This window comes from Acinetobacter puyangensis (assembly GCF_900096995.1).
GTDB classification, from domain to species: domain Bacteria; phylum Pseudomonadota; class Gammaproteobacteria; order Pseudomonadales; family Moraxellaceae; genus Acinetobacter; species Acinetobacter puyangensis.
Map to the genome: position 1 here is coordinate 115344 of NZ_OANT01000005.1, position 115343 is coordinate 230686.

General features: G+C 40.8%; 99 protein-coding genes and 3 pseudogenes (2 of these 102 cut by a window edge). 47 read left to right on the forward strand and 55 right to left on the reverse strand.

Annotated elements, in window-relative coordinates; genetic code table 11:
* Together mrcB and CRO21_RS10845 are read left to right on the forward strand one after the other, a co-directional pair.
* Nucleotides 1-504, forward strand: partial view of a penicillin-binding protein 1B gene (gene mrcB, locus CRO21_RS10840; protein WP_097079331.1) — the 3' end only. The gene continues 1941 nt to the left of window position 1, outside the view; 504 of the gene's 2445 nt are visible here — the last part of the coding sequence; the start codon falls outside the window, past its left edge; its stop codon occupies nt 502-504.
* A complete protein-coding gene (locus tag CRO21_RS10845; RefSeq protein WP_097079332.1) occupies nt 504-1106 on the forward strand; it encodes a tetratricopeptide repeat protein in 603 nt (200 codons plus the stop codon). The genes mrcB and CRO21_RS10845 overlap by 1 nt, the downstream gene beginning before the upstream one ends.
* 74 nt (nt 1107-1180) lie before the next feature.
* On the opposite strand, the gene CRO21_RS10850 is transcribed toward CRO21_RS10845, so the two are convergent.
* Nucleotides 1181-2086, reverse strand: a complete 906-nt coding sequence (locus CRO21_RS10850) for an NUDIX domain-containing protein (RefSeq protein WP_171294037.1) — start codon at nt 2084-2086, stop codon at nt 1181-1183.
* A 142-nt stretch (nt 2087-2228) separates the two neighbouring features.
* Between CRO21_RS10850 and hemP the strand changes: the two genes are divergently transcribed.
* Entirely contained in the window at nt 2229-2399 is a 171-nt protein-coding gene (gene hemP, locus CRO21_RS10855) for a hemin uptake protein HemP (protein ID WP_087620566.1), read from the forward strand.
* 90 nt (nt 2400-2489) lie between these two features.
* Here the strand turns inward: hemP and CRO21_RS10860 are convergent, their stop codons facing one another.
* On the reverse strand, nt 2490-4253 hold the full coding sequence (locus CRO21_RS10860; protein WP_097079334.1) for a GspE/PulE family protein: 1764 nt from the start codon (nt 4251-4253) through the stop codon (nt 2490-2492).
* A gap of 127 nt (nt 4254-4380) precedes the next feature.
* A complete protein-coding gene (gene tsaA / locus CRO21_RS10865) occupies nt 4381-5112 on the reverse strand; it encodes a tRNA (N6-threonylcarbamoyladenosine(37)-N6)-methyltransferase TrmO (protein WP_097079335.1) in 732 nt (243 codons plus the stop codon).
* A gap of 100 nt (nt 5113-5212) precedes the next feature.
* Here tsaA and CRO21_RS10870 point away from each other — a divergent pair, with 100 nt between their 5' ends.
* On the forward strand, nt 5213-5992 hold the full coding sequence (locus tag CRO21_RS10870) for a ferredoxin--NADP reductase (RefSeq protein ID WP_087620570.1): 780 nt from the start codon (nt 5213-5215) through the stop codon (nt 5990-5992).
* A gap of 44 nt (nt 5993-6036) precedes the next feature.
* On the opposite strand, the gene CRO21_RS10875 is transcribed toward CRO21_RS10870, so the two are convergent.
* Together CRO21_RS10875 and ahpF are read right to left on the reverse strand one after the other, a co-directional pair.
* Nucleotides 6037-6552: a hypothetical protein gene (locus tag CRO21_RS10875; protein ID WP_097079336.1), complete on the reverse strand. Its 516-nt coding sequence runs from the start codon at nt 6550-6552 to the stop codon at nt 6037-6039.
* Nucleotides 6553-6663: 111 nt separating this feature from the next.
* Nucleotides 6664-8229, reverse strand: coding sequence for an alkyl hydroperoxide reductase subunit F (ahpF, locus tag CRO21_RS10880; RefSeq protein WP_097079337.1), 1566 nt, complete (start codon nt 8227-8229; stop codon nt 6664-6666).
* Nucleotides 8230-8507: 278 nt separating this feature from the next.
* On the opposite strand from ahpF, the gene trmB reads away from it, so the two are divergent.
* The 4 genes from trmB to CRO21_RS10900 all read left to right on the forward strand — a co-directional run bounded on the left by trmB (nt 8508) and on the right by CRO21_RS10900 (nt 13640).
* The gene (gene trmB, locus CRO21_RS10885; RefSeq protein WP_378234933.1) at nt 8508-9221 is read left to right on the forward strand and encodes a tRNA (guanosine(46)-N7)-methyltransferase TrmB; all 714 of its coding nucleotides are present in this window, start codon (nt 8508-8510) and stop codon (nt 9219-9221) included.
* A gap of 169 nt (nt 9222-9390) precedes the next feature.
* On the forward strand, nt 9391-9879 hold the full coding sequence (locus CRO21_RS10890) for a sigma-70 family RNA polymerase sigma factor (RefSeq protein WP_097079339.1): 489 nt from the start codon (nt 9391-9393) through the stop codon (nt 9877-9879).
* Nucleotides 9880-9887: 8 nt separating this feature from the next.
* Nucleotides 9888-10880, forward strand: a complete 993-nt coding sequence (locus CRO21_RS10895) for a FecR family protein (RefSeq protein WP_097079340.1) — start codon at nt 9888-9890, stop codon at nt 10878-10880.
* A gap of 180 nt (nt 10881-11060) precedes the next feature.
* Nucleotides 11061-13640, forward strand: coding sequence for a TonB-dependent receptor (locus CRO21_RS10900; RefSeq protein WP_097079341.1), 2580 nt, complete (start codon nt 11061-11063; stop codon nt 13638-13640).
* A 127-nt stretch (nt 13641-13767) separates the two neighbouring features.
* Here CRO21_RS10900 and CRO21_RS10905 read toward each other — a convergent pair whose 3' ends face one another.
* Complete coding sequence (locus CRO21_RS10905) at nt 13768-15279, reverse strand: NAD(P)H-hydrate dehydratase (RefSeq protein ID WP_097079342.1); 1512 nt, start codon at nt 15277-15279, stop codon at nt 13768-13770.
* A 39-nt stretch (nt 15280-15318) separates the two neighbouring features.
* On the opposite strand from CRO21_RS10905, the gene queG reads away from it, so the two are divergent.
* The 3 genes from queG (at nt 15319) to CRO21_RS10920 (ending at nt 18071) form a co-directional block, all read left to right on the forward strand.
* A complete protein-coding gene (queG, locus tag CRO21_RS10910) occupies nt 15319-16422 on the forward strand; it encodes a tRNA epoxyqueuosine(34) reductase QueG (RefSeq protein ID WP_097079343.1) in 1104 nt (367 codons plus the stop codon).
* A 254-nt stretch (nt 16423-16676) separates the two neighbouring features.
* A complete protein-coding gene (locus CRO21_RS10915; RefSeq protein ID WP_097079344.1) occupies nt 16677-16904 on the forward strand; it encodes a hypothetical protein in 228 nt (75 codons plus the stop codon).
* A 282-nt stretch (nt 16905-17186) separates the two neighbouring features.
* A complete protein-coding gene (locus CRO21_RS10920) occupies nt 17187-18071 on the forward strand; it encodes a DNA adenine methylase (RefSeq protein ID WP_097079345.1) in 885 nt (294 codons plus the stop codon).
* 442 nt (nt 18072-18513) lie between these two features.
* Here CRO21_RS10920 and CRO21_RS10925 read toward each other — a convergent pair whose 3' ends face one another.
* Nucleotides 18514-20046, reverse strand: a complete 1533-nt coding sequence (locus tag CRO21_RS10925) for a pyridoxal phosphate-dependent decarboxylase family protein (protein WP_097079346.1) — start codon at nt 20044-20046, stop codon at nt 18514-18516.
* On the reverse strand, nt 20046-21419 hold the full coding sequence (locus CRO21_RS10930; RefSeq protein WP_097079347.1) for a diaminobutyrate--2-oxoglutarate transaminase: 1374 nt from the start codon (nt 21417-21419) through the stop codon (nt 20046-20048). Before CRO21_RS10930 ends, CRO21_RS10925 begins: the two co-directional genes overlap by 1 nt.
* 545 nt (nt 21420-21964) lie before the next feature.
* On the opposite strand from CRO21_RS10930, the gene CRO21_RS10935 reads away from it, so the two are divergent.
* The 3 genes and pseudogenes from CRO21_RS10935 to CRO21_RS17715 all read left to right on the forward strand — a co-directional run.
* Nucleotides 21965-22525: a DUF4385 domain-containing protein gene (locus CRO21_RS10935; protein ID WP_097079348.1), complete on the forward strand. Its 561-nt coding sequence runs from the start codon at nt 21965-21967 to the stop codon at nt 22523-22525.
* A 124-nt stretch (nt 22526-22649) separates the two neighbouring features.
* Nucleotides 22650-22844: pseudogene (locus tag CRO21_RS17905) on the forward strand (transposase); the annotation flags it as partial.
* Nucleotides 22824-23036: pseudogene (locus CRO21_RS17715) on the forward strand (IS256 family transposase); the annotation flags it as partial. The pseudogenes CRO21_RS17905 and CRO21_RS17715, both read left to right, overlap by 21 nt.
* A 110-nt stretch (nt 23037-23146) precedes the next feature.
* On the opposite strand, the gene CRO21_RS10945 reads toward CRO21_RS17715, so the two are convergent.
* A complete protein-coding gene (locus CRO21_RS10945) occupies nt 23147-25651 on the reverse strand; it encodes a TonB-dependent siderophore receptor (protein WP_097079350.1) in 2505 nt (834 codons plus the stop codon).
* 279 nt (nt 25652-25930) lie between these two features.
* Here CRO21_RS10945 and CRO21_RS10950 point away from each other — a divergent pair, with 279 nt between their 5' ends.
* Nucleotides 25931-26542, forward strand: a complete 612-nt coding sequence (locus tag CRO21_RS10950; protein WP_097079351.1) for a Uma2 family endonuclease — start codon at nt 25931-25933, stop codon at nt 26540-26542.
* A 55-nt stretch (nt 26543-26597) separates the two neighbouring features.
* On the opposite strand, the gene CRO21_RS10955 is transcribed toward CRO21_RS10950, so the two are convergent.
* The 8 genes from CRO21_RS10955 to CRO21_RS10990 form a co-directional block, all read right to left on the reverse strand.
* The gene (locus CRO21_RS10955) at nt 26598-27551 is read right to left on the reverse strand and encodes a FecR family protein (protein ID WP_097079352.1); all 954 of its coding nucleotides are present in this window, start codon (nt 27549-27551) and stop codon (nt 26598-26600) included.
* A gap of 5 nt (nt 27552-27556) precedes the next feature.
* A complete protein-coding gene (locus CRO21_RS10960) occupies nt 27557-28078 on the reverse strand; it encodes an RNA polymerase sigma factor (RefSeq protein ID WP_097079353.1) in 522 nt (173 codons plus the stop codon).
* Between the two features lie 185 nt (nt 28079-28263).
* Nucleotides 28264-31365, reverse strand: a complete 3102-nt coding sequence (locus tag CRO21_RS10965) for an efflux RND transporter permease subunit (protein WP_097079354.1) — start codon at nt 31363-31365, stop codon at nt 28264-28266.
* Complete coding sequence (locus tag CRO21_RS10970) at nt 31362-34460, reverse strand: multidrug efflux RND transporter permease subunit (protein WP_097079355.1); 3099 nt, start codon at nt 34458-34460, stop codon at nt 31362-31364. The genes CRO21_RS10965 and CRO21_RS10970 overlap by 4 nt, the downstream gene beginning before the upstream one ends.
* An 8-nt stretch (nt 34461-34468) precedes the next feature.
* On the reverse strand, nt 34469-35716 hold the full coding sequence (locus CRO21_RS10975) for an efflux RND transporter periplasmic adaptor subunit (protein ID WP_228150420.1): 1248 nt from the start codon (nt 35714-35716) through the stop codon (nt 34469-34471).
* Between the two features lie 14 nt (nt 35717-35730).
* Complete coding sequence (locus CRO21_RS10980; protein ID WP_171294038.1) at nt 35731-36069, reverse strand: DUF3325 domain-containing protein; 339 nt, start codon at nt 36067-36069, stop codon at nt 35731-35733.
* Nucleotides 36070-36077: 8 nt separating this feature from the next.
* A complete protein-coding gene (locus CRO21_RS10985; RefSeq protein ID WP_097079357.1) occupies nt 36078-37772 on the reverse strand; it encodes a PepSY-associated TM helix domain-containing protein in 1695 nt (564 codons plus the stop codon).
* Nucleotides 37769-38080 carry a hypothetical protein gene (locus CRO21_RS10990; protein ID WP_097079358.1) on the reverse strand — a complete coding sequence of 104 codons (312 nt, stop codon included), beginning with the start codon at nt 38078-38080 and terminating at the stop codon, nt 37769-37771. Before CRO21_RS10990 ends, CRO21_RS10985 begins: the two co-directional genes overlap by 4 nt.
* A 190-nt stretch (nt 38081-38270) precedes the next feature.
* Between CRO21_RS10990 and CRO21_RS10995 the strand changes: the two genes are divergently transcribed.
* Both CRO21_RS10995 and CRO21_RS11000 read left to right on the forward strand, forming a co-directional pair.
* On the forward strand, nt 38271-38777 hold the full coding sequence (locus tag CRO21_RS10995) for a sigma-70 family RNA polymerase sigma factor (RefSeq protein WP_097079523.1): 507 nt from the start codon (nt 38271-38273) through the stop codon (nt 38775-38777).
* Nucleotides 38778-38786: 9 nt separating this feature from the next.
* A complete protein-coding gene (locus CRO21_RS11000; protein ID WP_097079359.1) occupies nt 38787-39755 on the forward strand; it encodes a FecR family protein in 969 nt (322 codons plus the stop codon).
* A 150-nt stretch (nt 39756-39905) separates the two neighbouring features.
* On the opposite strand, the gene CRO21_RS11005 is transcribed toward CRO21_RS11000, so the two are convergent.
* A complete protein-coding gene (locus tag CRO21_RS11005) occupies nt 39906-40181 on the reverse strand; it encodes a hypothetical protein (RefSeq protein WP_097079360.1) in 276 nt (91 codons plus the stop codon).
* A gap of 283 nt (nt 40182-40464) precedes the next feature.
* Between CRO21_RS11005 and CRO21_RS11010 the strand changes: the two genes are divergently transcribed.
* Nucleotides 40465-42936: a TonB-dependent siderophore receptor gene (locus CRO21_RS11010; RefSeq protein WP_171294039.1), complete on the forward strand. Its 2472-nt coding sequence runs from the start codon at nt 40465-40467 to the stop codon at nt 42934-42936.
* Nucleotides 42937-43319: 383 nt separating this feature from the next.
* Here the strand turns inward: CRO21_RS11010 and CRO21_RS11015 are convergent, their stop codons facing one another.
* Nucleotides 43320-44087, reverse strand: coding sequence for a glutathione S-transferase family protein (locus tag CRO21_RS11015; RefSeq protein ID WP_097079361.1), 768 nt, complete (start codon nt 44085-44087; stop codon nt 43320-43322).
* A gap of 238 nt (nt 44088-44325) precedes the next feature.
* Between CRO21_RS11015 and ychF the strand changes: the two genes are divergently transcribed.
* Nucleotides 44326-45417, forward strand: a complete 1092-nt coding sequence (gene ychF / locus CRO21_RS11020; RefSeq protein ID WP_097079362.1) for a redox-regulated ATPase YchF — start codon at nt 44326-44328, stop codon at nt 45415-45417.
* Nucleotides 45418-45655: 238 nt separating this feature from the next.
* Nucleotides 45656-45994, forward strand: a complete 339-nt coding sequence (locus tag CRO21_RS11025) for a hypothetical protein (protein ID WP_097079363.1) — start codon at nt 45656-45658, stop codon at nt 45992-45994.
* A gap of 79 nt (nt 45995-46073) precedes the next feature.
* Here CRO21_RS11025 and fumC read toward each other — a convergent pair whose 3' ends face one another.
* Together fumC and CRO21_RS11035 are read right to left on the reverse strand one after the other, a co-directional pair.
* Nucleotides 46074-47465 carry a class II fumarate hydratase gene (gene fumC, locus CRO21_RS11030; protein WP_097079364.1) on the reverse strand — a complete coding sequence of 464 codons (1392 nt, stop codon included), beginning with the start codon at nt 47463-47465 and terminating at the stop codon, nt 46074-46076.
* Nucleotides 47466-47622: 157 nt separating this feature from the next.
* Nucleotides 47623-48630, reverse strand: coding sequence for an NAD-dependent epimerase/dehydratase family protein (locus CRO21_RS11035; protein ID WP_097079365.1), 1008 nt, complete (start codon nt 48628-48630; stop codon nt 47623-47625).
* Nucleotides 48631-48699: 69 nt separating this feature from the next.
* Between CRO21_RS11035 and tusD the strand changes: the two genes are divergently transcribed.
* From tusD to CRO21_RS17910, 8 genes and pseudogenes are all read left to right on the forward strand, one after another.
* Nucleotides 48700-49071 (forward strand): sulfurtransferase complex subunit TusD, encoded by a 372-nt coding sequence (gene tusD, locus CRO21_RS11040; protein WP_097079366.1) that lies wholly within the window; start codon nt 48700-48702, stop codon nt 49069-49071.
* 45 nt (nt 49072-49116) lie between these two features.
* Nucleotides 49117-49470, forward strand: a complete 354-nt coding sequence (locus CRO21_RS11045; protein WP_141398132.1) for a hypothetical protein — start codon at nt 49117-49119, stop codon at nt 49468-49470.
* Between the two features lie 8 nt (nt 49471-49478).
* Nucleotides 49479-49778 (forward strand): DsrH/TusB family sulfur metabolism protein, encoded by a 300-nt coding sequence (locus tag CRO21_RS11050; RefSeq protein WP_097079368.1) that lies wholly within the window; start codon nt 49479-49481, stop codon nt 49776-49778.
* A 19-nt stretch (nt 49779-49797) separates the two neighbouring features.
* On the forward strand, nt 49798-50112 hold the full coding sequence (locus CRO21_RS11055) for a TusE/DsrC/DsvC family sulfur relay protein (RefSeq protein ID WP_097079369.1): 315 nt from the start codon (nt 49798-49800) through the stop codon (nt 50110-50112).
* A gap of 270 nt (nt 50113-50382) precedes the next feature.
* Nucleotides 50383-50832, forward strand: coding sequence for a type II 3-dehydroquinate dehydratase (aroQ, locus tag CRO21_RS11060; protein ID WP_097079370.1), 450 nt, complete (start codon nt 50383-50385; stop codon nt 50830-50832).
* Nucleotides 50833-50856: 24 nt separating this feature from the next.
* Entirely contained in the window at nt 50857-51267 is a 411-nt protein-coding gene (locus CRO21_RS11065) for an acetyl-CoA carboxylase biotin carboxyl carrier protein (RefSeq protein ID WP_097079371.1), read from the forward strand.
* A gap of 17 nt (nt 51268-51284) precedes the next feature.
* Nucleotides 51285-52646 carry an acetyl-CoA carboxylase biotin carboxylase subunit gene (gene accC, locus CRO21_RS11070; RefSeq protein ID WP_097079372.1) on the forward strand — a complete coding sequence of 454 codons (1362 nt, stop codon included), beginning with the start codon at nt 51285-51287 and terminating at the stop codon, nt 52644-52646.
* A 139-nt stretch (nt 52647-52785) separates the two neighbouring features.
* Nucleotides 52786-53634 (forward strand): annotated as a pseudogene (locus CRO21_RS17910) (DUF2071 domain-containing protein).
* A gap of 31 nt (nt 53635-53665) precedes the next feature.
* Here CRO21_RS17910 and CRO21_RS11080 read toward each other — a convergent pair.
* The 16 genes from CRO21_RS11080 to alaS form a co-directional block, all read right to left on the reverse strand.
* Nucleotides 53666-54178, reverse strand: a complete 513-nt coding sequence (locus tag CRO21_RS11080) for a hypothetical protein (RefSeq protein WP_097079373.1) — start codon at nt 54176-54178, stop codon at nt 53666-53668.
* Between the two features lie 335 nt (nt 54179-54513).
* Nucleotides 54514-54957, reverse strand: coding sequence for a BLUF domain-containing protein (locus tag CRO21_RS11085; RefSeq protein ID WP_097079374.1), 444 nt, complete (start codon nt 54955-54957; stop codon nt 54514-54516).
* A gap of 380 nt (nt 54958-55337) precedes the next feature.
* Nucleotides 55338-55538 carry a hypothetical protein gene (locus tag CRO21_RS11090; RefSeq protein WP_097079375.1) on the reverse strand — a complete coding sequence of 67 codons (201 nt, stop codon included), beginning with the start codon at nt 55536-55538 and terminating at the stop codon, nt 55338-55340.
* A gap of 280 nt (nt 55539-55818) precedes the next feature.
* Nucleotides 55819-56274, reverse strand: a complete 456-nt coding sequence (locus tag CRO21_RS11095; RefSeq protein WP_097079376.1) for a hypothetical protein — start codon at nt 56272-56274, stop codon at nt 55819-55821.
* Between the two features lie 114 nt (nt 56275-56388).
* The gene (locus tag CRO21_RS11100; RefSeq protein ID WP_097079377.1) at nt 56389-56958 is read right to left on the reverse strand and encodes a HupE/UreJ family protein; all 570 of its coding nucleotides are present in this window, start codon (nt 56956-56958) and stop codon (nt 56389-56391) included.
* A gap of 8 nt (nt 56959-56966) precedes the next feature.
* Complete coding sequence (gene ureG, locus CRO21_RS11105; protein WP_097079378.1) at nt 56967-57581, reverse strand: urease accessory protein UreG; 615 nt, start codon at nt 57579-57581, stop codon at nt 56967-56969.
* Nucleotides 57582-57595: 14 nt separating this feature from the next.
* Nucleotides 57596-58258 (reverse strand): urease accessory protein UreF, encoded by a 663-nt coding sequence (locus CRO21_RS11110; protein WP_097079379.1) that lies wholly within the window; start codon nt 58256-58258, stop codon nt 57596-57598.
* A complete protein-coding gene (ureE, locus tag CRO21_RS11115) occupies nt 58248-58745 on the reverse strand; it encodes an urease accessory protein UreE (protein ID WP_097079380.1) in 498 nt (165 codons plus the stop codon). The genes CRO21_RS11110 and ureE overlap by 11 nt, the downstream gene beginning before the upstream one ends.
* 13 nt (nt 58746-58758) lie before the next feature.
* Complete coding sequence (gene ureC / locus CRO21_RS11120; protein WP_097079381.1) at nt 58759-60459, reverse strand: urease subunit alpha; 1701 nt, start codon at nt 60457-60459, stop codon at nt 58759-58761.
* A gap of 11 nt (nt 60460-60470) precedes the next feature.
* On the reverse strand, nt 60471-60929 hold the full coding sequence (locus CRO21_RS11125) for a GNAT family N-acetyltransferase (RefSeq protein ID WP_228150421.1): 459 nt from the start codon (nt 60927-60929) through the stop codon (nt 60471-60473).
* A gap of 1 nt (nt 60930) precedes the next feature.
* A complete protein-coding gene (locus CRO21_RS11130) occupies nt 60931-61239 on the reverse strand; it encodes an urease subunit beta (protein WP_097079382.1) in 309 nt (102 codons plus the stop codon).
* 11 nt (nt 61240-61250) lie between these two features.
* The gene (gene ureA, locus CRO21_RS11135; protein ID WP_097079383.1) at nt 61251-61553 is read right to left on the reverse strand and encodes an urease subunit gamma; all 303 of its coding nucleotides are present in this window, start codon (nt 61551-61553) and stop codon (nt 61251-61253) included.
* A 110-nt stretch (nt 61554-61663) separates the two neighbouring features.
* Nucleotides 61664-62536, reverse strand: a complete 873-nt coding sequence (locus CRO21_RS11140) for an urease accessory protein UreD (protein ID WP_097079384.1) — start codon at nt 62534-62536, stop codon at nt 61664-61666.
* Between the two features lie 283 nt (nt 62537-62819).
* Nucleotides 62820-63071 (reverse strand): carbon storage regulator CsrA, encoded by a 252-nt coding sequence (gene csrA, locus CRO21_RS11145; RefSeq protein ID WP_087620120.1) that lies wholly within the window; start codon nt 63069-63071, stop codon nt 62820-62822.
* Nucleotides 63072-63279: 208 nt separating this feature from the next.
* Nucleotides 63280-64560 (reverse strand): aspartate kinase, encoded by a 1281-nt coding sequence (locus CRO21_RS11150; RefSeq protein WP_097079385.1) that lies wholly within the window; start codon nt 64558-64560, stop codon nt 63280-63282.
* Between the two features lie 63 nt (nt 64561-64623).
* Entirely contained in the window at nt 64624-67251 is a 2628-nt protein-coding gene (gene alaS, locus CRO21_RS11155; RefSeq protein ID WP_097079386.1) for an alanine--tRNA ligase, read from the reverse strand.
* A gap of 250 nt (nt 67252-67501) precedes the next feature.
* On the opposite strand from alaS, the gene CRO21_RS11160 reads away from it, so the two are divergent.
* Nucleotides 67502-68545, forward strand: a complete 1044-nt coding sequence (locus CRO21_RS11160) for a type I glyceraldehyde-3-phosphate dehydrogenase (protein WP_097079387.1) — start codon at nt 67502-67504, stop codon at nt 68543-68545.
* 67 nt (nt 68546-68612) lie between these two features.
* On the opposite strand, the gene CRO21_RS11165 is transcribed toward CRO21_RS11160, so the two are convergent.
* Nucleotides 68613-73964: an ESPR-type extended signal peptide-containing protein gene (locus CRO21_RS11165; protein WP_097079388.1), complete on the reverse strand. Its 5352-nt coding sequence runs from the start codon at nt 73962-73964 to the stop codon at nt 68613-68615.
* 1417 nt (nt 73965-75381) lie between these two features.
* Between CRO21_RS11165 and CRO21_RS11175 the strand changes: the two genes are divergently transcribed.
* Both CRO21_RS11175 and CRO21_RS11180 read left to right on the forward strand, forming a co-directional pair.
* Nucleotides 75382-76068: a response regulator transcription factor gene (locus CRO21_RS11175; protein ID WP_097079390.1), complete on the forward strand. Its 687-nt coding sequence runs from the start codon at nt 75382-75384 to the stop codon at nt 76066-76068.
* A gap of 20 nt (nt 76069-76088) precedes the next feature.
* The gene (locus tag CRO21_RS11180) at nt 76089-77924 is read left to right on the forward strand and encodes a sensor histidine kinase (protein ID WP_228150422.1); all 1836 of its coding nucleotides are present in this window, start codon (nt 76089-76091) and stop codon (nt 77922-77924) included.
* Here the strand turns inward: CRO21_RS11180 and rnhB are convergent.
* From rnhB to CRO21_RS11215, 7 genes are all read right to left on the reverse strand, one after another.
* Complete coding sequence (gene rnhB / locus CRO21_RS11185; protein ID WP_097079391.1) at nt 77905-78495, reverse strand: ribonuclease HII; 591 nt, start codon at nt 78493-78495, stop codon at nt 77905-77907. The two genes, CRO21_RS11180 and rnhB, sit on opposite strands and share 20 nt — an antisense overlap.
* 95 nt (nt 78496-78590) lie before the next feature.
* Nucleotides 78591-78983 carry a hypothetical protein gene (locus tag CRO21_RS11190; RefSeq protein WP_097079392.1) on the reverse strand — a complete coding sequence of 131 codons (393 nt, stop codon included), beginning with the start codon at nt 78981-78983 and terminating at the stop codon, nt 78591-78593.
* 74 nt (nt 78984-79057) lie between these two features.
* Nucleotides 79058-80056, reverse strand: a complete 999-nt coding sequence (locus CRO21_RS11195) for an adenosine deaminase (protein ID WP_097079393.1) — start codon at nt 80054-80056, stop codon at nt 79058-79060.
* Nucleotides 80057-80140: 84 nt separating this feature from the next.
* Nucleotides 80141-81460, reverse strand: a complete 1320-nt coding sequence (locus CRO21_RS11200; protein ID WP_097079394.1) for an NCS2 family permease — start codon at nt 81458-81460, stop codon at nt 80141-80143.
* 243 nt (nt 81461-81703) lie between these two features.
* Nucleotides 81704-82795 (reverse strand): chorismate synthase, encoded by a 1092-nt coding sequence (gene aroC / locus CRO21_RS11205; protein WP_097079395.1) that lies wholly within the window; start codon nt 82793-82795, stop codon nt 81704-81706.
* Nucleotides 82796-82846: 51 nt separating this feature from the next.
* Nucleotides 82847-83854, reverse strand: coding sequence for a 50S ribosomal protein L3 N(5)-glutamine methyltransferase (gene prmB / locus CRO21_RS11210; protein ID WP_097079396.1), 1008 nt, complete (start codon nt 83852-83854; stop codon nt 82847-82849).
* A 110-nt stretch (nt 83855-83964) separates the two neighbouring features.
* On the reverse strand, nt 83965-84636 hold the full coding sequence (locus CRO21_RS11215; RefSeq protein ID WP_097079397.1) for an epoxyqueuosine reductase QueH: 672 nt from the start codon (nt 84634-84636) through the stop codon (nt 83965-83967).
* A gap of 456 nt (nt 84637-85092) precedes the next feature.
* On the opposite strand from CRO21_RS11215, the gene CRO21_RS11220 reads away from it, so the two are divergent.
* The 4 genes from CRO21_RS11220 to CRO21_RS11235 all read left to right on the forward strand — a co-directional run bounded on the left by CRO21_RS11220 (nt 85093) and on the right by CRO21_RS11235 (nt 92022).
* Complete coding sequence (locus CRO21_RS11220) at nt 85093-86469, forward strand: ABC1 kinase family protein (protein WP_097079398.1); 1377 nt, start codon at nt 85093-85095, stop codon at nt 86467-86469.
* Nucleotides 86470-86767: 298 nt separating this feature from the next.
* Nucleotides 86768-88078 (forward strand): acyl-CoA dehydrogenase family protein, encoded by a 1311-nt coding sequence (locus tag CRO21_RS11225; RefSeq protein WP_097079399.1) that lies wholly within the window; start codon nt 86768-86770, stop codon nt 88076-88078.
* 15 nt (nt 88079-88093) lie between these two features.
* Entirely contained in the window at nt 88094-89299 is a 1206-nt protein-coding gene (locus CRO21_RS11230; RefSeq protein WP_097079400.1) for an acyl-CoA dehydrogenase family protein, read from the forward strand.
* A gap of 266 nt (nt 89300-89565) precedes the next feature.
* A complete protein-coding gene (locus CRO21_RS11235; protein WP_097079401.1) occupies nt 89566-92022 on the forward strand; it encodes an acyl-CoA dehydrogenase in 2457 nt (818 codons plus the stop codon).
* 72 nt (nt 92023-92094) lie between these two features.
* Here the strand turns inward: CRO21_RS11235 and CRO21_RS11240 are convergent, their stop codons facing one another.
* From CRO21_RS11240 to ftsY, 3 genes are all read right to left on the reverse strand, one after another.
* Nucleotides 92095-92790: a DUF2057 family protein gene (locus CRO21_RS11240; protein WP_228150423.1), complete on the reverse strand. Its 696-nt coding sequence runs from the start codon at nt 92788-92790 to the stop codon at nt 92095-92097.
* 134 nt (nt 92791-92924) lie between these two features.
* Entirely contained in the window at nt 92925-95000 is a 2076-nt protein-coding gene (locus tag CRO21_RS11245; protein WP_171294040.1) for a tetratricopeptide repeat protein, read from the reverse strand.
* Between the two features lie 95 nt (nt 95001-95095).
* On the reverse strand, nt 95096-96232 hold the full coding sequence (gene ftsY, locus CRO21_RS11250) for a signal recognition particle-docking protein FtsY (protein WP_097079404.1): 1137 nt from the start codon (nt 96230-96232) through the stop codon (nt 95096-95098).
* 202 nt (nt 96233-96434) lie between these two features.
* Between ftsY and CRO21_RS11255 the strand changes: the two genes are divergently transcribed.
* Both CRO21_RS11255 and CRO21_RS11260 read left to right on the forward strand, forming a co-directional pair.
* Entirely contained in the window at nt 96435-97841 is a 1407-nt protein-coding gene (locus tag CRO21_RS11255) for a M16 family metallopeptidase (protein WP_097079405.1), read from the forward strand.
* A complete protein-coding gene (locus tag CRO21_RS11260; RefSeq protein ID WP_097079406.1) occupies nt 97838-99382 on the forward strand; it encodes a M16 family metallopeptidase in 1545 nt (514 codons plus the stop codon). Before CRO21_RS11255 ends, CRO21_RS11260 begins: the two co-directional genes overlap by 4 nt.
* Nucleotides 99383-99417: 35 nt before the next feature.
* On the opposite strand, the gene CRO21_RS11265 is transcribed toward CRO21_RS11260, so the two are convergent.
* Entirely contained in the window at nt 99418-99753 is a 336-nt protein-coding gene (locus CRO21_RS11265; protein WP_097079407.1) for a hypothetical protein, read from the reverse strand.
* Between the two features lie 336 nt (nt 99754-100089).
* On the opposite strand from CRO21_RS11265, the gene CRO21_RS11270 reads away from it, so the two are divergent.
* On the forward strand, nt 100090-100326 hold the full coding sequence (locus CRO21_RS11270) for an SEL1-like repeat protein (RefSeq protein WP_097079408.1): 237 nt from the start codon (nt 100090-100092) through the stop codon (nt 100324-100326).
* Between the two features lie 148 nt (nt 100327-100474).
* On the opposite strand, the gene CRO21_RS11275 is transcribed toward CRO21_RS11270, so the two are convergent.
* From CRO21_RS11275 to CRO21_RS11300, 6 genes are all read right to left on the reverse strand, one after another.
* Nucleotides 100475-101260 carry an acetoin reductase gene (locus tag CRO21_RS11275; RefSeq protein WP_097079527.1) on the reverse strand — a complete coding sequence of 262 codons (786 nt, stop codon included), beginning with the start codon at nt 101258-101260 and terminating at the stop codon, nt 100475-100477.
* Nucleotides 101261-101451: 191 nt separating this feature from the next.
* A complete protein-coding gene (locus CRO21_RS11280; protein WP_097079409.1) occupies nt 101452-102510 on the reverse strand; it encodes a 2,3-butanediol dehydrogenase in 1059 nt (352 codons plus the stop codon).
* Nucleotides 102511-102651: 141 nt separating this feature from the next.
* Nucleotides 102652-104052, reverse strand: coding sequence for a dihydrolipoyl dehydrogenase (gene lpdA / locus CRO21_RS11285; RefSeq protein WP_097079410.1), 1401 nt, complete (start codon nt 104050-104052; stop codon nt 102652-102654).
* Nucleotides 104053-104062: 10 nt separating this feature from the next.
* Entirely contained in the window at nt 104063-105619 is a 1557-nt protein-coding gene (locus CRO21_RS11290) for a 2-oxo acid dehydrogenase subunit E2 (protein ID WP_097079411.1), read from the reverse strand.
* A gap of 1 nt (nt 105620) precedes the next feature.
* The gene (locus tag CRO21_RS11295; RefSeq protein ID WP_097079412.1) at nt 105621-106640 is read right to left on the reverse strand and encodes an alpha-ketoacid dehydrogenase subunit beta; all 1020 of its coding nucleotides are present in this window, start codon (nt 106638-106640) and stop codon (nt 105621-105623) included.
* A 14-nt stretch (nt 106641-106654) separates the two neighbouring features.
* Nucleotides 106655-107617, reverse strand: a complete 963-nt coding sequence (locus tag CRO21_RS11300) for a thiamine pyrophosphate-dependent dehydrogenase E1 component subunit alpha (protein ID WP_097079413.1) — start codon at nt 107615-107617, stop codon at nt 106655-106657.
* Nucleotides 107618-107976: 359 nt separating this feature from the next.
* Between CRO21_RS11300 and lipA the strand changes: the two genes are divergently transcribed.
* The 9 genes from lipA to epsC form a co-directional block, all read left to right on the forward strand.
* Nucleotides 107977-109062, forward strand: a complete 1086-nt coding sequence (gene lipA / locus CRO21_RS11305; protein WP_097079414.1) for a lipoyl synthase — start codon at nt 107977-107979, stop codon at nt 109060-109062.
* Nucleotides 109063-109275: 213 nt separating this feature from the next.
* Complete coding sequence (locus CRO21_RS11310; RefSeq protein ID WP_228150424.1) at nt 109276-110379, forward strand: transcriptional regulator; 1104 nt, start codon at nt 109276-109278, stop codon at nt 110377-110379.
* Between the two features lie 236 nt (nt 110380-110615).
* Entirely contained in the window at nt 110616-111002 is a 387-nt protein-coding gene (gene rpsF, locus CRO21_RS11315; RefSeq protein ID WP_097079415.1) for a 30S ribosomal protein S6, read from the forward strand.
* A gap of 11 nt (nt 111003-111013) precedes the next feature.
* Nucleotides 111014-111241, forward strand: a complete 228-nt coding sequence (gene rpsR / locus CRO21_RS11320; RefSeq protein WP_097079416.1) for a 30S ribosomal protein S18 — start codon at nt 111014-111016, stop codon at nt 111239-111241.
* A gap of 8 nt (nt 111242-111249) precedes the next feature.
* Entirely contained in the window at nt 111250-111696 is a 447-nt protein-coding gene (gene rplI, locus CRO21_RS11325; protein ID WP_097079417.1) for a 50S ribosomal protein L9, read from the forward strand.
* Nucleotides 111697-111844: 148 nt separating this feature from the next.
* Complete coding sequence (gene dnaB, locus CRO21_RS11330; RefSeq protein ID WP_097079418.1) at nt 111845-113287, forward strand: replicative DNA helicase; 1443 nt, start codon at nt 111845-111847, stop codon at nt 113285-113287.
* A 27-nt stretch (nt 113288-113314) separates the two neighbouring features.
* Nucleotides 113315-114394, forward strand: a complete 1080-nt coding sequence (gene alr / locus CRO21_RS11335) for an alanine racemase (RefSeq protein WP_097079419.1) — start codon at nt 113315-113317, stop codon at nt 114392-114394.
* 206 nt (nt 114395-114600) lie between these two features.
* Nucleotides 114601-115107 carry a rhodanese-like domain-containing protein gene (locus tag CRO21_RS11340; RefSeq protein ID WP_097079420.1) on the forward strand — a complete coding sequence of 169 codons (507 nt, stop codon included), beginning with the start codon at nt 114601-114603 and terminating at the stop codon, nt 115105-115107.
* 68 nt (nt 115108-115175) lie between these two features.
* Nucleotides 115176-115343 carry the start of a serine O-acetyltransferase EpsC gene (gene epsC / locus CRO21_RS11345; protein WP_097079421.1) on the forward strand. The gene runs 750 nt beyond the window's last position, so the window shows 168 of its 918 coding nt (coding positions 1-168); its start codon is at nt 115176-115178; the stop codon falls past the right edge of the window.

Here is a 115343-nt window from a genome sequence, read left to right on the forward strand (position 1 = left end):
AGAGATTCATGGTTTGCCGGTTACAGTGGAAATTATTTAAGCGTAGTATGGTTGGGTGAAGATAATAATAAGCCCATCGGTTTAACTGGTTCTTCCGGTGCCTTGCCTGTATGGATCAATGTGATGAAACAGCTTAAAAACACACCCAATAACATCCCACAACCAAATGATGTACAGTGGCAATGGATTGATAGCACACAAAATCTGTTGTCTGCGCAAGGTTGTGCTGGTGCAATGTATATTCCGATGCTGACCAATACCATTCCGCGTCAAGCAACCGCATGTGGTTTATCGCACTATCAACTGGAATCCACCCTCCCACAGGAAAACTATGTTGATGAGTTTGGTAATCCAATTCCACCAACCCCTTCCACACCAGATCAACACCAAAGTGGTGATGCAATTGAAAACTTTATCCGTGAAAGTGAAGCGCCTAAACCCGCAGAACAAACCAAACCACAGGTGATTTCACGTGGTGGCTATACCATTGGGAGTACAAATTAATGAAATACTATAATTCTGCGCTGCTGCTATGTGCTGCTGCCATTTTGGCAGGTTGTCAAACCACACCAAATTCCGTTTCACAATCCGCACCTGCTGCAAAAGACACAGCACCTGCACCTCAGCAGTCGACAGAAACCAGCTCTAAAGTACAAGTTACGCCATTTCCGGAAAATGGCATTCATTCCCAATCACAGCCATTACCACCCGCCCCTGTAGCATCAGTACCACCTCGTGTGATTTTACCACCACAGACAAGCATACCATCCAACCTGAAAGATGGACGCGGTATTGCTGCATACCAGAAACTGATGCAAGATTATTTACAAAGCTTGCGCAATAACGATATTGCCAGTGCGGAAAGTTATTTAATTCAGGCACAGCGTATCGCACCACAATCTGCCGATGTCTATCGGGAACTTGCGCGTCTAGCCAATTTGAAAAAACAAGGGGCAAGCGCAGAAGCATTTGCCCGTAAAGGACTTACCTTTGCGCAAAATAATGCTCAGCGCAAGCAACTATGGCAACAAATCCTGCAATCGGCACAATTACGCAATAATGTAGTCTTGATCCAGCAAGCACAGCAAAATATCGCAAAATATTAGAACAGTAGTGGATTGCGGCAATAAAAAGCCGCATTCCCTTATATGTTATCCAATATCACGCATCGTATAAAAAGTTAATTTGTCCAGAAATCAGAAATACCTGCGATACCATAGGCTGCATGCTGCTGTGCGATAGGTAAATCTTCAATTCGCATGCCACCTAATGCATAGACCGGCATTTCGGCCTGTGTTGCAAGATGATGGAATTGCTGCCAGCCCATACCCTGTTGCTCTGGATGACTTGGCGTTGCCAATACTGGACTTAATAAAACCGCATCACAACCCAGTTGATTGGCTTTATCTATATCAGCTGCGCTATGGCACGCCGCAATAACGTTGATATTTTCATAGCTTGCCAGATTCTGACATTGCGTAAGCTGACATCCATTTAGATGAATAGCAAACACTTGTTCTCGTACTGCCTGATCCAAGACAAGATAATCCTCCAAACGCACTATCAACTTGCTGTGTGGTAAATAAGCCTGTATCTGATTGATTAATTTTATGTCGGGTAAAGTGCTGGTGCGTAAATAACATAATTCAATATTATTTTTAGGTTGATATGCTCCGATATTTTCAGGACTTACTGCCAACAATCTTGCCCAATTGAGACGTTTGACAATCACATCATTTGCCGCAGGAAAAGTTAACTGTGATAATTGATCCAAATCGACCCACTGCCAACGTAAAAAAGCTGGTTGTGCAGAATCAATTAATCTACATAAATAAAAATCCAGCTTCACATGCCGATCCGGATATTCAAATTGTAAACTGTGAAATAATTTAATCACATTCACATCTATATTGACTTCTTCTTTTATCTCACGAAGTACAGCCTGTCGACTATCTTCAAAAGGCTCCACTTTCCCTCCCGGAAACTCATAACAGCCACCTTGATGTAGCTGCTCATCTCTCCAAGCGACTAAAATTTTACCCTGATGAACAATTAAGCCAATGGCAACATGAACAACTTTTTGCACTTTTACCAACCTCTAAAACCTATTGTAAAAATATGTAAATTTTCCACGAAAAAATACAAAAAAATTATTGAAAATAATTGACAGATGCATTCGATAATGATTATCATTTGAATCGTTAAGCAAATACCACGGAGCAACGACAATGAACGCACCTTTTACCCTATTTACTCGCAGCAACGAAACCCAACACAACCTGCCTATGCTACATTCTAGCAATCTATTTGCATTAGGCCGCGAAATTCGCATTTTACATGCTGGCGAAGAGTACCGTTTACGTTTGACACGTAATAACCGTTTAATTCTAACCAAATAAATTTAACTGTCTCAAAGAATAAAATATAACACGTGGGAAAAAATTTATGCGATCTGATCTGATCGCATAAATTTTATTGACAGTCCACATTTATAACGGCACGACCCGCATCACCTCTTCCAAACTGGTTAAACCTTCTGCAATACGTTTTGCACCCGCCAGTCTCAATGGCTGTAACCCTTCCTGATACGCATGTTGTCGAATTTGATCCAATGATGCATTTTTCCCCACTAAACGCTTTAAATCATGGCTTAGCGGCATCATTTCATACAATCCCACACGCCCTTTATAGCCAGTATTCCGACAATGTTCACAACCCACTGCTTCATAGATCATTGGAGGAACATGGCCATTCCACGGCTGAGTTAACTTTTGCCACAATGCCATATCAGTTGCTACGGTTTTTTTACACTGCGGGCATAAAGTGCGTACCAAACGCTGTGCCAATACACCCAAGATAGTTGCAGCAGATAAAAAAGGCTGTACGCCAAGATCGCCCAATCGGGTTAAGCTAGAGGGGGCATCATTGGTATGCAAAGTCGATAAAACCAAATGTCCGGTTAATGCCGCCTGAATCGCCATATTTGCGGTATCCTGATCACGAATCTCACCCACCATAATAATATCCGGATCCTGACGCATTAATGCCTTGATCCCATCGGCAAATCCCAGATCAATGGCCGGATTAATCTGCATCTGGTTAAAACTAGGTTCAAGCATTTCAATGGGATCTTCCACCGTACAAACATTGACTGCATCCGTTGCCAGTTGTTTGAGTGTGGAATATAAAGTTGTGGTTTTACCTGAACCGGTCGGGCCAGTAACCAAAATAATGCCATGGGTATGGTTTGTGAGTTGCTGCCAAGTTTCCAGTAATTGCCCACTAAAACCCAGTTGGGAAAAAGACCGTACCAACACCTCTGGATCAAAAATCCGCATCACCATCTTTTCACCAAAAGCAGTGGGTAAGGTCGACAAGCGTAATTCTGTTTCCAAGCCTTTCGGTGTTCTTGTTTTTAATCGTCCATCCTGCGGTTTACGTTTCTCTGCAACATTCATCCGCCCCAAAATTTTAATCCGTGCAATCACTGCGATTAAAATGTTGGTCGGCATATCATAAATCGTATGCAATACACCATCGATACGAAACCTTACTCTGCCGGTATCTTTACGCGGTTCCAAATGAATATCGCTGGCACTTTGTTCAAAGGCAAATTGTAAAATCCAGTCTACGATTCGTACAATATGCTGATCATTGGCATCGGGATTATTACTGACATCACCCAGCTGTAATAATGCCTCTACACTTTTATCTGTCTTAAAGGCACCCAACCCCTGCGCCGAAGCCACTGCCCGACTCACCTGATAATATTCATGTAAATAACGGCTCAATTGCTCCGGATTCAGTAGAACAATATCCAGCTTTTTATGTTTAAGTGTATGGGTTAAATCATTTTGCCACGCCAGATAGAAAGGTTGATCGGTACCAATCACCACATGTTCTGCATTTACCTCTACTGCTAATATGCGATTACGCAGGGCAAATTCTTGCGACATGACCTGAGTCAATAGACTGACATCAGCTTTAAGCGGGTCGATAATAAAATAAGCAATTTTCGCCTGTTGTGCTAACCACTGGCATAATCTGTTTAGGGTCAGTTTTGCTTCTGGATAAGCTAAGTCTTGCACATTAAAATAAGCAATCCATTGTAAAGGATGCCAGCTCAGCTGCTCTTTAGATCGAGAAGTGGTTAAAATTAAATTGGCATCTTTTTCACTTACTCTATGATTTTGCTTTAGTTGTTGCAAACACCAGTGCAGATCGATGTTTAAATTTTTGGGCGAATATTGCATGCTCAACGTGAAGCGCTCATTTTCATTCATTTGTGAAAATTTTATCATTATTTTTGCGCTATGCCTTATCTATTATTTTCAAATCATGATGATTCGCTTGAAGAACGAATGAGTCTGATGGCATTCATTAAGATGCTGTTAGCTGATGTTCAATCGCAAGGATTGTGATATTTTCCCGATCAACCGTAAATTTAACATTGCACTGCGCATAACTTAAACCATAAATTTTTTCTGGATCGTTTTGATAAGCCGGTTTCGGATTCAGCGCCAATACCTGTGCCAAAGCGGTTAAGGTTTCTATATTGATCAATTGTTGCTGCAATAATTGATCTTTTTGCTGTGTTGCCGCTTTCGACCAATGCACATTCAGTAATGGTGGTGCGTCTTGTGCATAGCCACTGCTGGCATTGGCAACAGCATCCACGTAAGCCAGATAGGGTTTAATGTCGATAATTGGCGTACCATCAAGTAAATCGGCACCTTTAACATACAACCGAGTTTCGCCTTGCTCCCGTTTAACCGCAATCAATTGCACCACAGACAAGCCAACCGGTGCAGGTCGATACATACTGCGGCTGGCGAAAACACCAATTTTTTGATTACCCCCTAAGCGTGGTGGTCGAATTAAAGGCTTAAAATCTTTAGCATCATTTTTTCTTTTATTATCATGAAATTGCCAAAGAAGCCAAAGATGGCTAAATTGTTCAATGCCCAAAAATGCATTCAAATCATCATAAGGCGCATTAAATACAACATAAGATATTGAATCTGTTAGATTTGGTTGACGAGGGACACCAAATTTCTCGGTGAATGGAGAACGCATATAACCGATTATTGGCAATAATAAATCATTATTCATCATTTTTTTTGATAAAGACCATTAATTATATTCAGTGTATCGAGAATCGTTTTGGATTAGAATAGCAAACTGTTTTTATTGGACAATTATTGAGAAATAGATGGCTGCATTTAATGTAGAACGTATTACCCACGTTCACCATTGGAACGATACTTTATTTAGTTTTAAAACTACTCGTGACACTGCACTTCGCTTTAAAAATGGTCAGTTTGTGATGATTGGTTTGGAAGTGAATGGAAAGCCGTTAATGCGGGCTTACTCGATTGCCAGTGCCAATTATGAAGAAGAACTGGAGTTTTTCTCGATCAAGGTACCGGATGGTCCTTTAACCTCTATTTTACAAAAAGTAAAAGTTGGTGACGAAATCCTGATTTCAAAAAAACCAACAGGTACACTGGTACATGATGATTTAAATCCAGGTAAAAACTTGTATTTTCTCTCTTCCGGTACTGGTCTGGCACCTTTCCTGTCATTGATTCGTGATCCTGAAACCTACGAAAAATTTGAAAAAGTAATTCTGGTACATGGTACACGCTGGATTAGCGAACTCGCTTATCAAGACCTGATCTTAAATGAACTGCCAAATAACGAATGGTTTGAAGAACTGGATATCAAAAACAAACTGATTTATTATCCAACCGTAACCCGTGAACCGTTTAGAAATGAAGGTCGGGTGACAACAGCAATTGAAACAGGCGAATTATTTGAAAAAATCGGTTTGCCACCTTTCAATCCGGAAACCGACCGCGCAATGCTGTGTGGTAGCCCACACTTTTTAACCGATGTTGCTGCCTTGCTGGATAAAGCGGGTTTAAAAGAGTCACCACGTATGGGTGTACTCGGTGATTATGTGATTGAACGAGCTTTTGTAGAAAAATAATTTTTTCCTTAGACATAAAACGAGGTGCAATACCTCGTTTTACTTTATTCTTTCTCTAAAGTTAAATTATAACTACTTTCAGCTTTTTTTCCTGTGATTACATCAGTAACCTGAGCAACTATTGTATACGTTCCTATAGGATCGGTTTCATCCAACATAAAGTCTAATGCAGGATCTGCTATAACAATCCCTTTTTCATTAGCCAAAATTCCTTGCCCATTTGCATAATTCATTTCTCCCCAGATTGGTTCATTATTAGAATTAAGTACGTATACATTAATTATAAAATGATAGTGGTTCTTTTCATCTACTGATAATCCCGTTACCAAAAAAGTAGTGGTTGTAAGCTGATTTGGCTTAATCACAAATATACGATGCAATATCAGGTCTTGATTATTGGTGGTAAACCATTTTTTAATATTGTCTGTGGAATCAGAAGTTACAATAATAAGTTTTAAATCACCTTGATCTGTTGCAACAACACTAGGTTGTGCCTGTACATGTGAATAAAATATAAAGTAAAAACAAAGTGATATAATATATGTTCTAAAAAAACGCATTTTAATTTTACGATGTATAAGATTGATTTTTAAACTTTTATCATATGTATTTTTTTATAAGCAATAAAAAACCAAAGCCATTGATATGACTTTGGTTTTATCAATGATGAACTATTGACCGGAACGGATCAGATAATCAAATGCACTTAAAGACGCTTTGGCACCTTCACCAGTGGCAATGATGATTTGTTTATACGGTACAGTGGTACAGTCACCTGCGGCAAATACACCCTGAACATTGGTTTCATTGCGTTCATTGATCACAATTTCACCACGATTGCTCAATTCCACTGCACTGTCTTTGAGGAAATCTGTATTGGGTAACAAACCAATTTGAACAAAAATCCCTGCCAGTTCAATCAAATGTTCTTCATCAGTCGCACGGTCTTTATATTTCAGACCTGTTACCTGACTACCATCACCCACCACTTCTGTACTCAACGCATTCATGATGACAGTAGTGTTTGGTAAGCTATGTAACTTATCTTGCAACACTTGATCTGCACGTAATTTGGTATCAAACTCGAATAATGTCACATGTTCAACAATACCGGCAAGGTCAATGGCCGCTTCAACACCAGAGTTACCGCCACCAATGACTGCAACACGTTTGCCTTTAAATAACGGACCATCACAGTGTGGACAGTAAGCAACACCACGTGTCGCATATTCTACCTCACCAGGAACGCCCATTTTTCTCCAACGCGCACCTGTAGACAGAATCACTGCTTTGGATTCAAGTTTTGCACCATTTTCCAATTCCAGTTCTACCAAACCATTGGCTGTTTGATCGGCACCAGTGATTTTATTCACTTTTTGCAGATTCATGATGTCTACGCCATAGACACGAACATGTGCTTCCAGATCTTCACCAAATTTTGGTCCCACTGTTTTTTGTATCGTAGTGAAGTTTTCAATGTCCATGGTATCCATTACCTGTCCACCAAAGCGTTCGGCCACAATACCGGTTTTAATCCCTTTACGTGCTGCATAAATCGCTGCGGTACCACCTGCTGGGCCACCACCAACAATTAACACATCAAATGCATCTTTGGCATTAATTTTGGCAGCTTCTTTTTCCGCAGAGTTACTATCCAGTTTCGCAACAATTTCTTCAATGGTCATACGGCCTTGACCGAAATGTTCATTATCCTGAAACACCATTGGTACAGCCATGATTTTACGCTCTTCGACTTCTTCTTGAAAGAAACCGCCTTCAATCATGGTGGTTGTGCTATTCGGATTGTAAATTGCGATCAGGTTTAATGCCTGTACCACATCCGGACAGTTATGACAGGTTAAAGAAACAAAGACATCAAAGTTTGCAGTTAAATCCAAGCCTTTAATTTGTGTCAGAATTTCATCAGATACTTTTGGTGCATAACCGGAAGTTTGTAACAAAGCCAGAATTAAAGACGTAAATTCATGCCCCATCGGCAAACCAGCAAAGAATACTCGTGGTTGCTGTCCTGCTTTGGCAATACCAAAACTTGGACGACGGTGATGTGTACCATCATAACGGGCACTCACCTGATTAGACAGCTCGGCAATCTCACCGACAAGTTCTTTCACTTGTAAGGATTTATCAGAATCATCGAGGGAGGCGATGATTTCAATGGGAGATTCTAAACGCTCTAAATAAGCTTTTAATTGTGTTTTTACATTTTGGTCTAACATCTTTATGCTCCAATAATAAAGTCTTTCATTCGTTAAATGTATAGTAGGCTTTTCTTTATGATAGGTAAAACAGAATGTTTTTATAAAAACTATCGGTTTTTTAAATCAAAATCTTAAGACGCTCCATTTTCCCATAATATGAGGGCTATTATGCTGAAATACAAACCTCTTTCGCATTGAATCCATAATGTATTTTCAGCTTAAGTTGCCCAAATCGGAATATCCTTTTAGAATAGCGCAGTTTTTCTTAAATTCTCTTTGTCCCCATGTCAGATCATTTGCAAAACGCTATAGCACAAGATATCCAAGATCTGGATAATCTTACCGAACATCGTGAAATTGTGACGTTTATGCGTCGCTCTTCTCCCTTGAATACTTCACAGCGTACAGCGTTGGAGAAGCATCAGGAATTTATTTTGCAATATCCGGTTGGCGACTTGCGTAAGGCTTTTCCTCATCCGGAACGACCATTGACTGTAGAAATCGGTTTTGGTATGGGACGCTCACTGGTTTTAATGGCCAAGGCCAATCCTGAGCGTAATTACGTCGGGATTGAAGTACATATTCCTGGCATTGCACAATGTGTTTATGAAGCCGGTCTGGCAGAATTAAATAATTTACGTGTACTCGATGCCGATGCCATTCAGGTCTTAAAAGAAATGCCTGATGACAGTATTGATTGTATTCAGCTATATTTCCCCGACCCATGGCAGAAAAAACGTCACTTCAAACGCCGTTTTGTGATTCATGAGCGCATGGCTTTGGTAGAACAAAAGCTAAAAGTCGGTGGTACTTTTCATGCTGCAACCGATTGGGAACCGTATGCCGAATGGATGCTGGATATTCTCGAACATCGTCCGCGTTTAAACAATATGGCAGGAAAAAATAAGTCTTATCCCCGTCCTGAATGGCGTCCGCTGACAAAATTCGAAAAACGTGGACTGGAAGCAGGACACCAAATTAATGATTTTATTTTTGAAAAAATAAATTAACGCGCATTAAGTTCTTATTATTGCTTGTAACATTGCAAATCGATGTTGCAAGCATCCGCATAGCTTAAATAACACTCCATATAAATAAAAAGATCTTTCTATTTTTATATTCAAGTTGCAGTTATGCTACAATTAAGATAATAGTTATCATTTACATTTCATATTTATTATGCGTGATTCGTTTCAACAATTGTATCAAGAGCATCATTCCTGGTTATATCAGTGGTTAAGACAGCGTTTAAACCATTCAGAAGATGCCGCTGATCTGGCACATGATACCTTTTTGCGTGTGCTGAAACGGCAGGAGCAATTTCATTTTGAACAACCGCGTGCCCTACTCACCACCATTGCCAAAGGTATTCTGATCAATTGGTATCAGCGTCAATCAATTGAAAAAGCCTATAAAGAGGCCTTGGCAACACAACCTGAACACTATCATATTTCACCCGAACAGCAATTACAGTCGATTGAAGCATTATGTTTAATCAATGATTTATTGAACAATATGCCGACACGACAACGTCAAGTGTTTATCTGGTCACAACTCGAAGGCATCACCCAACAAGAAATTGCCAATCGTTTAAATATTTCAACCCGAACTGTAATACGTGATCTATTGCAAGCCATGACCATTTGCCTGACCGTGATGGATGACTAAGCAGCAGAATGAATCAACAGGAAATCCTCGCACAAGCTGCCGAATGGCTATTAAAAATTCGCTCAGGTGAATTAAGCCAGCAACAATTACAAGAACTGGAACAGTGGAAACACAGCAGTCCGGCACATGAAAAAGCTTGGCGAAAGGCAGAAAAATTGCTCAATGTGCTCAATGATATACCGCAAAACTCAGACGCTATTTTACAACATGGACAGCAACATAGTCGCAAGATACTGGGCAAACTGGTATTAAGTCTTTTATTTGCAAGTACGGCAATCTATTTCTGGCAAGACAATTGGTACTATCGTTTATTTGCCGATTATTATACCGCCCGTGGGGAACAACAACAGATTTTACTCGAAGATGGCACACAACTGGATCTCAATACCAGTACGGCACTCGATGTACAATATACGGCGCAGCAACGTTCAATTCATTTACATTATGGTGAAATCTGGATTAAGACGGGTCATCTGGCTGCATACAAAGATCAACCCTTTATTGTCACCAGCAAATATGCAGATATACAGGCACTTGGCACGGTATTTAGTGTACAGCAATTGCAGAAACAGCAACAAAGCTGTGTTGCCGTATTAGAAAGTGCAGTTAAAATCAAGCTTAAAGATTCCCATAAGGCACAGATTTTGCGTGCTGGCGAACAATTGTGTTTCGATGCACGACGAAGTTTTGGTAAACAACCTGTACAACCCAACCAATACCTTTGGCGTAATCATGTCATTATGGCCTATGACATGCCACTTAAAACCCTGATTCAGCAGATTGGACGTTATCAAAACCGCTATATCCGTCTGGCACCGGAAATCGAAAACATCAAAGTTTCTGGTTCTTTTCCTTTGCACGATCTTGATCAACTGATTCAGGCATTACAACAGAGTTATCCGGTAGATGCACAAACCTATTTCGACCAACGGCTAGTGGTCATAAAAGCCAGAACCTCACATCAACAGACACAAAAGAACCAGAGAGATGTTGAGGATTAATTCCCTTTTACTGTTTATTTAATCCATAGATTAGAAATGTACTAACGCCAGATATAGATTAAAAACGATAAAATACAAACCCTTAAAATTTTATTTATGAATAATTATCATTTTCATGTCACTTATTAAACGCTTGGCGGGTATTAAGGATGTTCATACAAATTTTTGCTTGAGGTGATCATGATTTTTCGTAAAAAAGCCTTGCCAATGTTGGTGCAGGCGTTCCTGGGATTTCTCCCCTTTTCAATATCACATGCTGAAGAGACACAAGCTTCTGTCCAACAGCTACAGCACTATCATATTGCAGCTAATGATCTGGGTTATGTTTTATCCAGCTTTGCAGCTCAGTCAGGCGTGGTATTTAGCTTTGATCGTGAACTGCTAAAAGGTCAGCGTAGTGAAGGATTACAGGGTCAATACAGTGTTGCACAAGGCTTTGCCAAAATCCTGCAAAACCAGCCCTATCATGTTATCAAACAGAATAATACCTATCTTCTCGCCATAAAAGATATTGCACATGCTGAAGCTGTACCCGAACAACATTCTGGTCAGGATCTGGTCACGGTTGCAGCCAGACGTGAGGATTTGCCAGTACAACTTCCTGTACTCGTTGTTAAAGCCGAGCCTATTCTTAGCACGACCAGCAAAAACCGGGAGGAATTACAGCAATTTCGAGGTACAGCGAATGGTGATGCTTTTGCTGGTATTGCCAGCGTACAATTAAACAGTCTACGAAATGAAGCTGGTGCGATTGATGTCGGGATCCGTGGCTTGCAAGGTGAAGGCAGGGTACCTGTCATCATTGATGGGAGTCTACAAGCCACCCATACACATCGTGGTTATCAAGGTGAAAGTGATCGTACCTATATCGATATGGATTTAATCGGTCAGTTGAGCGTGGAAAAAGGTGCATCCAATAATCGCTATGCGACAGGCGCAATTGGCGGCACGATACAAATGAAAACCTTAAGTGCTGATGATATTTTACTTGAACATAAAAATGTCGGGGTTTTACTTAAGGGCACGCTATATAACAATAACAGGACACCCAATATTCCCGAAGATACGCTAGAGCAGGATCGTTATTTATTAAGCAATCATCTTAGCGGCAGCAAATTCAATAATGGTGCATTGACCACAGCTTTTGCCTATCGCAATGATTTGCTGGATCTGGTTGCAGCCTATAGCCAGCGTAAAGTCGGCAATTATTTTGCCGGAACACAAGGCAAGGAAAACTATCAACAGGAAAGCGCCGTGGTGAGTCCTGGACAGGAAGTGGTCAATACCAGTTATCAAAGTAAATCCGGGATTATGAAACTAGGCTGGAATATCACCGATGAACAACGTTTGGAACTCAATTTCCGCCGACATCTGCAACAGGCAGGTGAAGTTCTGGCAGCCTATTGGTATAAGGCTCCCACTTATGATCCAAACTATCCAGACTATTGGGCACCACCAGCAGACAGAGATTCGATGGCACAGTGGTCCTTGGGCGATGCTAATGTAAATGCCTATAGTGCAGAATATCATTATAATCCTGCCAATCATGGCTTAATTGACTTAAACATTAATATTGCAAAAACCGATGCCAAGATGCATCAGCACAATGGTTTATGGACCAACTGGGGATCATCGGCAGACCAATATCGGGCAAGCTATCGGGATGAGCGTACAGCAATACAGATCAGTAATAAGAGTCGTTTTTCCACACTCCCTGTTATCTTGGAGTATGGTCTAAGTGCCGATGAACAGCGTATGCAACCCAGATATTTCTATGAATTTGATTCTGCACGCAATGCCAAACGTCAGAGTCAGGCCGCATTTGTCACTTCAAATCTGACCACAAAAATTGCTGATGTTGCCTTAAGCACTCGTCTGCATGAATCGAAAACCACGGATTATATCGGGGAACGCACACTAGATTATAAAGCACATGTGGATGTATTAACCCATGCCGCTTTTCATCTCAATGATCAGGTTGATCTATACGGAAAACTCGGCAATAGCTATCGCAATCCAAGCTTGTTTGAATCAACCCAATCACGAGAAACATTTAATTATTATCCACACAATCCAATTCGAGCAGAAAATTCACGTCATGCAGAATTGGGCCTTCAAGGGCAATATGCGGATCTGTTTGCTGCAAAGGATAAATTAAATATCAGCCTCAATTATTTTTACAATAATATCAAAGATTATTTATCTCAAGGTGCAATACCGCCAGGCCCTGATTCCGGCTGGTGGGAAACTTATTTATTGGCCTTTAAAAATTATGACAAAGTTGTGTTAAAAGGCATCGAGTTAAATGCTAATTATCAACATCCTGCTTTTTCTGTCGAAGCCAATGCAACCTTTAATGCAACTGCAAAAATTTGTCCGGTGAAAAATCATTGCAATGCGGTAGGCGATGCCTGGAGTCTAATCAGTACCCGAATCGCACCCAAACGTACAATCAATTTAACTCTTGCGAAAAACTTTCTGGATCAAGACTTAAGTATTGGTACACGCCTACGCTATCACTCAGCGAAACACAATCCACGCGGCTGGTTTGACGGTACAGCCATTACTGGTCGTGCTGTAGAGGATATTCCTGCCGATACACTGGTTGATCTATTTGCCAGATATAAGTTAAATCAACATGCAAACCTTAATGTGAGCATTGAGAATTTAACCAATCGTTATGCCTTTGATCCCGGTACAGTAATCGGTATGCCAACACCCGGACGCACTATACACGCCAGTCTGGAACTACGTTTCTAAGGTTTGCTATTCAATCTCATCACTATTTGATTTAAACACGAAGTCAAATATATTCTAATCATTATACCTAGCAACGATGCTCACCTGAGTGAGCATCCATTCATCATCAAAAGAATATAAATATCCTTTAGTCTAAATTTACCACTTGATAAATTGCATCAACCATATGCTGTGCCTGTATGCCTCGCATGCCCTGTTTAGCCAGTTCATCACCGGCTAAAGCATGTAAAGCCACAATCTCGGCAAGAGAAATTTCATCTTTAAACTGTGCTTTTAAGCCGGCCATCATACCCGATAACACATCACCCATACCGGCTGTTCCCATGCCCGCATTGCCAAATGCACAAATGTCCAAATGCGGATCACCCAGCGAATCCTGTTCCAGCGTTAAAGAACCCGCGCCTTTTAATAACCATTTTCCCGCATACTGTTGTTGTAATTGTTCAATTGCAGCTACCCTGTCCTGTTCAATGTCTGCCACATTACATGCCAATAAACGTGCTGCTTCTCCCGAATGTGGCGTGGCAATCCACTGCACTTGTAATTGAATATCATGTTGATATTGTGCCAAAAACCATAACGCATCGGCATCGAAAATAACCGTATGTAGATGGGATTGTTGTTTTAGTGCATTCATGACCATATGGAAATTGGTTTCTGACCAAGCATCACGCCCCAATCCCATACCAAAACACACCACATCAATTTGCGCCAGAAATTTGCTTAATTCAGTGACATCAGTCTGTGCAATGTCTTTGAGCATAATATTCGGACTACGTGCCACAATCGCAGTGTGGTGTCTGGCATCGCACATCACTGTGACTTTGCCTGCACCACTTGCCATGGCTGCTTCTCCAGCCATCATCACAGCACCACCCATATTGGGATGACCACCAATCACCAGCACATGACCAAAACTGCCTTTATGCTGTGTTGCCTGCCTTTTGGCTAAAATAGGCTTGTTATAATTGATATAGGCACTGGGTTTTAATTGTTCATCAACCGGAATTAACGGCAACTCAATTAATTCACCGACATAATTCTGTGCCTGACCAATGACTAATCCCAGTTTTAATGCCATCACCGACAAGGTCAAATCCACTTTAACTGCTAGCGGCAAAGGCACACCTGTATTGGGATGCAAACCGCTAGGTATATCAATCGCAATCTTAAAACCCGATTGTGTATTCAATTGGGTAATGATCTGTTGTGAAAATTGATCCAAGGGACGGTTTAAGCCAACACCAAATAGCGCATCGACATGAATATTATAATTTTTGTCTGACGGCAATTGCGAATAAATATGAATGCCGGCGGCAATAGCTTCATCTCTGGCACGCTGTGCATCTTGACTCATTGCCGCTTGCGGTGCATAAATAGTCAAATGAAAACCTTTCTGTTTTAGATATTTAGCAATTAGATAACCATCGCCTGCATTGTTACCCTGTCCACACCAGACCAGAATTTCCTGATGTACCATTTGCTTTTGATGCAGCGTTTTTTCAATTTGCAAGGTCATGGCCAATGCCGCTTGTTGCATCAGCCCATAAGAACAATTATTTGCCGCAAACCATCGCTTCTCCCATGCTTGTACCGACTGGCTATGATAAACTGGACGATGTCCAAACAACCCTTTCATATTTTCCCTCTATCTTTAGCAATCTCTTTTTGATTTTACATGTCTAAATCTTTATCGACGCTTGATCTCGGCTTACGTGATGATCCCCACGCATTAAAACACTGGATTAAGGCACAGGCAATGGCACTGGGTTTTAACGACTGTGTGATTGCAAAACCCGATACCAAAGATCAACTGGCACATTTTCAACGTTATCTGGACAATGGCTATCATGCCGATATGCACTATCTCGAAGAAAATCTGGATAAACGTGCCGATCCTACCCTGCTGGTTCCGGATACACACAGTATCATCTGTGTTCGATTGAATTATTTACAAGATAAACCACAAGCCCGTTATGTGCCAGACCAACCCGATCTTGGCATTATTGCACGTTATGCACGAGGACGGGATTATCATAAAGTCATGCGTGGCCGATTAAAGCAACTGGCACAGCGTATTGAAGACAAAATTGGTCCTTTTAGTTCCCGTCCTTTTAGTGATTCTGCCCCGATCTTTGAAAAAACTCTGGCCGAAAATGCCGGGATGGGCTGGACAGGTAAACATACCTTACTGATCAACCGACAATCCGGTTCTTTTTTTGTACTGGGTGAGTTATTTTGCAGTCTGGCATTACCCTTTGATACGCCAGCCAGTAAACATTGCGGTTCTTGCTCGGCTTGTATTGATATTTGTCCGACGCAGGCGATTGTTGAACCTTATATGTTAGATGCGCGAAAATGTATTGCTTATCTCACCATTGAATATAAAGGCAGTATTCCGCTTGAATTACGTGCACAAATTGGTAATCGTATTTTTGGCTGTGATGATTGTCAGCTGATTTGCCCGTGGAATCGTTATGCCAAAGTAACCACACTGGATGACTTTCAGACTCGACACGATCTTGATCAAACCGCTTTACTGGATTTCTGGCAATGGGATGAAGCCACCTTTCTGGCAAAAACAGAAGGCAGTGCCATTCGCCGTACCGGATTTCAAAGTTTTAAACGCAATGTTGCTATCGCTTTGGGAAATGCACCTTTTTCCACGCAAATTTTAGCTGCCTTACAACAATATTTTAGCGAACATGAGGCATTGGTGAAAGAGCATGTTGCTTGGGCGATTTCAGTGCAAGTGCAAAAAAATGAGCATAAAAGTCATTAATAACTCACTCAAACAGTGCAAAAAACCACTTACAAAAATTCCAATATTCCTCCTTATTTTTCACAAATTTCGATAGGTCTTAACGGTCTTTTGCTGAAAATCGAAGCATAAAATGTGTGACACAATTCACATAATATTTATTTTAATATTAAAAATCAATACATTATATTTTATAAATTTTAGTCTAACAGCTGTTGTATTTTTATTTTAAAAGCGTATAGTGCGCGCTATGTCAGGTTATTAATGATTGTTATATGAGTTTTTTGCAACGCTTTATTCTGTCTAATCAACAGCACAATTCACAATTGAATCATATTACATGTATTGAAAATGATTTCGCGGCTAAATCCTGCGAACAGCTTTTCCAGATTCTTGGCACCACACAAGATCCTGATCTTATTTCTGGTCTTAAAAAATTATTGCTTTCCCGTGGTTATACCCGTCGAGAAATCCAGCAAGTTATTCAACCACGCGCGCACTAAGTTGCTTGTGGGCAGATCAATAATCCATTAAAATCATTCGCAACAACAGGATTATTGATCATCACCTTATTATCTTCTCTTTCTTTTCGCTTAATCCAAAATACCAGATACTGATTTACCAATTGGCACTTTCGCAAAAATTGTGCTGAATCTATGAAAACCCGTCATAATAGATTGCATTAAGTGTGTTGACTGTTTTTAAAAAATAACCACTTAAAAGTATAATATAGGCTAAAATTTTCGCCTTATTGCTGCTTTAAATCGCAATATATCGAGTAACGTATGGATTCTGCACCTATCAAATTATCTGCATCACGTGCAATTCACCCCAGCCCAATGAATTATATCGGAGGTAAAGCCAAACTACTGCCACAGATTTTGCCGCATTTTCCAAACAACATCTCAAGGTTTTATGATGTGTTTGCTGGTGGCGCAAATGTTGCTGTCAATAGCAATGCAGATCAAATCATTATCAACGATATTAATTGTTATGTGATTGAAATTCTTCAAGCCTTCTATCAGCAGGACCTTGATGACTTGCTGACAAGCATCCAGTTTTATATTGACCAATATCAACTGAGTAAAGACAATAAACAAGGTTTTTTAACATTACGCCGAGATTATAACCGACAAAAACAGCCAATGATGCTCTATACCCTGATGTGCTACTCCTTTAATTATCAGTTTAGATTTAATAATCAACACCAATACAACAATCCGTTTGGTACCAATAGAAGCCAATTTTCGACCATACTGCGACAAAAACTCATCCATTTTGTTCATCAACTGAAAAGCAAACAGGTGGCGTTCTCGCAACTGCCATTTTGTGAATTATTAACTCAAACACAATTTACAGCTGATGATTTTATTTATCTGGATCCGCCCTATTTCATCACGACTGGTAGTTATAACGATGGTAATCGAGGATTTAAGGATTGGACGCAGGAACAAGAACAAAAATTACATGACTGTCTCGACAGCTTAAATCGTCAAAAGATCAGATTCGCCATGTCCAATGTGCTTGTACATAAGGGAAAAACCAATGATCTATTGATTGAATGGGCTAAAAATTATCATGTGATTCATTTAAATCATAATTATAATCATAGCTGCTATAACACGGTGAAAGGCAGCTCGAAAGAAGTGCTAATTACCAATTATCTTTAATTAACGTGAACTCGGGATAAGATGTGTAGAAGAAATCGATTTCGTAGCAGCGTTCGCTGCCTGTTCGAGGCCGGTAAATTATCTGCAAAATAATGTTTTTTCAATTCATTTGTTTTTTAGCGGTATTTGAGCGAGTTTGCAGCGGACAAATGGTTTTGCCCTTGCGTGGTTATACCACTCTTCCCGAAAGCCTTGCGAGCTATAGCTCTCAGGTCGAACCGAAGGTTTATCCCGAAATATGTATAACCTTGTAAGACTCCGTCGTGATTCTTTCATTGAAATTAATTTTATTCATACAAAACAAATATTTTTATCCAGAACTGACGTTAATTATGATTCTTTTATTGATCAATAATTCAAGCATCTTAAATGTTGATATGCTAAAAAAATTAAGCAAAAAAAGACCGCCGAAGCAGTCTTTCTTTATATCAATCACAGCATCTTAATCAATTGCTGGTACATAGCTGCCAGTCGCAATCGCATCTTTGATACGGTCTGCTTCAGCAAGAACCAATGCCAGAAGACCTTGAACATCTTCAAATGTCACGACAGGACTTAAGGTGGTCATTTTCAATGACTGAACATCACCCACTTTAGTCACACCAATATTGGCTTCACCACGGGCAAATAATTCATCTGCCACGTTCTGGTTCAAGCTATCGACAAACTCAAGCGGATAATCTTTTGGTACCACACGGAACAATACTGATGCAAATTGTGGTTCAACCAGAAGTTCTAAACCATCTGTTGCCTTGATATAATCGGCAACCTGACGAGTCAGTTTAACTCCATGGTCAATCATCGAACCATACAGCTCTTCGCCTAATGCCTCAATGGTCATCCATAATTTTAATGCATCAAAACGTCGGGTGGTTTGCAATGATTTTGACACCAGATTTGGCACACCATGTTCTTCATCATAGGCAGAATTTAAATATTCTGCTTCATAATGCATGAACCGATAATTTGCTTCATCTTTAAGTAAAAATGCACCACAGCTGATACTTTGGAAATAATGCTTATGGAAATCCAGTGTCACAGAATCTGACAAAGATAAGCCATCTAGCCAATGTTTATAATCATTAGATAGAATTAATGCACCACCCCAAGCCGCATCGACATGCATCCAGGCACCGTATTGTGTGGTTAACTCACGTACACGTTTCAGTGGATCAATCGCACCTGCATCAGTCGTTCCCGCAGTTGCAACTACGCAAGCCACGATTTTACCTTCTGCCTGCAAATGCGCCATGGTTTTTTCCAGCGCATCAACATCCATTTGGGCTTTGTCATTCACAGGAACTGTAACCACAGACTGAAAACCCATACCCATCATGGCCATGTTCTTTTGCACAGAAAAATGTGCATTTTCAGAACAGATCACTTTGACTTTTTTCAGGGCTTCAGCGGGTAAACCATCACGTTGTACCGACCAAGGCTGACCATTTTCATCCTGCCAGTTTTTAGCAATACACCAGTCCCGTGCCAGTAACACACCCATCAAGTTGGATTGTGTACCGCCGGAGGTAAACACGCCAGCAGTACCTGCACCATAACCAACTTTTTGGCGTAGCCAGTCGATCAACTGTACTTCCATCAAAGAACCCGCTGGGCTTTGATCCCAGGAATCCATAGATTGATTGGTGGCATTAATCAATACTTCGGCAATTTGACTGGTGACCATGGTAGGACAATGCAAATGTGCCAGAGAATGTGGATGATGGACTTTCAGACTTTTATTCAGGAAAAGTTCAACCATGCGCTCTAATGCTGGTTGTAAGCCCATACCCTGTTGAGACGGATTAAAGGAAATCGCTGTACGCAATTCCTTAATACTGCCGCCGGTATACATTTTGTCATTTTGTAACCATGCAGATACAGCCTTGACGGCATCAGTCATTGCCGACTGATAATCGGCAATAGACTGCGCATCATTGCACAATAACGCTTTACGATGCTGGGCAAAATCAACCATTATTGCGCGCCTCGTACAGCAATAAGTGCTTCGCCCACAGCTTTCTTAAAGCGTTTTAATACTTCTTCACACTCTTCTTGCGTAATAATCAGCGGACAAAGTAAACGAATCACGGTACCACCACGACCACCTTTTTCCAGCATCAGTTTATTGTCAAAACATGCTGTTTGGATCGCTGCTGCCAATTGTGAGTCAGCCGGATAAGCACCCAGATGATCTGGTGCCTGACGCTCATCAATAATTTCGATACCAATCATCAAACCACGACCGCGCACATGACCAATACAAGGCAATTCTGCTTGAAGTTTTTTCAATTCTGCCTGTAAAAAATCACCACGTTGTTGTGCATTCTCAGTCAGATTGTCTTTTTTGATGGTATTTAAAGTCGCAAGACCTGTACCCATCGCCAACTGGTTACCACGGAATGTACCGGTATGTCCTGCTGGTTGCCATGCATCGAATTTACGTTTGATACCCAATACCGCCAGCGGTAAGCTACCACCAACCGCTTTAGACATCACCACCACATCAGGTTCGATCCCCGCGTACTCGAATGCAAACATTTTTCCAGAACGGGCAAAACCAGCCTGTACTTCATCCAGAATCAACACAATATTGTGCTTTTCTGTCACTTCACGAATTTTTTTCAACCATTTGGTTGGGGCAATAACCACACCGCCTTCACCTTGAATGGCTTCAAGAATCACCGCAGCAGGACGGGTTACGCCACTTTCTACGTCTTCGATCAACTGTTCAAAATAATAGGTTAACGCATCAACGCCTGCTTCACCACCGATCCCAAACGGACAGCGGTATTCGTGTGGATACGGCATAAACTGTACATATGGCATTAAACCATTCACAGCATTTTTTGCACTCAGGTTACCGGTCATTGCCAATGAACCATGTGTCATACCGTGATAGCCACCAGAAAAACTGATCACTGTACTGCGGCCAGTATAGGTCTTGGCCAATTTAATTGCAGCTTCTGTCGCATCTGCACCAGATGGACCACAGAACTGTAAACAATACTCTTCCTGACCACCCGGCAAATAAGATAACAAGGCTTCTGTAAAAGCATCTTTTAATGGCGTGGTCAAATCAAGGGTATGCAGTGGTAAACCACTTGCTAAAGTGTCTTGAATACTTTGAATTACAGCAGGGTGATTATGACCTAATGCCAGAGTACCTGCACCAGCTAAACAGTCGAGGTATTCATTACCTTCGACATCAGTGACCCAACAGCCTTTCGCTTTCGCAATTGCTAAAGGTAATTTACGAGGATAACTACGAACATTTGATTCCATTTGACTTTGGCGGGTCAAATAATATTCATTAGTCTTGGCAGTTGGATCGTTTGAAGATACGCTCATATCGGATTACCATCTCAGATAAGGGTAAAAAGAAATAAGTCTTAGCAATCTAAGACTTATACCATAGTAGCTAGTTTAGGATAATGCTTCGTTCTATCTTAGTCCTAGGCAGCCGATCATACAGAATTTTTAAAGAAAAAAAACATTTTTATGCAATTTTGCCGAGAAAAAATGATGATTTTTCAAAAATATTTCGCTGTTAATCATAATGTATAAGTCTAACAATGAATAAAGTAAAATAAATGACAAAAAATCAAAAAACACAAAAAAATAATAAAAATTACCATAAGCAAATAGCAGCGCATAAAACGATCAAATTTCAACAAATATGCAACTTGACGAATCATCACAGATAAAATGCACACATTAAAAAAACCGATCATCAAATCTATTTAATAAAACATAATCCATATTACAGATATATAAATCAATATCTTATCTCTGTTACCATTAGATGGTATACTATTAGGGCTAATCGATCTGTAGCAAAAAATGTGACAGACAAATCTGTTATCCATTATTCAATTTTTATAAATACTTTTATTATGACTAAATCATCCAATACCAACTCGCCTAAAAGATTATCGAAAGTACATTCCAATAGTTTTGATTACTCGCTCGACTTTAAGAAAATAAATTTTCGTAAACGACCAGACCTCTATCGCATTGGTAGAGGCGAACAAGGTGTATTATTAGTGGAACCTTATAAAACAGAAATTCTACCCTTTTGGCAGTTTGCAGATGTAGAAAAAGCAGAAAAAAGCAGTACTAAAATTTATCAGTTATTCCTAGACTATTTGGATAATGATGATTTTGTCGGCGCTGATATGGCACGCAAATTTTTACAAATGGGTTTCACCCGCGCACGTCGTTATGCAAACCACAAAGGGGGCAAGAAATACAAAGGCGCAGTGCCTGAAAACAAAAAAGGTTTAAGTGGTGCACATGGTAGAGAGCAGCTTCCGCGTAGTGAAGAAGATGAGATCAAAGCCAAAGCAGCAGAAATTTTTAAAGAAAAATGGCATCAAGCCAAACAACATCCCGAATATCTAAAGCAAAAAGAACTATTTAAACAGAAATATCTAGGATCTGTTGACATTTCATAACGGCAATCAGATGTATATACAAGCTAAAGTAGCAGCGAGACTGTAAATAAAACTGTGTAACCGCTTAAACTAAGCCTCAATGTTGTTGGGGCAACACAGTTGTTTACCATGAAAAAATGAAGCAATGCTGGCATTAACAAAAGAATTTGCCAAGAATCTAAAAACCGAAGCTGACCTGAATGATTCCAGTAAAACTCTAAAAAAGCTCACAGTTGAAACTGCACTCAATGCGGAACTGACAGAATATCTTGGCTTTGACAAGAACAGTACAAGAGTAGGTAAAAATGTACGCAATGGCTATACGACAAAATGCCTACTTATTCAGAACAATGTTATTTGTCATGCGACCAAGAAAAGAAAAATTTTCCCAACTGATGATTCCGTGAGAAAAGTGGTATATTTAGCGATTATGGCAGCAAGCAAAAAATGGACGATGCCTATTCAGAATTGGAAAGCTGCCATGAATCGTTTTAGTATCATGTTTGAAGAGCGTGTAACCAAGTATTTTTAAAACTGTATTTACACATAATTATTTACACCCTCGGTTTGAATTTTAATCTACTTATGTCAACACACCCTAATGAAATTCCCTCTGTCTAAAATCAGATAGAAGGATAAATATTAATATTTCGCTCTTAAAGTGACCATTGCATTGATTGGTTCGCCAAACCGCACACCACCATCACTATATATTTGTGAATAATATGACTTATCAAATAAATTATTAACATTGACAGCAATATTTAAGTGTTCATTAATAGGATAACTTGCCATCAGATTTACAAGGGCATAAGCTGGCTGAGAATATGCAATGCTTTCATAACGTCCTACTGTCCATTTACTCTGATAATTAACACCGCCGCCAACTGTTAAATCATTAGCAAACTTATAGGTAGCAAACAAACGAGCAATATGTTCAGGAGTATCTTCAGTAAAGACACGTCCCTGATTATTCTGATCTTTGGCATATTCGGTAGTATTATAAGTATAACCAAATGTTAAATTCAAATAGGGGAAAACTTCACCACGAATCTCGGCTTCTATACCTTCACTAATCACTTTACCCGATGCAACATTACAATAGGCTTCTCCACCATTAAAAGGACACTCCCCTTTACTATTCTCATCACGCATAGAACGATTAATTTGATTGGTTTTAAAAGCCGCTAAAGAGGCAATGGCACTGTCATCAAATAATCCAGCTTTTACCCCAATTTCATAAACATTTCCTTGGATGGGGTCTAATAGTTCCTGATTCCGTCCTTTTGCACTTTGCACTACAAATGTATCGGTATAGCTTGCATAACCTGTAAAAATATCATTAAAATCATAAGTTAAACCCAGGTAAGGTGTTAATACACCAGTTTTTTTATAATCACCAACAGATTCAAAATTACTTTGCCGAACCCCTGCAATTACTTTAAATGGATCGGTGATATTTAAACGTGTGGTTAAGTAATATCCAGATTGTTTAACTTCTTCATAACTGGTATTTACATATCTTGGTGCAATATAGGGTAATTGGTAAGGACTATAATTTTTAATGTTTACATATAAATAGGGTGTATTTGAGGTTTCATTCCAGCCTAATAAACTATAGTCTTCCAAAACCTGATCCCAACTTGTCCAAGCCCCTGGTGTTTTACTTTTACTTTGATTACCACCAAAAACCAGTTCATGTTCACGACCAAATAAAGAATACGTACCTTTAGCAAAGAAATCATAAACATCTATATCTTGCTGATAGTTATAACCATATTTATAGACTGTTGCCAAGGCGTTGTCTGCACTGGTGGATGTTGATGATAAACCTAATGAAGTAAACACCATGTCCATGTTATATCGAGCTTTCATATAACTGGCCTTGATTTCCCAGCCATTGGTAAATTTGTGGCTGAGATCAATAAAACCCTGACTATTGGATTTATCCCAGAAATCTGTGTAATGACAACCACAATTAGAATTATCAATACCAATCTTTACACCATTGACATAATTAGGAATTGTATTGACTGGAACAGCATGTTCACCCTGACGGGAATAACCTGCGTTTAATAATGTATGATCTGTTAAGTCTGCACTCACAATACCATATAATACATTTGAATCCCTTGTTACAGCCGTCATATACGAATCAGCATCCTGTCCAGCAACCACCAATCGTCCACGTACACTTCCCGCCTTGTTTAGCGGACCAGAAATATCAAATTCTGCACGTTTGGTATCCCAAGTACCATAACTTATTGCCCCATTGGCTTGAAATTCTGCTGTAGGCTTTTTACGGATAATATTAATTGCACCAGATGGTTCACCAGAGCCTTGCATTAACCCTGCTGCACCACGTAAAACTTCTATACTTTCTATGGTCGCCACATCTGGTTTTGAGGAAGTGACATTATTTGCGTTGATTGCCACGCCATCATATTGCATTAAATTAGAGTTCCAGCCATCACCGACATTAAAACCACGGATGGAAAAGTTGGTTCGTTCGGTATTATCGCCAGTTAAAATAATCCCTGTAGTATTTAAAAGTGCTTGTCCAAGATTGGTTACACCCATGTCTTCGATCTGTTTACGAGTAACCACAGAAACAGATTGAGGTGTTTCTTTCACATCAATATCTAATCTTGTAGAGGTACTGGCTTGTTTTTTTGTATATGAAATTGCTGTTTCATTTTCAGCATTCACTGTAATCACAGGTAACTGATTTACGCCATTACTGTTAGTATTTATCCGCCCTTGTGCACTCACATCAATCGGCTTTAACTGCCCCATATCCCGAACTTGTGTTTTTGTTGCCGCAGTTTTTGCAACCAAGGTATAGCCATTTGTCACTTTTTGAATCTGAAATGGTGTTTGTGCCAATAACTGATTAAAACCGTCTTCTATCGAATAGCTGCCTTGTAAACCAGTTGTTTGATAAGCTGCCAGCGATTGCCCATCCAGAATCAGATTAACATTATGTTGTAAGGCATATTGATTTAATGCCTGATTTAAATCGCCAGCTGCAATACTAACGCTCATCTGTGCATGAGCAATAGTTGCCATGCCAGCCCCCATCGCCATAACAGCAAAATGAATCGATAAAACCAAAGGTTTAAAACGTATAACTAAACTTGAGCGCATGTTCAATTCCTCATCATTATATTTGCTCTAAACACTTAGACGATTCAGATAAAAAAAACGGAAAAAAATTTTTAGATTATTTTTAATAAAATTTTATCTAATTGTTATTAATGTATTTTTTAATAAAAAATTTAACAGATAAAATGACCCTTTTGTTTTCATGCTCAATGATTATTATCATTCAAACCCGAATAGAATGCTTTTTTACATAAGCGGTGCTCAACAGAAAATCATTTATGTTAAATTAATAGACAAATAACAAGCATTTGAGATCATCATATGGTCATCGCAAAAAAAATTAATCCCATCATTAGTGAAGATGAATATTTAAATGATGAGAAAATTTCAGATATTAAACATGAATATATTGATGGCTATGTCTATGCAATGTCTGGAGCAAGTGCCAATCACAATCGTATCGCAGGGAATCTTTTTAGTGCTTTAAGTGTACATTTAAAGCATGCACCTGGTCAGCCTTATACTTCGGATATGAAGGTTAAAATTGGCAGTAAATACTTCTATCCTGATGTTTTGGTCGATTGTGACAATTTGTCAGGCGATAGTTATTTTAGCCAAAATCCGATTTTAATTATTGAAGTCTTATCCAAATCAACACGGCAGATTGATCGAAAAATCAAACTTGAAAGCTATCTGAACATTGCACAATTGCAGGAATATATTTTAATCGAACAGGATTTTGTTGATGTAGAAGTCATCCGTCGTCGTACCGGATGGCAATCAGAACATTATTTCTTAGGTGAAAATGTTACTTTTGAATCTGTCAATTTAAGCGTAAGTGTGGAAGATATTTATCATCGTGTTGATAATAGCGATGTCAAAGAATGGTTATTGAAACAAGCTGAAGACGCCATTGAAAACAATATCGAATAACCTTTAGCACCTATTGATCTTTAAATATATACATGTTTTTTGACACAATCCCTCATCAGTTTTTCTTTATACTGGTCACATATTGCGAATAATTTGAAATATCCAGTCCAACATGCTCACTTAATAACTGCAAGGCCACTTCAGGTTGATCAAGTGGTAATACCGCTGTAACCCTGAAATGCTGCAAATTTTCTTTTGAATACATATAATAACTGGTCTGATAACTTGCCAGAATCTGTAGAATTTGATCCAGTGGCATATTATTAACCACCAATTTTTTACTCTTCCAAGCTTGCAATAAGGCTTGTGGTGAATTTTCATCTACTTTAACCACCCCATGATCTAGAGACAGGGTTTGCCCGGTTTTTAAGACAATACTTGGATTTTCTTTACCCATATCAACTTTGGTTTTTGATTCCAGCATACTGACAATGGTTAGGTCATCATGATGTTGTACGATAAACCGTGTCCCCAATGCCTGAATTTCACCTTGTCCTGTCTTCACCACAAAAGGTCGATGCGCATCTTTGGCCACATCCACCAAAATATTGCCCTGCAATAACGCAATGGTTCTTTGCTGTCCTGAATATTGAATATTATAAATTGTTTTACCCGAGGCTTGAATGGTGGTTGAATCTTCCAACACCTGTTGTTGCCATGCTTGTACCGGATTTTTAACATCGGCAGTCCAAAACTGCCAGGGTAAAGCATAAAGTAGTCCAGCAAATAATAACACCATGACAAATGCAGAAAAATGTGGTGGTAATTTTCTTTTTTTACCCAGCACTTTATCCTGCATAATCGGATGCTGGCTATCAATATTATGCTGCTGTAAAGACTGTACACCTTGAATCAGTTTTTCTAATTGTTCAAATGCCTGTAAATGTTGCGGACTTTGTTGTTTCCATTGTGCCAATGCTTGCAGATCATCTGCGCTACATTGCTCTGTACTTAACTTGACCACCCATTCTGCAGCTTGTTCAGCAATCAATTCTTGTTGTGATTTCATCAAAATTAAATTTCATCATTCAAATCAGGCATACGACGCTGGAAATGCATTAAAGCTTTTACCAATTCATTATGAACTGTTTTGGGATGAACGTCTAATTTTTCCGCAATACAATTTAATTTTTCACCATCTAAAAAATGCCAGATAAAAATTTTTTGTGTGCGTTCTGGTAATCTTTCCAACAACATGGCCAGTTGTTCCAGTAACTGGATCGCAATCAGAATTTTTTCGGGGGAAATGTCATGACAGAACTGTTGCTGTTCGAGATGCGCTAAATATGCCTGTTCAATTTTAGCATGACGTGAATGGTCAATCAGAACACGCTTGGCCACTGTGGTTAAAAATGCTTTGGGTTGTTCCAATTGTAAAATATTTTTTTGGCTTAATAACTTGGTAAAGGTATCCTGTAGCACATCCTCTGCACGTTCTGCCGATCCAAGTTTTTGATACAGCCATACATATAGCCAGCGACGATGCTCCTGATAAAGCTCGGCAATATACTTTTGTATGGCAATATTCTGATACATAATAAAAAGCAGTTGATGTTTATCAAAGTATTCTAAACGTAATGAATATGATTATCAATTAATAAAATTCGTCTGCGTAAATATTTCCATTGGTCAATTGATTGAATCTTTCAAAGGGAAGGTTCCCTCTTCCCCCCGACAATAATCCTTTTTTATTTTCATAAATGAAGGTTGAAAACTATTCATTACACAGACTTCATAGGTATAAGTTTCTTCACTTTACTTTTGATCCATCTGGACAGTAACTCAATGTAGAGAAAAATCACAGGCGTGGTAAATAAAGTCAAAAATTGCCCCAAAGCCAGTCCACCGACAATGGCAATACCTAAGGGTTGACGGATTTCTGAGCCTTCACCGATACCCATTGCCAAAGGAATTGCACCAATCAATGCAGCAAAATTGGTCATCAGAATCGGACGAAAACGTAATTGTGCAGCAGTCATGATTGCGTCAAAGGGTGTAGCGCCCAATTTTTGCTGTTTTAAGGCAAAATCAATCAGTAAAATAGCGTTTTTCACCACAATACCGATTAATAAAAACATGCCAAGCATGGCAATTAGACTAAATGGCATTCCAATCAGCCATAAAGTCATCAATGCGCCAACAGCAACTGCCGGAATAGTAGATAAAATGGTTAAAGGATGAGCAAGATTTTCATAACTAATCCCCAGTACAATATACATCAGTACCACAACGGTAAATACAATCCATGGCATGGAAAGTCCGGATTGTAGATTTTCTTCTTCTACATCACGATCAGTCATCACAAAAATATCCTGAGGCAGCATAACCTGAGCCAATACCCCACGAATCGCCTGATCTGCCTGTTCATAGCTATAGCCGCTATTCACCACATAGCCGATCCCCAAAGCAGCGTATTGATTACGGCGATGGACACGGTCATTGGCAATTCCATACTGCCATGTCGCAAAATTGGTGAGCGGCACATGTTGCCCCTGTTGATTGACCACTTGCACCTGCGCCAAAGATTCCGGATGTTCGGTAAAGCGTTTATCCACCTCCATCACCACATGAAACTGATTCTGCTCCTGAAAAATGGTACTGACCTGACGCTGTGAAAATGAATTATTTAACACGCTAGCAATATCCTGCATTTCTATGCCTAGACGCTTGGCTGCTTCCCGATCAATATCCAGTGTGACATGCTGTGCCCCTTCATCACCAATGGTTTCCACCTCTTCCAGCTCTGGTAATTTTTCCATTTCTGCTGCAACAATCGGCGCCCACTTGCGCAAATCCGATACGTTATCTGCCTGTAACAACAGCATATATTCATTGGCATTATTGCTGGAAAAAGGATTATCCAGTTGTAAGTCCTGATCGACCTGAGCAGAAAAGACCGCACCCGATTGCCATGGTGCTTCCCGTTTTAAACGTTCTGATACCTGCTTCGACGACAGGCCTGCACGTTCATTTTTAGGTTTAAGGTTAATCAGCAAACCGGCATTGGTGGTTCCCATGGTCCCAGAAGTCCCAATCACATTTTCTACGGCTGGATCGGCCAATGCATGTTCAGAAAATGCTTTGATTTTGGGTTGCATAATTTGATAGGAGAAACCATCATCACCACGGATAAATGCCGATAATCGCCCAGTATCCTGTTCGGGGATCATAATTTGCGGTAAAGAGGTATATAAATAATAAGAAGTCCCAATCGCCCCCAGCCACAACACGATAATGACATAGCCATGCTTTAATGACCAACTAAGGGATAGATGATAAATATGCAATAATTGCTGAACCAAACGTTGACTAAACTGATACAGTTTTGAAGGTTTCTCGGCATGAAGCGGTTTAAATATTTTGACCGATAAACTTGGAATCAGTGTTAATGCAACAATCACCGATAAAATAATGGTAAAAACCAGCGTTAAAGAAAATTCTCTAAATAGCCGCTCAATCACACCGCCAGTAAATAAAATTGCAACGAAAATCACAATCAAGGTCAGATTCATTGCAAGCAGGGTCAGACCCACTTCCTGTGTGCCTTTTAAAGTGGCTTGCAGCGGATTTAAACCTGCTTCTATATGACGTTCGATATTTTCCAATACCACAATGGCATCGTCAATCACCAGCCCAATCGCAACAATCAACGCCATAATGGAAAGATTATTGAGTGAAAATCCAGCCAGATAAATTGCACTAAATACTCCGATTAAGGTCACAATCATGGCGACTGTTGGCATGATGGCACTACGTAAACGTCCCAAAAGCAAACAAATAATCAGCACAACCAGCACAATCGAAAAAAGTAAAGTATCGCGTGCTTCGTTTAAGCCACTACGAATGACCTCAGAACTGTCCATCACAATGTTCAGTTTACTGTCTGCCGGAATCAAAGCCTGTAAAAAAGGTAGTTTTTCTTTGATATGGTCGATGGTCGCCACCGTGTTGGCATTTGGCTGACGACTGATCATCATGATCACCGCAGGTTTGCCATTATGAAAACCACTGACATAGCGGTTTTCTACCGAATCTGAGACCTCTGCAACATCCTTCAATCGCACCAGTTGATTGCCATTACGATGCACAATGATATTGGCAAACTGCGCTGCATTGAGCGAATTTGCAGCCAATTGTACCTGCCAGCGCAGCGCATCATGTTCTAAAATCCCGACCGGCTGAATACGGTTACTATTGGCAATTGCCAGACGGATTTTTTCCAGTGAAACGCCTTGGTTAATTAAAGCTTTAGGATTAACCACCACCCGCACCGCAGGCATGGAGGCCCCATTAATTTCAACTTCGCCCACACCCTGTATTTGTGCCAGATGTGGTAGGATTTTACTGGTCGCAATTTCATATAAAGTACTTGGAGAAAGATTATCCGAACTAAATGCCAGATAAAATATCGGCTGCTGACTGGGGTTGACCTTATAATATTGTGGCGGGCTGGGCATACCCGAGGGTAACTGTGGAATAGCGGTATTAATCGCAGCCTGAACTTCACGTGCGGCTTCATTAATGTCGGTATCCAGGGCGAAATGTAAAATGACCTGTGTTGCACCCTGATTACTGGAGGAGTCAATTGCTTTTACGCCTGACACCCCGATCATGGCACGTTCTAGCGGCGTTGCCACAGTTGCCGCCATACTTTCCGGACTGGCGCCGGGCAAATTTGCCCGTACTACAATGGTTGGAATGTCCGCTTGTGGCAAAGAAGAAACAGGCATTTTAAAATAGGCCAATACGCCCAGTAAAATAATGGCGGTCGCCAATAAAAAACTGGCAACAGGACGATGAATAAAGATGGCACTGATATTCAAGGCCCCACCTCCTGCCCGTCCTGCTGTTTAGATTGACTGGAAAAACGATCAAAGAATAAGTACACCACCGGCGTGGTAAATAAAGTTAGAAATTGACTGACAATCAATCCTCCGACCATCACCAGACCAAGCGGCTGACGTAACTCTGCGCCTGAACCCGATGCCAGCATCAATGGAATTGCCCCGACCAATGCCGCCATGGTGGTCATGAGAATCGGTCTAAAACGTAACAATGCCGCCTGATAAATCGCCTGTTCGGCAGGTAAGCCCTGTTCACGCTGTGCTGCCAACGCAAAATCCACCATCATGATGCCGTTCTTTTTAACCAAACCAATCAACAGGATAATCCCGATCAATGCAATCATATCGAGTGGCTGATTCATCAAAAATAAAGCCAAAAGTGCCCCAATTGCAGCAGATGGCAAAGTGGAAAGAATTGTGACCGGATGAATAAAGCTTTCATACAACATGCCCAGCACAATATACATGGTCACAATCGCAGCCACTACCAGCCAGAAAGTATGATCCAGTGAGGTTTCAAATGCTGCCGCTGCACCTTGTAAATCCAGTGCAACTTCAGGCGGTAAATTTAGTTGTTGTTGAACTCGCTCGATGGCGTCGATAGCCTTACCCAAAGCCACACCATCTTTCACATTAAATGAAATGGTGGTTGCTGGGAATTGTCCCTGTTGCTGGATAATCGTTGGCGCAGTTTTTTGTTCAATGTTGGCAATGGCAGATAACAGAATCGGTTGATCCTGATCATTCTTGATATAGGTTTGTGCCAGACTTTCGATACCTGTGGCGTATTGTGAATCGACTTCCAATACAATCCGATATTGATTGGACTGGGTATATAGTGTGGCAATCTGCCGCTGGGCATAAGCGCTTTGTAATGCTTCGCTGATGTCCTGAAGATTTACGCCCAAACGTGCCGCAGCATCACGATTAACCTCAATATAAGCCTGTAAACCCTGTCCGGCAGTATCACTGGTGACATCGGCAAACTCAGGTTGCATACGCAAGCCTTCAACCACTTTATTCTGCCATTGTTGCAAGGTATCAATATCGGGCGCCGACAAACTCACCTGATATTGTGTGCGGCTAATTTTGTCCTCAATACTCAACTCCTGTACCGGTTGCATCCATGCCTTGATTCCCTGTACCTGAGCCAGATCCTGTCTTAGCCGATCAATGATTTGATGAACATTATCACGCTCGCCATGTACTTTGAGGTTAATCAGAATACGTCCATTACTGAGCTTGGGATTATTGGCATCCACGCCGATAAATGAGGACAAACTTGCCACATCACGATCTTTTAAGATCTGTGCCGCCAAAGCCTGCTGGCGATCACTCATGGCCTGAAAAGAAATCGAATCCGGTGCCTGTGTCACCACCTGAATCACACCACTGTCCTGTATCGGGAAAAATCCTTTGGGAATCCACCAGTATAGTGCGCCTGCCAGAATCACCGTTGACAGCATCACCATTAATGTTAGCGGCTGATGTTTTAATACCCATGTTAATGCCTGAGCATAACGTTCGATGGTTTTATCCAGGAATTTATTTTTTGCCGGGCTTGTTCCTTGTGGTTCACGTGGCTTTTTTAAAATATAAGCACACATCATTGGAGTTAAAGTTAATGACACCAATAAAGAAATCGCAATCGCCACCGCCAGTGTAATCGCAAACTCATGGAATAAACGTCCCACCACATCACCCATAAACAACAAGGGAATAAGGACTGCAATCAGGGAAATGGTTAGGGAAATCAGGGTAAAGCCAATTTCCTTGGCACCTTTTAATGCTGCATTTAAACGTGTTTCACCTGCTTTGCCATTATGCCCCTCGTAATGCCGTGCAATATTTTCCAGCATCACAATGGCATCATCAACCACAAATCCGGTGGCAATGGTCAGTGCCATCAAGGTCAGATTATTTACCGAAAAACCCAGGAAATACATAGCGACAAAGGTACCAATAATAGATAAAGGTACCGCAATACTCGGAATCAAAGTCGCTGATAAATTGCGTAAAAACAGGAAAGTAACCAACACCACCAAGCTAACTGCAAACACCAGTTCTTTTTGTACATGCTTGATTGAACTGCGAATACTTTCGGTACGGTCGGTCAAAATATTGATCTGAACATTTTCCGGTAAGGTTTTGGCCAGTTCAGGCAAAATACTTTTAATCTGATCGGCAACCTCAATCACATTGGCATTGGGTTGACGCTGTACATTAATCAAAATCGCATTTTGTGCATTGGCCCATGCTGCCATATAACGATCTTCACTGGCTTCACTGATTTTTGCCACATCTTGAAGTCGTATCGCAGCACCATCTCGCCATGCCACAATTAGATTCTGATAATCAGCAATAGAACGAATCTGATCATTGGCATCTAGCATGGTAGTCCGAAACTCACCATCAAAGCTGCCTTTGGGTTGATTAACATTGGCGGCCACAATGGCCTGACGCACATCATCTGCGGTCAGTTTCAATGCAGTCAAAGCATTGGGATTGACCTGTACCCGAATTGCCGGTCGTTGTCCACCGGCAAGACTAACCATGCCCACACCGGATAATTGCGACAATTTCTGTGCAACACGGGTATCGACCATGTCATATACAGTAGACAGTGGCAATGTTGGTGATGTCACCGACAAAGTAATCACTGGTACATCGGCAGGATTGACCTTACGATAAATCGGTGGAGTGGGTAAATCATCAGGCAGATTACTGCTTGCGGTATTTAATGCTGCCTGTACTTCCTGTTCAACCACGCCAAGTTCAGATGCCAGATCAAACTGTAAAGTTAATACCGAAGCGCCCAAAGAACTGGTCGAGGACATTTGTTTCAATCCTGCAATTTTTCCCATTTCTTTTTCAAGCGGCGCCGTAATAGTACGTTGTACCGTATCGGGATTGGCACCTGATTGGAAGGTAAAGACCTGAATAATCGGATAATCTACCTGCGGTAATGCAGAAACTGGCAAAAGCCGCCACAATAATAAACCGCTAAATAACAATGCCAGCATACACAATGTGGTGGCAATCGGCCGGAGAATAAAAATTCTGGAAATATTCATCAGCCTGACTACCTCTGCGATGCAGATGTTACAGGAGGAGTATTTTGTCTGGCTTGTTCAGCTTGCTCATTTAAAATCCTGACTTCCCGATCTTCAGAAAGTCGGTCTATGCCCTCTAACACCACTTTCTCATTGCCACTTAGCCCGGATAAAACCTGTGTTTTACTGCCTGTTGTCATGCCCAGTTGTAGCATTCTGATATATGCCTTATCTTTGCCATCCTCTTTGTCTTTATCAACAATATAAACATAAGTACCTTTTGCACCATGCTGAATTGCGTCACTCGGGACAGTCACCGCATTGGCAATGGTTTGTGCCTGAATCCGTACATTGACAAACTGATTGGCAAAAAGTTGTTTATTCTGATTGGGAAAGATTGCTTTAAGTTTTAAAGTGCCGGTACTGGCATCGATTTGATTATCCAGCGCAAATAATGTGCCCTGTGCCAGTTGTTTTTGTTCCTGACGATCCCATGCTTCAACCTGTAATTTCTGTTGACGTTGTACACTGTAACGAATTAAATCCAGATAGTTTTCAGCCAGCGCAAATTCCACATAAATCGGTGTGGTCTGGGTAATGGTGACCAAACCAGTTTCATCATTGGCCTGTATTAAGTTGCCAATATCTTTTTGTCTAAAACCAACTTGACCGGAAATCGGTGCATAAATCTTGCTATAAGACAATTGTAAACGGGCAGAATCTACTTGTGCCTGATAAGCTTTCGATTGCCCTTTAAGTTGGCTGACCAGAGATTGTTGCTGATCCACTTCTTGTCTGGAAATCGCATCCTGTTTCAGCATGGTCTGATTCCGCAACAATTCGGCCTGCGCATGTTGTAGCTCGGCGAGATGTTGCTGCTGATTACCCAGTGCCTGATCCAGTGCCACCTGTAACGGTATTGGATCGATTTGTGCCAGAAGTTGCCCTTTTTGTACCGCATCACCATCCTTAAAATAGAGTGCCTGCAATACCCCTGAAACACGACTTTGTACCGTCACTGCTTGTGTTGGAATGGCTGTCCCCACCGCTTTCAACTCAAGTTGTAAATCCCCTCGTGATAAAGGTGCGATACGAACAGGTACTGGCTGTGACCATTGACTAAACTCTTTTTCTTTTTTCTGATTAGGCAGCAAAACAAATTTCCAGATCAGCCCAGCACAAAGTACTAAAAAAATCAGAAATAAGAATAGCATCCACCATTTATTTCTCGGTCGAGCTTGTGTTTCATTGTTGGTTTGAATGTTTTGTTCAGACATGGTGATCTCTAAAATCAGAATAAACGGAAAATTTGTAAGCCAATAACGAGTGCCAATACAGCAATTGTGCTATACCATGCCCATTTAGGCTGATAAGCATAAATATAAATCAGCAGTCCCAATGTAAATGTCGCGATCCCAAACCATGCTGCAATCCCAATTGCCATTCCCCATGCAGCAATACTACCGATCATGGCCAAAATTAAGAATAACCAGCCCAATATACGCAGTGCATAAATTTGAGTCGAAGTAATTTTTTGCCCAAATATTTCTTTAAAGACTTTTTCCATGGAAAGATTCAGGCTCATCATGCCAATATAAATACAGGCCACTGTGCTCAGGAGATTAATCATATATATCATCATGATTTATCCCCATCATCAGCAATTGTCTTTTCTACAACAGCCGTGGTAGGTTTTCTAGGTTCACGTGCTTTTTTGACTGGTGCTTTTAATATGGCATTGCGCTTGCGCCAAACCGCATAACTGATCCAAACAAACAATAGGCCCAGTAAAATAAACCCCAGATCAATACTGAATAAGGTCCAGTCTTGATGTTGCCATGTCACCCACATACCACGATCAGTCGTTAGACTATTGACAATGGGTAGTAACAAATAAGCCAGTGTGGTCAACAGTAGCAATTCAAACCATGCTTTTGGAATCGCCCGAACAATCGCATAAATCAGTGCAAATAAAATACATAGAAATAAGCTATGCATTTCCCATGCAGCACGATTTTCCATTGTCACCGGTAATAAACGATTGGCCCAGAAATAAATAGCTATCCCCAAAGGCAAGCCGGCAATTAAAGCAATATTTAAACGTTCAACCAAGGCATGACCAAATGACATTTTACCGTTTTTAATCTGTTTTGGACGACGTTTAACGGTCCATAGCACCAGCCCTGTGGCAATCATCGCTGTACCGACCAAACCTGTAATGACATACATCCAGCGCAAAAATGGGGTTGCGAACCAACCCACATGTAAACCGAGTAATACATTACCGAATTTCAATGCACCTTTTTCTGCTGTGCTATCCTTATCGCCAATTTGCTGCCCGCTCGCCAGATCAAATTGCAGTGATTTTCCACGACTACGGCCAATAAAATCATAATCTGATTTATAAAACTCTACTTTGGCCGGAGAATCGCCTTTGGCTGGATAAAAATTCACACTGCCAATACCGGTCTGCCCCCATTCCTGTTTTGCCTGATTATAAATCACCTGAACCTGTTGCCAGTTGGGTGCTACATCTTTCATAACCAGACTTTTGGCATCTGCATCGGTAGAATAATATTGAGGATATAACTCGGCATAGTAACGTTTTTGATTGTCATCACCAAAACCATAGACCAATGGGACACCGAGTGGCATATAAGCATTAATGAAAAAGATCAATCCACTATAAGTAATCATAATATGAAATGGCAATGCAATTACACTTAACACATTATGTCCATCTAACCATGATCTCTGGCCTTTTGCACCACGGAAAGTAAAGAAATCTTTAAAGATTTTTTTATGGGTAATAATGCCAGTGATGATGGCAACAAACATAAACATGGTACAAATACCCACGATTCTGATTGCCCAATCATAAGGGATATAATGCAATGCATAGTGCATATCATATAAAGCGCGACCGCCCCCAGTTTCACGCGGTTTTGCTTGTTCTTCAACTTTTTCACCCGTCACAGGATTTAGATTTTCACGCTGATATTTCCCATAGTTTTCACCTTTTGCTGGCGGCATTGACCAATTAACATTGAGCTGATCTCGCCCACGTTGATCGGAAATAAAATCAATACCCCAACGTTCCGCCTGCTGAGTATCCGGATTTTTTTGTAGCCAGTGATATGCCTTTGCAAATTGATCATCAACAGATGGTATGGCCTGTCCTTGTAATGGACGTTCCGGTTGCATCCAGCGTGTTAGTTCGATCTGAATATAACCTGCCGTACCGGTTAAAAATACAAAAAACAAAACCCAGCCAACCACAAGTCCTGTCCATGTATGCAACCATGCCATGCTTTGGCGGAAACCCTCTTTCATGTTGTCCCCCAAGTTTTTAAAAGTACGACAATCAGTATTTGTATGCTCAAAACAAGTAATGTAATAGAAGCAATACACAATAAATGTTTAGCACTAAATACATACACGATATACAGTAGCCAAACCACAAAACTCACTAACAAGCCAGTATAAGTTGCCAGCGCCAATTGCCCTGAAAATAGCAATGCAATCATCGGAACGGTCAAATTGGCGATTGCAAAGCCTGCAAAAATTGCCAATAAACATCGTGCCAATACTTTATAGCGATAAATCTGCAATTCACTGAATTGTGATAATCTGAATTTCATAGCCAAAACTTCATCATCTGCCCGGTGGAATTTAATAACATTCTTTCTGTTACTATTTACATAGACGAATGAGATTCAAAAAAAGCTCATAAAGAATTGTAAAGTATTGTATAATTCAATACAGTATACAGCAATGATAATCATTATTGATACTTTACTTGTTTAAACAGGCAACCAAGAGGCATGGATGATGGATATGCAACAAAAACATATCTGGTTTTCTCAAATTTATCAGTCACATCATAGTACTTTGCTCAGATGGTTTAACAGTAAACTGAATCATCAGCAACAAGCTGAAGATTTAAGTCATGAAGTGTTTTATCGAATTTTAAAAAGTGAATACCAACAAGACATCAAAGAACCCAAAGCCTGGTTACTTGGGATTGCCAAGCATATCGTCATTGATCACTGGCGCAAACAACATATTGAGCGCTTATATTTAGATGCTTTACGTTATATTCCAGAAGATTATCACCCCTCGGCCGAGCATGAAGCCTGTATTCGAGAAAGTATTTATCAGGTACATTGTATTTTGGAACAACTGCCAGCCCGTGTTGCGCAAACCTTTTTACTCGCCCAACTCGATGGTTTAAACTACGTGCAAATTGCTGAACAACTCAATATTTCTGAAACCACAGTAAAACGCGATATGAAACAAGCATTTTTGGCATGTATGCAAATAGACCCATATGACTAATCACGCTCAATGACAACAAAACAATCGATTGATCCCGATATCCTTGAAAAAGCTGCCGACTGGCTGGTACTACTCCATTCTGGAGAAATGACTGAGCAACAACAGTTGGACTTTCAACAATGGCAGCAACAACATCCTGACCACCAGCTTGCGATTGAGCGAGCAATGCGTTTTAATCAAAATTTTGCAGCATTGCCTGATCATTTAGATGCGAAACAACTCTTACAGTCCAAAGCATCATTACAGCAATCTATGGTCAAAAAATTTATCTGGATATTATCCCCTGTCGTGACCGCATGGTTGGCCTATCAATATTTACCATGGCAACTCTGGCAGGCTGACCTTTCCAGTAAAACTGGTGAAATTAGATCCATTACCCTAGAAGATGGATCTACACTTACACTGGCCAGCAATAGCCATGTCAATCTTGAGTTTGATCAACATACGCGTAAACTAGAATTGGTAGAAGGCGAAATTTATATTCAAACTGCACCTCAACCTGCTCAATCCTATCGTCCCTTTATTGTGCATACCATAAACGGAACAATTCAGGCACTGGGCACTCAGTTTAATGTACGACAGGATGACAAAAATACCAATACTCTGGTCGATGTTTACCAACATGCCGTTGCAATTCAACCTACTAAACAAGTCAATAAGACCATTCTTCAACAAGGAGAAATGGCACAATTTGATCGAAACGATATTCAAGGCGTTGAAAAGTTACAACAAATACAACCCTACTGGACACAACATTTACTGGTGGTTGAAAATCAATCCTTAGATCAAGTATTGGCAGAAATTTATCGTTATCAAAAAGGTCAATATTTTATAGAGAACACCGCAAAAAACATTAAAGTATCGGGAGTATTCTCCTTAAAAAATCCAAAACAAAGTATTGAGACACTGGCACAAACCTATGATTTAAAATTAAATTATTATAGTGAATATGTGCTATATATAAAAAAAGAACAGTAATTGTCCTATAAAGCATCGGAAGTAAAAATTTAATGAAATATTTAGGGTTTTAAAAGTTTCAAACCGCCCGGTATATAAGATTCTATTGCTTGGTCTACTGATAAAAACCATAAATCTTTTTGTGGAATACATTGCCATATCAATAAACGATCAAATAGATCTCGATGTTTTATAGGTAATAAATAAAAAGATGAAAAACTCTTTAACAGTTAGCATAAGTGGATTTAAAAAACTGTTTTTAATTTCCTGATGAAATTCATCTGGCGTTATGCCGATTAATCCAACTTTCCAAGGGCGAGCAACTGAATTATCTTGTTGTGTTGCTAGCGATCGTTGTTCTAAAAACTGGACAAAAGCCAAAGCTTGTTTGGCCTCTTCTTCTGAAAGATGTAAACTATGCTGATACATTAATTCCGCAACACCCATTTTACACCCCAACATATTCTAGTGATAATTGATAACTTATACTATTCTAAACATGCAAATCAAACCTCACATTTAATTATCAATCATCATGCCCTTTTTCAAAAGCGACAATTCATGATAACTATTAAGCAATATACAACCCCAATATAAAAATAAATTCGACTATAAAACAATGAATTACATCTTAAAATTAAAATATTTTAATTTTTTCCAAAAAAACATGACACTTTTTTTTATCTGGTACGACTTATTAGATGAAACAATTCTTATTTAGGTTTTATTTATGGAACAGCGTATTATCAAAACACGTCTACAGCTTGCCATACAAGCGATTCTACTTGGTGCGCCACTGATTTCAGCAATGAGCATTAGTCCTGCTGCATATGCCAACTCCTCTCAACAGTACAATATTACCGCCAACTCATTGGCAAACGTATTACAACAATTTGCAATTCAGTCAAAACTCACACTAGCCTATGAACCGCAAAGCCTAACAGAACAACAAAGCGCTGGTTTAAACGGCAGTTATACTATTGAACAAGGATTACAAAATATCTTAACACCACATGGTTTGCAGGCGGTCAGACTTAATAATGGTGGGTTTAGCATTCAAAAAATTAAAAATAACCAAACTCATTCAAATACAACAGAAATTGTTCAATTAAATCCAATTACAGTAACGGCTACACCCTCAAGTCGTGTACAACAAAATAATGGCAATGTACAACAATTACCTTTGATTACAGTTACAGCCGAACAAGATGGCAAGGCCGATGATGGTTATCTATCTAAAAATATTACAGGTGTTGGGAGTTGGGGCGAACGAAGTTTACAGGATACACCGTATCAAATCAGTGTTATTTCACAGGATTTAATCGAAAATACCGCCAGTGGTATTGACCAGATTTTTAAAATGAATCCTATTGTACAAGTGACGAGAAGTTCAACCTCTTCTTTTTCTTTTAATACACCGGAAATAAATATTCGTGGATTAGGTGCCTCAGGTAATCATATCTTAGATGGTATTCCTTTTTCCTGGGTTCAAGGTGTAATGTCAGAAGATGTAGAACGGATTGAAATCTTAAATGGATTATCTGGATTTTTATATGGTGTAGGTTATGTAGGGGGTGCAGTCAATTATGTCAGTAAAAAGCCAACACAGCAAAGATTGGCTAACCTTAGCCTAGGAAGTACTGGAAATCAGGCCTTTTATGGTCATCTTGATTTAGGCGGTAAACTCGATCAAAACGGTGATTTAAGTTATCGATTGAATGTATTTAAACAAGATGGGGAAACATCTATAAAAGATCAAAATCTTGATAAAGAATTAATTAGTGGTGCTTTAGACTGGCAAGTAAATAATGATTTTCTAGTATCATTAAACGCATCGCATAAGAAAATTAAGGTTGATAAATTAGCGAGTTACTTTAGTAGCAATGCTTCAATTGATAAACTCAATCTAAAACAGGGCTATGCACCAAATTGGACATTTTCAGATAGTACACAGGATCGATTAGGATTTAATACCACATGGCAAATCAATAATTATGCAAAACTAAGAACTGGTTATATTTATTTAGAAAATGAAAATGATATGTCTATGCCATTCGTATATGATAATTACGATGGTACGTATAGTTTTAACTATTATAGAAGCTGGCCTAGCAAAGAAAAAGATCACGGTGCTTATATTTATACGGATTTAAATTTTAATACCTTCGGTGTAGAACATAATTTAACTATAGGTGGATCAAAAACCAGATTTAAACAATATGGTATTGATGGCGGTTGGGAATGGATAAATTTAGGTAGCTTTACTTTGGATCAATTAAATTCAGTATCTGAACCGGTATATTTAGGCAATACAAATAATCAAACCTATTATTCCGGTAGTGGGCAAAAAACAAATATTACGATAGGTGATGATATTAAATTTAACGAAAAGTGGAGTACTCTCATTGGTCTGAATTATGCGAAAGTTGATAAAGACAATTACAGTATAGAAGGAAAAAGAACTGATGGTTATGGTGGAGAAAAAGTAACACCCAATATTTCTTTACTTTTTAAGCCATTTGAAGATTTAACCACATATGTCACTTATATGGAATCTTTAGAAGATGGTGTAGATGTTGGGGAAACCTATGCAAATTCAGAAACCATCTTTGATCCTTATGTCAGTAAACAATATGAAATAGGTGCAAAATATGCCATTTCACCGAATTTTCTATTAAGTTCAGCTTTGTTTAGAATCGAAAAAGCAAATCAATATGAAGATACCAGTACAATAATCACCGAAGGAAAACCAACTTTAACACAAGATGGTAAGGTTATTTATCAAGGTGTTGAACTTACTTTAACGGGGAAAGTAACAAATAATTTAACGCTCGTTGGTGGAGGTACTTTTCTAGATTTAAAAACTGATAAAGCAAATGAAAATGAAGGGAAAAAACCAACCGATACAGCCTCAAAAATGGCAAAACTGTATGCAGAATATGCAATCCCTGCAATTGAAGGATTAACATTGACAGGTGGTGCATACTATACCGGAAAGGCATATAGAGATGGAGCAAATACAGATATTATTCCTGCTTATAGTGTATTTGATGCAGGCGTGCGATATGCAACTAAAATTGCACAATATCCAACGACATTTATTCTAAATGCAACCAATATCACAGACAAAAAATATTGGAGGAGTTCGACGTCTTTTGGAGAACCCCGAAATATTGCTTTTGCTGTAAAGACACAGTTTTAGGTTTTAAAAGAAAATATCCCTAAATTCCTCTTTAAAAAAGAGGGACTTTCCTAAAAAATCAATACCTTATACAATACCTTGCGCAGTACACTGCTCATCTCCCCTTTTTCAAATGGGTGAGCAGCATTGCTGCGCAAGGAGAGGATTTTTAGATTTAAAAGCTATTTTTTTCAATAACCTAAAAATAATTACATAAATTTACACTAAATAATGAGCTTTTTTTCAATCTCAATCGTCTTAGTATATAGAAACGATAAGTTTACTTGCAGTATTTTATAATGCCTTAACGCTTTAAACCGCATTATAATAATAACGCTGTGTCATATGGCCTTTGGGTCATATATTCATGCCACGCCCCGTGGCTTTTTTAATGTGTATTACAATTACACGCCACGCCAGTCCACTCTCGCATTACGTTCGGTTTCATAAACACGTTGGACATATTGTCCTAAAGGCAATGCCAATAATGCTTGCTGCGATAATAAGACATCCTCAGAGAGCTTGTCAGAATTAACCATTTCCCATGGTGTGCCTGTAATCATCAATAAAGGTGCCAGCATGCTACATACCGCAATATCGGCAAGTGTCAATCTTTCTCCCACCATATAACGCCCACTATTTTCAACCAGCGTCTGATTCAGATCGGCAATCAATTGATCCAGCCGTATTTTAGACTCTTGCACAGAGGTCTCATTGATATTGTGAAATTTTTTAATCGCCATTTTCATCGCAGGGATAGAAACTTTTTCAAAATCACGCATCATGCCCTTTTCGCCAATGATGATATCCAAGGCAAATTTATTATCGTTTTGCAGAATATAATGAAACAACCAGCGACGTACATGTATACCAAGTTCTTGCGTCAGACTGTCGATGGCCAGAATACTTTCGCGTAATTCTGGTTCTTTACGAATCAATGTGAGTTCCGGATATTTGTTATCCAGATACAATGCGATTTGGCTTGAATCGGCAATCCATGTCTGCTCATCTTTAAGTACCGGTAATTTATATTGCCCTGTACGGTAGTGAATCATAATACGATGTAATCCCGGTGCCAGATTTTGCGCAATGTAATCAAGTTCCTTATGATCAAGTAGCCAGCGTGCCTTTTCACAAAAAAGAGAAAGTGGGAACTGATATAAAATGCGCATTGTTTCTCCATAGATAGAATTATTATTAGATCAATTGGTTGAATATACTAATGGTTTTTTCATGTCATCGTAATGACTTTTTTTGTTCATTTTCACTTAATTCTTTATACTCTTGTAAGAAAGCGCAGAAAAAACAGTCAGTATCAAGCAGGATTGCTTTGGATTTAAACCTGACTTTATTTAACTTTTAAGGTAAGATTGGCAGCATTTCAACACAACGCTTATTATAGGTTTTTTCATGGGTTTTAACTGTGGAATTGTTGGTTTACCAAACGTGGGTAAATCTACTTTATTTAATGCATTAACAAAAGCTGCTATTGCGGCGGAAAACTTTCCATTTTGTACAATTGAACCCAATACCGGAATTGTACCCGTTCCAGATTCACGCCTTGATAAATTAGCAGAAATTGTTAAACCGCAGCGTATTTTACCAACCACCATGGAATTTGTGGATATTGCAGGTTTGGTTGCTGGCGCATCAAAAGGTGAAGGATTAGGCAACCAGTTTTTGGCAAATATCCGTGAGACCGATGCGATTGCTCATGTTGTACGTTGTTTCGAAGATGAAAATGTTATTCATGTAAATGGAAAAATTGATCCTTTAGATGACATCGCAACCATTAATACCGAACTTGCGCTATCAGATATGGAAACTGTCAGTAAAGCAGTGACACGTTTGACCAAAGTAGCCAAAGGTGGCGATAAAGAAGCTGTAGCCACCAAAGCCGTATTGGAAAAATTACTACCTTTCCTTGATGAGGGTCGCCCAGCCCGCGCTGTTGACCTTTCCGATGATGAAAGAAAATTGATTCGTGGTTTCGGTTTACTCACTTTAAAGCCAACCATGTACATCGCCAATGTGGCAGAAGATGGCTTTGAAAATAATCCGCATCTGGAAGCAGTAAAACAGCTTGCAATTAGTGAAAATGCTGTGGTTGTCCCCTTATGCAATCAAATCGAAGCAGAAATCTCTTTATTAGAAGAAGATGAACGAGCTGAATTTCTGGAAGCCATGGGCATGCAGGAACCTGGGCTCAATCTGGTGATTCGTGCAGGTTATGCATTACTCGGTTTGCAGACTTACTTTACTGCGGGTGTGCAGGAAGTTCGTGCATGGACGGTTAAAGTTGGCGCTACTGCACCACAGGCTGCGGGTGTGATTCATACCGATTTTGAAAAAGGCTTTATCCGTGCCGAAGTGATTGCCTATCAGGACTTTATCCAGTTCAATGGTGAAAATGGTGCCAAAGAAGCAGGTAAATGGCGACTGGAAGGCAAAACCTATATCGTTCAAGACGGTGATGTCATGCATTTCCGTTTTAACGTATAAATCAAATCACGGTGCTTTGGCTATTACAGAGTTAAAGCACCTTTTAATTTAATGATTATGGCTGTTGATCAACATCATTAAAAATCATATTTAGCAAAAATTATAAACTTTTATTTATTATCAATTTAGTTTCATTTCCTTATTCCCTGCCAAAAATCTGTATTCTTTTCAATTTGTTGTATCTATAATATGCAGCGAAGTTGCTAGACGACTTCATAGATGCCATAGAGGATTTAAAATGAACAAATTACTTATTGCTTTAGGTTTGGCTACAACAGTTGCATTCGTTGGATGTGCTAAAAAAGAAGAAGCGCCTGCTGCGCCAGCAGAACAAACTGAAGAAGCTGTGCCTGCGGCTGAAGCAACTGCTGCCGATGCTGCAACTGCCGCTGCTGATGCTGCTGCAACCGCCGCTGATGCAACTGCCAATGCTGCAACCGATGTTGCCAATGCAACCACAGATGCTGCTAAAGACGCTGCTGCCGCAACAACAGAAGTTGCTGCTGACGCTGCAAATGCTGCCGCTGATGCTGCAAATAAAGCTGCTGATGCAACTAAAGATGCTGCTGCACACTAATTTTTAAGTGAAAAAATAACCAAAAAAGAAAGCCATGCACTCATTGCATGGCTTTCTTTATTACTGCAAATAAAAACATTTATTGATTCGGGAAAACCATTTTTGCTGGTTGTACCACTTCGTCAAACTGCTCGGCAGTGACTAGACCCAGCTCAACAGCAACCTGTTTTAAGGATTTATTTTCTTTATATGCTGTTTTTGCAACTTTAGCAGCATTCTCATAGCCAATCACAGGATTTAAGGCTGTCACCAGCATCAATGAATTATGCAGAAAATGATCAATTTTTTCGCGATTTGGTTCAATACCCACGGCGCAATGATCGTTAAAGCTATTCGTCGCATCACCCAGCAATTGAATCGATTGCAACAAATTAAATGCAATCACGGGCATAAACACATTTAGCTCGAAATTCCCTGATGCGCCGGCAATATTAATGGTGGTGTCATTACCCAGCACTTGTGCAACCACCATGGTCAGGGCTTCACTTTGGGTTGGATTAACTTTACCCGGCATGATGCTTGAACCCGGTTCATTTTCGGGAATACGCAACTCACCCAAACCACAACGTGGACCACTGGCCAACCAGCGCACATCATTGGCGATTTTATTTAAACTTGCCGCAATGGTTTTTAATGCACCGGAAGCAAATACCGCAGCATCGCGCCCAGCCAAAGCTTCAAATTTATTCGGTGCGGTAATAAATGGCAATCCGGTTAATTCAGCCAATTTTTCTGCGGCTTTCTCTGCATATTGCGGATGTGCATTTAACCCCGTACCCACTGCTGTACCGCCTAAAGGTAACTCGTACAAACCACGCAGTGCATAATCCAGACGTTTTAAGCCATGTTCAAGCTGACTAACGTAGCCACTAAACTCCTGGCCCAAAGTTAGTGGTGTGGCATCCTGTAAATGGGTACGACCAATTTTGACAATATCTTTAAATTCTTCGGATTTCTCTGCCAATGTATTTTTTAGTCGAGTAATTGCAGGAATCAATAATTCGTTGATCTGAATGGCAGCCGCAACATGAATCGCTGTTGGAAAAGAATCATTGGTAGATTGTGCACGGTTGACATGGTCATTCGGATGCACTGGTTTTTGTGCACCAAGGGGTTGTCCTAATTTTTGATTGGCAACATTGGCAATCACCTCATTACAGTTCATGTTACTTTGCGTACCAGAACCAGTTTGCCAAACGACAAGCGGAAACTGGCTGTCCCATCGTCCTGCAATCACTTCATCCGCCGCAGTCACAATTGAATCGGCAATCTCCTGAGGGATCTGATTTAAAGATGCATTGGTAATGGCAGCAGATTTTTTCACTAAACCCATTGCTCGAATCATGGCACGCGGCAAGCGTTCTTGACCAATTCTAAAGTTTTGTAAACTACGTTGAGTTTGTGCTCCCCATAGTGCTTCACTTGGTACTTCGACATCACCCATGGTGTCATGTTCAATACGTGTTGACATTTCGTCCTCTCCATTGTCTTGGGTTATTTGGATTGGCTGGCAACATGTAGACACATGTTTGGCTGGCTATAAACAAATTGAATGTTCCCATTTAAATGGGGAAGCATTGATTTGCCTGCCTATGTTGGCAGAAACGTAAACAAAATGCGAGGGGGAATTATTTTGCCAAGACCATTTGATAATATTTCCATTGATCCCGTATTGCATCTTCAACACTAAAGTTTGCCGACCAGTCAATTTCTTGTTTCAGCTTTTGAGTATCTGCACCCAAGCTGGCAATTTCCGTACTTGATGCTTCATATGGGGCAGTGGTAATGCTTGATTGAGTCACTTCTTCAACTTTTTCGATCAGCTGTTTTAAACTGGTCAACTGATCACTGGCAACATTATATGAATTTAAAAAATTCTTTTGCGTATTTGACCACAACATCAACTTATATACCGCATCCAGCACATCCATGATATGAATATAGCTGCGTTCGGAACTGCCATCTTGGGTATCCAGATCCTCATGAAACAGATCAAAAATATCCTTTTGCTGTGCTGCAACCTGTAACAAATTAGGTAATACCGATTTTGGTAATAACGGTGTCCATTCACCAAGTTGTGCATCAGTATATGCACCAATCACATTACTTAGGCGAAGATTGATAATTTGCCAGAAAGAATCTGCCGTATAAGTGTCACGTAAGATATGTTCAATGTTTTGTTGTGCACGAATATAAGGGTTGTGGTGTTCGACATTAAAGGCTGAATCTTCTTGCCATGCAGTACCCGACTCGCCATATACGGCAAGGGAGGATAAATTTACCAAACGTTTCACCCCGGTACGTTGCAAAGTACGCAGCACACTCATGACACAGCCCAAATTATTATTATAATATTCCAGAGGGCGTAAGGTAGATTCAGATAAATTTTTAAATCCGGCAGTATGAATCACATATTCAATTGGATACTGGTCAAAAACTTTTTGTAAAACCGGTGTATTTCGCACATCCAGACGAATAAAAGGAATATATAATTTCGTGATATACTCTAGCCGTTCTAATGTTTCCATTGAAGATTGTGACAAATTATCCACCAGAACCACTTCATGCCCTTTAGACATTAAATAAAGTGCAATATGGCTACCAAGATAACCTAAACCACCTGTCACTAAAATCATGCTTTTTCCTCAACCTTTAAATGAACCATTACCATATAACTTAACAAGACCTATTTATCGAGTTTGTTTATGTTACCAACATTGTTAATCATTACTGCGCCACCTACCTCACGATTAGCATTTCACGCTTTCAAACTGGCGCAAGCAATGCAGCAATCGTCACAATCATTTACAGTATTTTTTTATCAAGATGCTGTGCATGTTGCAAATCATGATCTGTGGCGGGCAGATGATGAAATTAATCTGACTCGTCAATGGCAAGATTTAAATATTCCGTTACCTGTGTGTGTCAGTGCAGCACTTAACCGTGGTATTAGTGATGCTGAAAATGCTGCAAGACATCATTTAAGTTATGCCAATCTGGCAGCAGGTTTTCATCTGACCGGACTTGGTGCCCTCGCCGATGCAATACAGACTTCAGGTCATATTTTACAATTTTAATATGACGAATGACATATAGATGTGATGAATTCAATGGTAATTTGTGTGAAAAATGTATTAATTGTTTTAACTCATAACGATCAAAGCCAGCTTAATGTCAATGAAAGCATTGCAGCATTGATGCTGTTCGCCAGTTTTAACATTTCCATCAGCGTGTTATTTAAAGATGCGGCACTCAGTTTATTACTTTCACCGCATTGCATTGATGAATCTTTAAAGCAATTTTTAAAACCTACAAGTAAAATGGTAAATAGCTTTGAATTCTATGACATCGAGAATCTGTATATTCTTGAGAAAGATGCACAACATCCGCTTATTCAGGCTAGCCAACATCAAGTTCAGCCAATACAATTAAATGCACAATTTATTAATCAATTTGATCATGTGATTACTTGGTAAGCGCAAACATGCAGCATATTTCTACACTCTATATTGTACAAGTCAGTTTTGCCAGAATCGAACAATGTCTGGTGGAACTTGAACAGCTGATTCAAGCACAAGATGCCGTAATTTTACTGGAAGATAGCGTTTTTGCATTAAGCCTTCCTGTAGAAAATCATTTTACAGATAAATTACAGGCTTTATATGTCTTGCAATCTGATGCACATCTCATTCCTGCAAATGCCTTAGCGCATGTAAATATCATCGATTACCCGTATTTTGCCCAGATACTGCAAAATGCAGAAAAAGTTATCACTTGGAAATAAAATATTTAAGGTTATTACAATGCTCGCACTACAATTAGATCAGGACGGTCATCTGCTTGACGCTCAAATTTGGACACCGGACATCGCCAAAGTGCTTGCACAGAGTCTTGATCTAGAACTGGAACCTTGGCATTTTGAGATCCTATTTGCACTTCGAAATTTCTATTCGGAATATGGTTATGCGCCAAGCACACGCCCTTTAATCAAATATTTAATCAAAACGGTCAATGCAGAAATTAGCAATCAGTTACTCATGGAGAAATTTAAAACCGGATTAGTTGCTCGACATTTAACCCGTCTTGCTGGTTTACCAAAGCCACCAAATTGCTTATAAAACATATAGATAAACATGTATTTTAGCTATAAAAACAAAAATAATTATCAATAATTTTTTGTTCGTGAATATGGCAAAAAAGATTAAAAAAGTACAATTTTAGTTTGCTAGTTCATGACAAAATGAAAATTAAAATTGATAAATTTTGATAGTTTTAAGCATTGTTTAAAGCTAAAATAATGCGTATCTTGCTACGATCATTCGGCATTTTAGCTAAACTTGTCGTGATCTTGATATTTTTTCATTTCTCTTGTGTGTGGAATCGCAATTATGCAAGCGAGCATTTTAGTTGTTCATGGACCGAATTTAAATTTGCTGGGACAACGTGAGCCCGAAGTTTATGGGCATGCAACACTGGAAGATATCAATAACACTTTAAAAGCAAAAGCAAATGCTGCCAATGTAGGGATTGTAACTTTCCAAAGTAACTGGGAAGGTGCCATCATCGACCAAATTCATCAAGCCTATTTGCAAGGCATTCAATTCATTATCATCAATCCTGCTGCCCTCACCCATACTTCTGTTGGCGTGCGTGATGCCCTGTTAGGCGTCAATATTCCATTTATTGAAGTTCATTTGTCCAATGTTCACGCACGTGAAGCATTTCGTCATCACTCCTACCTGTCAGATAAAGCCGTAGCTGTGATTTGTGGACTTGGCGCATCGGGTTATGAATATGCTCTTGATTTTGCTTTGCAACGCATAAAACTGTCAACCTAATATTGCTTAAGGAACTCGACTACTATGGATATCCGTAAAATCAAAAAGCTCATTGACCTTATGATTGAGTCTGATCTACAAGCAATAGAAGTCAAAGAAGGTGATCAGGCCATCTCACTTACCCGTCGTACACAGGTTATTGCAGCGGCTGCACCGGTTGCGGCTGCACCAGAAGCGCCCGTCGTCAAATCTTCTCGTGGTGCCATAGAAACCGCACCGATGGTCGGTGTATTTTACGCTGCCCCAAGTCCGGGTGAAGCACCGTTTGTCAAGGTCGGTCAAACCATTTCTGCCGGTGAAAGTCTGGGCATTATCGAAGCCATGAAAATCATGAACCCGATTGAAGCAACACAAAGTGGCGTGATCGAAGAAATACTCGTTAAAAATGGAGATGTGGTGCAGTTTGGGCAGCCTTTATTCCGCTACCGTGCCTAAACCCAGAGGATGCATCCATGTTAAAAAAGATTTTAATTGCAAACCGTGGTGAAATTGCCCTGCGCATCACCCGGGCATGTAAGGCATTGGGTATACAAACGGTTGGTGTGTATTCCGATGCAGATAAAGACCTGATGCACTTACGCTTTGTTGATGAAGCGGTCTGCATCGGTCCAAGTACCACAAGCGAAAGTTATCTAAATATTCCTGCAATTATTACCGCAGCCGAAGTCACCGGTGCCGATGCCATTCATCCGGGTTATGGCTTCTTGTCAGAAAATGCAGAATTTGCAGAAATCGTTGAGAATTCAGGCTTTACCTTTATCGGTCCACGCCCGGAACATATCCGTTTGATGGGAAACAAAGTGTCTGCCATTGTCGCCATGAAAAAGGCAGGCGTCCCTACTGTACCCGGTTGTGACCATGCAGTAACGCCACAAAATGCCCTTGCCGAAGCAAAGGAAATCGGTTTTCCGCTGATCGTCAAAGCGGCATCAGGTGGTGGTGGTCGTGGTATGCGTATCGTAGAACGCGTCGATACCTTACTGGAATCTGTACAAGCGGCTCAGCGTGATGCAGAAATGTGGTTTGGTGATGATACGGTTTATATGGAACGCTTTTTACAAAAGCCACGCCATGTCGAAGTACAGGTTTTGGGTGATGGAAATGGCCATGCGATTCATTTATATGATCGTGACTGCTCATTGCAACGTCGTCACCAAAAAGTGCTGGAAGAAGCACCGGCGCCTGATTTACCGCCTGAGGCACGTGCCAATATTCTGGAAGCCTGTGTCAATGCCTGTAAATTGATTCAATATCGCGGTGCAGGTACGTTTGAGTTTTTATACGAAGATGGCGAATTCTTCTTTATCGAAATGAATACTCGTGTTCAGGTCGAACATCCGGTTACCGAAATGGTGACAGGCATCGATATCATTGAACAACAAATCCGGATTGCCGCAGGTCTGGGACTGGAACTGCAACAGGAAGATATTGAAATTCGTGGCCATGCGATTGAATGTCGTATTAATGCCGAAGATCCGCAAACCTTTATGCCATCTGCCGGTAAAATCGAACAATATTTTGTACCGGGTGGTGCAGGTGTCCGTGTCGATTCGCATCTCTATGCAGGCTATAGTATTCCGCCATTTTATGATTCCATGATTGCCAAACTGATTGTTCATGGGAAAAATCGTGAAACATCAATTGCCCGATTACGTCAGGCCTTGGATGAGTTTGTATTAACAGGAATTAAAACCAATATCCCTTTGCATAAAAATGTCATTCTTCAGGATAAAAAGTTCTGTGAAACGGCAATGGATATTCATTATCTGGAAAAGCATCTGCTTAAGCCATTTATAAAAGAAGAAAAGAAATAAACGCTTTAAAAACTACACCCTGAACGTTGGATCTTTTTCTGACTGAAAGGGTGTTTTTTTATCGCTGATTTTTGTGCTGAATGTACAATGAATAACGTTATAATTACAACCATAACAATCTATTGATTAAAACCAGACAATGCATAAACATCGCTTTAAAGCACCTTTACAGAATTATTTTTTTCGCATTTTAATTACAATTTTATCCTGTCATCGATTATTGAGACTTCGTCGCTATATCATGAGATATTTACCTTTCTTAAAACTCAAAAGTGAAGTACATGATGTTGTATATTTATCGTGGCTGGTAGATGTTGATCAGCTTAAAAATCATTTCCCCAAGCATGTTCCATTATGGGAAAAAAAGGGAAAACAATTTTTACCATTCTCTGCTATCAGCATCAACATTTTGGTTTTGCTTTCTTTCATCGGTTAAGAAAATTATTTCCCTCACCAAAGCAACTGGCGCTTTTATTTAGATAGCAATACGCATCCTCAAACCGTCATTTTTGAACAGGTGCTGATGGATCAATGGCTCTATATTCTTGCTGGCCGTTTGTTTAATGATGTCATGCCTGCACAGTTTTGCAAAATCTTTCAACATAACAAAGAAGACTTAAATCCCAATACGCCAATCCATACCAAAATTTTTCTGGATCAAAACTATCATCTTGAAAGTAAAATACACATAACGGAGGAAAAAAGACTACCCAACGATTGGACGTCATTATTTCCAACATGGGACAGTGCAATCAATTTTCTTGTTGAGCAAAACTTTGCCTGGTCAGAATGGGTGGATCAAGCCAATCATTTTTCTCAGGGCGAGATTCATATGCCCATTGATGCTAAAAATATCCAGCCTGCAAAAATTCAGACATTGATTCCACCCACTTTATTAAAGCAGTGGAATATTTCCGAGGATCAACAGCCTTTGGCTTTTATTATTTCAAAACTTGATTTTAATGTTTTAGCGGAAAAGCCTCTTTAATCTAAACATATACGTTAAATATCAAGCAAGATTACGGCAACTGTTTATTTAAAGTTGCGAAACATTTTTCACCTTTATCCGTGCCACAAAACTCAATTTGCTGTGGATTAACCCATTTTACGAAAAACTGCTGAATTTCCCCAGTCTGATCTTCTTGATAGCCTGAGCAATCTTTCTCATTATTATCATATTGAATTTGCATAATTAAGGCAGGCAATTGTTCACTACGATTATTTGGCACTTGATATTGATATTGTCCAACTGACCATTCTTTATCACTTTTAATCACGACTTCATTATTACCGCGAAAATTATAATATTCGGTACACTGACGATTATTTGGAATTTTCATTCCCCACTGACCTAAAATTTCTGGACGGGTCGTCACCTGTATCGTATTCTCTCTCAAACTTGCTCCTGAAACGACTGACTCATCCAAGTTTTCCGGATTCTGTTGTATGCTATCTTGTTGCGGCGCTGATGTTTGTGCCAAAAGCGCTGTTGAACAAAGTAAGCAAGATATTGTTAAAATAAATATTTTCATAGATCGTTTAGATAACAACTGTATTTCCAGTAAATTAGCACACTTTTGCACAAATTACCCCTGCATTAACGATATATAACAATCCAGATGAGGTACTTTTTTATCTGATTTAAAAATAAATATAAAATCTACAAATTTAATGCGCCTAGTAGATTATCTTAGGACTGTCTAATGGTCTGTTAAGCTGAATTCGATGTAGGATAAATAAGATCAAACCATGATCAATACCGTAGGAAATATCATGGCAAATTTAGCGAGAACTCATTTTATTTGCACCATATTCCCCGATATTTTAAGCATTTATCAGATATAAATATCTCACATCGACAGCAACCTTAAGAGAATTTAGCAGGATTTACTTCGTAATGTGGTTCTTTTGCCAGCACATGAATAAATGGCAATGTAGTGTTTTCTGTTAGAAGATAAGGATTAAATTCATCCAGATGGTAATTTTCAAAAAAATCTCTAATATTTTTGTTTACTGGAGCAAACTTCATACTCCACTGATGAAATAGTGATGTCTCAATATCCGCTGCATACAATATTTCACAATGATGATGGCGGGGATCTTTTAGAATTTTTTGATAAAATAAATTTTCAACACTTTGTTTATCCCCTTCCAAGCATTGTACAAAAAAACCCTGCCCATAATACAATACGCCAGTAATATTATTTTTAGAATTGAATGCGATGGCTTCACTCAAAATATCCATTAAAACAGGATCCAGCGTCTCCCATGGATGTAATGCTTTACTAACATATAACAATCGATATTTCATTTCTTCCCCCTAAAAAATAATTTTATTTCTATCAATTAACAATTTAAGTCCTAAGAATAAATCTGAAATAATATACGGTATGTTGTAATCGTGTTTAATTTGCAACATCTTAAAGATTTAAATTATGTTAAATGGCCATATTCATCATTTTATATCATTTGTTATAGGTATTTTTTTCACTTTTCTATATACTGACCTCAGTATGAGATGAGCCTTATATAGTTCATTGCTAGATCAATGAACGACTAAGCCCTTTGCTTTTAGCAGGGGCTTTTTTATTTATTGAGCAGATCAGATACCAAACACACCCAAATGACAAATAAGCTCTGAGTTTTAGGCTATTTTGGCCAATCAAACGATCTTCCACGGCTATTTTAGAATTAGAAGAAGGACCAAACAGTATGCTGGTCTTTATCGTTTAAAATAAAAGTATGATCTTGATCATCTTTAACCACTACATGATCATTGGAGATCATCATCACTTTTAATAAAGTACCTTTTTCATAAACTAGATCAGGAAACCCTGTTTTACTCAACACCAATTGCACATTTAACAAGACCAGACCATTTCCATCAGACATAAATTTTTCACTCCAGTATTAAAAATTTAAAATATGTATAGCCATAAGTCATTAGAGAGTAAATCATCAGCAATATCTATAAATAATGACGAGATAAATGCTGTGTTCTGGTATCTCACTACATGAGCCTATTATACCTATCTTCAGCAATAAATAAGAGGCGACGCTCTCTACCAAAGCGCTATTATTTTAAAATGATTAAAACAAACCCGATCATTTGTTTCAACCTGATTCAACACATGGTTCTTATTTCAAGAATCTTGAATTGAACGGGTAATGATTAAAAATAATAACGCCAATAAAACCGTATGGATTGCCCCCGATCATAGGGAAATGCGGATAAATATTCATAACCCCAGCGCTGGTTATGATTAATACGAAACTCCATGCCATAACCCAGTGAAATGGACAAATCAGACAGTGTAAGTTGCTGCATTTGTGTCGGGCTGAATTTACTTGTAACCTGCTCAACGTTATATTGGGTGTTGTTATAAATACGGAAACGATCATTCTGAAAAAAATCATTCTGCAAGAAGCTGTGTTCTTCAAGAGGTTGATCTTCCCCTACATAACGTTGTTTCTTTTGTACCTCAAGCTGAGTCAGATCTTCCAGTGGACTACTCGTATGGTCAATTGCCTGTTGTTCCGATGCTACAAAAAAATCTGGTAAGTGATTCAGCTCTGCCCACGCCAGACTACTGCATAAAAACACACCACATCCTACAACAATACGCATTTAATCATTTATTCCATATTTTATCTTTTATTTCTATCAATATTGTAATGCAAATAAAAAAGGTAGCCTAGGCTACCTTACAAATTTAACCTTTAGAAAATGACAAACTCGGACTTAAGCAAGGTTAATTAATGCAACCACTGCGGCACAGGCTGCCACCATTTTATCGCCATACGGCACATAACGACGAATCACTTCACCCAATCCTAAACCACCAAAATAAATCAAGGCCATTGCCACAATCATGCCACTGGCAACATAAACCGCATTGCCAGAATGCGCCAACTCAAAGCCATGTGCTACACCATGAAACATGGTTAATCCAATCGCAGAAATTGCTAACAACATCTGATGACGCACACACAAAGCCACAGCAAGCACAATCAGGGAAGCCACTATGCCATATTCAACCATCGTAGCAAAAATCCCCTGCATTCCCAATACAAAACCAAATGCTAATGTCAGGATAAAAGCAATTACACCGGTAATTTTCCATTGCTTGGCAAATTTTGAGAATAATACACCTAAGGCAATGGCCATCATTAAATGATCAAGCCCGGTAAAAGGGTGAATAAACCCGGCCATAAAACCTGAATGTGCACTCTCATGACCGGGATGTGCCATAGCCAGCATGGGCAAACTTGCAATACATGCTGCGACAATTTTTACTTTAAGTGTCTGCATATTGACTCCTAAGCTTTAAATAAGCCTTGTTTTTCAATAAATTGGATAATTTCATTCAGACCATCTTCAGTTTTCATATTCGAGAAGATAAAAGGTTTATCACCACGCATACGTTTTGCATCCTGATCCATCACATCGAGATTTGCACCGACCATCGGTGCAAGATCAGTTTTATTAATGATTAATAAATCAGATTTGGTAATGCCCGGCCCACCCTTGCGTGGAATCTTTTCGCCACCACCGACATCAATCACATATAAGGTTAGATCCGAAAGTTCTGGACTAAATGTTGCCGCCAGATTGTCACCACCGCTTTCAATGATAATTAACTCCAGTCCGTCAAATTTTTCGCATAAATCATCAATCGCTGCTAGATTGATGGATGCATCTTCCCGAATAGCTGTGTGTGGACAGCCACCAGTTTCTACACCCACGATACGTTCAGGCGACATCGCCTCGTTACGGGTTAAAAAATTTGAATCTTCTTTGGTATAGATATCATTGGTCACTACGGCCATATTGTATTTATCACGTAATGCACGGCATAAATTTAAGGTCAAAGCTGTTTTACCCGACCCTACCGGACCACCGATTCCTACACGTAACGGACTACGTTCTGACATCACTTATTCCTACTTTATGATCTAAATAATCTTGAATATTGTGTTTCATGCTGCATACTCAGCATTGCATAGCGTGGTAAAGCACTACTCATCTGTTGATCTTGCAATTGCAATGCTCGCTCAATGGCATCGGGGACACGCTGATGCATATGCCATAGAATCCGCTGTCCACTCATTTGTCCAAGCGGGACGGTTTTTACCGCAGCCAGCACCTGATTTTCCAATACCGTAAAGGTATACGCAGTCAGAACATCTGCAACATCGAGCTGTAAACGGCCACATAACTGGGCATAGACAGGTAAAAAACCCAATTGTTTTTTGACCACAACTGGTATTTTCAATACATCTCTAATCCATGCATTCAAGGAAAATGCCAATTGTTGTGATTCTGCCAATAATTCTTTACTTTCACGGCTGGCCTTATACATATTGGCCCAATATAAAAATTGCGCATCATCCGCATGATTTTGCAGCATCCGTTTTAAAATCGGCAATTCAAAACGCAGCAATAACATCTCCAGTACTTCCTCGAAATAGGCAATACTACTTGCTTCATCATGTATCAAACCAATTTCAATTGCAGTCTCAACCCCTTGTGAATAGCAATAGGCGCCCACAGGTAATGCCGTTGAAGATAATGTCAGCAGTTTTAATAACTGTGTTGCATTAATTGACATGATGCAATGATTTAATCGGACTTAAACGATGATCATGGCTTTTTAATCGCTCATGGCTGTGCTGTGCATAAGCGCCACTTTCCGGTTCAAACGGATGCTCAACCTCATAAACCTCCAGACCTAATCCTCTGACCATTTCTGCCAGCACATGGTCGGGTTCAAAATATAAGGCAAATGGTGTCAGCATTAACGGCACATGACGATTACCCAAATGATAGGCAGCCTTTAACAATTCAAAATCTGTTTTGGCCCGGATTTGCATTAATTTTTCAGATTTGGCATCAATACGTAATACCTCACCATCTTGCGTCGCAATAAAGGAACCGCCACGTAAAATACCAGTACGAGGTAAATCTGCACCAATATCAGTACCATCATTTAATGTCGCGCGAAAACGGGATTTCTGCCGGGTATCAAAAGTTAATTCAAGCGTTTTAAATTGCTGATCAGATTCCACCGATTCAAGTCGTTGGGTATAAATTTTCATAGGATTAACCATGTCAAAACAAGAAATATCGTTGTGCCATCGGTAACACTTCCGCTGGCTCGCATGTTAATAACTGACCATCAGCACGTACTTCATAAGTTTCCGGATGCACGTCCATCACAGGCGTATAAGTATTATGTTTCATGTCTTTTTTGCTAACATTGCGAGTATTTTTACATGGGCTAATCATTTTTTTTAGGCCCAGTTTTTCCGGCACGCCATCATCAATAGCATATTGCGACAAGAAGGTTAAGCAGGTGCGATGCACACCACGCGGGAAAGCCCCAAACATTGGCCGATAATGGACAGGCTGTGGTGTCGGAATAGAGGCATTGATATCCCCCATCGGTGCGGCTGCAATCATGCCACCTTTGATGACCATTGAAGGTTTTACCCCAAAAAATGCCGGTTTCCATAGCACCAGATCGGCAAGTTTACCTTCTTCAACCGAACCGACTTCATGGCTTAAGCCATGGGTAATCGCCGGATTGATAGTATATTTGGCGATATAGCGTTTCACCCGTTGATTGTCATGTTGTGCTGCATCACCTTCTAAAGCACCACGTTGTATTTTCATTTTATGTGCAGTTTGCCAGGTACGGATAATCACCTCACCAACACGCCCCATTGCCTGTGAGTCCGAAGACATCATGGCAATTGCACCCAAATCCTGCAAAATATCTTCGGCAGCAATGGTTTCCCGACGGATACGACTTTCGGCAAAGGCCACATCTTCGGCAATAGCCGGATCAAGATGGTGACACACCATCAACATATCCAGATGCTCATCAATGGTATTGACGGTATATGGACGAGTCGGATTGGTTGAAGATGGCAACACATTGGCTTGTCCAATGGCTTTTAAAATATCTGGCGCATGTCCACCACCGGCACCTTCGGTATGATACGTATGAATGGTACGATCTTTAAATGCAGCCAGTGTTTCTTCCAAAAAGCCGCTTTCATTTAAAGTATCGGTATGAATCGCCACCTGTACATCAAACTCATCAGCAACACTGAGGCAATTATCAATTGCTGCCGGTGTTGAACCCCAGTCTTCATGTAATTTTAGACCAACCACACCGGCTTTGATTTGTTCACGTACAGGCTCAGGCAAACTTAAATTACCTTTACCAAGTAAACCGATATTCATCGGTAAATCATCAATCGCCTGTAACATGGTGCCAATATGCCAAGGTCCCGGTGTCACAGTGGTCGCAGAGGTGCCGGCTGCCGGTCCAGTACCGCCGCCAATCATGGTGGTTACACCCGACATCAAAGCGGTTTCAACCTGCTGTGGGCAAATCCAGTGGATATGCGTATCAATCCCGCCAGCGGTCAGAATCTGCCCTTCTCCAGCGATCACTTCAGTCGCCGCACCTAACGGAATGCTGATATCAGGCTGAATATCCGGATTACCGGCTTTACCAATTTTCCAGATTCGTCCATTTTTCAATCCCACATCTGCCTTAACGATGCCCCACCAATCGACAATTAAAGCATTGGTAATCACGGTATCTGCTACTTCATCTGCGAGAAGTTGGGATTGTCCCATACCATCACGAATCACCTTCCCACCGCCAAATTTAACTTCTTCGCCATAGGTGGTTAGGTCTTTTTCGACCTCAATAAACAGTTCGGTATCGGCAAGACGAACCCGATCGCCAACAGTTGGACCAAACATTTCCGCATAGGCACGACGTGACATTTTCATGGAGTTGCCCCTTAATTTTGAGTTTTAGTCGAGAGATAGGTCTTTTTCATTGGAATAAAACGTATGCCCCGATCTTCAATAACAGTTTGTGTCGGCAAAAAACCGAAAGTCTGATAAATTTTTCCGGCATAGCAACTAGAGTTTACAGTCACTTCCAGCATGCCTTCATCACGTAATTTATCCTCAACAAATTGCCACATTTTTTTGCCAATCCCCTGATGTTGATGGGACTGATCAACAAAAAAATGTACCAAGTGTGAAGGAAGCTGATAGGCGATCACGCCAACAACGTGTGTTGTCTCGACATAGACAAAATATTCAATGTCTGGCATTTGCAGTACGTTTAAAATATTTTGCTGCGTAAAATGCGCACGTCCAGTTTCATCAACGGCAAAGTCATCAATATAAGGTTGGATCATGGCTGAAATTGCATCAATATCTGCTGCTTCTGCCCGACGAATCATGGCCATGTTAATCCAGCTTACCCATCACTCGTGCAGCAAAACCGTAGACTTCACGCTTGCCTGTCAATGCCACCAGTTCAACATCACGCACCTGTCCCGGTTCAAATCGTACTGCTGTACCAGCGGCAATATTTAATCGAAAACCCCTGGCCGCATCACGATCAAATGCCAGTGCATCATTGGCTTCAAAAAAATGAAAATGTGAACCGACCTGAATCGGACGATCGCCAGTATTGGCAACACTTAAGCGCAAAGTTTCCCGACCATGATTGAGTTCAATCTCTGTATCAGGCGTGATAATTTCACCAGGAATCATGATTTACTCCTTTAAACAATTGGCTGATGCACAGTCACCAGTTTTGAACCATCTGGAAAGGTTGCTTCGACTTGCACTTCGGCAATCATTTCTGCGACACCATCCATCACATCTGCACGGGTCAATAAGGTGGTGCCATAGTGCATCAACTCAGCAACACTTTGACCATCTCTGGCACCTTCCAGTAAAGCCGCCGAAATAAAAGCAATCGCTTCGGGATAATTCAACTTTAAACCCCGTGCCTTACGACGCTCTGCCACCAGTCCAGCAGTAAAAATCAGCATTTTATCTTTTTCGGTGGGATTGAGTTCCATATCTCGTTCCTAAATCGCAATAGCGTTTGTTTATAAAGAAAGATTAAGCAAAATATATGCTCAAACATAGCATATATTTTTTATCTGTTTTGAAAATATACGATTTGGCATTATGTGCGCCAGATTCGCGGAAACTCCTCCTCCAGTCCATACCAGTAATTTCTTAAACGGGCACGAATTGCTGCAAAGGCATCATGGCATTGTCTAGCATCATCACCCAGAAATCGGGCACACAACACATCATCCAGCAAGGTGATGCGTACTGGTAAATCCATACGCATTAACAATTCGCGAACTAACTCCAGCTGCTGTTCTAGATCAATACTGGCACGAAACTGTTCCGGTGCCACGGCCCATAAACTGCCCATCACGGCTTTGCCATTCATGCCCAGACACGAGTTTAAAAAGCGGTCGTTACCCGTAAAATTTAATACATCCGATACCAGTAACTTGTCATTTCTCAACAATTTAAAATGATTATGATAAGCACCTTGTGCAAAGGTTTCCGCTCTGGCCTGACGCCCGATAACCAGCATATCCCAGCCAATAAAACTGGCCTTTTGTTCCAGATGAACGATGGTTTCAGAATGCGCATTGGCACCATCAAATAACATGCTTTCCTGTGGCAGCCATTCCAAAATGGCATCGTCTTTTACCGTTAAATAAATATGCTGGTGGGCTGCTTTGGCATTGCTGCGATACCATTTCCCTGCACCGGGTGTGGTAACCACTGCATGCGCATGTTGGCTAGCTTGTATCTCAAAAGTTAGATGATCACCGCCAGCAATTCCGGCAGGTGGATGCACCAAAATTGCATGACAAACGCCGGTTTTCTCCGGCCACAACATTTTTTGCACCCGAATAGGACCATAATGTTTTCTATGCACCATAATGGTACGTTGATCACGGTAAATAAACCCTAGCTCTAGCCGTGCAAACCATTGTTGTGCATCTTGTTGCTTTACTGCCAAGCCATTGCTCATACAACACTCATTTTTAAATCATTTTTCACTATTCATCATAATAAGCAATTATTGCACCTAAAAATATCGCGAGGCAGATATAACGCACAATCACTGTTCAAATGAGCATGATTTGATAGTGTATGTCATCTATGAATAGATACATTAATTTGAAAATAACAGGCTTATTACGATCACCGTATCTTATTATTCTCTAATTTTGACCAATAAAAAACGAGCTATAGAAATAGCTCGTTTTTAGATCCAAAATAAACCAAGTCTATAATGGAAGAATGAACGTATTTTAACGATTGTTAAAATGGGAGTAATCGTCGTCATTAAAATTCGGCGTATAATCATCATCAAGATGTTGTAAATGTTCATGCATAGCACGTTCGTGTTGAATCCGTTGATAGATTTCTTCACGATGAACAGATACTTCCTTTGGTGCGTTTACACCAATACGGACTTGATTACCTTTAACGCCTAATACGGTTACGCTCACCTGATCACCGATCATAAGAGTTTCACCAACACGACGAGTCAAAATTAGCATACTGCCTCCTTGCTAAATGTGCTTCATTCGCTGTTGAACGGCAAATTATTTACAAAACATCATTAAACTTCTTTTGCACAACCGCTTAAATGTGTTTGTAAACAGTTCTGTCTGACAAATATAACAGAGCCACTATATAAAGATAGTGGCTGCTTGTCAGGCAAAGGTCAAATAAATTGCAAATTTATGTATCACAAATGCCTATTTTTTAAGCACGCGCGCTACTTTCACCATGTTCACGGTCTAAACCAAAGGCTGTATGCAATGAACGAACAGCAAGTTCCAGATAATTTTCTTCGATCAAAACAGAGATTTTGATTTCTGAAGTCGAGATCATCAGGATATTAATGCCTTCATCTGCCAGTGCAGTAAACATTTTGCTGGCCACACCTGCATGTGAACGCATACCCACACCCACGATAGATACTTTGACAATATCATCACGGGTTGCAACTTCACGTGCACCGATTTTTGCTGCGGTTTCTTCCAGAATTTTTTTGGCTTTGGCAATGTCACCACGATTTACAGTGAAGGTAAAATCGGTGGTACCATCTTCTTCAACATTCTGGATAATCATATCCACTTCAACATTTGCCGCGCCAATGGGTACTAAAATCTTAGAGGCAATACCCGGTTCATCAGGTACACCCAGAATCGTTAATTTGGCTTCGTCACGGTTAAATGCAATACCTGAGATAATTGGTTGTTCCATAGTGTCTTCCGCTTCAGTCGTGATCAGTGTACCCACTGTTTGTTTAAATGTTTCGTCAAATGCACCATCATCGTCATTATCAAAACTGGATAAGACCCGTAAAGGTACCTGATATTTACCTGCAAATTCAACCGAACGAATTTGTAGTACTTTTGAACCCAGGGATGCCATTTCCAGCATTTCTTCAAACGAAATACGATCTACTTTTTTGGCTTTTGGCGCAACACGTGGGTCTGTGGTATAGACACCATCGACATCGGTATAAATCTGGCATTCATCGGCTTTGAGCGCAGCAGCAAGTGCAACACCAGTGGTATCTGAACCACCACGGCCCAGTGTCGTGGTATTCCCCTGATCATCAACGCCTTGGAAACCCGCTACAACCAGCACACGACCTGCATCTAAATCCTGCGTCATGGCATCGGTGTCGATTGCTTCAATACGTGCCTTGGTAAATGCCATGTCGGTATGAATACCCACCTGACGACCTGTCAGTGACTTTGCTTCTACACCAATCGAATTAAGTGCCATTGCCAGCATTGCAATCGTTACTTGTTCGCCCGTAGAAACCATTTGATCAAGCTCGCGTGGATCTGGGGTTTCGGTAATTGCCTTGGCAAGGGCAAGTAAGCGGTTGGTTTCACCACTCATTGCAGACACCACCACAATCACCTGATGTCCGTGATCATGCCAGCGTTTGACACGACGAGCCACATTTAAAATGCGCTCGGGTGTACCCATTGAAGTTCCACCGTATTTCTGAACGATTAATGCCATAGTTGTTCCATATTAGCCATCATGCAAATCTGTTTTGCATCAGTTACACAAAAATGAAGTCGATTATTTTGCAAGCCATTCTGTCAGGCTTGTCATTACTGCGTCTAACTTCCCGTTAAGTGGTGCGCCACCTTGTGCCAGATCAGGTTTACCACCACCTTTACCGCCAAGTTCGGCAGCCAAATGTTTGATGATATCGCCTGCCTTCACCACAGCCTGATGCTCTTTCGCCACCGAAGCAATTAAGCTCACTTTATCGGCATCCACACCTGCCAGCACAATCACTGCATTATCCAGTTTGGATTTGACACTGTCATGTAAATGACGCAATGATTTTGCATCTGCCTGCACTTGTGCAATCAGAGTACGACGACCTGCAATCTCTTGTACTTGACCAAGCAATTCACTGGCTTGGAAATTGGCCAGTTTTTGATTCAGTTGCTCAAGCTGTTTTTGCAGTTGCGTCGCATGTTCCGCTGTTGCCTGTACTTTTTCCAGCGTTTGCTCTTTTTGTGCTTTTAAGATCACATTAATACTGTTAATTGTTGCATCCGCTTTCTGGATCACATCAACAGCTTTAGTACCAGTCACAGCTTCGATACGACGGATACCAGCAGCAACACCACCTTCGGAAATAATTTTAAATAAACCGATATCACCCGTACGTTTGACATGAATACCACCACACAGCTCAATCGAGAACGGAATCTCATTGCTTACTGTACCCATGGTCAGTACACGTACTGTTTCGCCATATTTTTCACCAAACAGCATCATGGCACCTTTGGTTTTGGCAGCTTCGATATCCAGAATTTCAGTTTGTACCGGACTATTGGCAATCACTTCACGGTTAACCAGCCGTTCGATTTGCTGTAATTGCTCAAACGTCACAGGCTGATCATTGGCAAAGTCAAAACGTAACAAATCAGAAGCGACCAGTGAACCTTTTTGCTGTACATGTGTACCTAGAATTTGACGTAATGCTGCATGCAATAAATGTGTTGCCGAGTGGTTACGGGAAATTGCTGCACGCAAATCGGCCTTGACAATGGCTTCAACCGGTTGAGTAACTTTCAGATTACCCATGGTCACAACACCTTGATGAACAAAGGCACTGCCTGATTTTTTGGTATCCTGAATCTCAAAAATCCCGGTATCATTTTTAAATAGGCCGGTATCACCAATTTGACCGCCACTCTCCGCATAAAATGGCGTTTGGCTTAAAATGATTAAGGCTTCATCACCTTCTGAGACTTCATCCACTTGCTCGCCATCTTTGTAAATGGCAACAATTTGTCCCTGACCCTGTGTGGCATCATAACCATCGAACTGGGTTGCACCTTCAACTTTAACAATACTGTTATAATCTACATTGAATTTGCCGGCATCACGAGCACGTTGACGTTGGGCTGCCATTTCACGCTCAAAACCAACTTCATCAATACTTAAATCACGTTCACGGGCAATATCTGCGGTTAAATCGGTCGGGAAACCATAAGTATCATAGAGTTTAAAGACTACTTCACCCGGAATCACTTTACTTTTTAACTGTGCCAATTCCCCTTCCAGCAATTTCAGACCTTGCTCTAGGGTTTTGGCAAATTGTTCTTCTTCCTTAATCAACGTCGCTGCAATACGATCTTGATTGGCAGCAAGTTCAGGATAAGCCTGACCCATCACGTCAATCAATGGTTGCAACATTTTATAGAAGAATGTACCACTTGCACCGAGTTTATTACCATGACGTACTGCTCGGCGAATAATACGGCGCAAGACATAGCCACGACCTTCATTAGAAGGATTGACACCATCGGCAATCAGGAAACAGCAAGAACGGGCATGATCGGCCAGTACACGTAACGAAGGCTGACCTTCATCTTGGATACCCACAATCTCGGCAGCAGCTTTTAACAGGTGCTGGAATAAATCGATGTCATAGTTGGAATTGACATGCTGTAACACAGCGGAAATACGCTCAAGTCCCATACCGGTATCAACCGAAGGTGCTGGCAACGCGTGTAATACACCATCGGCAGTACGGTTAAACTGCATAAAGACGTTATTCCAGATTTCAATATAACGGTCGCCATCTTCTTCCGGTGTACCCGGTAAACCACCCCAGATATGATCCCCATGATCATAAAAAATTTCCGAACATGGACCACAAGGCCCAGTATCACCCATCGCCCAGAAATTATCAGATGAATATTTTTCGCCTTTATCACCAATGCGAATAATACGTTCGGCTGCCAGACCAACTTCTTTATTCCAGATCTCAAAAGCTTCATCGTCAGTGTGATAAACCGTGGCATAAAGCTTGTCTTTGTCCAGACCCAGCCATTGCTCAGAGGTCAGAAATTCCCAGGCATAGGTAATCGCTTCACGTTTGAAGTAATCACCAAACGAGAAGTTACCCAACATTTCAAAGAAAGTATGATGACGTGCGGTATAACCGACATTATCCAGATCGTTATGCTTACCACCTGCGCGGACACATTTTTGTGAGCTGGTGGCACGGGTATAATCACGTTTTTCCAGACCCAAAAAGCAGTCTTTAAACTGATTCATACCGGCATTGGTAAACAACAAGGTGGGGTCATTAGCAGGTACGAGTGAACTCGACGCGACACGTGTATGACCTTTGGTTTCAAAGAAATGCAAAAAGGCTTCACGAATTTCAGCGGACGTCATAAAACGTGTACTCACAACAAGTCACTCCATACAAATATTAGTGGCGTATGATCCAATGCACATCGTTAATGCACCAGCTTGAATCATTGGCTTTAAGATTAAGGCGACAAATTATAGCGAAGTTTTACCCTTAGACCAATGTTTTTACAGATTTAAGCAAATTAAATTATTCGGCAAAATATTTTCCTTTTCATGGCACTTGCTTTAACATGCGCAACTGATGTATCGCTGAATAATTTTGAGGTCAATCATGCAACGTGTTGCGATTAACGGATTTGGTCGGATTGGACGCAACGTATTACGTGCATGGTTTGAAACGCCTAGGCAACAATTACAACAACAGATTATTGCCATCAATGATATTGCCGATATTGAAACACTGGCTCATCTATTACGCTTTGATACTACCCATGGACGTTTTGCCGGTACGGTTGAAATCTTACAGCAGGATTCGCAACACGGTCAGGAAAATTTTTTAGTCGTGAATGCTTTGGGTTCACAACTTAAAATTCAGGTGTTTCAACAGGCCAGACCGCAGGATTTACCTTGGCAACAACTGGATATAGATGTTGCACTGGAATGTAGCGGATTCTTCCGTTCGCGTGAAGCCGCCAGTCAACACCTTGTGGCCGGTGCAAAGCGGGTTATTATCGGTGCAGCGCCGTTTGATAGCGTGGATGCAGCAATTGTTTACGGTGTTAATCATCAGGATTTAAAATTAACCGATCAGGTAATTTCCAGCGTATCCTGTACCACACAGGCACTGGTGCCGATGGTGAAAATTCTGGATGATGCCTTTGGTATTGAAAGTGCCATGATGACTGAAATCCATGCTGTTACCACCGATCAGGCGGTGCTGGATCACGTACATCGGGATTTACGCCGTGCCCGTGCTTCCGGACATAATATTATTCCTACCACGTCCAGCGCATTAGGTGCATTAAAACGCGTTATGCCACATATGCAGGATAGAATTGAGGGATATTCTATTCGTGTACCCACATTGAATGTTGCTGCCATTGATTTGACCATCGTCATGCCCGAAGCACATTGCATTGCAGAGATTAACCAGAGTTTTGCACAGGCCATTCGTGGACAATATGCCAATATTATGGCAATGACCGATCAACCGCTGGTGTCCAGTGATTTTAATCATTCTCCCTACTCCCTCATTGTTGATAGCCTGCAAACCATGACCGCTGGTAGACAGGCCAAAGTCTTTGCCTGGTATGATAATGAATGGGGTTATGCCAATCGCTTGCTGGATTTGGTCGGCTGTTTAAATCGGTTATAGAAAATTTACTCTTACATTAAAAAGCCGCTGCATGTGCAACGGCCGAATGATTCAAACAGATAATTCCTTACCAGCTAAAGCCGACCCCCACACCTGCCGAACCTTCCTCCTTGGTCAATGCACCACTTAAACTTAAACTGGTATTTTCATTTACCAAGCGTTGATAACCCACCGCTACAGCCTGTTCCTGCCCCTGAAAACCGGCACCAACACCAATACGATTTTGACCACGTAAACCTGCTGTACTCACTGCCATATTCATCATTGCAGCACTCATCGCACCCTGACGGTCAAAACGCTCATCGACCTGTTTAAAACGTTGCTCTGTTTCCAGACGATAATCTTTAAAACTACTTTCCAGACTGGCAAACTTGGTGTCTGTATAAGCATTAGCATTAGATAATGTTGTGGCACTTGCGGTATTAAGCTGGGCCACATTCACTGCATCGGTATCTTCTGTACCCGCAGCAACATGTGTGATTTGTCGTAAGTTGCTAGCCGAACCAACGGAAACCGTATTATCTCGATCATTGGTGGAATTATTACCGAGTACTACTGCATTTTTGGCTTCGGTCTCTACATTATTACCCAGCACAAAAGTTCCATCACCAGTAACCGTATTGTCATTACCGACTGCATAGCTGCCATTGCCAGTTACAGTATTAGGATCACCAAATGCACCTGAACGATCACCTGACACTTGATTGCCTTTACCGACCGCAGTAGATTGATCACCTGAAACTTGTGTACCCTCACCAATCGCAGTAGATTGATCACCACTGGCTAGCGCACCTTCACCAATAGCAATAGAACCTGTTCCGGTCGCTTGCGCAGAAGAACCTGCATTACCATTTGATGTACCAATATCAATATATGGATTGGTTTGTGCAGATAACCAGTCCTGTTCTGATCCGCTAAAGCCATTTTCAACTGCGATTTCAAAAGCACTTAAACCACGTTCCCCCTGATCGCCTTTTTCTCCCTGTAAACCTTGTTCCCCTTGCGATCCAGTTGCACCTGTCAAGCCGGTATCGCCTTTATCTCCCTTATCGCCTTTGGTACCATCAAGACCATTTAAACCGTCTAACCCGTCTTTACCATCCAGACCGTTTAAGCCATCTTTACCATCAACACCTGCTATGCCCTGATCGCCTTTTTCTCCGGTTGCACCTGTCAAGCCGATATCACCTTTATCTCCCTTATCGCCTTTGGCACCATCAAGACCATTTAATCCGTCTAATCCGTCTTTGCCATCCAGACCGTTTAAGCCATCTTTACCATCAACACCTGCTATGCCCTGATCACCTTTGTCACCAGTTGCACCTGTCAAGCCGATATCACCTTTATCTCCCTTGTCACCAGTTGCACCTGTCAATCCGGTATCTCCTTTATCTCCCTTGTCGCCTTGATCACCCTTATCGCCTTTTAGGGAAGCCAACCAATCTGTTTCCGAACCGGTATAGCCATTAGATTGTGCAACTTCATAGGCACTTTTACCATTTGCCCCTGTACCATTATTTTGTACTGTGGTTAAACGGGTGTCCAGATCGGTAAGTTTGCTATCCACCGCTGCAAAAGCACTCCCAACATCGCTATAGTTTGAACTTTGAATGGTGTAAGTTGGGGCAGTAAATACGCCATTATTAAATGCAGCACCTCCGCCCAATACACTGGTAAATGTAGTTGCAGCTGAAGTGATAGTGGTTTCTGCTACACCAATACGGCTATCTAAGGCGGTAACATCACTTTGAGTTGATGTTAGATCAGTACGTAAATCCGTGATGTTTGTTTCTGTCGTTCCAACTCGAGTGTCCAAAGCACTGATGTCACCTTGTACTGTGCCTAAATCAGTTTGCAATGTACCAATATCACTTTCAGTTTGATCAACTCGTCCATCTAATGCCATGACATCACCTTGTGTCATGGTTAAATCGGTACGTAAATCGGTTACATCGCCTTGTGTAGTCGTTAAGTCGGTACGTAAATCCGTGATGTTTGTTTCTGTCGTTCCAACTCGAGTATCCAATGCGGTGACATCGTCTTGCGTGGTGGTCAGGTCTGTACGCAGATCCGTTACATCGCCTTGTGTCGTCGTAAAATCCGTTTGCAGATCAGTAATATCTGTTTGCGCTGCACCTAAATCAGTTTGCAATGTACCAATATCACTTTCAGTTTGATCAACCCGTCCATCTAATGTTGTGACATCACCTTGTGTCGTGGTTAAATCGGTACGAAGGTCAGTGACATCACTCTGTGTGGTCGTTAAGTCGGTACGTAAATCCGTGATGTTTGTTTCTGTTGTTCCAACTCGAGTGTCCAGAGCACTGATATCACCTTGTACTGCACCTAAATCAGTTTGCAATGTACCAATATCACTTTCAGTTTGATCAACCCGTCCATCTAATGCCGTGACATCACCTTGTGTCGTGGTTAAATGGGTACGTAAATCCGTGATGTTTGTTTCTGTTGTTCCAACTCGAGTGTCCAGAGCACTGATATCACCTTGTACTGCACCTAAATCAGTTTGCAATGTACCAATATCACTTTCGGTTTGATCAACCCGTCCATCTAATGCCGTGACATCACCTTGTGTCGTGGTTAAATCGGTACGAAGGTCAGTGACATCACCCTGTGTGGTTGTTAAGTCGGTACGTAAATCGGTTACATCACTCTGTGTGGTCGTTAAGTCGGTACGTAAATCGGTTACATCACTCTGTGTGGTCGTTAAGTCGGTACGTAAATCAGTGATGTTTGTTTCTGTCGTTCCAACTCGAGTGTCCAAAGCACTGATGTCACCTTGTACTGTGCCTAAATCAGTTTGCAATATACCAATATCACTTTCAGTTTGATCAACCCGTCCATCCAGTTTCCCGATTTCAGTATTGGCAGCGGTTAAACCTGTTTCTGTTTGACCAACTCGCGTATTCGTTGCATTTAACTGCTGACCTGTCACTGCATCAGTTGAAGTATCGGATAAGGTTGCATTTTGAAGATTGGTAATTTTTGTTCCTGCTATACCACCTTGTAATGTAATCGTGTCTTTACTTGCCGAATCATATACTACCATATTGGCCGTTTGTTGATCGGTATAGCCCTTAGCATCATTGAGCGTGTTCGTTAGACCTGTGGTTAATGCACTTTGGTCGGCTTTTAAGGCTAACCCTGTATCAGCGTAATCTTTGGCATCCGTTAACGTCGTGGCTGCGGTTTGATCGGTATAGCCCTTAGCATCATTGAGCGTGTTCGTTAGACCTGTAGTTAATGCACTTTGATCGGCTTTTAAGGCTAATCCTGTATCAGCGTAATCTTTGGCACTGGTTAATGTCGTGGCTGCGGTTTGATCGGTATAGCCCTTAGCATCATTGAGCGTATTCGTTAGACCTGTAGTTAATGCACTTTGATCGGCTTTTAAGGCTAATCCCGTATCAGCGTAATCTTTGGCATCCGTTAAAGTCGTGGCTGCGGTTTGATCGGTATAACCCTTAGCATCGTTGAGCGTATTCGCTAGACCTGTGGTTAATGCACTTTGATCGGCTTTTAAGGCTAATCCCGTATCAGCGTAATCTTTGGCATCCGTTAAAGTCGTGGCTGCGGTTTGATCGGTATAACCCTTAGCATCGTTGAGCGTATTCGCTAGACCTGTGGTTAATGCACTTTGATCAGCTTTTAAGGCTAATCCCGTATCAGCGTAATCTTTGGCATCCGTTAAAGTCGTGGCTGCGGTTTGATCGGTATAACCCTTAGCATCGTTGAGCGTATTCGCTAGACCTGTGGTTAATGCACTTTGATCAGCTTTTAAGGCTAATCCCGTATCAGCGTAATCTTTGGCATCCGTTAACGTCGTGGCTGCGGTTTGATCGGTATAGCCCTTAGCATCGTTGAGCGTATTCGTTAGACCTGTAGTTAATGCACTTTGATCGGCTTTTAAGGCTAATCCCGTATCAGCGTAATCTTTGGCATCCGTTAACGTCGTGGCTGCGGTTTGATCGGTATAGCCCTTAGCATCATTGAGCGTATTCGCTAGACCTGTAGTTAATGCACTTTGATCGGCTTTTAAGGCTAATCCCGTATCAGCGTAATCTTTGGCATCCGTTAACGTCGTGGCTGCGGTTTGATCGGTATAGCCCTTAGCATCATTGAGCGTATTCGCTAGACCTGTAGTTAATGCACTTTGATCGGCTTTTAAGGCTAACCCTGTATCAGCGTAATCTTTGGCACTGGTTAAAGTCGTGGCAAGTCCTGTACTTAAGTCCGACTGACTGGCTTTAGTTGCCAAACCATCAGTCAGTTCTGTTTTTGATGCTTTTAACGCTAGACCTGCATCAACTGCGGTTTGATCTGCTTTTAACGCAACGGCTTCATTGGTGGCAAATAATTGCTGACCTGTCACCGCATCGGTTGAAATATCAGATAAGGTTGCATTTTTAAGATTGGTAATCTTTGTGCCACCTGTTCCACCTGCCAAGGTAATTTGTTCACTCGTTGCTGTGTCGTACAATACCGCACCTGTTATACCGCCACCTGCAAGTAAACTTTGTGCTGTGCGTAAATTGACTGCATCCGTACCCTTGACCGCATTAGCGACATTAGTAATCCGTTTTTCTGCACCAGATTGACCGACTGAAATGGTATTGGCTTCATCTGCTAAAGAATCGTAGCCAAGAGCTGTGGCTTTTTCAGCAGTTGCTAAGCTGTAACTACCAAAAACACTACTATATTGTGCTGTGGCTTGATTACTGGCGCCATATGCAGCACTTGCATCCCCTGATGCAGTATTATTAAATCCAACTGCGCTACTTGCCAGCCCAGAAGCCTTATTGATTACACCCAAAGCACTACTTGCAATATGGCTCGCTTGATTGCCTTTCGCACTCCAAGTACCTGTTGCATAATTTATAAATGCCTGTTTGGCAGCATCGCTTAAATTTGTTTGCCCATTAATTGAAACAATCATTTCAGCTGTAAGGCTACCATCCCCTGCCCATACTGGACTACCAGCTGGCTGATTTGTTATTACTACAAAATCACCAAACGATAATGTGCTTGTGATTGCGCTATAAGATTCAACAGAATGTGCTTTTTTACCACTTCCAACTGCTGTACTCCCTATTCCCGAAGCTACATTACCATTACCACATGCAAATGCATTAGAACCTATCGCTGTACTTCCCCCTGTCCCAGCACTGCCATCTGCATCACAGACCTCTGCCCAAACATTGCCGCCCGTAATTATGGTAATGCTGAGTACGATTGTTTGTAAACCAAATACTCTCAATGTAACTGGATGTGATGTTAGTGCTTCCAAATTTGTGGTCGTACCCGTCGTATTATCCGTCTTCCCTGCACTTTTTGCATTTTCCGAAACCACCACCATACGTCCCAGTGATTTATTCCATATTTTTTTAAAAATGTGATTCATTTGTTTAACCTATGTATGTTTTGTATAGAAAATAGGTTAATTAAAGGTGTTTTTTTGTACGCTGCCTATCACTGAAATTGGGTATTTTCAACAATTTAAACTACGTCTAGTCTGTGATTTTATTCGTTTATTAGGCGTATGGATTCACTGTCCCCTGCAAAATTCAAATCTAAGTGCTTTGTTACTCTTAATACGGATAATTAAAAAATAATAGAAGTCAATGAATAATCAAAATAAAGCATTTTTTAATATTAATTTAATTATAATTCAATAGCTTAAATAAAATTATAAAAAGAAAAAACTTAAAAATACCATCATATTTAAGTTTCAAACCTAGAATTATTGCGTCATACCATAGACATATAAAACAAACATCTGATCATAATCAACATATATATTTTGTAGAATATTATCTCATAAAATAAAAATAATGACATACTCGATAATATCAGACTATTTTATTTTTTCGACACAGACTTCTACCTCCTTAATCTAATCTTTCCTAAAAAAATAATAATAAAGCTTCACCTTAAACTCTATGGCAAACAATATACTAAGAATCGTCATCAATAAAGCAATCAATAAAAATAATACATCCATATATATAATCGCAACAATAAAAAATAAAATTGAAATTAAAACTAAAATCCAAAACAATACTTCTAAAATAAAAGTTATCATCATCACATTCCCCCATGATATACATTAATAAATATCTTAAATCTCAACATCTCATCATTTATCATAAATATGAGTATCCTGATTCCATTCAAGATATAATTTGCATTTAAGGCTGGATAAAGATACTATGTATTAAACAATATAATACATATGTTTTATATCACTAAAATTTGGTATTTTTTCTTTTTATAACAATAAATTAATTGATAATAATTTAAATATATGCGATATGTATCACAAAAAATCAACATAACAATAATTATTTAACAAACTTAGAAAAATGTTATTTGTCATAAGTGCTATTAAAGTTCAAACTAAGTTAAATTTTTTGTATGTATAAAATTTAATCTCAAATTAAAAGACATAAATTTTAAATCCTTTTTATAATACTTATTGATGGTAATTTATCTGGTATTCTTTCAATATCACAAAAATTTATTATAGCAACACTCTAAACACCAACTAAATCTCTAATAAAAATCCAGATATATGCAAACAAAAATACACAATTATTGCAGCACACGACATATAGTCACTACTCAATAACAACAAAGGTATTGAATTTTCAGACAAGTACATTTTAAAAACCAAACTTGAGAAAATGATTGTGTATATTATTCATTTTATAATTTTTCAAAACATTTTATTGCTACTTGAAAATACCCAATTTCAGGGATAGCACAATCAATCACTATTTTCTATGCTATAAAAGACCACCCAGATCACAAGGCAGTACATGGTGTCCAGTCAGGAACTTACTTTACCTATTCCGGTACTTATTGTTGAAGATGATGCCGCTATACAACAGCGTTTAAAGGACTTGTTACTCAATCTGGGTTATCAACAGGATATGCTTATTTTTGTCCAGACCCTGCAAGCAGCTCTGGATACATTAAAACAGCAACCGGTTTCTTTTGCACTGGTGGATTTGGGGTTACCCGATGGCAATGGTAAAACCTTTATTGAAGCATTACGGCATTTGGATCCGTCTTGTCCGATTCTGGTGATTTCGGCATGGAGTACACAAGATGCCATTTTGGGTGCGATTCAGGCGGGCGCAACCGGATATGTCCTCAAGGAACGTGATGATCTGGAAGTATCCATGTCTATCCGCAGTATTTTACGTGGTGGTGCACCGATTGATCCCTTTATCGCCCAGCAAATTTTAAGCAAACTGATTTCACCCTCGTCAAATGCACCCCGTTCAACTGAAAATATCGCGGAAAAAGGTTTGCTTTCACATCGTGAACATGAGATTTTAGAACTGGTCGCCAAGGGTATGAGCAATAAGGAAATTGCCGAATTTATTCACCTTTCAAGATATACTGTCGAATGCCATATCAAACATATTTATCGCAAGCTGTCTGTGTCGAGTCGCGCAAAAGCCATCAATACTGCCCGCTCTTTAGGCATATTACCTTAATTGTATCTTGTATTTTATGTTTGATCGCATCTACAGCTTACGCAGCCCAGCCATCCGTATGTACGACAAATATTCAGCATATCGCTGTTGCACAAGCAATAGGTGATGGCACACAACGCCCGTTACAGGGCTGGCAGACGATAAAACAACTTCCCGATTTTATTGATGATCACTGGAAACTCTATTCAGGTAGTGTCTGGTATAGAATCCGCTGGGATTATCATTGCCCGATCACTCAGAAAAATCCGGTAACACTGGTGATTAGCCATATCAATATGGCAGGTCAAGTCTATATTAATGATGATCTACTTTGGCAGGATCAATCATTAGTCGAACCTTTATCACGTAGCTGGAATATGCCCCGTTACTGGAATATTCCTGCATCTGCACTGAAACAAGGTGAAAATATCATCTGGATTCGGGTTGTGGCAGTGGCTACGCAGACCTCAGGTCTTGGTCAGGTCGTTTTGGGTGATGCTAGTCAAGTCATGCCACGATATCAGAATTTCTGGCGTGAACAACGCGTCTTGATGTTTTTTAACCTGATTTTTTCCCTGACACTGGGCGTAATTGCTTTACTGGTCTGGTTATTTCAGCGTAAGGAACATGTATTTGGCTGGTTTGCCCTCAATTCACTGGCATGGGTTCTCATTATTTACAATGTGGTGGCTCTTAAGCCACCTTTTGGGCTGGACACCTTACAAATGGCACGCATCAATATTGTCGCTATCACGGCGTATAGTGTATTTGCATGTTTTTATGCTTGGCGACTGGCACAACGACGTTTTGCACATTTGGAACGAGGTTTAATTGTCCTATTACTTAGCATCGTCCTGTTAGCAATTTTTCTACCTGATCACATTGCAATCCTCAATACTTTTTTAGTGATTACCTTTATCGTGGCAATGTTGATCTCTATCGTTCACTTTATCAGCTATCCTTTTATTGCATGGCGTTCCAGACAACTAGAAGCCTACCTGTTAGCGGGCGTTTTTATTATATATGTTGCCCTGATGACACATGATATTTTATATCTGCTCCGAGTGATTAATAGTTTTCCAATCATTGCCTATACAGCACCTTTAACCACACTTCTCATTGCCATTATTCTGGCTATGCGTCTGGCCAAAAATGTTAAACGTATCGAGGGTTTCAACAAAGCTTTAAAAGAAAATGTCTTACAGGCTAAAGAGGAATTAACCACTTCGTTAAATATTCAGCATAAACTGGCCTTAGAAAACACCAGATTGCAGGAACGAATGAACCTAGCGCATGATCTACATGATGGACTGGGCGGCTCGTTGGTACGCTCCATGGCAATTGTTGATCAAAGCAAGGACAATCTCACTAATCCACAATTTTTATCCATGTTAAAACTATTACGTGATGATTTAAGACAAATCATTGATAGCGGTTCCAGTTTGGGTGCCAAAGTTCCCGAAACACCGATAATATGGGGTGCGCCTGTCCGCTACCGTTTTATCCAGATTTTTGATGAACTGGATATTCAGTCCTCGTGGTCATTTCCGACAGTCTGGCAAAGCAAGCCTACAGCACTGGAATGTTTAACTGTATTACGTGTAATTGAAGAATCATTAACCAATATCCTTAAACATAGTCAGGCAACACAGGTGAATGTTCATCTCTATTACAGGCTTCCCACCCAGCTTGTTTTCGAGATTGAAGATAATGGTATTGGTTTTGATGTGGATTCTGTACTTGAATCCGGAATCAGTGTCGGTATTCGTAGCATGCAGATTCGATTAGCAAAAATTCAGGCAAATATGCACATCGAATCACAACCGGGTCGAACTTTTATTCAAGTGATTAAAGATTTTAAGCCGATTCAACCTTAAGCGTTTCAAGCTGCTCCAGTATTAAGCGTACCGGTTTATAACTACGACGATGCTGGATTAAGACACCATGTTGCTGGATTGCGTCCAGATGGGCTTTGGTCGGATAACCGTTATGTCTGGCAAAGCCATAATCTGGATAAAGTTGATCCAGCGCCTGCATCTGACGATCACGGGTGACTTTTGCCAGAATACTGGCCGCACTGATTTCGGCGTGTAAGGCATCGCCACCGATCACTGCTTCACAATTCAATGATAAATCTGGACAACGATTACCATCAATGCGTACCAGATCTGGCGTAATCTTTAAAGCTTCCACTGCCCGCTTCATCGCCAACATGGTGGCTTGCAGGATATTTATGCTGTCAATTTCTTCATGGGTGGCTTCGGCAATTGACCATGCCAGCGCTTTTTCCTGAATTTCCAGAAATAATTTTTCCCGTTTTTTTGCGCTTAATTTCTTGGAATCATTTAATCCTTCAATCGGATTATTCGGGTCTAAAATCACCGCAGCAGTCACCACCGAACCAATTAGCGGACCACGCCCAGCTTCATCTACACCTGCAATTAACATTTTAGACCTTCTCCATTACAAATTTTTAAATCATAATAAAAAAGCGATCCATAGACCGCTTCTTTGATCACAGTTGCCTATTATTGAACGATAAGTTATTTACCGACAAATTCTGAATAGCAAGCTGTTAAGGTTTTTGCCACAGTATTGGCAACAATTTGTGTACGGGCATTGGCATCAACAGCAGCCTGCGCCAATTCTACCGCAGAGACATTTTGCAATGCTTTTTCACTGACGCAACCGCAGACTTTGGTTTCAAGTGCACTTTGTTGTTCGGCAGACATGGTTAATGCAATCGCACGAAAAGCATTATTGGCATTCAACTCGGTACGACATTGATTGTCCACTGCCATTTTTAATACATTGCCACCAATCGCTGCTGCTGTACCTACGGTGCTATTACTATTTGCTGTCGTTCCAGTTGTCGGGGTGGCACATCCAGTTAATGCTACCGCAGCACATACTGCTGCTAATAAAAATTTTTTCATAATTAACCTATTTCATTGTCCATTTTGTCGTATTGCATGAAGCAAACATACATACTATACAAGGCTTTGATGAGCTATAACGCTTGAATTTTGTTAATCCAAACCATTTTTTGTGCATCTGGTAAAAAACTGGCTTCAAAGGAATTGATCGCCAATTGTTTCAGATCCTGTGTAGATAAATCCAGTGCTTGCGTAATGGCAATGAAGTTATCATTCATATAACCGCCAAAATACGCCGGATCATCAGAATTCACGGTAACTCTTAACCCTTTGTGCAATAAGCGTTTGATATTATGCTTTGCCATATCATCGACCACGCAAAGTTTTAGATTGCTTAAAGGACACACCGTGAGTGGCATTTTTTCCTCAAACAGTCGTTGTACCAGTTGCGGATCTTCTTCCGAACGCACACCATGATCAATCCGGTTCACATGCAATAGATCCAGTGCTTGCCATACATAATCAGGTGGCCCTTCTTCCCCGGCATGCGCCACAATCAGATAACCCTGTTTTTTGGCTTCGGCAAAAACCCGTTCAAATTTACTGGGTGGATGGCCAACTTCACTGGAATCCAGTCCTACAGCAATAATTTTATCCTTAAATGGCTGCGCTTGTTCAAGCGTTTCAAATGCAGCCTCTTCACTTAAATGGCGCAGAAAACTCATGATTAGATACGCGCTAATGCCAAGTTTTTGTTCTGCATCCTGACATGCCCGATAAATGCCGTTAAATACGGTAGCAAAGGCAACGCCACGATCGGTATGGGTTTGTGGATCAAAAAAGATTTCGGTATGCACCACATGGTCTTGCTGACATTTTTCCAGATAAGCCCAGGTCAAATCATAAAAATCCTGTTCCTTGAGCAATACATTGGCGCCCGCATAATACAAATCCAAAAAGGATTGTAAATTGTGAAAGTTATACGCCTGTTTTAGCTCTTCCACCGATGCATAAGGTAATTGCACCTGATTACGCTGGGCAATGGCGAACATAAGTTCAGGTTCAAATGTGCCCTCAATATGCACATGCAATTCCGTTTTCGGCAATGCGGCAATGAGTTGCTGATGTTGCATAATGCTCTCCTCCAAAACAAAAAAGGTGCAGTTTTTAGGCCACACCCAAACATCAAAAATGATTGTGAAATTTAGTTGTGGAATCTACCCACCAAATACTGCAAATTTAAATGCCCATAATCCGGCAATGATCCAGACCATATACGGAACCGTTGCTGCTTTACCTGTCAATAATTTGATCAGCGCATAACTGATAAAGCCCAAGGCAATACCATCTGCAATCGAATAGGTAAATGGCATAAAGATCATGGTTAAAAAAGCAGGAACCGCTTCGGTAATGTCATCCCAGTCAATGCCTGTTACGCCATGAATCATCAGTACACCAACATATAGCAAGGCCGGTGCAGTGGCAAAAGCAGGAACACTTTGTGCTAGTGGAAACAAGAATAATGCCAAAATAAACAGGACTGCCACCACCACCGCAGTTAAACCAGTACGACCACCTGCCGCAACCCCGGAAGCCGATTCGATATAAGGTGTAGTCGATGAAGTACCCAATGCCGCACCGGCAATAATTGCTGTAGAATCAGCCATCAATGCACGTTTTAAGCGTGGTAATTTGCCATCTTTTAATAAACCTGCGCGTTGTGATACACCAACCAATGTTCCGGTGCTGTCAAATAAATCGACCAAAAAGAAGACAAAGATTACGCCAATCATTGAGGCATTAAACAATCCCTGAAAATCCATCTGCAACAAGGTCGGCGCAATTGAAGGAATACTCCCCACCACACCCTGAAATTCATTATGGCCTAATACTGTTGATAAAATGGTGACCGCTAGAATACTGATGATAATTGCACCACGAATCTGATAATGATGCATCACCACAATCAGTAAAAAACCTAGGCCAGCATACAATACCGAAGGTGAAGACAGTACGCCCATTTTTACTAGCGTTGCTTCATTTCCAACCACCACACCAGCCGATTTTAAAGCAATTAGTGCCAGAAAAAAGCCGATCCCGCCTGCAATGGATAATTTTAATGACATTGGAATGGCATTAATCATCGCCTCACGGAATTTAAACAGGCTTACGAATAAAAACACCAGTCCTGAAACAAACACAGCCGCCAAGGCAGTTTGCCACGGTACACCCATACCCATACACACGGAAAAGGTAAAATAGGCATTTAATCCCATGCCAGGTGCCAGTGCGATTGGATAATTCGCAACGATGCCCATCACCAAACAGCCAATTGCTGCGGCAATACAGGTTGCCACAAATACAGCACCCTGATCCATGCCAGTTAAAGACAGAATGCTTGGGTTAACAATGATGATGTAACACATCGCCAAAAACGTGGTGAATCCTGCCAGAATTTCACGACGAACATTGGTATTATTTTGTTCGAGATGAAATACCCGTTGCAGCAATCCCTGTGATGAGTGTGTGTCTTGCATGATGAATCCTCTTATGGACACTTGTCTTGCAACATGAGAGCGATATCTCGAAAATTTTTAAGGTTGCATAGACAAATATCGCACCAAATTAAATCAATATTTGATCCTGACCTGAATTTTGTTAGCAATGTACATGCCATCATGTCCAAATGTGATCAAGTTTGATGCAATAATAGATACTAAAACGTGAATTTCAGAGAAAATAAAAGTCCCGACGACTGTCAGGACTTAAATTCAGATAAATTATGGTGCAATCGCCTGAAATGGTGCGACAACGTCTGCATTTTGTGCACGGTGTCGTAAAAAGTGATCCATTAAGACCATTGCCAGCATCGCTTCGGCAATTGGCGTTGCACGAACACCCACACATGGATCATGCCGACCTTTAGTGATCACATCGGTTGCTTCACCCTGTAAATTAATGGTTTTGCCTGCGGTGGTGATACTTGCTGTCGGTTTAAGTGCAATTGCCACACGAATATCCTGACCACTGGAAATTCCGCCAAGAATCCCACCAGCATGATTGGCATTAAAACCTTCAGGTGCTAATTCATCGCGGGATTGATGACCAAACTGTCCTGCCACGGCAAAACCATCGCCAATCTCCACACCTTTGACTGCATTAATACTCATCATGGCATGTGCAATATCGGCATCCAGACGATCAAAAACCGGTTCACCCCAGCCAACAGGGACATTTTCTGCCAAAATTTCTAATTTTGCACCACAACTGGTACCCTGTTCACGCAGTGCAGTAACCAATGCCTCAAAACGTGCGACTGCATCAACATCGCCACAGAAGAACGGATTATTCGGTACTTCGCTCCAATCCAGTTTGGTGGCATATTCTGTTCCGATCTGAGTCACATGACCACGAATCAGAATACCAAATTTTTCTGCCAAATATTTTTTGGCAATCGCCCCTGCTGCAACCCGCATGGCAGTTTCACGCGCACTAGAACGTCCACCACCACGGTAATCACGAAAACCGTATTTTTGCGTATAGGTATAATCGGCATGACCTGGACGGAAAGTCTGGGCAATATTGCCATAATCCTTGGATTTCTGGTCGGTATTACGAATCAATAAACCAATTGGTGTCCCTGTGGTCTTGCCTTCAAATACACCAGAAATAATTTCGACCTGATCCGGCTCTTTGCGTTGTGTTGCAAATTTTGAGGTGCCGGGTTTACGGCGATCCAGATCATGCTGTAAATCTGCTTCTGACAGTGCCAGACCCGGCGGCACACCATCAACGATTGCCATCAAGCCAGCGCCATGCGACTCACCACAGGTAGTGACACGGAATAATTGACCAATACTATTACCTGCCATGTATTTTTACTCCTGATATTCCCACTTTTTCACAGAGGGTTAGGGGGATTTCTATTCGATCGCTTGCTGAAAAATCGCTTGATATTCTCGGCATTGTTGTGCAGTTAAGGCAAAAATACCCGAACCGCCATTTTGGAAAGTTAACCAGTGAAAATCAATTTTATTAAAATTTTGTTTTAATGCCCATTCACTATTGCCTACTTCAATCACCAGTAAACCATCTTCACTGAGATAGTCTGCGGCAACCGCAAGCATTTTACGCACCAGATCCAGACCGTCCTGTCCAGCGGCAAGTGCCAGTTCCGGCTCATGATGGAATTCTGCCGGTAAATCTGCCATGTCTTCGGCATCCACATAAGGCGGATTGGACACGATCAAATCATATTGACGTTCTGCCGGTACACGATCAAACAAATCCGATTCCAGTAAAGCTACCTGATATTGTTTGTTATGATGTTCAACATTAATGGCTGCCACTTCCAGTGCATCTTTGGAAATATCGGTGGCATCCACTGCGGCATCTGGATAAGCATATGCCAGTGCAATGGCAATACAACCCGAACCTGTACACAAATCTAAAATACGTTCCGGAATTTTAGGATTGGCATTCGGTGGTAACTGATGAGTATCTTCATGCATTTGCCCAAGTTCATCAAGAAAATAGGGCGCAAAACGTGACTGAATCAATTCTGCAATCGGTGAGCGAGGAATCAGCACACGCTCATCGACATAAAAAGGTTTAGCATCAAAATAAGATAAATTTAATAAATAAGAAGTTGGAATGCGTTCGTTAATCCGACGTGCCAGTAATTGTAAAAATTCTTGTTTTTCAGAAGCCAATAATTTGGCATCTAGAATTTCAGGATCGGCAGACCAGTCCAAAGAAAGTGTTTGCATCACCAGCGCCGAACTTTCCGCAAAAAAATCTTCTGTACCCTGCCCCAAATGTGCATCATATTGACGTAAGGCACTGACACCAAAACGGATAAAATCCCGAATTGTACTCAGTTGATCGGCAGCTTCCTGTAAACTTTCTTGGCTAATCAATGGATGATCCACGCAGAGACACTCCAACTATAGAAAAATAGCGTTATATTCTACTGTTTTTCTACACCTGATATAAGGTGACAGTGAAAATTAAGCGTAATATATCGCTCTAATATGCTGTTTTATTCTTCATCAGACAGTGCAGAATAAAATTTCACACCTAATTTAATTCGATCCCGACCATTTGACATACGCCAGCGATTGGTGTCCCTTAAAGAATAGACACAACCACAATATTCCTGCTGATAAAATTCCTCACGTTTTGAAATTTCAATCATTCGATTGGCACCACCACTTTTGCGCCAGTTATAGTCCCAATACATTAGCTCTGGGTAATGCGAGGCCGCACGAATACCACAATCGTTGATCTGTTGCATATTTTTCCAGCGTGAAATTCCCAGTGAACTAGAAATTACGGGAAAACCATGTTCATGCGCATACAGTGCAGTACGTTCAAAGCGCATATCAAAACACATGGTACAACGAATGCCTTTTTCAGGTTCATTTTCCATGCCTCTGGCACGTTCAAACCAATTGTCGGTATCATAGTCACAGTCAATAAAAGGAATTTGATGCTTTTCGGCAAAACGAATATTTTCGTCCTTGCGAATTAAATATTCTTTGACAGGATGGATATTCGGATTATAAAAGAAAATACTAAAATCAATGCCTGATTCAATCAGTGTCTCCATCACTTCACCAGAACAAGGCGCACAGCAAGAATGTAACAACAACTTTTGCGCACCATCGGGTAAAGTCAGTTTTTCACGATTTTTTGTTTTAGCCAAGATCATATACCTCAATTTCTGCATTTTTTATCATAAAAGAATTTTATGCATATGAAGCTGAATTTTTTTATCGTCATCATGAAAATAAATCATTAAGCCATTCATACATCAATCATTAACGATCCATTCATCTATGCCCTTTATACGCAAGATCAAATGTAATCGACTGAGCATGCAGTCAATTCACACAATGGTAAATTGGATTCGATCACACTGTATTGGCATCTTATCTGTTAACACCTCAAGCATTGATATTGTTAGTATGGGACTAAAGTTCAAGGGTGTAAATATTTATCATGATATTGATAACCATGAAGTTAAAAATGCTTACAATAGCCAATGCACCGCAATACCGACCACTCATGCTTTTTATCTGAACCTACTATTTTTATACGCAAACCATTGCCAGTTTAGTGTACACTTCTGCATTGCATGTTTCTCAATTTTCAGGATTTTGCATTTATGTCAGATCAAAATGACAAATTAGACAATCTCAAAACATCAGCTTTTGACCGTCGTTTATCTATCGCAAAAGCATCACTGCTGGCAGGTACACGCTGGGCAACTGCCAATGCTACCAGTATGTTTTCCAGTGAAACTGAAAAAGAGAAAATACGTAAACAGGCAATGACTGAACAAGCCAATTATCTGGTACAGGAGATTGGCAAGCTCAAAGGTTCAGTGGTCAAAATCGGACAAATGATGGCACTGTATGGTGAACATTTTTTACCTGTAGAAATTACCACTGCTTTGAATACGCTTAATGATAAAACCGTTGCCTTATCTTGGTCTGCGATTGAACCCCATCTGCGTAGCCAATTAGGCAGCAAACTTGATGAATTAAATGTTGATCGTGAACCAATCGGGACAGCATCACTGGCACAAGTGCATCGTGCCACGCGTAAATCCGATGGTCTGGAACTGGTCTTAAAAATACAATATCCCGGTGTTGCAGAAGCCATTGACTCCGATATGAGCTTGTTTCGCAGCATGCTGAAACTTACTCGTATGGTGCCGCAAACCCGTGAGTTTGATGAATGGTACGAAGAAGTCCGCAGCATGATGCATCGTGAAGTCGATTATGATATGGAAGCCTCGACCACCAAACGTTTTGCCGAACGCCTGGCCAAAGATGATCGCTACATCGTGCCGCATATTGTCGATGATTATAGTAATGATCGCATTTTGTGTATGACCTTTGAACGTGGTGTTCCGATCAACAGCCCTGCCATGTTGACACTGCCTCAAGCACGTCGTAATGCACTGGGTGAAGCATCTCTTGATATTGCAGTACGTGAATTGTTCGAATGGGGCGAAATGCAGACCGATCCGAACTTTGGTAATTATCTGGTTCGTCTGGGTAATGGTGCCGATATTAAAGACAAAATTGTATTATTAGATTTTGGCGCCATTCGTCAGTTTGATGATCATCTGCTAAGTGTCGCACGTCACCTGATTATTGCCGGATATCATCACGATAAAGCACAGATGGTGGCAGCCATGACCGGTTATCATTTCTTTGATTCCATTCCGGCATCAATCAAACCAGATATGGCAGAAGTATTTTTGCTGGCAACAGAAGCCTTTAGCACACCGCAAAACAATCCTCAAATGCCGGCAGGTTTAATGGATGCAGAACATCGTTATGATTGGAAAAAAAGCCAGTTGCATAGTCGGGTCATTCAACAAGCCAGTAAATCTATGGCATCACGTTATTTTTCCGTACCACCAAAAGAATTTATGTTTATTAGCCGTAAATTTATTGGTGCCTATACTTTTATGACCGTAATTGATGCCAAGACCAATATCCGAGATATGGTAACGCCATTTTTAAAATAAATGTCCTGCACAGGATAGATCACACGTGCATTTCTTTGCACGTGCCTAAATCAATACTGAATACTTCGGATTACACGGTCAGTTAAATACTTACCGTGTCAATTTAGCCAACTCAATGCTTTTTCAGAAAATAAATAACATTAAATTTTCAATATAAATTAATACTTTAATAAGATTTAAACTTTAAGCAAAAATGTCAGAAAAACTTTTCGCAATAGTCACGGATGCGATAGTTTTTTTTCATACTTATGCCAAGATAAAAACAAAGATCAATCAAATTTTCACTCAGGGATTGCACATGAGTCATATGATAAATAAAGTCCAAGGTTTAGGATTAGCCGTATTAACAAAACTGGCCTCCAGCAATGTACTTGATCAACTACGATTACGTAAATTCATCGAACGCTCACTGTATCAGGGTTCAAAAACCAGTTTTGGTGCCCTTTCCAAAAGTCAGAAATTATTAAAAAGCACGCAGCGACAAAATAAACCGTCAGACAGTAAACAACGGCTCAATCCACAATCCAAAAATTTATTTGATTTGGGATTAACCGAAGAACAGGCCATGTTACGTGAAGCCTTACAAGGTTTTGCCTCGGAAGTGATCTATCCTGCCGCTGCTCAAGCGGATAATGCTGCAAAATTTCCTGCCCAATTGTGGACTCAAGCACAGGAACTAGGGTTAAATTTTTATGCCTTGCCCGAATCGTATGGTGGTGTAGCAGCAGAACAAAGTGTGGTAAGCAATGTACTGATTGCCGAAGATCTGGCACGTGGTGATTATAGTCTTGCCGCAGGATTACTCAGCACTTTTAGTGTCGTCAATGCCATTACCCGTTGGGGCAATATTGAAATTCAAAGCAAATATTTAACTGCCTTTGCCGAAGAGAGTGAGATTCGAGCCAGCATCGCCAGTCTGGAAGCAACCCCGGCATTTAATCCCCTACAACTCAAAACCAAAGCCAGCCAACTTGATCATGGCTATGAAATTACCGGCGAGAAAACCTTGGTGATTCAGGGAGAATCTGCCGACCTATTACTGGTCACTGCCGATTTAAATGGCAAGCCGGAAGTCTTTATTGTCGAACCCGATCAGAGTATTGCCAGTAAACCAACGCCGGCAATGGGCTTAAAAGCTGCCGAAACCGTCACACTGCGTTTTAATCAAACACCGGCACAGCGTTTGGGCGATGATGATTTTAATTATCAGGAATTTCTGGATCTCGGTAATCTGATGTGGTGTGCCATGGCTGTTGGGACAGCCGAGGCAGTCAAAGCCTATTGTATTGAGTATGCCAATCAACGCATTGCCTTTGGCGAGCCGATTTCGCACCGGCAAAGTGTAGCATTTATGATCGCAGATATGGCCATCGAAATTGATGCCATGCGTATGCTGGTCTGGAATGCAGCAAGTCTTGCCGAAGCAGGACAGAATTTTCATCGAGAGGCTTATCTGGCACGTTTACTCTGCGCAGAAAAATCAATGAAAATCGGTACTGATGGCGTCCAGATATTAGGTGGACATGGCTTTACCAAGGAACATCCGGTGGAACGCTGGTATCGTGATTTACGTGCAACCGCCATTATGCAATCAGGTTTACATGCCTAATTCTGGAGAATAACAATGAATTTACAAAATCCGAAAAAGTTTAAAATGCTGATTGATCAGGCGCATGAAGTAGCATTAAACGTATTACGACCAATTTCACGTAAATATGACAAAGCCGAACATGCTTACCCAAAAGAACTAGATATGCTGTCTGCACTGGTCGATGGTATGAATGAAGGCGGCGAAGGCATGAATGCCGGTGCTGCCGGTGCAGGTAAACGTAGCGATACGGCAAATGAAGGCAATCGCAATGGTACCAATCTATCCACTGCACTGAGTATCATCGAAATGTGCTATGGCGATACCGGATTGCTATTATCCATGCCACGTCAGGGATTAGGCAACTCGGCCATTGCAGCAGTTGCCAATGATGAGCAGCTGCAACGCTTTAAGGACACATGGGCAGCTATGGCCATTACCGAGCCGAATTGCGGTTCAGACTCTGCGGCGATCCGTACCAACGCTACAAAAGATGGTGATGACTACATTCTTAACGGTGAGAAAATTTTTGTTACCTCAGGTGAACGTGCCGATAGTGTTGTGGTCTGGGCAACATTGGATCGCAATGCAGGACGTGCAGCAATTAAATCTTTCGTGGTATCTAAAGGCACGCCCGGCATGACGGTAGAACGCCTTGAACATAAATTGGGCATCAAAGCGTCTGATACTGCTTCTATTCGTTTTATTGATTGCCGTGTACCCGCTGCAAACTTATTGGGGAATGCAGAAGTCGATGTGGCTAAAGGTTTTGCCGGTGTTATGGAGACATTTGATAATACCCGTCCACTGGTCGCGGCAATGGCAATTGGCTGTGCTAAGGCATCACTAGAACGAATCAAGGAAATTTTCCATGATCAACTGGAAGACGACTATACAACGCCTTACTTACAGACCTCAAATATAGCTGCTCAAATCTATCATATGGAAGCAGAATGGGAAGCTGCACGTCTATTAACCTTAAAAGCCTGCTGGATGGCAGACAATAAAAAACCTAATTCCAAAGAAGCATCGATTGCCAAAGCCAAAGCTGGACGTATTGGCAATGCAATTACATTGAAATGTGTCGAGCTGGCTGCCAGTGTCGGCTACAACGAAGATGAATTATTAGAAAAATGGGCTAGAGATTCCAAAATCCTGGATATTTTTGAAGGTACACAGCAAATTCAGCAATTGATTATTGCACGTCGGGAACTGGGAAAATCCTCCAGTGAATTAAAATAACCGATATTTATCCTAATGATACCAGTTGCCAGATATTATTTCTGGCAATTTTTTGTCAGTCAGAAAACCCGTTTGCATCCAAATTACGTATCTTCACAAAACGCAACTGATTAAACCATGTACAACCTCAACAAAAAAATGTTAAAAATTAAATTAATAAATTCATTTTCTCAATAAATACCGTTCAAAAATTTTTTAAAGTTCGATTCATTACGCTGTGTTCCATATCCCTTGCTGGGATCAGGATTTTCTGGGAGTAAGTGTATATGTGGTTTATTTTAACTCTTTTCATTATTGTTTTTAGCCTGTGGGCAATTTTCTATTTTGAACTGTCCCGTCCAGTTGGTTCAGGCGTCATTATTGCAGTGTCCATCATCAGTGCATTTATTTCGGCATGGTCATTAATCCTCGGATTACCTTTGATTGTGGTCGGCACAGTATTGCTTATTGCGCCTTTACGTATCGCATTTTATACCCGGCCAGCATTTAACACACTTGCCAATGCCATGCCGAGTATGAGTACTACAGAACGTGAAGCACTGGATGCTGGCACGAGCTGGTGGGAAAAAGATTTATTTACGGGTGCACCCGACTGGGAAAAATTCGAACAATATCCTTATCCAACCTTATCTGAAGAAGAACAATCCTTTTTGGACAATGAGGTCGAACAACTCTGTCAAATGCTTGATGAATGGCAAATTCATCATGAATTAAAAGACCTGCCGCCTGAAGCATGGCAATTTATTAAAGATAAAGGTTTTCTGGGACTCATTATTCCCAAAGAATATGGCGGCAAGGCATTTAGCTCTTTTGCCCAGAGTCGCATCATGAGCAAGATTGCTTCTCGTTCATTAACTGCGGCAGTCAGTTGTATGGTACCCAATTCACTTGGTCCCGGAGAGCTATTGCTACATTACGGTACAGAGGCACAAAAAGATCAATATTTACCGGGATTGGCAAAAGGTATAGAGATCCCATGTTTTGGTTTAACCAGCCCCGAAGCAGGATCCGATGCAGGATCGATTCCAGATACAGGTATTGTCTGTATGGGAGAATATCAAGGCCAACAGATGCTTGGGCTAAACATGAATTTTTCCAAACGCTGGATTACCCTCGCCCCGATTGCAACCGTAATTGGCGTTGCCTTTAAACTCTATGATCCAGAAGGCTTATTAGGTGATGCGTCCAAACAAGAATATGGTATTACTTGTGCCTTGATTCCGGCCAGTCATGAAGGGATTGAAACCGGTGTACGGCATCATCCCGGCTCACCTTTTATGAATGGTACAGTCGAGGCACGTGATGTATTTATTCCAATTGACTGGATCATTGGTGGTGTAGTCAATGCTGGCAAAGGCTGGCGTATGCTGATGGAATGTTTAAGTGTCGGACGTGGTATTTCCCTGCCCGCACTTTCTACCGCCGCAGGTGAAATGACCTATTTAAATGTCGGCGCATTTGCGAAAATTCGCCAGCAATTCAAACTCTCGGTTGGTAAATTTGAAGGCGTACAAGAAGCCACCAGCGATATCGCCAGTGATGCCTATATGCTGGAAGCATTTCGTTATCTGGTTACCTGTGGTTTAAATCAAGGTGGCAAACCTGCCATGATGACTGCAATCGCCAAATATTATGCCACCGAAACCATGCGTAAAATGGTCAATCACGGCATGGATGTAGTGGGTGGACGTGCCATACAGCTTGGGCCACGTAATTTCCTTGCCTTAATGTATCAGGCCATTCCTGTTTCCATTACCGTAGAAGGTGCCAATATTCTCAGTCGTTCCCTGATGATTTTTGGTCAAGGATCAATGCGCAGTCATCCTTATTTGTTTGAAGAATTACAACTGTTACAAGATGCAGATAAAGACAAGGCATTAAAGCAATTTGATCAAATTTTTTATCAACATCTGGGCTATACCTTTAACCGAACGGCACGCTCATTTGCCTATGCCTTTACCGGCGGTCCTGCTGATGCCACACACAGTGCCGACGATTTTTCTCGTCCGTTCTACAAACACATCAACCGCTTAAGCGCAAATTTTGCCTTAACCGCCGACTTGTGTGTGGGCTTACTGGCAGGTGATATTAAACGCAAGGAAATGCTGTCCGGACGTCTTGCAGATATCGTTGCCTACCTGTTTATTGCAACAGCGATCCTGAAATTTTATGAACATGGCCAACGCAGTAAAGCCGAGCAGCTTCATGCACAACTTGCGCTGGAAAAATCATTGTTTAATGTTCAGGAAGCATTTTTTGATCTCTATCAGAACTTCCCGATGCAACTGCCTGCCACACTGGTAAAATGGATTTGTTTCCCGTTTGGCCGCCCGATTGCCAAACCGGATGATCAACTCAAACTTAAACTGGGCGAATTGATCATGCAAAATCATGCATTTAGAGAACAATTAAAACAGCATGTGTTTTCATCTTCCGATGCAGATGATGTCAATGGCCGAATGGAATCGACTTTCCAGATGTTACTGGAGATTGAACCTCTTTGGGACAAATTCAAAAAAGCCGAGAACAAAGGTCAATTTGATGGCCTAAGTTTTGAAGCGCATATTGAACATGCAGTTGAAACCGGTTTTATCAGTCAAGAAGAAGCCAGCACATTATTGAAATACAATGCCAAACGTTTTGACAGTATGCTGACAGATATTTTTGATCTGCAATTGCAACAGGTACAACCTCTGCACAATCCACATCAGCAATCTCTTTAGAATTGATTTAATCTGCATTTAGAAAAACTTAAGCCAGTCATACGACTGGCTTAGGAAATGACAATAAAATTTTTATTTTGATGCCTGTTCCGTCAGCCATGCCATAAAACGTTGGCGTTCGTTTGGTGTCGCCGACTTCCACAATTCAATTAATTGTTGATCTTTACTGCCCTGTACTGCCGTTGTCACAGGCGTGTTCACTGTCGTTGTCGTTGCAACGGATTGAGTGCTTGCAGGCTGGATCATTGATGATTGGTTTGGATTGGTGTTTTTATCATCTTTTTGACGTAAATCTAGAATTGTGCCAAAAATACCCTGACTCAACCATGGCTTAGATTTACTGGTTGCACCCGCTTGTTGTGCAATCAATTGACCTTTGGCATCTTTTATACCAATCACCGGTTGTTCTGCAAATTTTTGACCGTCTTCAAAGGTTTTAGGTGCATTGACTAAAGCCAGTTGATAAGTCTGTCCATCTTTTAATTCAACCTGATTCAGCGTCACAATATTCGATTTTAAAACGTCATGTTCACCATCATTATGATTAAAAATTTCCTGATATTTAACCGAAATACTGTGTTGACCCGCATCAATCTTATATTGGCTCAATTTACCACGAAAAATACTTCCCCCAACTTCCTGATCATCAATTGCCACAACGACAATTTCTTCCGGTGCTTCAACAATTACTGCTGCAAGTGCAGAAAAACTTACACTGCCCAATACCAAAGCGATCAACCCTTGCTTTAACATACTCAACCTTTTCATCAAACTGTCATTTTAAAACTATATGAACTATGCTGCTAAAAGATGACGTTTTTATGACATTTATACAAATCATTTTTTGAGGAGAGCTTTAAACTTAAAAAGCAAAGCCCCAGATTTACAGCTTTTTAACACTTTTATGATAATATTTCCAATGCCTGTATAGCTTTGTCATACCCTTGAGCGGCAGATTTCTGATACCATTTCTTGGCTTCTTCTTGATTTTGCTTTAATCCATGCCGCCCCTCAGCATAGCTACTGGCAAGATCATACTGTGCCATATAATTACCATTTTCTGCGGCTTTAATGCACCAATAAAGAAATTGTTTTGAATCTTGCTGAACATATACACCATGCTCATACATATAGGCAAGATTGTACTGTGCCCAATCATTATTTTTTTCGGCTGCTTTTAAATACATCTGCATGGCTTTGGCATAATCACGAGGTACACCTCGACCATGATAATAAAAATTGGCAAGATTATTTAAAGCTTCAACATTACCTTGCATTTCTGCTTTTTGATACCATTGTATGGCTTTGGCATAATCCTGTGTAAGTCCCTGTCCATTTTCATACATCATGCCCAACAATGCCATAGCTGGCACACTGCCTTGTGAAATTGCTTTTTCATTCCAATACAATGCTTTTTTATAATCAATAAAATCTTTTTGCTGATAATAAATCGTAATTAATGCTTGCTGGGCATTTAAGTTGTCCTGTGAAGCTGATTTTTCATACCATGCTATGGCATGATGTGTATTTTGAGTCACGCCCCAACCATGTTGATATAAATAACCAAGATAATATTGTGCATCTGCATGTCCTTGTTCAGCAGCAATCTTAAATAACTCAAATGCGTTAAGATAATCTTTTTCAACACCTAAACCATGTACAAACATCTCACCCAAAGCAAATTTAGCATCCAAATTGCCTTGTTTTTCCGATTCTGATAACCAATATATTCCTTGAGCATAATCTTTTTTAAACATGCCCTGCCCATTTAAATAAGCAACACCCAAAAGATATTGCCCATTTGCATCACCCAGTTCAGCAGCTTGTTGCAAATATCGTTTTGTTGTAAATGGATTCTTACTTACCCCATTGCCTGTCGAATATATTTTGGCAATTTCAATCAGCGAGGGTGTTGATCCTTGTGCCGCAGCTCGTTTAAGCCATTGCAAAGCAAGTTTAGTATTTTTTTGTACACCCTGCCCATTTAGATACATGAAAGCAAGATTATGCTGAGCTTTAACCTGTCCTTGTTCAGCAGCTTTTTGATACCATTTTAATGCTTGCTCATATTGTGGGGGATTCATTTCCTGAAAATAAACTAAGCCCAAATAATATTGTGCATCTATACTGCCTTGTTGTGCAGCCTGTTGATATAACCTCTTGCCTTGATCAATATCTTTCTTAACCAATTCTCCTTTCATATAAAATGCGGCTAAATCAAGCTGTGCTTGTACGATGCCCTGTTCTGCCGCCTGTGTAAGCAACGCCAACATTTTATGACTATCTTTTTCCACACCCAAACCATGAAAATATAAAGTCGCCAATTGATATTTCGCTACCGCATCATTGTTTTGATCACTCAAATTGGTATAAATTTGTACAGCACCCTGATAGTTTTTTTGATTGTAATATCGCACAGCTAGCGTATACATTGCAGGTATATATTGATGATCTGCAGCTTTTTTTAGCCAATATTCTCTCAAATTTTCCTGATTTTTTTCATCATAATATATCCATGATAATTGATACTGTGCTGGAGCAAAATCCAGTTCCGCTGCTTTCAGCAAGAACTCTTTTGCCTTATGTAAATCTTTTGCAATACCATCGCCAGTGAGATACAAAATACCTAAATTATATAGGGCAACAACCTCTTCTTGCTGCGCTGCTTTACTATACCATTCGATGGCTTTTGCTATATTTTTCTTTTCACCTAAACCAAGATGATAATGATAAGCCACATCTGCCTGTGCTTTTACATTACCTTGTTCAGCCGCTTGTAAAAGCCAGCTTAATGACGCCTTATAATTTTCAATTTTAAAGTATTGTTCAGCCAATTGAACCTGTGCATTTTCTTGACCTAGCTGTGCCAACCCCAAGGTTTGTACATGATCCAGAGAATTTGCATATAAAGGCGTTGATAATAAAGATAAACTTAGACTCAGTACAATATTTCTAAATCTTATAAATATAAATTTCATTGTGATAAAATTTTTGCATATATAGAACATAAGATTATATAAAAAAAGCCGACGCATTTGTCAGCTTCTTTTGGAAATAAATTCAAAACTTTAAGTTATTTTTCATCGGTCTGAAATAATGCCGCCACAAAAGACTTGGCAGAAAACGGTCGTAAGTCATCAATTTTTTCACCGACACCAATATAGCGAATCGGCACATGGGTTTTACTGGCAATATTAAACAGCACACCACCTTTTGCTGTGCCATCAAGTTTGGTAATGGTCAGTCCTGTTAACCCCACCGCTTCATCAAACATTTGTACCTGATTAATGGCATTTTGTCCTGTACCTGCATCCACCACCAGCATAATTTCATGAGGTGCGGTAGCATCAATTTTTTGCATGACCCGTTTTACCTTGGTCAATTCGTCCATTAAATGCGATTTATTATGTAAACGCCCTGCTGTATCGGCAATGAGTACATCGATACCTTTGGCTCTGGCGCTTTCAAAGGCATCAAAAATCACCGATGCACTGTCGGCACCATGACCTTGTGCCACGACAGCAATATTATTGCGTTCCCCCCAAATCTGTAACTGTTCAGTTGCAGCAGCACGGAACGTATCCCCTGCGGCAAGCATCACTTTTTTACCTTCACCCTGTAAGCGTTTTGCCAGTTTACCAATGGTGGTGGTTTTACCGACACCATTTACCCCAACCACCAAAATTACAAAAGGTTGTTTATTGGGATCGATATGCAAAGGTTTTACCCGTGGGGCCAGCAAAGTGACCAGTTCTTCCTGTAATGCCTTATAAAGGGAATGGGAGTAAATCAGATCGCCACGTTCGGTACGCTCGGTTAAATTTTTAATAATGGTTTTGGTGGCATCTACCCCAATATCGGCCACCAGCAGTTGATCCTCAACTTCTTCCAGTAATTCATCATCAATTTCCTTGCCACCGACCAGAATATTAACCATACCATCAGCAAGGTTTTTACGGGTTTTACTCAAACCCGATTTCATGCGGCTAAAGAAACCACCTGATTTTTCTTCTTGTTCGTCTTGCTGAGATTGTTCATTCTCTTTTTTTGCGATCTCAGCTTCTATACTTTGTACCGGTTGGGTTTGCTGTACTCGTGGACTTTCCACCACAGGTACATTTATAGCAGCAAGACTTGGCAACGTTACATCATCATCAGTAATATCAGCATCAATCAAAATTTTTTGTTGTGAATTTAACGGTTGTTGCATGCGAAGTCCTTGATGCCTAAATAGAGTCAAACGATCTATTTATTGTAGCACATTTACTTTTTTCAACTAACATTTACCAAACGAAACGTAGTTGCCTTGCGATCACATCATTTTTATCGAAAAATGGCTTAAAGCTTATCTCAGTTTGATCTATAGTAGCTTTTTATTTTTCTATTTTACTCAATGACCTGAATGATGGCACATGAAATTTTTAAATCGAATTCTCTCTCTATTATTATTTAGCACTTTATTGATAAGCAGTTTGAGTCATGCAAAAAATGCCGAGCTCAGTACAACCTTATATAACGGTTTAAAAGTCATTATCCGAGAAGATCATCGTGCACCGTTGGCTATGATGCAGGTCTGGTATAACGTTGGCGGTGCAGATGAACCTGAGCATTTACTGGGGATTTCCCATGCGCTTGAACATATGATGTTCAAAGGGACAATTCGGGTACCGAATGACGAAATAAAAAGAATTAATGCCCAATATGGTGGTAGTTTAAATGCCTATACCAGCAATAATTATACTTATTATTATCAGTTTTTTCCCAAAGATTATCTCAATCTTGCGCTGGAACTCGAAGCAGATCGCATGAGTAACCTGTATTTGCGACAACAGGATTTTGCAACAGAAATTAAAGTGGTAATGGAAGAACGTCGACAGCGGACCGATGACAACCCACAGGCACTTGCATTTGAGAAATTCCGCTACCTTGCTTATCCGACTAGTCCCTATCGCAACCCTGTGATTGGCCCAATGTCCAGCATAGAACAACTGGGCTTAAATGATTTGCAAAGCTGGTATAATACTTGGTATACACCTAATAATGCCATCGTGGTGATTGTCGGTGATGTGGATGCAAAACAAACCCTACTACAGGTACAACGCTTTTTTGGTGATATTGCCAAAAAAAACCTTCCAACACAGCCAGACTTAAATGAACAAATAAATACCGGTTATCGACATCTGGACGAATATTCACGCATACAAGTACCAAATTTATATATGGCATGGAACGTGCCAAGCTTGGTCACAGCCTCGCAATCACAACAAGCCTATGCATTGAGCCTACTTAAAAATATTCTCGACGGCAGTATTTCCTCACGATTAAACAGTGAATTAGTGCGTAAAGAGAAAATTTTAACCACAGTCAATGTGAATTACGACATGATCAATCGGGGTGATACTTTATTTAGTATTACTGCAATTCCTGCGGCGAAAACCAGTCTGGCAGAGGCACAGGCAGCGATTGAAAAAGTCATCAATCAACTCAAAACAGAGCTGGTTTCTCCAGAAGAATTACAGCGAGTGCAATCCGCCACATTATCACAACTCATATTTAGTCAGGATACTTTGCAAGGTCAGGCACAATTGATTGGTCGTTTGGAAGTGAATGGCATCAATCACCAAATCATTAATCAATTCCCGATTTTATATGACAACATTAGCGCACAAGATATACAGAATGTGGTGCAGCAATACTTAAATCGGGACAATTTGGCGACGCTCTATCTACAATCCGAAGACAAAAAACCGAAACCTAAAGAAACTGAAGTTGCTGAACCTCCTGTTGCAGCAGAGGATATACAGGAGATTAACCCATGAAAAATTTAACGCCTTGTGTATTACTGTGTTCAATACTGACAAGTCCATTTACATCTGCACAAGAGTTTGAACAAGATTTCAACCTGAATTCAGACCCACAGCGACAACAACCGATTACTGCAACACAATATCTGCAAAGCCTACGGGATTTACCATCGCATCAAAGCTTTAGCGCACCCTATGTGCAGGAAATCTATAGCGATAACAAAGTGCGTACTCTCTTTGCCGAATCACATAGTTTACCGATTGTTGATATTCAGCTGACCTTTAATGCAGGTTCTGCCCGCGATCAAAGTATTGGCAGTGGTTTGTATGGCCTGGCAAACCTGACTGCACAATTACTCAATGAAGGTACTGCAACACAATCTGCCGATGATATTGCACGAACCTTTGAAAATCTGGGCGCACAATATAGTGCTCAAGCCTATCGTGATATGTTTATTATCAAACTGCGTGTGATGTCCGATGAGAAACGCCTAACGCCTGCCATCAATCAACTGATTTTAGTGTTAAAAGGTGCGAACTTTCCGCAATCAAGTATTGATCGCTTATTTAGTAATGCCCAAGTTGGTCAACAACAAGTGCAGGAAAATCCAAGTCGAACCATGAGTGTACGATTTTATCGGACAATTTACGGCAAGCACCCTTATGCAGAGCCAGTCACCGGTACGATTCAAAGTTTACGCAGAATTTCCTCCCGTGATATTCAGGCATTTAAAAATCGCTATCTGGTCGCCAATAACATGAACATCGCCATCACGGGTGATCTTAATGCAATTCAGGTAAAGAAGATTACCAACCTGATTAGCCACAATCTGCCACTCGGCGAACCGGCAGCAGCATTGCCTGATGCAAAGCCCCTGGAAAAATCAACCATTATCAATTTGGCTTTTAATTCATCACAGGCGCATGTCATGATGGGCGAAATCGGCATTCAACATGCGCATCCTGATCAATTTGCATTACAGGTCGGCAATGAAATTCTCGGTAGTGGTGGATTTAATTCCATGTTGATGAAAGAACTTCGGGAAAAACGGGGCCTGACCTATTCGGTATCCAGTCGTTTCAACAGTATGCAGTCGCAAGGCCTATTTAGCTTAAATTATTCGACCAATCGTGAGCAACTTTTAGACAGTATCGAAGTGAGCTATCAGACGCTGCTGGATTTTCTCTATCAGCCTTTAGACGAGAATCTGGTCGAGAGCACAAAAACCAGTATGCTCAGAGCCTTCCCACAAATTCTGAGTAGTAATGCCAGTATTAATGCACAACTCGGTATGATGGGTTTTTATCAATTACCCAGCAATTATCTAAGTGAATATCCCACTTATATTTCCAGTGTGACTGCTGAAGATATTCAAGCCGCATGGCAACGTCATTTTGATCCACAAAAAATGCTCACCATTACTGCCGGCAAAGATATTGATGGTGAAGCGATTGCCAAAATTTATCGCACTGTATTACAGCGACACTTGGAAAATAGCCAGCCCACAAAGACTTCCCAGATAGAATCAGGACAACAGCCAATGCAGCAACAATAACGATACAAAAAATATGAGCAAAAAATCAGCTCAGCTTAATCTTCATTCTTTTGAAAATGAATACGATTGCGCTCAAAATGTAAAATACGTAAAAATTTGAAATATTTATATTGATTAATCGGTTCTTTCTGTTGCAACAAATCCGTTGCCAAACCTTGCGTATGGGGATACAAATACTGGGCAGTATATTGGACAACTTCTTGTCGTTGCTGGATGGCCACTGGGCGATCCAGTAAATGTATTGCCCACAGCAAAATCATGGCAATAATGCCATACATTACAATACATTGATAACGATCAATTACAGCAGAATGCGTAGCCAAAAACGTTTTGAAAGTATGTTTTAACTGATAGATAGCATTGGTTTTCATAGGCGGAGTTTAACCAGCAAAATACATTCTCTCAAGCGTTGTATGTTATTTTTTATATGCAAGCGACAACTATTGACACACAACACAAATTACAGTATAAGTGGTAAAGATAAGTAAGACTTATCAAGCGATATGCTTTGATTATTCAAATAAATTGTTAGACTTTAGCTCCCAATAAATATTAAAGTCTCTCAACACCATTGCTACAGCGTATTTTTACTTTTTATTGTCATTTAGGTGTCATGTTTTTTTGACATAGTAAAAGTCGCTAGAAAAGCATATCCAAATGATAATGATGATGTTATCCATTTATTACAAATATAAAGGAGTCGAAAGATGAAATTTACACATACTGCTATCCACCAACTTGAGCATTTATACTCAACAGGTGTCAACACAGTACAAACAGAAATGGATTACCGTAATGGTATTTCCCAACTGGAAACCGCAGCCCGTGCTGGTCATGGTAAAGCAGCAATGTTCTTGTCACAATTATATTATCAGGGATTTCGTGTAGAACGAGATTCGCTGAAAGCACAATATTGGCAAGACTTAGCATGCCAAGAAGCTTAGGTTAATCAACACATCAAATGCCACATATCGTGGCATTTTTGGTTTTTATAAGTTCAATATTTCATTACCGAAGAGTAAATATATTTCAAATATCAAAAAAAATGCCAGCACAAAGGCTGACATTTACCAATGACAATAAAATCGCTTCTTAACGATACACAATACCGCCATCGGTCAAAATAGATTGACCCGTAATGTAGTCTGAATCTTCACTGGCAAGGAATGCCACCAATGCAGCGACATCATCAGGTGTTTCTACCCGACCCAGTGCAATACCTGCAACATATTTTTCATAGGTTGCGCCAAGTGGTGCATCTGTAATTTCAGAGAAACGCTTGTCGATCTCAACCCACATATCTGTACCCACAATACCAGGGCAATAGGCATTCACAGTAATTCCAGAACTGGCATATTCTTTTGCCGCAGCTTGAGTTAATGCGCGCACAGCAAATTTGGTCGAAGAATAAACACCGAGTAAGGCAAAACCATCATGCCCTGCAATTGAACAGGCATTTACAATTTTACCTTTTTGTTTTAATGCCTGAAATTTCTTGGCTGCGGCCTGAATACCCCAGAGAACACCACCCACATTAATATCAGTAATACGACGGAACTCTTCTGGTGTGACATCACTCAAAGCTTGTACCTGAGCAATACCCGCATTATTAATGATGATATCAAAACCACCCAAGGTGCTATAAGTATGTTCAATTGCTGCGGTAATCTGTTCAAGCTTACTAATGTTCGCCACAAAAGTCGTTGCCTTAACATTCAAGGCTTCTACTTCTGCCAGTGTGGCATTTAATTTATCTTGATTCAGATCGACTAATGCAACATTTACCCCTTCTTCAGCAAGTCGTAGGGCAATGCCTCGACCAATGCCTTGCGCTGCACCTGTAACTAAAGCAACTTTTCCAGTTAATCCTCTTGGCATTTTCTCGCTCTCTGTTGTGACATATAAATTTTGTAAAACAACCATAACCCTAGTACCAGAAAGGCACAATAAAATTATGGTTATTGTTTGTTAAACATTAATCTTAACTTGGGTCAGATAACGTCAAATGTTGAAAACCATTTATATCAAACAGTTATTCGTACTTCAAACCACTGGATCATTGCAAGCGCCTAAGGATGTACGATAATTTTCACCGCTGATTCATTATTATGGATCAGTGTTTCAAAACCCTGTGAAACCAAATCATCAAGTGCGATACGCTGGGTAATAAAGTGTTCTAAATTAATTTTCCCCTGCTCCACCAGTTTAATGGTTTCCTGATGATCATTAACATAGGCAATGGTTCCGCGAATATCCAGTTCTTTCATCACCACGCTATGCACATTGACACTTGCCGGATGACTCCAAATTGAAACAATCACCACGACACCTGTCGGTTTCATGGCCGCGACCAATGTATCAAGAACTTTGTTGACACTACTACATTCAAAAGCCACGTCAACACCTTGATCCTGAGTAATTTTCATCACTTCAGTGATCACATCAACCTCAGAAGGGTCCAGAATATAATCTGCAACACCCGATTCTCTGGCTTTTTCCTTACGTTTAGCACTTAACTCCGTGATGATGACGGTTAAACCTTTGGCTTTTAAAATCGCAGATAACAATAAGCCGATAGGACCTGCACCGCCGACCAAAGCAATATCACCTGCTTTTGCCCCACTACGTACATAAGCGTGATGACCAACCGACAAAGGTTCAATTAAGGCTGCCTGATCTAAAGGAATTTTATCGGAAATAGGGTGTACCCAGCGACATTGTACAGCGATCTTTTCTGCCAATCCACCTCCACGTCCACCCAAACCAATAAAGTTCATATTCTTGGACAAATGATATTGATCACCCGGACCTGTCGGTACATCATCCGCGACGATATAGGGTTCAACCACAACATGTTGTCCCACCTGAATATCATCGACACCTTCACCCACAGCATAAACCACACCGGAAAATTCATGCCCCATTGTGACAGGCGCAGATTCACCAGAAATCGGATGTGGATGTCCGCAAGGCGGGATAAAAATCGGCCCCTCCATAAACTCATGTAAATCTGTACCACAAATCCCACACCATGCAACCTGAATACCCACAGTACCCGCGGCGACTTGTGGTTCTGGAATATCCTCAATACGGATATCACCACGATCATAAAAACGTGCTGCTTTCATCACTATTCCTTCCGTTGTTTCCATTATCCAGAGTCTATTGGCAATTCATTCATTTCAAATAGACCCTAAATATATGAACGATCCTTGTAAAATGATGTATGAATTCTTTAACCTACAGCAAATGTTGCATACACCATACGATTAAATGTGAATTGCCCGTTGCATACTCGCCAGAATAGATTCATGCATCGCTTCAGACAAAGTTGGATGTGGAAAAATCACTTCGACCAGACTTTCATCTGTAGCTTCAAGATGCTTGGCAATGGCAAAGCCTTGAATCTGTTCGGTGACTTCATGCCCGACCATATGTGCGCCAAGTAACTCACCAGTTTCAGTATTAATGATGGTTTTGACAAAACCTTCTGCGGCTCCAAGTGCTAGTGCCTTACCATTGGCAGACAATGGGAATTTACCAACGTGAATACTGTATCCTTCTGCCTTGGCTTTTTGCTCGGTTAACCCGATACTCGCCACTTGCGGATGGGTAAAAATACAGCCTGGAATTTGAGTTCGATCCAATGCATGAACATGTTTGACACCAGCAATTTTTTCGACGCACAAAATTGCTTCATGACTGGCTTTATGCGCCAGACAAGGTGCGCCAGCAACATCACCAATGGCATATACACCAACCACATTGGTTTTACACCATTGATCTGTTTTGATAAAGCCACGATCAAACTCAATACCCAAGGCTTCGAGTCCCAGATCACTGGAATTTGGACGCACACCAATCGCAGATAGCACCCGATCAAAGATTCGGGTTTCGATACCATTTGAACCTTCAATTTCACATGCGACCTGATCGCCTTGAACCGTCACGGCATTGACTACCGATTCCGTTAACACTTTCATACCACGTTGTTCAAACTGCTTTTGTACATACTGGGCAACTTCGGCATCTTCGGTTGGTAAAATTTGCTTGGCAATATCAATCAAGGTCACGTCACAACCCAAATCCAGATATAGACTGGCAAACTCACTACCAATTGCACCTGAACCAATCACCAGTAAAGATTTTGGTAAGACCTTTGGTACAAGCGCTTCCTTATAACTCCAGACATATTCACCATCAACAGGCACTTGTGGCAAAGTAGCAGCTTTCGCACCTGTGGCAACGATAATATGTGGTGCAGAAAGTTGTTGGGTTTTACCCTCTGCATCCGTCAGTTGTAACTGTTCTTTGGCGATAAATTTTGCTTTGGCATTAAATACGGTGACATTGTTTTTCTTTAACAAATGACCAATGCCTTGCACTAGTTGTGCCGAAACCTGGCGACTGTGCTTGACCAGTTGGGTAATATCAAAATCGACTTGCGACACTTGAAAACCAAACTGCCCTGCATGTTGAATTTGATGTGCCAATTCTGCACCTGCAAGCAATGCCTTGGTTGGAATACAACCCCAGTTAAGACAAATGCCGCCTAAGTGACTAGCTTCTACCACAGCGGTTTTTAGCCCGAGCTGGGCTGCACGAATTGCAGCCACATACCCGCCAGGACCAGCACCAATCACGATTAAATCAAATTGTGTGTCTGACATGCTGATCCTCCTACACTAAAATTAACGCAGGATTTTCAACGAATTGTTTAAAACTCGCCAAGAATTTTGCACCCACGGCACCATCAATCACCCGATGATCACAAGATAATGTAGCAGTGACAATCTGACGAATCACAATTTCGCCATTTTCCACCACAGTACGCTGTTCTGATGCACCGAGTGCCAAAATCGCACCTTGTGGCGGATTAATGATGGCATCAAACTGCTTGATACCCAACATACCGAGATTGGAAATACTAAAGCTGCCACCCTGAAATTCATCTGGTGCTAATTTTCCAGTTTTGGCACGGGTTGCCAGATCACGCATTTCGGTGGAAATTTCTGCCAGAGATTTCTTGTTGGCAGCCTTGATGATTGGCGTAATCAAACCATTATCAATTGCGACGGCAACCGAAATATCGGCTTCGGAAAATTGTAGAATTTGCTGATTTTCCTCATCGTATTGCACATTGACCGCAGGCACTTTAATCAGTGCAGCACTGGCCGCTTTAATCAACATGTCGTTAATGGACAATTTCACCTGCGGCACAGTGGCGTTGATTTGCGCCCGTAGCTGCTGGATTGCATCCACATTTAAATCGACAATTAAACGAAAATGCGGTGCATTGCGTTTGGCTGCCTGTAAACGTGAAGCAATGGCACGGCGCATCCCATTCATAGCAATTGTAGTGACTGTTGCCGCTGGTTCAGAGGTATTCTGCTGTCCATCTGTCTGTTCTACAGGTGGATTTTCACGGAGATATGCTGCTTCCACATCCTCTTTACAGACACGACCACGAGAACCGGAAGCACGACAATCATGTAAATTGATGCCCCATTCCTTCGCCAGACGACGTGCCACAGGCGTTGCAGCAATCTGACTGTCGTCAGCACTGGATTTGACAATTTTACCGCTTGCCTGATTTTTTACATCGGGCCAACTACCGCCTGCCGATTGCACCGCTGCCTGAATATCATTCACACTAATCCGATTTTCGCGTCCTGTGCCTGTTACCTTGGCAAGATTAACATTATATTTTTCTGCCAGTTTTAAGGCATGCGGTGTAGCGAATAACGCATCAGTCGCTTGATAACCCTGTAATTCTGATGGTACACGATAGCTCCCCTGTGCCACAGGTGCAGAAGTTTTTGTTGCAACTGCTGCACTTTTTTGCACTGGCGCATTCGTCGCTGTTGCGGATATTTCAGCGACTTTTGTTGTTTGCTGTTCAGGAGCAGCCTGTTCAGTTTTAACTGGCTGTTCAGCAGCTTGAGTACCACCTAAGGATTGCACATAGACATCAATCTCGGCATCAGACACATCAGCATCGGCACAGACTGCGATTAAACCACCGACAGGTAGCGTATCGCCATCTTTTGCCAGAATTTTTCGCAAGGTACTCTCAAAAGGTGCTTCCAATACATTGACGATTTTTGTGGTTTCAATCTCACAAATTTCCTGACCTTTGCTAAAACTGCTACCTTCCTGAATCAACCACTGGGCAATGGTGCCTTCTTCCATGGATAATCCCCATTTCGGGATTTCCAGTGTTTTAATCTCGCTCATCCTAAGCCTCCAGAGTTTTACGTACAGCCTGTTCAATACGTTCTACACTCGGCAACCATTCTTTTTCCAATACAGGTGAGAATGGCACAGGCGTGTGCGGTGGCGTGACCAGTTCAATCGGTGCTTTTAGATAGTTAAAACCTTTTTGTGCAATCAGTGCAGCCACATCATGCGCAAAGCCACAACGAGCTGCCGATTCATCGACAATGACCACACGACCAGTTGATGCCACAGATTCCAGAATACCGTCTTCATCCAGAGGTGAAATGGTACGTGGATCGACCACTTCAACCGAAATGCCTTCTTTGGCCAGTTTGTCGGCAACTTCATTGGCACGATGTACCATCAAACTTAAGGCAATAATGGTGACATCCGTCCCTTCACGGGTATAGTTCGCCACACCAAATGGAATGGTATAGGACTCATCAGGCGCATCACCCTTGATGTCATATAATAGTTTATGTTCACAGAAGATCACTGGATCGTCATCACGAATGGCTTGAATCAATAGACCTTTTACATCATAGGGATTTGATGGCACTACAACTTTTAAACCAGGTACAGAGGCAAATACGTTATAAGGTGATTGTGAATGTTGCGCTGCGGCAGAAAAACCTGCACCGATCATGCCGCGCACCACCATTGGTGCTTTGGCCTTACCACCAAACATATAGCGGAATTTTGCGGCTTGGTTATACATCATGTCATAGCAAACACCGTAAAAATCCATAAACATCAAATCGGCAACCGGACGCAAACCTGTTGCTGCGGCACCTGCTGCCATCCCAATAATGGCAGATTCGGTAATCGGTGTATCAATCACACGCTCCGAACCAAATTCGGTCCATAGACCTTTGGTGACACCAAGTACACCACCAAAACCTTCTAACTTATTATCATCGGTATTTTTACCACCATGACCACCACGGACATCCTCACCCACCACAATGACGGCTGGATCACGACGCATTTCCAATTCGATGGCTTCTTTAATGGCATTTCGATAGCTTTTAACTGGCATGATTTACTATTCCTTTAGTAAGACACATAAACGTCTGTAAGAAGTTGTGATGTTTCCGGATATTTTGCGGCACGGGCTTTTGCCACGGCATCATCGACATTGGCTTTTGACTCGACATCAATCGCATCAAGTTTGGCTTCATCAATTTTGCCTTTAACTTTTTCACGGAAAATTTTTAATGGATCCTTATTTTCTTTGACATAATCCAGCTCTTCTTTAGAACGAATCAAACCTGGATCACCTTCAAAATGCCCGTAGAAACGGTTGGTAATGGTTTCAATGACACTTGGTCCTTCACCACGACGAGCCCGTTCAATGGCTGCGTTGGCTGCTTCATAGACTGCAAAAAAATCCGTACCATCAACTTTTTGTGCTGGCATACCAAATGCTGCTGCACGACCTGCAATATCTTTACTACCTACTGCATAGTCATGTGCTGTACCTTCACCAAAACCATTATTTTCAAACACAAAAACCACAGGAAGTTTAAGTACCACAGCCATATTCATGGCTTCAAAAGTCAAGCCCTGATTGGAACCGCCATCGCCTGTAAATGATAATCCCACCCCCCCGGTTTTTAAGGTTTTAGCAGTTAGTGCTGCACCAGTTGCCAAAGGAGGCCCACCGCCAACGATACCATTAGCACCCAGCATGCCTTTATCCAGATCGGCAATATGCATGGACCCGCCCTTACCCCGGCATAAACCATCATCTTTACCAAAAATTTCCAGCATCATGCCGTGAATATCACAACCTTTGGCAATACAATGTCCATGTCCGCGGTGGGTTGAGGTAATGTAGTCCTTGTCAGTTAAATTTTCACAAATTCCAACAGCAACGGCCTCTTCTCCACTATATAAATGAATAAAGCCAGGTATATCGCCTGTGTTATTTTCATCGTGAAGTCGATCCTCAAATTCACGAATATCACGCATACGTCGGTATGCAGTCAGCAATTGTTCTTCCGTTAATTGCATATCAATGATCCTTCTTTACTCAATTAAAAAACAATGACTCATATATTTGCGAGTATTTAAATCTATTTAAACACCCATATCTTTATATAAAATTATTTTAAATAAATAAGCTATTAGACTAAAAAAATATTTTTATGAAATTTATAATAAAAACCATTAAAACAATAATTTAAAACACTTAAAATAATTGTTACTTTTTATTATTTATCATTCACTTATAAAAACAAACCTTCAACCAACCTTGTTTTAATATAATGATCCATTTGATTATTAAAAATCCATCAACAATGATCAAAAAATAGTTTGACATTATAATTAAATTTCGCTTTATTAGATATATATTTTAAAAGGAATTTAAAATGAATCAATTATTAAATACACCACCCGATATACAGCAATTTAATAGACAAAAAAATCTGCACTCTGCAATATTGTCTGCTGGCACACCAGTTGAGGTAAATTCTGCACATACCCTTCCGAAAGCACAGCAAAATCATAATACGGGTATCAAACTACGTGGCGCAGAAAAAGTTGCCAGAATCCCAGTTAAAGTGATTCCAACCACAACTATTCCGGAAAAGCCTCGCTGGATTCGTGCCAGAATTAGCCAGCCAGAAGAAATTAAGCGCATCAAGAATTTATTACGCCAACAAAAACTGCATACGGTATGTGAAGAAGCGGCTTGTCCAAATCTGCCACAATGTTTTGGTGGGGGCACAGCAACTTTTATGATCATGGGCGATATTTGCACCCGCCGTTGTCCATTTTGTGATGTGGCACATGGTCGCCCCAATGCACTTGATCCGGAAGAACCGCGGCATCTGGCAGAAACGGTGGCAAATTTAAAACTCAAATATGTGGTAATTACATCTGTTGATCGTGATGATCTATTAGATGGCGGCGCCCAGCATTTTGTCGAATGTATTAAGGAAATTCGTAAACGTAGTCCTGATACTTTAATTGAAATTCTGGTGCCGGATTTTCGCGGACGACTGGACATTGCCCTCAATATTTTGGCGGAAACGCCACCGGATGTGTTTAATCATAATATCGAAACTGTACCCAGACTTTACAAAGCCATGCGCCCTGGTTCGGATTATCAGCATTCACTTGATTTACTGAAAAAATTTAAAGCCCTGCGTCCGGATTTAGTTACCAAATGTGGATTGATGGTGGGGCTAGGCGAAATCGAAGCGGAAGTTTTCGCCCTGCTTAACGACCTGGATGATCATCATATTGATCTGGTCACTATAGGACAGTATTTGCAGCCGAGTAAATCGCACGCAGCCATTCACCGTTTTGTTGCTCTAGACGAATTTAAACGTTATGAAAAACATGGCAAACAACTGAATTTTAAAAATATATGGAGTTCACCCATGGTTCGTTCCAGCTATTATGCAGATCGGCAATATCATGGCGAATCCGTACCAGATTCGTTGGTTTAATTTTGATCAAATTTGCCAATGTATCCCTATCCGGTTTTTGTTTGAATAGGTCTGTATCGCTATCTTAGTAAAATTAAATTGCAAAACGATAAAACTTGCTACAGCAATCATACATTGATCGACTATCGTTCAATTTGTGATTTATCTTAATATGTTAACTTCTTCACGACTCTACGGATTTGGAGTCGTCAATCAGTGATCAGGAAGTATTGTATGGATACTCAACGTTCTAAATCACAGTCTTATACCCAATTGCCTACACCTCATCATGCTCCTTCAGCAAATGTGGAAGCTGCACCTATTTTAGCCCTGACGCAAGACTGGCAATCTTCAGTGTTTGGCAATGCAATCGCCTTAAACCAGTCTAGCCTAGCCGATATTGCCGAAGATGCCGGTATGGCAATTGGCGTTACCGATCCATGTGGCACTTTACTCTGGACATGGAGCAGCCGGGCGATGCGCACTTCTGCCGAACAGGTACACTTTGTTGAAGGCGGTCAATGGGATTTGCAATCCGTTGGCACCAATGCACTGGGACTGGCATTGCATACGCATACCACAAGCTGTGTCTATTCTCATGAAAATGCCATGCAAAGTGTGCGGGACTGGGTCTGTTATGCAACCCCGATTATCGACAAAATAACCAAACAATATTATGGCATTGTCAACTTATCCACCAAGTATAAAAAGCACAGTATTCTAGGTAAACTTGCGGTTGAACGCTGCTCAGATATTATTTTGGGAACGTTGCAATGCATTAAACAGGATCGTTTGACCATTCATGCATTTGGAACACCCCGCGTATCATTTAACCATCAATCATTGGCAATCACCCATCGGCAAATAGAAATCCTATGTATTTTGGCTCTTTGTCCTGCCGGTATTAGTCTGGATGAATTACACTATGCCTTATATGGTGACCGTGATGTCAGTAGTAAAACCTTAAAATCAGAAATTTCCCAGTTACGTCATCTATTAAATGATCATATCCAGCCCCGTTCCTATCGTTTGACCTGTGAAGTACAATGTGACTTCATCACTGCCGAGCAATCACTCAATTCGGGTTGCTTTTCGACGGCATGTAATCTTTATAAGGGAAATTTTTTATCTAAATCGGATAGTCCTTTTTTAAGAGCATGGCGTGAATCATTTGATGCCAGACTCAGCTATCATATTCATCAATCACATGATGTCGAACAATTACTCGCGCTGGTACAACGAGCACCCGACCGTATTGATGCAGTCGAACGTTTACTGGATCTTTTACCTGTCAGCAGTCCGTATCGGGATAAAATCTCTTCGCTTTTAATGCTATAACACAGCCCTTCCATGCACATACCCGGAAAATCCGGATGACATGGCAGGCAACATGATCCAAGATATATTGGCACTTCATTATCTAGTTAAATAAAATCAAACATGTTTTACTTGAAATTTACTGTCAAATTCATTAAAATTCGCCTTCGCACTTCTGCGACACAACTATTTTTGGTTGTGACTCCTTGCTTCTGACACACATTGTCAGGGGCTGTTTAAACCGTAAGGAGCTGACAATGCGTCACTACGAAATCGTGCTTTTGGTACATCCAGACCAAAGCGATCAGGTTGTGGGTATGGTTGAACGCTATATCGCACAAATCAAAGAAGCTGGTGGTCAAATCCATCGCTTAGAAGATTGGGGCCGTCGCCAATTGGCTTACCCAATTAACAAAATTCATAAAGCACATTACATTTTAATGAATGTTGAATGTGGTCAAACAACGCTTGATGAATTAGAAGAATTATTCCGTTATAACGACGCAATCATTCGTAATATTATCATTCGTCGTGAACATGCAATCACCGAAGAATCTTTATTGGCTAAGAGTGCTGAAGAAAAACGTGCCCGTAAGGCGCAACGTGAAGAAGCACAACAGTCTCAAGAATCAGTTGAAGGATAAGGAGAACACACATGGCACGTTTTTACCGTCGTCGCAAGTTCTGCCGCTTCACAGCTGAGAAAGTTGCATACATCGACTACAAAGATATCGACACTTTAAAACAGTACATCACTGAAAATGGCAAAATTGTTCCTAGCCGTATCACTGGTACTCGTGCGCGTTATCAACGTCAATTAGCGCTTGCAATCAAACAAGCTCGCTACTTGTCTTTGATTCCTTACACTGACAACCATAAGTGAGGTGAGCTGTGGACATTATTCTATTACAACGCATTAAAAACCTTGGTAAATTAGGTGACAAAGTTGCAGTTAAAGCTGGCTATGGTCGTAACTTCCTAATCCCTCAAGGTAAAGCTGTTGCTGCAACTGAAGCAAACACTGCTGCTTTTGAAGCGCGTCGTGCTGAACTTGAGAAACAAGAAGCAGAAGTATTAGGTGCTGCAAATGTACGTGCTGAACAATTGAACGAAGTAAATATCGTCATTACTGCAAAAGCTGGTGATGAAGGTAAATTATTCGGTTCTATTGGTACACGTGATATCGCTGATGCCTTAACTGCTGCTGGTCTTACAGTAGACCGTTCAGAAGTTCGCCTACCAAATGGTGCACTTCGTCATACTGGCGAATTTACAATTTCTGTTCAATTACATCACGATGTAACTGCTGAAGTTCTTGTAACAATCGTTTCTGAATAATTTCTCTTTCTAGACAAGTTATTCAAATAAGAGGCATGTGGAAACACATGCCTTTTTTTGTTGTAATGACCCCACCCTCTATTCATTTTTAATGCTAAAATCTTATCCCTCAATTCATCGATAATATTTCTTTTAGGTACTATTTCTTATGTCGGCTAAGGACAAACAAGCGTCTTCCAAAACGACAAATTCAGATAATGCAGTAAACGATCAACAAAAAAACTTTCGTACACCACCGCATAATTTGACGATGGAACAAGCCGTATTGGCTGCATTGATGACGGTTGCAGAATCGTGGGAAAGCATTGCCGATATTTTAACTGAGCATGATTTCTATGCTGCACGCCACCGCTATATCTTTCAGGCGATTGCAAAACTGGCCAATTCAAATCAGCCTTATGATGCAGTACTCGTGAATGATTGGCTTGCAAACCAACATTTGCTGGAAGCTGCCGGTGGCGAATCCTATCTCATGCAATTGATGTCGGAATCACCCACCTCTTTATTTAACCTGCCAAGCTATGCCGAAAAAGTAAAGGAACAATCGACCTTGCGTAACATGATCGGGGTCGGTAATGAGATCTTACAGACAGCCTATGACCCCAAAGGACAAACTGTTTCCGACTTATTAGACCTTGCCGAAACCAGTATTTTTTCCCTTGCAGAACAACATAATAATCGTCAGAGCAAAACCGGGCCACAATCAATTAGTGATGTGGTCACTTCCGTGGTCAGCAAACTGGATGAGTTATCCAAGCTCGACAGTAACATTACCGGTCTATCCACCGGCTTTGTCGAGCTGGACAACAAAACCTATGGCATGCAGTCAGGTGACTTAATCATTGTCGCAGCGCGTCCATCCATGGGTAAAACAACGTTTGCCATGAATCTGGTTGAGAGTGTACTCTTTAACTGTGATCTACCCGCGCTGGTTTTTTCCATGGAAATGCCGGCAGACTCGATTGCCATGCGGATGATTTCTTCTTTTGGCCGTGTCCATCAGGGACATTTGCGTTCTGGTAAACTGGATGGTGATGAATGGTCTAAAGTCACCAGTACCATTGTCCATCTGGAGTCAAAGCATCTTTATATTGATGACTCTTCTGCCCTACCACCGACTGAACTGCGCTCCCGGGCACGTCGTATTGCCAAACAGCATAATGGTAAAATCGGCTGTATCATGGTCGATTACCTACAATTGATGAAAGTACCGGGTATGGGCGATAACCGAGTAGGTGAAATCTCGGAAATTTCCAGAAGTTTAAAAGCACTGGCAAAAGAGATGAATTGTCCGGTAATTGCCTTGTCACAGCTGAACCGAAGTCTGGAAAACCGCCCCAATAAACGCCCAGTCATGTCCGACCTGCGTGAGTCCGGCGCAATCGAGCAAGATGCCGATTTAATTATGTTTATTTACCGTGATGAGGTTTACAATAAGGAATCCAAAGAAGCCGGTACAGCCGAAATCATTATTGGTAAACAGCGTAATGGTCCAATTGGTACTGTGCGTTTGGCTTTTGAGGGACAATACACTCGATTTAGTAATTTATCCCCAGAGTTCTACAATAATTTTCAAGAAAATGAAGATTAATTTCTTCGTCGTTTAAGGAGTTTCGCTGTGCGTCAGGCAACGGTTTGTATTCACAAACAAGCATTACAGCATAATTTTCAACGTGTAAAACAACTTGTACAAACTGCAAAAGTTGTGTGCATGGTCAAGGCCAATGCCTACGGTATTGGGGTACAGCCTGCCATTGAAGCATTTAGCGAAGCTGATGCTTTTGGTGTTGCCTGTTTGGATGAAGCACTGGAAATTCGCAAACTGGGCAATCAGAAACCGATTACCCTGATTGAAGGGGTGTTTAGCCAGAATGAAATGGCGATTGCCGTTGCAGAAAAAATTGAATGTATCGTACATCATCAGCAACAACTCGACTGGTTATATACTTACAAAGAACAGTATCAGCAAGCCGGTTTAAAAGTCTGGGTAAAACTCAATAGTGGTATGAATCGTCTGGGATTTAAAGTAGCGGAAATTATTGACGTTATTCAAAAATTAAAGTCCGATGGTTTCCATTGTGTACTTGCCATGCATTTCGCCAATGCCGATGTTCCCGATCATCCGATGAACCAACAACAGATTTCACAACTATTACAAGTCAAAGCTGCCTGCATGCCGATTGAAGTTTCCTGCTGTAATTCAGCGGCTATTTTCAATTATCCTGAATTGCATTTCGATTATGTTCGTCCTGGCATTATGCTTTATGGCGCTTCTCCTTTTGAAGATCGTTCCGCTCAGGATTTGGATGTACAACCAGCGATGCAATTTAATGCTGCCATTATTGCCATCAATCCGATCAAAGCAGGTGAATTTGTCGGTTATGGTTCTCGCTTTAAAGCGCCTAAGGATATGACCATTGCTGTGGTATCAATTGGCTATGGCGATGGCTATCCGCGGGCCTTTGTAAAAGACAATTTTGTTGCGATTGATGGTCAGTTGGTGCCTGTTGTCGGACGTGTCAGCATGGACATGATCACCATTGATGTGACCGACATTGCTACACAAGTCACCATCGACACACCTGTTGAGCTATGGGGTAAAACCCGTCTAGTCGATGATGTTGCAACAGCCAACGGAACGATTGGTTATGAATTGTTATGTCGTTTAAGCAATCGCCCTAAACGTATCATCGAGTAATCATGCTTGCGCTTTTATGGAATTGGCATAAAAGCGCAATAAACTATGAAAAATCAATCCATTCATCATCAAATACATCTCTCAAGATCTTTTCTTTATCAATATTTAATATAAAAAAATAAAATTTGCTTATTTTGAAGAATAACAGTGCAGGCGTACTATTTAGGTATTGAAACACATGTCGTATAGTATTGTAGGAAAACGTAATGAACGCCAAAGTAGAAACTCAATTTTTAAATACAACAGCATATAGCCAATTAAATCAGCAACAAGCGCAAGAGATTCTCGAAAAGGCTCAAAACTACGCAGCAGAAAATGAACTGGACTTTACCGGTAGCCTGACTCCACAGGATGCATGGCAATTGTTTCAAAGTGGACAAGCGGTTATAGTCGATGTACGTACCAATGAAGAGCGTAAATTTGTTGGTTATGTTCCGGAAACCACACACATTGCTTGGGCAACTGGTACCTCTTTTAACCGCAATCCACGATTTTTAAAAGAACTGGAAAATAAAGTCGGCAAGGATAAAACGATTTTACTCTTATGTCGTAGTGGTAACCGTTCTGCATTGGCCGCAGCGGCTGCCTATCAGGCGGGGTTTGAACAGGTGTATAATATTCTGGAAGGGTTTGAAGGTGATCTAAACGAACAACAGCAGCGCAACCAGGGCAATGGTTGGCGTGTTCATCAATTACCGTGGGTACAGGATTAATTTTACCCATCACACTCGTTTAACAACAGTTGCCCCAAGTGAAAATCCCCAAAGTAAAGGAGTACACCGTGTCACACTGGCAAATTCAACATGTGATTCATGGTCTGCAACATGCCCGACATGACTGGCGTGAATCACAACAACGTGCCAAGGAATTTGGCGGGCGTGAACTGCCCTCCAAAGAAGCCTTAAAACAAATTCTAACTGACTTGTGTGGCATTCTGTTTCCGATGCGA

Bases quoted from the DNA above. Each gene is read 5' to 3' on its own strand.
- CRO21_RS11095 (WP_097079376.1), bottom strand. From the start codon at position 56,274: ATGCGTATTGTTGTAGGATGTGGTGTGTTTTTATGCAGTAGTCTGGCG.
- CRO21_RS10870 (WP_087620570.1), top strand. From the start codon at position 5,213: ATGGCTGCATTTAATGTAGAACGTATTACCCACGTTCACCATTGGAAC.
- CRO21_RS11150 (WP_097079385.1), bottom strand. From the start codon at position 64,560: ATGGCATTAATCGTTCAGAAATACGGTGGAACTTCAATGGGTACACCC.
- tusD (WP_097079366.1), top strand. From the start codon at position 48,700: ATGTTACCAACATTGTTAATCATTACTGCGCCACCTACCTCACGATTA.
- CRO21_RS11110 (WP_097079379.1), bottom strand. From the start codon at position 58,258: ATGTCAATTAATGCAACACAGTTATTAAAACTGCTGACATTATCTTCA.
- CRO21_RS10980 (WP_171294038.1), bottom strand. From the start codon at position 36,069: ATGATTAATCTCCTGAGCACAGTGGCCTGTATTTATATTGGCATGATG.
- CRO21_RS11300 (WP_097079413.1), bottom strand. From the start codon at position 107,617: ATGCAATTAACGGAAGAACAATTGCTGACTGCATACCGACGTATGCGT.
- CRO21_RS10960 (WP_097079353.1), bottom strand. From the start codon at position 28,078: ATGTATCAGAATATTGCCATACAAAAGTATATTGCCGAGCTTTATCAG.
- CRO21_RS11195 (WP_097079393.1), bottom strand. From the start codon at position 80,056: ATGCAACATCAGCAACTCATTGCCGCATTGCCGAAAACGGAATTGCAT.
- aroC (WP_097079395.1), bottom strand. From the start codon at position 82,795: ATGGCAGGTAATAGTATTGGTCAATTATTCCGTGTCACTACCTGTGGT.
- CRO21_RS11090 (WP_097079375.1), bottom strand. From the start codon at position 55,538: ATGTCTGATGGAAATGGTCTGGTCTTGTTAAATGTGCAATTGGTGTTG.
- CRO21_RS11310 (WP_228150424.1), top strand. From the start codon at position 109,276: ATGGATACTCAACGTTCTAAATCACAGTCTTATACCCAATTGCCTACA.
- ureE (WP_097079380.1), bottom strand. From the start codon at position 58,745: ATGAAAATTTATACCCAACGACTTGAATCGGTGGAATCTGATCAGCAA.
- aroQ (WP_097079370.1), top strand. From the start codon at position 50,383: ATGCAAGCGAGCATTTTAGTTGTTCATGGACCGAATTTAAATTTGCTG.
- ureA (WP_097079383.1), bottom strand. From the start codon at position 61,553: ATGGAACTCAATCCCACCGAAAAAGATAAAATGCTGATTTTTACTGCT.
- ahpF (WP_097079337.1), bottom strand. From the start codon at position 8,229: ATGTTAGACCAAAATGTAAAAACACAATTAAAAGCTTATTTAGAGCGT.
- CRO21_RS11225 (WP_097079399.1), top strand. From the start codon at position 86,768: ATGAGTCATATGATAAATAAAGTCCAAGGTTTAGGATTAGCCGTATTA.
- CRO21_RS11240 (WP_228150423.1), bottom strand. From the start codon at position 92,790: ATGAAAAGGTTGAGTATGTTAAAGCAAGGGTTGATCGCTTTGGTATTG.
- CRO21_RS11130 (WP_097079382.1), bottom strand. From the start codon at position 61,239: ATGATTCCTGGTGAAATTATCACGCCTGATACAGAGATTGAACTCAAT.
- CRO21_RS10890 (WP_097079339.1), top strand. From the start codon at position 9,391: ATGCGTGATTCGTTTCAACAATTGTATCAAGAGCATCATTCCTGGTTA.
- lipA (WP_097079414.1), top strand. From the start codon at position 107,977: ATGAATCAATTATTAAATACACCACCCGATATACAGCAATTTAATAGA.
- CRO21_RS11125 (WP_228150421.1), bottom strand. From the start codon at position 60,929: ATGGCCATGATTCGTCGGGCAGAAGCAGCAGATATTGATGCAATTTCA.
- CRO21_RS10845 (WP_097079332.1), top strand. From the start codon at position 504: ATGAAATACTATAATTCTGCGCTGCTGCTATGTGCTGCTGCCATTTTG.
- CRO21_RS11220 (WP_097079398.1), top strand. From the start codon at position 85,093: ATGTCAGATCAAAATGACAAATTAGACAATCTCAAAACATCAGCTTTT.
- dnaB (WP_097079418.1), top strand. From the start codon at position 111,845: ATGTCGGCTAAGGACAAACAAGCGTCTTCCAAAACGACAAATTCAGAT.
- CRO21_RS11270 (WP_097079408.1), top strand. From the start codon at position 100,090: ATGAAATTTACACATACTGCTATCCACCAACTTGAGCATTTATACTCA.
- CRO21_RS10900 (WP_097079341.1), top strand. From the start codon at position 11,061: ATGATTTTTCGTAAAAAAGCCTTGCCAATGTTGGTGCAGGCGTTCCTG.
- rpsR (WP_097079416.1), top strand. From the start codon at position 111,014: ATGGCACGTTTTTACCGTCGTCGCAAGTTCTGCCGCTTCACAGCTGAG.
- CRO21_RS11140 (WP_097079384.1), bottom strand. From the start codon at position 62,536: ATGAGCAATGGCTTGGCAGTAAAGCAACAAGATGCACAACAATGGTTT.
- CRO21_RS11265 (WP_097079407.1), bottom strand. From the start codon at position 99,753: ATGAAAACCAATGCTATCTATCAGTTAAAACATACTTTCAAAACGTTT.
- CRO21_RS11085 (WP_097079374.1), bottom strand. From the start codon at position 54,957: ATGAAATATCGATTGTTATATGTTAGTAAAGCATTACATCCATGGGAG.
- CRO21_RS11065 (WP_097079371.1), top strand. From the start codon at position 50,857: ATGGATATCCGTAAAATCAAAAAGCTCATTGACCTTATGATTGAGTCT.
- CRO21_RS10920 (WP_097079345.1), top strand. From the start codon at position 17,187: ATGGATTCTGCACCTATCAAATTATCTGCATCACGTGCAATTCACCCC.
- CRO21_RS11100 (WP_097079377.1), bottom strand. From the start codon at position 56,958: ATGCAGACACTTAAAGTAAAAATTGTCGCAGCATGTATTGCAAGTTTG.
- CRO21_RS11290 (WP_097079411.1), bottom strand. From the start codon at position 105,619: ATGAGCGAGATTAAAACACTGGAAATCCCGAAATGGGGATTATCCATG.
- CRO21_RS11050 (WP_097079368.1), top strand. From the start codon at position 49,479: ATGCAGCATATTTCTACACTCTATATTGTACAAGTCAGTTTTGCCAGA.
- CRO21_RS11080 (WP_097079373.1), bottom strand. From the start codon at position 54,178: ATGAAAATATTTATTTTAACAATATCTTGCTTACTTTGTTCAACAGCG.
- CRO21_RS10945 (WP_097079350.1), bottom strand. From the start codon at position 25,651: ATGCGCTCAAGTTTAGTTATACGTTTTAAACCTTTGGTTTTATCGATT.
- CRO21_RS11275 (WP_097079527.1), bottom strand. From the start codon at position 101,260: ATGCCAAGAGGATTAACTGGAAAAGTTGCTTTAGTTACAGGTGCAGCG.
- CRO21_RS11215 (WP_097079397.1), bottom strand. From the start codon at position 84,636: ATGATCTTGGCTAAAACAAAAAATCGTGAAAAACTGACTTTACCCGAT.
- CRO21_RS11280 (WP_097079409.1), bottom strand. From the start codon at position 102,510: ATGAAAGCAGCACGTTTTTATGATCGTGGTGATATCCGTATTGAGGAT.
- ftsY (WP_097079404.1), bottom strand. From the start codon at position 96,232: ATGCAACAACCGTTAAATTCACAACAAAAAATTTTGATTGATGCTGAT.
- CRO21_RS11255 (WP_097079405.1), top strand. From the start codon at position 96,435: ATGAAATTTTTAAATCGAATTCTCTCTCTATTATTATTTAGCACTTTA.
- CRO21_RS11005 (WP_097079360.1), bottom strand. From the start codon at position 40,181: ATGGGTGTTGCGGAATTAATGTATCAGCATAGTTTACATCTTTCAGAA.
- ureC (WP_097079381.1), bottom strand. From the start codon at position 60,459: ATGAAAATGTCACGTCGTGCCTATGCGGAAATGTTTGGTCCAACTGTT.
- CRO21_RS10955 (WP_097079352.1), bottom strand. From the start codon at position 27,551: ATGAAATCACAACAAGAATTGATTGCTGAACAAGCTGCAGAATGGGTG.
- CRO21_RS10925 (WP_097079346.1), bottom strand. From the start codon at position 20,046: ATGGTTGATTTTGCCCAGCATCGTAAAGCGTTATTGTGCAATGATGCG.
- CRO21_RS11245 (WP_171294040.1), bottom strand. From the start codon at position 95,000: ATGAAATTTATATTTATAAGATTTAGAAATATTGTACTGAGTCTAAGT.
- lpdA (WP_097079410.1), bottom strand. From the start codon at position 104,052: ATGTCAGACACACAATTTGATTTAATCGTGATTGGTGCTGGTCCTGGC.
- CRO21_RS11260 (WP_097079406.1), top strand. From the start codon at position 97,838: ATGAAAAATTTAACGCCTTGTGTATTACTGTGTTCAATACTGACAAGT.
- CRO21_RS10860 (WP_097079334.1), bottom strand. From the start codon at position 4,253: ATGCAATATTCGCCCAAAAATTTAAACATCGATCTGCACTGGTGTTTG.
- CRO21_RS11295 (WP_097079412.1), bottom strand. From the start codon at position 106,640: ATGCCAGTTAAAAGCTATCGAAATGCCATTAAAGAAGCCATCGAATTG.
- CRO21_RS11200 (WP_097079394.1), bottom strand. From the start codon at position 81,460: ATGCAAGACACACACTCATCACAGGGATTGCTGCAACGGGTATTTCAT.
- hemP (WP_087620566.1), top strand. From the start codon at position 2,229: ATGAACGCACCTTTTACCCTATTTACTCGCAGCAACGAAACCCAACAC.
- CRO21_RS11015 (WP_097079361.1), bottom strand. From the start codon at position 44,087: ATGCGCATTTTATATCAGTTCCCACTTTCTCTTTTTTGTGAAAAGGCA.
- csrA (WP_087620120.1), bottom strand. From the start codon at position 63,071: ATGCTAATTTTGACTCGTCGTGTTGGTGAAACTCTTATGATCGGTGAT.
- CRO21_RS10915 (WP_097079344.1), top strand. From the start codon at position 16,677: ATGAGTTTTTTGCAACGCTTTATTCTGTCTAATCAACAGCACAATTCA.
- CRO21_RS11035 (WP_097079365.1), bottom strand. From the start codon at position 48,630: ATGATTTTAGTGACAGGTGGTTTAGGTTATCTTGGTAGCCATATTGCA.
- CRO21_RS11000 (WP_097079359.1), top strand. From the start codon at position 38,787: ATGACAACAAAACAATCGATTGATCCCGATATCCTTGAAAAAGCTGCC.
- CRO21_RS11175 (WP_097079390.1), top strand. From the start codon at position 75,382: ATGGTGTCCAGTCAGGAACTTACTTTACCTATTCCGGTACTTATTGTT.
- ureG (WP_097079378.1), bottom strand. From the start codon at position 57,581: ATGTCAGAACGTAGTCCGTTACGTGTAGGAATCGGTGGTCCGGTAGGG.
- CRO21_RS11230 (WP_097079400.1), top strand. From the start codon at position 88,094: ATGAATTTACAAAATCCGAAAAAGTTTAAAATGCTGATTGATCAGGCG.
- CRO21_RS11160 (WP_097079387.1), top strand. From the start codon at position 67,502: ATGCAACGTGTTGCGATTAACGGATTTGGTCGGATTGGACGCAACGTA.
- queG (WP_097079343.1), top strand. From the start codon at position 15,319: ATGTCTAAATCTTTATCGACGCTTGATCTCGGCTTACGTGATGATCCC.
- rnhB (WP_097079391.1), bottom strand. From the start codon at position 78,495: ATGTTAATTGCAGGTGTAGATGAAGCTGGGCGTGGTCCGCTAATTGGT.
- accC (WP_097079372.1), top strand. From the start codon at position 51,285: ATGTTAAAAAAGATTTTAATTGCAAACCGTGGTGAAATTGCCCTGCGC.
- CRO21_RS11025 (WP_097079363.1), top strand. From the start codon at position 45,656: ATGAACAAATTACTTATTGCTTTAGGTTTGGCTACAACAGTTGCATTC.
- ychF (WP_097079362.1), top strand. From the start codon at position 44,326: ATGGGTTTTAACTGTGGAATTGTTGGTTTACCAAACGTGGGTAAATCT.
- CRO21_RS11190 (WP_097079392.1), bottom strand. From the start codon at position 78,983: ATGAAAAAATTTTTATTAGCAGCAGTATGTGCTGCGGTAGCATTAACT.
- CRO21_RS10950 (WP_097079351.1), top strand. From the start codon at position 25,931: ATGGTCATCGCAAAAAAAATTAATCCCATCATTAGTGAAGATGAATAT.
- rpsF (WP_097079415.1), top strand. From the start codon at position 110,616: ATGCGTCACTACGAAATCGTGCTTTTGGTACATCCAGACCAAAGCGAT.
- CRO21_RS10970 (WP_097079355.1), bottom strand. From the start codon at position 34,460: ATGAATATTTCCAGAATTTTTATTCTCCGGCCGATTGCCACCACATTG.
- CRO21_RS10985 (WP_097079357.1), bottom strand. From the start codon at position 37,772: ATGAAAGAGGGTTTCCGCCAAAGCATGGCATGGTTGCATACATGGACA.
- CRO21_RS10930 (WP_097079347.1), bottom strand. From the start codon at position 21,419: ATGAGCGTATCTTCAAACGATCCAACTGCCAAGACTAATGAATATTAT.
- CRO21_RS11165 (WP_097079388.1), bottom strand. From the start codon at position 73,964: ATGAATCACATTTTTAAAAAAATATGGAATAAATCACTGGGACGTATG.
- CRO21_RS10975 (WP_228150420.1), bottom strand. From the start codon at position 35,716: ATGTCTGAACAAAACATTCAAACCAACAATGAAACACAAGCTCGACCG.
- CRO21_RS10935 (WP_097079348.1), top strand. From the start codon at position 21,965: ATGACTAAATCATCCAATACCAACTCGCCTAAAAGATTATCGAAAGTA.
- CRO21_RS10995 (WP_097079523.1), top strand. From the start codon at position 38,271: ATGGATATGCAACAAAAACATATCTGGTTTTCTCAAATTTATCAGTCA.
- CRO21_RS10895 (WP_097079340.1), top strand. From the start codon at position 9,888: ATGAATCAACAGGAAATCCTCGCACAAGCTGCCGAATGGCTATTAAAA.
- CRO21_RS11010 (WP_171294039.1), top strand. From the start codon at position 40,465: ATGGAACAGCGTATTATCAAAACACGTCTACAGCTTGCCATACAAGCG.
- CRO21_RS11340 (WP_097079420.1), top strand. From the start codon at position 114,601: ATGAACGCCAAAGTAGAAACTCAATTTTTAAATACAACAGCATATAGC.
- tsaA (WP_097079335.1), bottom strand. From the start codon at position 5,112: ATGAATAATGATTTATTATTGCCAATAATCGGTTATATGCGTTCTCCA.
- CRO21_RS10875 (WP_097079336.1), bottom strand. From the start codon at position 6,552: ATGCGTTTTTTTAGAACATATATTATATCACTTTGTTTTTACTTTATA.
- alaS (WP_097079386.1), bottom strand. From the start codon at position 67,251: ATGACGTCCGCTGAAATTCGTGAAGCCTTTTTGCATTTCTTTGAAACC.
- CRO21_RS10990 (WP_097079358.1), bottom strand. From the start codon at position 38,080: ATGAAATTCAGATTATCACAATTCAGTGAATTGCAGATTTATCGCTAT.
- CRO21_RS11055 (WP_097079369.1), top strand. From the start codon at position 49,798: ATGCTCGCACTACAATTAGATCAGGACGGTCATCTGCTTGACGCTCAA.
- fumC (WP_097079364.1), bottom strand. From the start codon at position 47,465: ATGTCAACACGTATTGAACATGACACCATGGGTGATGTCGAAGTACCA.
- CRO21_RS11235 (WP_097079401.1), top strand. From the start codon at position 89,566: ATGTGGTTTATTTTAACTCTTTTCATTATTGTTTTTAGCCTGTGGGCA.
- CRO21_RS10905 (WP_097079342.1), bottom strand. From the start codon at position 15,279: ATGAAAGGGTTGTTTGGACATCGTCCAGTTTATCATAGCCAGTCGGTA.